Annotated in this window: 109 protein-coding genes and 1 pseudogene (2 of these 110 running past the window's edge); 49 read left to right on the top strand and 61 right to left on the bottom strand. The window is 61.2% G+C overall.

Annotated features, from left to right (window positions below; genetic code table 11):
• Positions 1 to 267 carry the 5' portion of a hypothetical protein gene (locus tag B9Z34_RS03415; RefSeq protein WP_146179615.1) on the bottom strand. 1,005 nt of this gene lie to the left of the window's left edge, so the window shows 267 of its 1,272 coding nt (coding positions 1-267); its start codon is at positions 265 to 267; its stop codon lies off the left edge, out of view.
• A 118-nt stretch (positions 268 to 385) separates the two neighbouring features.
• Here B9Z34_RS03415 and B9Z34_RS14550 point away from each other — a divergent pair, with 118 nt between their 5' ends.
• The 5 genes from B9Z34_RS14550 (at position 386) to B9Z34_RS03435 (ending at position 4,208) form a co-directional block, all read left to right on the top strand.
• The gene (locus B9Z34_RS14550; RefSeq protein ID WP_158268698.1) at positions 386 to 526 is read left to right on the top strand and encodes a hypothetical protein; all 141 of its coding nucleotides are present in this window, start codon (positions 386 to 388) and stop codon (positions 524 to 526) included.
• Between the two features lie 58 nt (positions 527 to 584).
• Entirely contained in the window at positions 585 to 1,217 is a 633-nt protein-coding gene (locus B9Z34_RS03420) for a flavin reductase family protein (protein WP_108426883.1), read from the top strand.
• Positions 1,218 to 1,370: 153 nt separating this feature from the next.
• On the top strand, positions 1,371 to 2,138 hold the full coding sequence (locus tag B9Z34_RS03425) for an SDR family oxidoreductase (RefSeq protein WP_108426667.1): 768 nt from the start codon (positions 1,371 to 1,373) through the stop codon (positions 2,136 to 2,138).
• Between the two features lie 10 nt (positions 2,139 to 2,148).
• A complete protein-coding gene (locus B9Z34_RS03430) occupies positions 2,149 to 3,039 on the top strand; it encodes a DMT family transporter (RefSeq protein WP_108426668.1) in 891 nt (296 codons plus the stop codon).
• 107 nt (positions 3,040 to 3,146) lie between these two features.
• Positions 3,147 to 4,208: a cyclase family protein gene (locus B9Z34_RS03435; protein ID WP_108426669.1), complete on the top strand. Its 1,062-nt coding sequence runs from the start codon at positions 3,147 to 3,149 to the stop codon at positions 4,206 to 4,208.
• A 32-nt stretch (positions 4,209 to 4,240) separates the two neighbouring features.
• Here the strand turns inward: B9Z34_RS03435 and B9Z34_RS03440 are convergent, their stop codons facing one another.
• Entirely contained in the window at positions 4,241 to 5,074 is an 834-nt protein-coding gene (locus tag B9Z34_RS03440) for a hypothetical protein (protein ID WP_108426670.1), read from the bottom strand.
• Between the two features lie 144 nt (positions 5,075 to 5,218).
• On the opposite strand from B9Z34_RS03440, the gene B9Z34_RS03445 reads away from it, so the two are divergent.
• Both B9Z34_RS03445 and B9Z34_RS03450 read left to right on the top strand, forming a co-directional pair.
• Positions 5,219 to 6,142 (top strand): ornithine cyclodeaminase family protein, encoded by a 924-nt coding sequence (locus B9Z34_RS03445; RefSeq protein ID WP_108426671.1) that lies wholly within the window; start codon positions 5,219 to 5,221, stop codon positions 6,140 to 6,142.
• On the top strand, positions 6,139 to 7,308 hold the full coding sequence (locus tag B9Z34_RS03450) for an FAD-binding oxidoreductase (RefSeq protein ID WP_108426672.1): 1,170 nt from the start codon (positions 6,139 to 6,141) through the stop codon (positions 7,306 to 7,308). The genes B9Z34_RS03445 and B9Z34_RS03450 overlap by 4 nt, the downstream gene beginning before the upstream one ends.
• A 2-nt stretch (positions 7,309 to 7,310) precedes the next feature.
• Here the strand turns inward: B9Z34_RS03450 and B9Z34_RS03455 are convergent, their stop codons facing one another.
• The 5 genes from B9Z34_RS03455 to B9Z34_RS03475 all read right to left on the bottom strand — a co-directional run bounded on the left by B9Z34_RS03455 (position 7,311) and on the right by B9Z34_RS03475 (position 12,065).
• The gene (locus tag B9Z34_RS03455) at positions 7,311 to 7,664 is read right to left on the bottom strand and encodes a hypothetical protein (RefSeq protein ID WP_108426673.1); all 354 of its coding nucleotides are present in this window, start codon (positions 7,662 to 7,664) and stop codon (positions 7,311 to 7,313) included.
• Positions 7,665 to 7,669: 5 nt separating this feature from the next.
• A complete protein-coding gene (locus B9Z34_RS03460) occupies positions 7,670 to 8,038 on the bottom strand; it encodes a glutaredoxin domain-containing protein (RefSeq protein ID WP_108426674.1) in 369 nt (122 codons plus the stop codon).
• A 38-nt stretch (positions 8,039 to 8,076) separates the two neighbouring features.
• Positions 8,077 to 8,664: a restriction endonuclease gene (locus tag B9Z34_RS03465; protein WP_108426675.1), complete on the bottom strand. Its 588-nt coding sequence runs from the start codon at positions 8,662 to 8,664 to the stop codon at positions 8,077 to 8,079.
• 135 nt (positions 8,665 to 8,799) lie between these two features.
• A complete protein-coding gene (locus tag B9Z34_RS03470; RefSeq protein WP_233249387.1) occupies positions 8,800 to 11,001 on the bottom strand; it encodes a TRAP transporter permease in 2,202 nt (733 codons plus the stop codon).
• A 110-nt stretch (positions 11,002 to 11,111) separates the two neighbouring features.
• Entirely contained in the window at positions 11,112 to 12,065 is a 954-nt protein-coding gene (locus B9Z34_RS03475; protein ID WP_108426676.1) for a TAXI family TRAP transporter solute-binding subunit, read from the bottom strand.
• A gap of 170 nt (positions 12,066 to 12,235) precedes the next feature.
• On the opposite strand from B9Z34_RS03475, the gene B9Z34_RS03480 reads away from it, so the two are divergent.
• Complete coding sequence (locus B9Z34_RS03480; RefSeq protein WP_108426677.1) at positions 12,236 to 13,447, top strand: D-amino acid dehydrogenase; 1,212 nt, start codon at positions 12,236 to 12,238, stop codon at positions 13,445 to 13,447.
• A gap of 20 nt (positions 13,448 to 13,467) precedes the next feature.
• Here the strand turns inward: B9Z34_RS03480 and B9Z34_RS03485 are convergent.
• From B9Z34_RS03485 to B9Z34_RS03495, 3 genes and pseudogenes are all read right to left on the bottom strand, one after another.
• Positions 13,468 to 14,293: pseudogene (locus tag B9Z34_RS03485) on the bottom strand (Bug family tripartite tricarboxylate transporter substrate binding protein).
• Positions 14,294 to 14,351: 58 nt separating this feature from the next.
• Positions 14,352 to 15,179, bottom strand: coding sequence for a 3-keto-5-aminohexanoate cleavage protein (locus tag B9Z34_RS03490; protein ID WP_108426678.1), 828 nt, complete (start codon positions 15,177 to 15,179; stop codon positions 14,352 to 14,354).
• A gap of 17 nt (positions 15,180 to 15,196) precedes the next feature.
• A complete protein-coding gene (locus B9Z34_RS03495; RefSeq protein WP_108426679.1) occupies positions 15,197 to 16,150 on the bottom strand; it encodes a 3-hydroxyacyl-CoA dehydrogenase family protein in 954 nt (317 codons plus the stop codon).
• Positions 16,151 to 16,343: 193 nt separating this feature from the next.
• Here B9Z34_RS03495 and B9Z34_RS14445 point away from each other — a divergent pair, with 193 nt between their 5' ends.
• Positions 16,344 to 16,706 carry a hypothetical protein gene (locus B9Z34_RS14445; RefSeq protein WP_146179616.1) on the top strand — a complete coding sequence of 121 codons (363 nt, stop codon included), beginning with the start codon at positions 16,344 to 16,346 and terminating at the stop codon, positions 16,704 to 16,706.
• Positions 16,693 to 17,061 (top strand): TIGR03643 family protein, encoded by a 369-nt coding sequence (locus B9Z34_RS03500; protein WP_233249388.1) that lies wholly within the window; start codon positions 16,693 to 16,695, stop codon positions 17,059 to 17,061. The genes B9Z34_RS14445 and B9Z34_RS03500 overlap by 14 nt, the downstream gene beginning before the upstream one ends.
• A 6-nt stretch (positions 17,062 to 17,067) precedes the next feature.
• On the opposite strand, the gene B9Z34_RS03505 is transcribed toward B9Z34_RS03500, so the two are convergent.
• Entirely contained in the window at positions 17,068 to 18,186 is a 1,119-nt protein-coding gene (locus B9Z34_RS03505; RefSeq protein ID WP_108426681.1) for a stealth family protein, read from the bottom strand.
• Between the two features lie 237 nt (positions 18,187 to 18,423).
• Here B9Z34_RS03505 and B9Z34_RS03510 point away from each other — a divergent pair, with 237 nt between their 5' ends.
• Positions 18,424 to 18,951 carry a heme-binding protein gene (locus B9Z34_RS03510; protein ID WP_158268699.1) on the top strand — a complete coding sequence of 176 codons (528 nt, stop codon included), beginning with the start codon at positions 18,424 to 18,426 and terminating at the stop codon, positions 18,949 to 18,951.
• Positions 18,952 to 19,003: 52 nt separating this feature from the next.
• Here the strand turns inward: B9Z34_RS03510 and cho are convergent, their stop codons facing one another.
• From cho to B9Z34_RS03525, 3 genes are all read right to left on the bottom strand, one after another.
• Positions 19,004 to 19,873, bottom strand: coding sequence for an excinuclease Cho (gene cho / locus B9Z34_RS03515; RefSeq protein WP_108426683.1), 870 nt, complete (start codon positions 19,871 to 19,873; stop codon positions 19,004 to 19,006).
• A 161-nt stretch (positions 19,874 to 20,034) separates the two neighbouring features.
• The gene (locus B9Z34_RS03520; protein ID WP_108426684.1) at positions 20,035 to 20,850 is read right to left on the bottom strand and encodes a 2-keto-4-pentenoate hydratase; all 816 of its coding nucleotides are present in this window, start codon (positions 20,848 to 20,850) and stop codon (positions 20,035 to 20,037) included.
• A 31-nt stretch (positions 20,851 to 20,881) separates the two neighbouring features.
• Positions 20,882 to 21,775 (bottom strand): MBL fold metallo-hydrolase, encoded by an 894-nt coding sequence (locus B9Z34_RS03525; RefSeq protein ID WP_108426685.1) that lies wholly within the window; start codon positions 21,773 to 21,775, stop codon positions 20,882 to 20,884.
• 94 nt (positions 21,776 to 21,869) lie between these two features.
• On the opposite strand from B9Z34_RS03525, the gene B9Z34_RS03530 reads away from it, so the two are divergent.
• The gene (locus B9Z34_RS03530; RefSeq protein WP_108426686.1) at positions 21,870 to 22,547 is read left to right on the top strand and encodes a transglutaminase family protein; all 678 of its coding nucleotides are present in this window, start codon (positions 21,870 to 21,872) and stop codon (positions 22,545 to 22,547) included.
• A gap of 6 nt (positions 22,548 to 22,553) precedes the next feature.
• On the opposite strand, the gene B9Z34_RS03535 is transcribed toward B9Z34_RS03530, so the two are convergent.
• Positions 22,554 to 23,792 (bottom strand): MFS transporter, encoded by a 1,239-nt coding sequence (locus B9Z34_RS03535; protein WP_108426687.1) that lies wholly within the window; start codon positions 23,790 to 23,792, stop codon positions 22,554 to 22,556.
• Between B9Z34_RS03535 and B9Z34_RS03540 the strand changes: the two genes are divergently transcribed.
• The gene (locus tag B9Z34_RS03540) at positions 23,783 to 24,160 is read left to right on the top strand and encodes a hypothetical protein (RefSeq protein ID WP_369907552.1); all 378 of its coding nucleotides are present in this window, start codon (positions 23,783 to 23,785) and stop codon (positions 24,158 to 24,160) included. The genes B9Z34_RS03535 and B9Z34_RS03540 overlap by 10 nt on opposite strands.
• Positions 24,160 to 24,738 (top strand): thermonuclease family protein, encoded by a 579-nt coding sequence (locus tag B9Z34_RS03545; RefSeq protein ID WP_108426688.1) that lies wholly within the window; start codon positions 24,160 to 24,162, stop codon positions 24,736 to 24,738. Before B9Z34_RS03540 ends, B9Z34_RS03545 begins: the two co-directional genes overlap by 1 nt.
• Before the next feature lie 24 nt (positions 24,739 to 24,762).
• Here the strand turns inward: B9Z34_RS03545 and B9Z34_RS03550 are convergent, their stop codons facing one another.
• On the bottom strand, positions 24,763 to 26,034 hold the full coding sequence (locus B9Z34_RS03550) for a branched-chain amino acid ABC transporter substrate-binding protein (protein ID WP_108426689.1): 1,272 nt from the start codon (positions 26,032 to 26,034) through the stop codon (positions 24,763 to 24,765).
• Positions 26,035 to 26,240: 206 nt separating this feature from the next.
• A complete protein-coding gene (gene tsaD, locus B9Z34_RS03555; protein WP_108426690.1) occupies positions 26,241 to 27,284 on the bottom strand; it encodes a tRNA (adenosine(37)-N6)-threonylcarbamoyltransferase complex transferase subunit TsaD in 1,044 nt (347 codons plus the stop codon).
• A gap of 173 nt (positions 27,285 to 27,457) precedes the next feature.
• On the opposite strand from tsaD, the gene B9Z34_RS03560 reads away from it, so the two are divergent.
• From B9Z34_RS03560 to B9Z34_RS03575, 4 genes are all read left to right on the top strand, one after another.
• A complete protein-coding gene (locus B9Z34_RS03560) occupies positions 27,458 to 28,147 on the top strand; it encodes a substrate-binding domain-containing protein (RefSeq protein WP_108426691.1) in 690 nt (229 codons plus the stop codon).
• 51 nt (positions 28,148 to 28,198) lie between these two features.
• Positions 28,199 to 29,107, top strand: a complete 909-nt coding sequence (ybiB, locus tag B9Z34_RS03565) for a DNA-binding protein YbiB (protein WP_108426692.1) — start codon at positions 28,199 to 28,201, stop codon at positions 29,105 to 29,107.
• Positions 29,104 to 29,949, top strand: coding sequence for a uroporphyrinogen-III C-methyltransferase (gene cobA / locus B9Z34_RS03570; RefSeq protein ID WP_233249389.1), 846 nt, complete (start codon positions 29,104 to 29,106; stop codon positions 29,947 to 29,949). The genes ybiB and cobA overlap by 4 nt, the downstream gene beginning before the upstream one ends.
• A 142-nt stretch (positions 29,950 to 30,091) precedes the next feature.
• Positions 30,092 to 31,318 (top strand): NAD(P)/FAD-dependent oxidoreductase, encoded by a 1,227-nt coding sequence (locus B9Z34_RS03575; RefSeq protein ID WP_108426693.1) that lies wholly within the window; start codon positions 30,092 to 30,094, stop codon positions 31,316 to 31,318.
• Here the strand turns inward: B9Z34_RS03575 and B9Z34_RS03580 are convergent.
• A complete protein-coding gene (locus tag B9Z34_RS03580) occupies positions 31,308 to 33,584 on the bottom strand; it encodes a patatin-like phospholipase family protein (RefSeq protein WP_108426694.1) in 2,277 nt (758 codons plus the stop codon). The two genes, B9Z34_RS03575 and B9Z34_RS03580, sit on opposite strands and share 11 nt — an antisense overlap.
• A gap of 264 nt (positions 33,585 to 33,848) precedes the next feature.
• On the opposite strand from B9Z34_RS03580, the gene rpsU reads away from it, so the two are divergent.
• Positions 33,849 to 34,061, top strand: a complete 213-nt coding sequence (rpsU, locus tag B9Z34_RS03585; protein WP_108287360.1) for a 30S ribosomal protein S21 — start codon at positions 33,849 to 33,851, stop codon at positions 34,059 to 34,061.
• A gap of 110 nt (positions 34,062 to 34,171) precedes the next feature.
• Entirely contained in the window at positions 34,172 to 34,618 is a 447-nt protein-coding gene (locus B9Z34_RS03590) for a GatB/YqeY domain-containing protein (protein WP_108426887.1), read from the top strand.
• A gap of 37 nt (positions 34,619 to 34,655) precedes the next feature.
• Here B9Z34_RS03590 and B9Z34_RS03595 read toward each other — a convergent pair whose 3' ends face one another.
• Both B9Z34_RS03595 and pmbA read right to left on the bottom strand, forming a co-directional pair.
• Positions 34,656 to 35,546 (bottom strand): DMT family transporter, encoded by an 891-nt coding sequence (locus B9Z34_RS03595; RefSeq protein ID WP_108426695.1) that lies wholly within the window; start codon positions 35,544 to 35,546, stop codon positions 34,656 to 34,658.
• A 13-nt stretch (positions 35,547 to 35,559) separates the two neighbouring features.
• Positions 35,560 to 37,086: a metalloprotease PmbA gene (gene pmbA, locus B9Z34_RS03600; RefSeq protein ID WP_108426696.1), complete on the bottom strand. Its 1,527-nt coding sequence runs from the start codon at positions 37,084 to 37,086 to the stop codon at positions 35,560 to 35,562.
• Here pmbA and yjgA point away from each other — a divergent pair.
• The 4 genes from yjgA to B9Z34_RS03620 all read left to right on the top strand — a co-directional run bounded on the left by yjgA (position 37,085) and on the right by B9Z34_RS03620 (position 41,984).
• A complete protein-coding gene (yjgA, locus tag B9Z34_RS03605; protein ID WP_108426697.1) occupies positions 37,085 to 37,741 on the top strand; it encodes a ribosome biogenesis factor YjgA in 657 nt (218 codons plus the stop codon). The two genes, pmbA and yjgA, sit on opposite strands and share 2 nt — an antisense overlap.
• Positions 37,734 to 38,342, top strand: coding sequence for a molybdopterin adenylyltransferase (gene mog / locus B9Z34_RS03610; protein WP_108426698.1), 609 nt, complete (start codon positions 37,734 to 37,736; stop codon positions 38,340 to 38,342). Before yjgA ends, mog begins: the two co-directional genes overlap by 8 nt.
• Positions 38,343 to 38,637: 295 nt before the next feature.
• The gene (gene rpoD, locus B9Z34_RS03615; RefSeq protein WP_108426699.1) at positions 38,638 to 41,163 is read left to right on the top strand and encodes an RNA polymerase sigma factor RpoD; all 2,526 of its coding nucleotides are present in this window, start codon (positions 38,638 to 38,640) and stop codon (positions 41,161 to 41,163) included.
• 173 nt (positions 41,164 to 41,336) lie between these two features.
• Positions 41,337 to 41,984 (top strand): Crp/Fnr family transcriptional regulator, encoded by a 648-nt coding sequence (locus tag B9Z34_RS03620; RefSeq protein WP_233249390.1) that lies wholly within the window; start codon positions 41,337 to 41,339, stop codon positions 41,982 to 41,984.
• 50 nt (positions 41,985 to 42,034) lie between these two features.
• Here the strand turns inward: B9Z34_RS03620 and B9Z34_RS03625 are convergent, their stop codons facing one another.
• Together B9Z34_RS03625 and paaZ are read right to left on the bottom strand one after the other, a co-directional pair.
• Entirely contained in the window at positions 42,035 to 42,439 is a 405-nt protein-coding gene (locus B9Z34_RS03625) for a YkgJ family cysteine cluster protein (protein ID WP_108426700.1), read from the bottom strand.
• A gap of 25 nt (positions 42,440 to 42,464) precedes the next feature.
• The gene (paaZ, locus tag B9Z34_RS03630) at positions 42,465 to 44,510 is read right to left on the bottom strand and encodes a phenylacetic acid degradation bifunctional protein PaaZ (RefSeq protein ID WP_108426701.1); all 2,046 of its coding nucleotides are present in this window, start codon (positions 44,508 to 44,510) and stop codon (positions 42,465 to 42,467) included.
• A gap of 269 nt (positions 44,511 to 44,779) precedes the next feature.
• On the opposite strand from paaZ, the gene B9Z34_RS03635 reads away from it, so the two are divergent.
• The 6 genes from B9Z34_RS03635 to maiA all read left to right on the top strand — a co-directional run bounded on the left by B9Z34_RS03635 (position 44,780) and on the right by maiA (position 51,135).
• Positions 44,780 to 45,988: a 3-hydroxybenzoate 6-monooxygenase gene (locus B9Z34_RS03635; RefSeq protein ID WP_108426702.1), complete on the top strand. Its 1,209-nt coding sequence runs from the start codon at positions 44,780 to 44,782 to the stop codon at positions 45,986 to 45,988.
• Positions 45,989 to 46,006: 18 nt separating this feature from the next.
• On the top strand, positions 46,007 to 47,044 hold the full coding sequence (locus B9Z34_RS03640) for a cupin domain-containing protein (RefSeq protein ID WP_108426703.1): 1,038 nt from the start codon (positions 46,007 to 46,009) through the stop codon (positions 47,042 to 47,044).
• A 123-nt stretch (positions 47,045 to 47,167) separates the two neighbouring features.
• On the top strand, positions 47,168 to 47,869 hold the full coding sequence (locus tag B9Z34_RS03645; RefSeq protein ID WP_108426704.1) for a fumarylacetoacetate hydrolase family protein: 702 nt from the start codon (positions 47,168 to 47,170) through the stop codon (positions 47,867 to 47,869).
• Positions 47,870 to 47,995: 126 nt separating this feature from the next.
• On the top strand, positions 47,996 to 49,312 hold the full coding sequence (locus tag B9Z34_RS03650) for an MFS transporter (RefSeq protein ID WP_108426705.1): 1,317 nt from the start codon (positions 47,996 to 47,998) through the stop codon (positions 49,310 to 49,312).
• A gap of 61 nt (positions 49,313 to 49,373) precedes the next feature.
• Positions 49,374 to 50,360 (top strand): tripartite tricarboxylate transporter substrate binding protein, encoded by a 987-nt coding sequence (locus B9Z34_RS03655; RefSeq protein WP_108426706.1) that lies wholly within the window; start codon positions 49,374 to 49,376, stop codon positions 50,358 to 50,360.
• Positions 50,361 to 50,499: 139 nt separating this feature from the next.
• The gene (maiA, locus tag B9Z34_RS03660; RefSeq protein ID WP_108426707.1) at positions 50,500 to 51,135 is read left to right on the top strand and encodes a maleylacetoacetate isomerase; all 636 of its coding nucleotides are present in this window, start codon (positions 50,500 to 50,502) and stop codon (positions 51,133 to 51,135) included.
• Positions 51,136 to 51,257: 122 nt separating this feature from the next.
• On the opposite strand, the gene B9Z34_RS03665 is transcribed toward maiA, so the two are convergent.
• The 3 genes from B9Z34_RS03665 to B9Z34_RS03675 form a co-directional block, all read right to left on the bottom strand.
• A complete protein-coding gene (locus tag B9Z34_RS03665; RefSeq protein ID WP_108426708.1) occupies positions 51,258 to 52,259 on the bottom strand; it encodes an aldo/keto reductase in 1,002 nt (333 codons plus the stop codon).
• A gap of 66 nt (positions 52,260 to 52,325) precedes the next feature.
• Complete coding sequence (locus B9Z34_RS03670) at positions 52,326 to 55,940, bottom strand: DUF748 domain-containing protein (protein WP_108426709.1); 3,615 nt, start codon at positions 55,938 to 55,940, stop codon at positions 52,326 to 52,328.
• A gap of 170 nt (positions 55,941 to 56,110) precedes the next feature.
• Positions 56,111 to 57,484 carry a helix-turn-helix domain-containing protein gene (locus tag B9Z34_RS03675; protein WP_108426710.1) on the bottom strand — a complete coding sequence of 458 codons (1,374 nt, stop codon included), beginning with the start codon at positions 57,482 to 57,484 and terminating at the stop codon, positions 56,111 to 56,113.
• A gap of 760 nt (positions 57,485 to 58,244) precedes the next feature.
• Between B9Z34_RS03675 and B9Z34_RS03685 the strand changes: the two genes are divergently transcribed.
• The 5 genes from B9Z34_RS03685 (at position 58,245) to B9Z34_RS03705 (ending at position 67,848) form a co-directional block, all read left to right on the top strand.
• Positions 58,245 to 61,943, top strand: a complete 3,699-nt coding sequence (locus B9Z34_RS03685; RefSeq protein ID WP_108426712.1) for a DUF11 domain-containing protein — start codon at positions 58,245 to 58,247, stop codon at positions 61,941 to 61,943.
• Positions 61,944 to 62,174: 231 nt separating this feature from the next.
• On the top strand, positions 62,175 to 63,467 hold the full coding sequence (locus B9Z34_RS03690) for a TolC family protein (RefSeq protein ID WP_158268700.1): 1,293 nt from the start codon (positions 62,175 to 62,177) through the stop codon (positions 63,465 to 63,467).
• Positions 63,468 to 63,471: 4 nt separating this feature from the next.
• Entirely contained in the window at positions 63,472 to 65,775 is a 2,304-nt protein-coding gene (locus B9Z34_RS03695; RefSeq protein ID WP_158268701.1) for a type I secretion system permease/ATPase, read from the top strand.
• 17 nt (positions 65,776 to 65,792) lie between these two features.
• Entirely contained in the window at positions 65,793 to 67,019 is a 1,227-nt protein-coding gene (locus B9Z34_RS03700; protein ID WP_108426715.1) for an HlyD family efflux transporter periplasmic adaptor subunit, read from the top strand.
• 19 nt (positions 67,020 to 67,038) lie between these two features.
• Positions 67,039 to 67,848, top strand: coding sequence for a hypothetical protein (locus tag B9Z34_RS03705; RefSeq protein WP_108426716.1), 810 nt, complete (start codon positions 67,039 to 67,041; stop codon positions 67,846 to 67,848).
• A 19-nt stretch (positions 67,849 to 67,867) separates the two neighbouring features.
• Here B9Z34_RS03705 and B9Z34_RS03710 read toward each other — a convergent pair whose 3' ends face one another.
• A complete protein-coding gene (locus B9Z34_RS03710; protein WP_158268702.1) occupies positions 67,868 to 68,917 on the bottom strand; it encodes a TadG family pilus assembly protein in 1,050 nt (349 codons plus the stop codon).
• 11 nt (positions 68,918 to 68,928) lie between these two features.
• Positions 68,929 to 69,312, bottom strand: coding sequence for a TadE/TadG family type IV pilus assembly protein (locus B9Z34_RS03715; RefSeq protein WP_233249391.1), 384 nt, complete (start codon positions 69,310 to 69,312; stop codon positions 68,929 to 68,931).
• Positions 69,313 to 69,741: 429 nt separating this feature from the next.
• On the opposite strand from B9Z34_RS03715, the gene B9Z34_RS03720 reads away from it, so the two are divergent.
• From B9Z34_RS03720 to B9Z34_RS03760, 9 genes are all read left to right on the top strand, one after another.
• Positions 69,742 to 69,924 carry a Flp family type IVb pilin gene (locus B9Z34_RS03720; RefSeq protein WP_108426718.1) on the top strand — a complete coding sequence of 61 codons (183 nt, stop codon included), beginning with the start codon at positions 69,742 to 69,744 and terminating at the stop codon, positions 69,922 to 69,924.
• A gap of 23 nt (positions 69,925 to 69,947) precedes the next feature.
• Positions 69,948 to 70,490 carry a prepilin peptidase gene (locus B9Z34_RS03725; RefSeq protein WP_108426719.1) on the top strand — a complete coding sequence of 181 codons (543 nt, stop codon included), beginning with the start codon at positions 69,948 to 69,950 and terminating at the stop codon, positions 70,488 to 70,490.
• Positions 70,491 to 70,519: 29 nt separating this feature from the next.
• The gene (gene cpaB / locus B9Z34_RS03730) at positions 70,520 to 71,332 is read left to right on the top strand and encodes a Flp pilus assembly protein CpaB (protein WP_108426720.1); all 813 of its coding nucleotides are present in this window, start codon (positions 70,520 to 70,522) and stop codon (positions 71,330 to 71,332) included.
• Positions 71,333 to 71,581: 249 nt separating this feature from the next.
• Positions 71,582 to 72,964, top strand: a complete 1,383-nt coding sequence (locus B9Z34_RS03735) for a type II and III secretion system protein family protein (protein WP_233249392.1) — start codon at positions 71,582 to 71,584, stop codon at positions 72,962 to 72,964.
• Positions 72,965 to 72,978: 14 nt separating this feature from the next.
• A complete protein-coding gene (locus B9Z34_RS03740; RefSeq protein ID WP_108426722.1) occupies positions 72,979 to 73,386 on the top strand; it encodes a hypothetical protein in 408 nt (135 codons plus the stop codon).
• 11 nt (positions 73,387 to 73,397) lie between these two features.
• Positions 73,398 to 74,582: an AAA family ATPase gene (locus B9Z34_RS03745; RefSeq protein WP_108426723.1), complete on the top strand. Its 1,185-nt coding sequence runs from the start codon at positions 73,398 to 73,400 to the stop codon at positions 74,580 to 74,582.
• A 99-nt stretch (positions 74,583 to 74,681) separates the two neighbouring features.
• Positions 74,682 to 76,007 carry a CpaF family protein gene (locus tag B9Z34_RS03750; RefSeq protein ID WP_108426724.1) on the top strand — a complete coding sequence of 442 codons (1,326 nt, stop codon included), beginning with the start codon at positions 74,682 to 74,684 and terminating at the stop codon, positions 76,005 to 76,007.
• A 3-nt stretch (positions 76,008 to 76,010) separates the two neighbouring features.
• Positions 76,011 to 76,985 carry a type II secretion system F family protein gene (locus tag B9Z34_RS03755; RefSeq protein ID WP_108426725.1) on the top strand — a complete coding sequence of 325 codons (975 nt, stop codon included), beginning with the start codon at positions 76,011 to 76,013 and terminating at the stop codon, positions 76,983 to 76,985.
• Positions 76,986 to 77,025: 40 nt separating this feature from the next.
• Positions 77,026 to 77,970, top strand: coding sequence for a type II secretion system F family protein (locus B9Z34_RS03760; RefSeq protein ID WP_108426726.1), 945 nt, complete (start codon positions 77,026 to 77,028; stop codon positions 77,968 to 77,970).
• 119 nt (positions 77,971 to 78,089) lie between these two features.
• Here B9Z34_RS03760 and B9Z34_RS03765 read toward each other — a convergent pair whose 3' ends face one another.
• From B9Z34_RS03765 to aroE, 12 genes are all read right to left on the bottom strand, one after another.
• Positions 78,090 to 78,824 (bottom strand): Crp/Fnr family transcriptional regulator, encoded by a 735-nt coding sequence (locus B9Z34_RS03765; RefSeq protein WP_146179617.1) that lies wholly within the window; start codon positions 78,822 to 78,824, stop codon positions 78,090 to 78,092.
• 439 nt (positions 78,825 to 79,263) lie between these two features.
• The gene (locus tag B9Z34_RS03770) at positions 79,264 to 80,148 is read right to left on the bottom strand and encodes a sugar phosphate isomerase/epimerase (protein ID WP_108426728.1); all 885 of its coding nucleotides are present in this window, start codon (positions 80,146 to 80,148) and stop codon (positions 79,264 to 79,266) included.
• Positions 80,149 to 80,161: 13 nt separating this feature from the next.
• Complete coding sequence (locus B9Z34_RS03775) at positions 80,162 to 81,037, bottom strand: 4-hydroxyphenylpyruvate dioxygenase (protein ID WP_108426729.1); 876 nt, start codon at positions 81,035 to 81,037, stop codon at positions 80,162 to 80,164.
• Between the two features lie 41 nt (positions 81,038 to 81,078).
• The gene (locus B9Z34_RS03780) at positions 81,079 to 81,912 is read right to left on the bottom strand and encodes a shikimate dehydrogenase (RefSeq protein WP_108426730.1); all 834 of its coding nucleotides are present in this window, start codon (positions 81,910 to 81,912) and stop codon (positions 81,079 to 81,081) included.
• A 27-nt stretch (positions 81,913 to 81,939) separates the two neighbouring features.
• Positions 81,940 to 82,380: a type II 3-dehydroquinate dehydratase gene (aroQ, locus tag B9Z34_RS03785; protein ID WP_108426731.1), complete on the bottom strand. Its 441-nt coding sequence runs from the start codon at positions 82,378 to 82,380 to the stop codon at positions 81,940 to 81,942.
• Between the two features lie 62 nt (positions 82,381 to 82,442).
• Entirely contained in the window at positions 82,443 to 83,474 is a 1,032-nt protein-coding gene (locus B9Z34_RS03790; protein ID WP_108426732.1) for a TRAP transporter substrate-binding protein, read from the bottom strand.
• An 89-nt stretch (positions 83,475 to 83,563) separates the two neighbouring features.
• Positions 83,564 to 84,841 (bottom strand): TRAP transporter large permease subunit, encoded by a 1,278-nt coding sequence (locus B9Z34_RS03795; RefSeq protein WP_108426733.1) that lies wholly within the window; start codon positions 84,839 to 84,841, stop codon positions 83,564 to 83,566.
• A gap of 14 nt (positions 84,842 to 84,855) precedes the next feature.
• Positions 84,856 to 85,389, bottom strand: coding sequence for a TRAP transporter small permease (locus B9Z34_RS03800; RefSeq protein WP_108426890.1), 534 nt, complete (start codon positions 85,387 to 85,389; stop codon positions 84,856 to 84,858).
• Between the two features lie 99 nt (positions 85,390 to 85,488).
• A complete protein-coding gene (locus B9Z34_RS03805; protein ID WP_108426734.1) occupies positions 85,489 to 86,181 on the bottom strand; it encodes a TetR/AcrR family transcriptional regulator in 693 nt (230 codons plus the stop codon).
• Between the two features lie 24 nt (positions 86,182 to 86,205).
• On the bottom strand, positions 86,206 to 86,451 hold the full coding sequence (locus tag B9Z34_RS03810) for an ATP-binding protein (protein ID WP_108426735.1): 246 nt from the start codon (positions 86,449 to 86,451) through the stop codon (positions 86,206 to 86,208).
• A 4-nt stretch (positions 86,452 to 86,455) separates the two neighbouring features.
• Positions 86,456 to 86,893 (bottom strand): thioesterase family protein, encoded by a 438-nt coding sequence (locus B9Z34_RS03815; RefSeq protein ID WP_108426736.1) that lies wholly within the window; start codon positions 86,891 to 86,893, stop codon positions 86,456 to 86,458.
• Between the two features lie 6 nt (positions 86,894 to 86,899).
• Positions 86,900 to 87,730: a shikimate dehydrogenase gene (gene aroE / locus B9Z34_RS03820; protein ID WP_108426737.1), complete on the bottom strand. Its 831-nt coding sequence runs from the start codon at positions 87,728 to 87,730 to the stop codon at positions 86,900 to 86,902.
• On the opposite strand from aroE, the gene B9Z34_RS03825 reads away from it, so the two are divergent.
• Positions 87,729 to 88,301 carry a hypothetical protein gene (locus B9Z34_RS03825; protein ID WP_146179618.1) on the top strand — a complete coding sequence of 191 codons (573 nt, stop codon included), beginning with the start codon at positions 87,729 to 87,731 and terminating at the stop codon, positions 88,299 to 88,301. The two genes, aroE and B9Z34_RS03825, sit on opposite strands and share 2 nt — an antisense overlap.
• Positions 88,302 to 88,336: 35 nt before the next feature.
• Here B9Z34_RS03825 and B9Z34_RS03830 read toward each other — a convergent pair whose 3' ends face one another.
• The 7 genes from B9Z34_RS03830 to B9Z34_RS03860 all read right to left on the bottom strand — a co-directional run bounded on the left by B9Z34_RS03830 (position 88,337) and on the right by B9Z34_RS03860 (position 94,904).
• The gene (locus B9Z34_RS03830) at positions 88,337 to 89,515 is read right to left on the bottom strand and encodes an MFS transporter (RefSeq protein WP_108426739.1); all 1,179 of its coding nucleotides are present in this window, start codon (positions 89,513 to 89,515) and stop codon (positions 88,337 to 88,339) included.
• A gap of 12 nt (positions 89,516 to 89,527) precedes the next feature.
• Positions 89,528 to 90,484 (bottom strand): Gfo/Idh/MocA family oxidoreductase, encoded by a 957-nt coding sequence (locus B9Z34_RS03835; RefSeq protein ID WP_108426740.1) that lies wholly within the window; start codon positions 90,482 to 90,484, stop codon positions 89,528 to 89,530.
• Between the two features lie 96 nt (positions 90,485 to 90,580).
• Positions 90,581 to 91,459, bottom strand: coding sequence for a class III extradiol dioxygenase subunit beta (locus tag B9Z34_RS03840; protein WP_108426741.1), 879 nt, complete (start codon positions 91,457 to 91,459; stop codon positions 90,581 to 90,583).
• A 37-nt stretch (positions 91,460 to 91,496) separates the two neighbouring features.
• Complete coding sequence (ligA, locus tag B9Z34_RS03845) at positions 91,497 to 91,955, bottom strand: protocatechuate 4,5-dioxygenase subunit alpha (RefSeq protein ID WP_108426742.1); 459 nt, start codon at positions 91,953 to 91,955, stop codon at positions 91,497 to 91,499.
• Positions 91,956 to 92,035: 80 nt separating this feature from the next.
• A complete protein-coding gene (locus B9Z34_RS03850) occupies positions 92,036 to 92,971 on the bottom strand; it encodes an amidohydrolase family protein (RefSeq protein WP_304481809.1) in 936 nt (311 codons plus the stop codon).
• Positions 92,972 to 93,055: 84 nt separating this feature from the next.
• Entirely contained in the window at positions 93,056 to 93,739 is a 684-nt protein-coding gene (gene ligK / locus B9Z34_RS03855; protein ID WP_108426744.1) for a 4-carboxy-4-hydroxy-2-oxoadipate aldolase/oxaloacetate decarboxylase, read from the bottom strand.
• 136 nt (positions 93,740 to 93,875) lie between these two features.
• Complete coding sequence (locus B9Z34_RS03860) at positions 93,876 to 94,904, bottom strand: amidohydrolase family protein (protein ID WP_108426891.1); 1,029 nt, start codon at positions 94,902 to 94,904, stop codon at positions 93,876 to 93,878.
• A gap of 257 nt (positions 94,905 to 95,161) precedes the next feature.
• Here B9Z34_RS03860 and B9Z34_RS03865 point away from each other — a divergent pair, with 257 nt between their 5' ends.
• Entirely contained in the window at positions 95,162 to 96,073 is a 912-nt protein-coding gene (locus B9Z34_RS03865) for a LysR substrate-binding domain-containing protein (RefSeq protein WP_108426745.1), read from the top strand.
• Positions 96,074 to 96,147: 74 nt separating this feature from the next.
• Here the strand turns inward: B9Z34_RS03865 and B9Z34_RS03870 are convergent, their stop codons facing one another.
• The 8 genes from B9Z34_RS03870 to B9Z34_RS03905 all read right to left on the bottom strand — a co-directional run bounded on the left by B9Z34_RS03870 (position 96,148) and on the right by B9Z34_RS03905 (position 103,086).
• Positions 96,148 to 96,456: a 2Fe-2S iron-sulfur cluster binding domain-containing protein gene (locus B9Z34_RS03870; RefSeq protein ID WP_108426746.1), complete on the bottom strand. Its 309-nt coding sequence runs from the start codon at positions 96,454 to 96,456 to the stop codon at positions 96,148 to 96,150.
• A complete protein-coding gene (locus B9Z34_RS03875; RefSeq protein WP_108426747.1) occupies positions 96,453 to 97,505 on the bottom strand; it encodes an aromatic ring-hydroxylating dioxygenase subunit alpha in 1,053 nt (350 codons plus the stop codon). The genes B9Z34_RS03870 and B9Z34_RS03875 overlap by 4 nt, the downstream gene beginning before the upstream one ends.
• A gap of 19 nt (positions 97,506 to 97,524) precedes the next feature.
• Positions 97,525 to 98,256, bottom strand: a complete 732-nt coding sequence (locus B9Z34_RS03880) for an ABC transporter ATP-binding protein (RefSeq protein ID WP_108426748.1) — start codon at positions 98,254 to 98,256, stop codon at positions 97,525 to 97,527.
• Positions 98,249 to 99,016: an ABC transporter ATP-binding protein gene (locus B9Z34_RS03885; protein ID WP_108426749.1), complete on the bottom strand. Its 768-nt coding sequence runs from the start codon at positions 99,014 to 99,016 to the stop codon at positions 98,249 to 98,251. Before B9Z34_RS03885 ends, B9Z34_RS03880 begins: the two co-directional genes overlap by 8 nt.
• Complete coding sequence (locus tag B9Z34_RS03890; protein ID WP_233249394.1) at positions 99,013 to 100,005, bottom strand: branched-chain amino acid ABC transporter permease; 993 nt, start codon at positions 100,003 to 100,005, stop codon at positions 99,013 to 99,015. The genes B9Z34_RS03885 and B9Z34_RS03890 overlap by 4 nt, the downstream gene beginning before the upstream one ends.
• A 13-nt stretch (positions 100,006 to 100,018) precedes the next feature.
• Positions 100,019 to 100,885, bottom strand: coding sequence for a branched-chain amino acid ABC transporter permease (locus B9Z34_RS03895; RefSeq protein ID WP_108426750.1), 867 nt, complete (start codon positions 100,883 to 100,885; stop codon positions 100,019 to 100,021).
• Positions 100,886 to 101,089: 204 nt separating this feature from the next.
• Positions 101,090 to 102,256, bottom strand: coding sequence for an ABC transporter substrate-binding protein (locus B9Z34_RS03900; protein WP_108426893.1), 1,167 nt, complete (start codon positions 102,254 to 102,256; stop codon positions 101,090 to 101,092).
• Between the two features lie 38 nt (positions 102,257 to 102,294).
• The gene (locus B9Z34_RS03905; RefSeq protein WP_108426751.1) at positions 102,295 to 103,086 is read right to left on the bottom strand and encodes a GntR family transcriptional regulator; all 792 of its coding nucleotides are present in this window, start codon (positions 103,084 to 103,086) and stop codon (positions 102,295 to 102,297) included.
• A 184-nt stretch (positions 103,087 to 103,270) separates the two neighbouring features.
• Here B9Z34_RS03905 and B9Z34_RS03910 point away from each other — a divergent pair, with 184 nt between their 5' ends.
• The 3 genes from B9Z34_RS03910 to hemE all read left to right on the top strand — a co-directional run bounded on the left by B9Z34_RS03910 (position 103,271) and on the right by hemE (position 106,235).
• Entirely contained in the window at positions 103,271 to 103,648 is a 378-nt protein-coding gene (locus tag B9Z34_RS03910) for a hypothetical protein (protein ID WP_108426894.1), read from the top strand.
• Positions 103,649 to 103,676: 28 nt separating this feature from the next.
• Positions 103,677 to 105,008: a chromate efflux transporter gene (chrA, locus tag B9Z34_RS03915; protein WP_108426895.1), complete on the top strand. Its 1,332-nt coding sequence runs from the start codon at positions 103,677 to 103,679 to the stop codon at positions 105,006 to 105,008.
• Positions 105,009 to 105,098: 90 nt separating this feature from the next.
• Positions 105,099 to 106,235: a uroporphyrinogen decarboxylase gene (gene hemE, locus B9Z34_RS03920; protein ID WP_108426896.1), complete on the top strand. Its 1,137-nt coding sequence runs from the start codon at positions 105,099 to 105,101 to the stop codon at positions 106,233 to 106,235.
• Between the two features lie 112 nt (positions 106,236 to 106,347).
• Here the strand turns inward: hemE and ccmI are convergent, their stop codons facing one another.
• The 7 genes in view from ccmI to ccmC are tightly spaced (at most 24 nt apart) and all read right to left on the bottom strand, a layout consistent with a single transcriptional unit that may run on beyond the window.
• On the bottom strand, positions 106,348 to 107,616 hold the full coding sequence (gene ccmI / locus B9Z34_RS03925; protein WP_108426752.1) for a c-type cytochrome biogenesis protein CcmI: 1,269 nt from the start codon (positions 107,614 to 107,616) through the stop codon (positions 106,348 to 106,350).
• Positions 107,616 to 108,152, bottom strand: coding sequence for a cytochrome c-type biogenesis protein (locus tag B9Z34_RS03930; protein WP_233249395.1), 537 nt, complete (start codon positions 108,150 to 108,152; stop codon positions 107,616 to 107,618). The genes ccmI and B9Z34_RS03930 overlap by 1 nt, the downstream gene beginning before the upstream one ends.
• On the bottom strand, positions 108,149 to 108,763 hold the full coding sequence (locus B9Z34_RS03935; protein WP_233249396.1) for a redoxin family protein: 615 nt from the start codon (positions 108,761 to 108,763) through the stop codon (positions 108,149 to 108,151). Before B9Z34_RS03935 ends, B9Z34_RS03930 begins: the two co-directional genes overlap by 4 nt.
• Complete coding sequence (locus B9Z34_RS03940; RefSeq protein ID WP_233249397.1) at positions 108,760 to 110,829, bottom strand: heme lyase CcmF/NrfE family subunit; 2,070 nt, start codon at positions 110,827 to 110,829, stop codon at positions 108,760 to 108,762. Before B9Z34_RS03940 ends, B9Z34_RS03935 begins: the two co-directional genes overlap by 4 nt.
• 24 nt (positions 110,830 to 110,853) lie before the next feature.
• Positions 110,854 to 111,300 carry a cytochrome c maturation protein CcmE gene (gene ccmE / locus B9Z34_RS03945; RefSeq protein ID WP_108426753.1) on the bottom strand — a complete coding sequence of 149 codons (447 nt, stop codon included), beginning with the start codon at positions 111,298 to 111,300 and terminating at the stop codon, positions 110,854 to 110,856.
• On the bottom strand, positions 111,297 to 111,479 hold the full coding sequence (ccmD, locus tag B9Z34_RS03950) for a heme exporter protein CcmD (protein ID WP_108426754.1): 183 nt from the start codon (positions 111,477 to 111,479) through the stop codon (positions 111,297 to 111,299). Before ccmD ends, ccmE begins: the two co-directional genes overlap by 4 nt.
• Positions 111,476 to 112,032 carry the 3' portion of a heme ABC transporter permease CcmC gene (ccmC, locus tag B9Z34_RS03955; RefSeq protein ID WP_108426755.1) on the bottom strand. Its footprint extends 211 nt past the window's final position, so 557 of the gene's 768 nt are visible here — the last part of the coding sequence; its start codon lies off the right edge, out of view — the gene reads right to left on this strand; it ends in the stop codon at positions 111,476 to 111,478. The genes ccmD and ccmC overlap by 4 nt, the downstream gene beginning before the upstream one ends.

Genomic DNA, 112,032 nt, shown 5'->3' on the forward strand with positions numbered 1-112,032 from the left:
CAGCGTGAAAACCGCTCTGGCATAGGCCAGTGCGGTGGGCAAGTTTTGAGGCTGGGCCCGCCAGGCTTGGTCCAAAGCCCGCAAAGAATCTGGACGACCCTTGGCGGCATGCACCGACGCGGACAAAACCACCGCAGATGCAGCGGGCTTGAAACGCTCTTGTGCGGCAACAGGTGACACGGCCAAGAAGCACCCCAAAAGCGCGGTCACAACTGCGCCTGAAATCGGTGGGAAAGCATCACAGCGGTGGCGATGGGTTTTGTCCATGGTTTTCATGTGCCTTTGATGCTTGATAGTATGGGTCTGTGCATTGGCTCACACCGATTCACCATTCTTGTCCTTTTTATCAACCTCTCTCCTCCAAGGTGTTTTTATGAAATTCGTGATGACCGCTCTCGTTTCCGCTTTCATGTTGGTGTCCATGCCCGCCTTCGCAGGTGCGCACGGCGGCGGCAAAATGGACGACAAAAAAGTCGACTGCTCCAAGAAAGAAAACGAAAAGAACCCTGCTTGCGTCAAGAAGTAAACTTTCTTGCTTTCAGGCCTGAACCCCTTTCGAGGGGTTTTTTTACGAGTTGATCACCATGCATTTCTACGAACCCCGCCTGGGCCACGGCCTCAAGCACGACCCGTTCAACGCCATCGTGGGCCCCCGCCCCATTGGCTGGGTGTCCAGCCGCAGCGCGAGCGGCGTGCTGAACCTGGCCCCGTACAGCTTTTTCAGCGCTTTCAACTACGTGCCGCCCGTCATCGGTTTTTCGAGCATTGGGCGCAAGGATTCGCTCAACAACATCGAGGCCACGGGTGAGTTTGTCTGGAACCTGGTCACCCGCGATCTGGCCGAGGTGATGAACCAGACCTGTGAGGCGGTGCCACCCGAGGTGAGCGAGTTTGATCTGGCGGGCCTGACGCCCGAGGCATCACGGGTGGTGGGTGTGCCACGTGTGGCGCAAAGCCCGGTGAGCTTTGAGTGCCGCTGCACACAAATCCTGCAACTGCAAGACCTGCAGGGCCAGAAGATCGACACCTGGATGGTGTTTGGCCAGGTGGTGGGCATCCACATCGACGAGCGCTTGCTCAAGGGCGGGGTGTATGACACGGCCCATGCCGGGCACATTTTGCGCGGCGGCGGCGCAGCGGATTACTTCACCATCGGGCCGGAACAGCTGTTCAAGATGTACCGCCCCGAAAGCGGTGCCCGCGACCTGCCCAAGTGAGGCCTTACGGCCCTGCCCCAGCGAAGGGGCAGCGCCTGCGGGTGTCACCTGAGGGGCAGGCCGAGCGCCAGTGGCTGCGTTAATCTGGGCAAAGGGCTTCCGTTTTGCCAGCAGGCGGCTGTGGGCCTTTCACCCCAAGTTCAGGACAAAGACATGACCGCACCACTCACAGGACAAGTTGCATGGATCACAGGCGGGGGCAGCGGCATCGGGCTGGCAGGCGCGATAGAGCTGGTCAAGGCCGGGGCCCATGTGGTGATTTCGGGCCGCAACGCCGCCACCAATGCCAGCGCTTTGGCGGCTCTGAAGGCTGTGGGCAGCGCCGAGGCCCTGCTGCTGGACGTGGCCGACAAGCACGCCGTCAAGGCGGCCGTGCAACAGATTCTGGACCAACATGGGCGCATCGACATTCTGGTGACCAGCGCGGGCACCAATGCCACACAACGCAACTTCGACGTGGTCACGCCCGAGGCTTGGGACGATGTGGTGGCCATCAACCTGTCGGGCCTGTTTTATTGCGTGCACGCGGTTCTGCCCGCCATGCGCCAGCAGCAAAGCGGTTTGATCATCAACGTGTCCTCATGGGCGGGGCTGTACGCATCCAAGCTGACTGGCCCGGCCTACAACGCCACCAAACGCGCCGTGCTGGCCTTGACCGAGTCCATCAACATGGAAGAGTGCACAAACGGCATCCGCGCTACCTCGCTCTTGCCCGGCGAGGTGGCCACACCCATCCTGAACAAGCGGCCTGTGCCGCCGTCTGCCGAGCAACGCGAGCGCATGGTACAGGGCGAGGACATGGGACAGGCCATCCTGTTTGTGGCGCAGATGCCCGCCCGCACCTGCATCAACGAGTTGATCATCTCCCCCACCTTCAACCGCTTTTACACAGGCGGGCTGGAGACACCACCCAAGCGCTGAGCCTCGCCCGATGAGTCAGCTTTTCAGCGACAGCGCCCGGCACCGCCGCATCGGCATTGCGCTGGTGACGGTCACCACCTTGATGTTTGCGGTGCTTGACGCATCGGCCAAGTGGCTGGTGCTCACCCTGCCCGTGATGCAGGTGGTGTGGATGCGCTTTTTGACACACGCACTGTTTTCCATCGCGGTGTTCGCGCCATCGCTCAAAGGCGATCTGCTGCGCTGGCGGCACCCGCGTTTGCAGTTGCTGCGCGGCTTGATGCTGGCGGCCATGACCGGCCTGAACTTCTGGGCCTTGCAGTATTTGCAGCTGGCCGAGACTGGGGCGATGCAGTTTTCCGTGCCGATTTTGATTGCGCTGCTGTCGGCCTGGTGGTTGGGCGAGCGGCTGGACGCCAAGCGTTGGCTGGCCATTGCGGTGGGCTTTGCGGGGGTGCTGGTCATCATCCGCCCCGGCAGCCAAGGCTTTCACCCAGCCATCTTGCTGTCGGCGCTCAATGCCATTTTGTATGCGCTCTTCAACATGATGACGCGGCATCTGGCCAACAGCGAAAACCCGGCCACCACACAAATGACCTCGGCGGTGGTGGCCACTTTGGCCCTGACGCCCGTGGCGCTGTGGCAATGGCACCAACCGGCCACGCTGCTGGAATGGTGCGTGATGGCACTGGCCGGTTTGTGCGGCGGCATTGGCCACCACTTTGTGGCTGTGGCGCACCGCTACGCCTCAGCGGCGGTGTTGGGACCATTTTTGTACCAGCAGATCGTTTACATGACGGTGCTGGGTTGGCTGGTGTTTGGCCAGGTGCCCGACCTGCCTGTGGTGCTGGGCGCTTTGGTGGTGGTGGCCAGCGGCCTGTATTTGCTGTGGCGCGAGTTTCAGGGCACCCACCACGACTGATGCACTGAACGCTTGTTTGAGTCAGATCGGTGACACCCAGACCGCCGACCCGCACACAAGATGTGAGCATGCCTGATGCATTTGGGTTGCCTTCAAAGGAGTCCTGCATGTCTTCTTCTCCTCGCTGGAAAAACCGCCCACCGGGCTCGAACTGGGGCGACTTCGGGCCTGACGACCAGTACGGTCGCATGAACCTGTTGACGACTGAAAAAGTCCTGCAAGGCATGCAAGAAGTGCGCACGGGACGGACCTTCAACCTGAGCTTGCCGCTGGATTTTCCGGGTGGCAACGTGCTCAACCCGCGGCGTCAGCCACCCGTGCTGCGCCCCACCTTGCGCGGCGACAAGCCCAATATGAACTACCAGCTCTGGTGTGACGATCCGGCCTGCACCGATGTGGTGTGCGACGACCTGGTCATCATGCACTTGCAGTACAGCACCCAGTGGGACAGCCTGGCGCATGTGGGCTCGATGTTCGATGCCAACGGCGACGGTGTGCCCGAGCCGGTTTATTACAACGGCTTTCGCGCGGGCAGCGATGTCGTGGGGCCCAGCAGTGGATCGGGGGCGGGTATTTTTGGTTTTCCCGAGATCGCCCGTGAATCGACATCAACGGCCAAGGCCTTGGGCATCGAGAAAATGTCCGAGCGCTGTGTGCAGGGCCGTGCGGTCATGATCGACCTGCATGCCCATCTGGGCCGCGAGCGGGTGCGGGTGGGCTACGACATGCTGCTGGACATCCTGCACCAGGACCGGGTGGTGGTGGAGCCCGGCGACATGGTGTGTCTGCACACGGGCTTTGCGCAGATGCTGCTGGAGATGAACAAACAGCCCGATCCGCATGCGGTGGAAAACTCTTGCGCGGTGCTGGAAGGACGCGACGAGCGGCTGCTGCAGTGGATCACCGATTCGGGCCTGGTGGCGCTGATCGCCGACAACTACGCGGTCGAAGGCTTGCCCGCCACACCCCGGCCCGGCAGCTGCGCGGCTTTGCCCTTGCACGAGCATTGCCTGTTCAAGCTGGGCGTGCATCTGGGCGAGATCTGGCACCTCACCCCCCTGGCCCACTGGCTGCGGGCGGCTGGCCGTTCGCGCTTTTTGCTCACGGCCCCACCGCTGCGCCTGCCGGGGGCCATTGGCTCACCCGTCACGCCCATCGCCACCGTGTGACACCCGCTGTGGATGGCCTGTAGCCCTTGGCCTCAATCGATTTGGGTTTGCGCCAGCGTGCCCGATTCCACCAAGCGACGGATGGCCCCAGCCACCTGCTCTTCGCGCCCCGCAAAGCCATGCTGGGTAAACGCCTGGCAGGCCTCGCCACGGAAACCCGATCCGCCCGACACCGACGCCAAGCCCACGCCCCATTTTTCAGCGATGGCCACGGCATCCCGGTGGTACGTCATTGGGCAAGGGTCCTGACGGTGGTGAAAGATGAATTGCGGGGTTTTGAACGGCCCAAACTCTAGCCCCTGATCTCTGGCCTTGCTGTAGGTGCCCGCGGTGTGGACGATACCGGCATAGAGGTTTTGCCCATGCTTGAGCAAGCCAGCGGTGGTGATCACCCCTCTGCTGGTGGACACGGCCCAGATGTGCACCAAGCTGGGGATTTTTCTTTGCACCTCTTGAACCAAGAGCGCAATGTCTTGCGCCCGCTCGGCTGTGGCCTGGTAGTTGTCGGGGCACTGGGTTTCAAAATCGGACCGACAGTCGAGCAACAAGGTGACGACCTGGGGAGACAGCAGGTGCTGACGGGCACGCACCAAAAAATTGCCGTTTTGCCGGGTGGTGATCTGCCCCGCCTCGTTCAGACGTGGCCGGGTGACCCCGGGGTGCCCCGACACCACCACCAGCAGTTTTTGAGGGGCCACAGCCGAATCCAGCTTGGACAACACGCCTTGCTGGGTGAACCCCTGCGGGGTCTTGACGGTGACGATCTCTTCGATGATGCGGGCGGGCGCACTCGGTGCATCAGTGGCTCTGGCGATGCCCATAACCCCATAAAACGCCAAGGCCAACACCCAAAGTTTGCCCACCATGACCAACCCCTTCCAATGTGGATATTCAGGAAATGTGCTCCATTGTGACTGGGCTGGCGACACGACGAATCCTGAATGTGACTGCCCAAATGGACAGAGCATGATGGAATAGCCCCTGCCCTTCAGCCCATCTAGAGACAGACCATGGTCCATTATTTTGACGAAGCCCGCGTGCAGCAACTGCTGAACGTGCCCGACCTGCTGCAAGGCGTGCGCGAGGCCTTGGTGGCCTTGACGCTGGGCCAGGTGGTGCAGCCGCTGCGCATGGTCATGCCGATTGGCGAGGCCTCCAATGATGGCCTGCTGTTTTTAAAACCTGCGCAACTGGGCGATGCCTTGAGCACCAAGCTCATCACGCTGGTGCCGGGCAATGCGCAAAAGGGCTTGCCCACGCTGCTGAGCACCATTGTCTTGATGGACCCGGCCACGGGCCAGACGCTGGCCGTGATGGAGGGCAACACCATCACCGCCATGCGCACGGCAGCTGCCTCTGCCGTGGCGGCCGATGCGCTGGTGCCACACACACCGCAGGTGGTGGCCATGCTGGGCAGCGGCGTGCTGGCCCGCAGCCACGCGCAAATGCTGCGGGCCGTGCGCGAGGTGTCCGAGATTCGGGTTTGGAGCCCCAACGCAGGCAACGCGCAGCAGTGCGCACACGACATTGGCGGCATGGCTTGCGCCAGCGCTGAAGAGGCGGTGCGCGGGGCCGACATCGTGTGCACCGTGACCAATGCCAGCGAACCCGTGCTGCAGGGCACCTGGCTCAAGCCCGGTGCCTTTGTGGCGGCTGTGGGCGCGCCCCGCCCCACCTGGCGCGAGCTGGACGATGCGGCCATGAACAATTGGGTGGTGGCCGATCAGCGCGAAGCGGCTGAAAAAGAATCGGGCGATGTGCTGCTTTCAGGCGCGCGGGTCGCGGCCGAAATTGGCGAAGTGTTGTGCGGGCGTGTGGCGCCACCGCCTGCGGGCACCACCATCGTTTTCAAATCGCTGGGCCAGGCGGTGGAAGACACGGTGGCGGCCCGTTTGGTTTACCGCGCGGCATTGGCCGAAGGCAATCGCCCATGAGCCGCACCGATGTGGTGATTGTGGGCAGCGGCGTGATGGGTGCGGCCACGGCCTATTGGCTGATCCGCCTGCAGCCTGGCTTGAAAGTGACGCTGATCGAATCGGACACGCGCTACGAAAAAGCCTCCTCTTCACTGTCGGCCAGCTCGATCCGCCAGCAGTTCACCTGCCCGGTCAATATCCGGCTGAGCCAATTCGGCATCGCTTTTTTGCGCGAGGCCGAGCAGCACCTGGGCCTGCCCGACCACCCGGTCGCACTGGGTTTGCAGGAACCCGGCTATTTGTACCTGGCCCAGCCTGAGCAAACAGCAGCCCTGCGCACCGCACACCAGATCCAAAAACAGGCCGGGGCCGATGTCGCCCTGTTGGGCCCCGAGGCCCTGCGCCAGCGCTACCCCTGGCTGAACGTGGACGATGTGGCGCTGGGCAGTCTGGGCCTGAGCGGAGAAGGTTGGTTTGACGGCCCTGCCCTGCACCAAGCCTTTTTGAAAAAAGCCATGGCGCAAGGCGTGCAGCGACTGCACGACCGGGTGGTGGACCTGGACCACACAGCGACGCAAATCACGGGCGTGCGTTTGGCCAGTGGCAGCACCTTGCCCTGCGGGCAGCTGGTGAATGCAGCAGGGCCTTGGGGCGGCGAAGTGGCAGCCATGGCCGGGGTGCAACTGCCCATCGAGGCGGCGCGGCGCACGGTGTTTGTGCTGTCTTGCCCCGAGCCACTGCCGCAATGCCCCTTGCTGATCGACCCGAGCGGCTGGTGGCTGCGACCCGAGGGCCGTTTTTTGATCAGCGGCGCAGAGCCTTTGCACACCGCACCCGACCTGCCGCTGGAGCCTGACTGGGCAGAATGGAACGACGAACAATGGGCCTCGCTCGCGCACCGCATCCCGGCGCTGGCGGCTTTGCGGGTGGAGCGGGCCTGGGCAGGCTATTACGAGATGAACACCTTCGATCACAACGCCGTGATCGGCCCGCACCCCGATCTGCGCAACCTGTATTTCATCAACGGTTTTTCAGGCCACGGCATGCAACATGCGGCAGGCGCTGGTTTGGCGCTGGCCGAGTGGATGCTGCAGGGCCAGGCCCAAACCATCGACTTACAAGAGTTAGGTTTTGAGCGCCTGGTGCAAAACCGACCGCTGCGCGAGTTGGCGGTGATCGGCTAAGGCTAAAGGTCTTCGCGCGCTTCGATCTGCAAGCGCTGCACCACCGAGCCCCGAGTGCCCGCCACAGCGCGCACGCGAAGGGATGGACCGGCTTCGAGCACCAAGCGGCAGTGGTAATCGAGCCCATCGGTCTGGCCCGGGCAATTGCTGGCAATGCGGCGGTGCCATTGCTGCTTGCCGTCGATCTCCAGCGTCAACGCGTGCCATGCCTCGGCAGGGTCTTCGGGCACACGCACCAGCAAGCTGACATCAATGTCAAATGTGCGTGGCCGCTTCAATGCGCCGGGAATGTTCAGCACGGCCACCGCATCGGCCGTCTCGGTGCGCCACAACTCGGGTTTTGCCTGTGCGGCCATGTCGCTCAGGCTTTGAGCAAGGTGCTGAGTTCGCCACTGTCGATCAGGCGGCGCAGGTCATCGGCACCACCGACCAGCGTGCCGCGCACAAAGACCATCGGGAACGTGGGCCAGCCGGTCCACATCTTCAGCGCATTGCGTAAACGCCATTGCGAAAAATAGCTGCCGAACTCGATGTACTCGTGCGCCACGCCCGCTGCGGCCAGCGCCTTGCGGGCTTTGCCCACAAACGGGTTGCCCGACAAGCCTACCACCACCACAGCGTGCTGGGCGATGGCGGTTTGCACCTGCTGGATCACGGGCAAGTGGTGTTCGGCAATGCGTTGGCGGATGGCCGGGTGGATGGCTGATTCATCCAGAAGCGGTCTGGTCATGGAAATCCTTGGAAGCCTAAAAATGAGACGCCGAGTGGTCAGACCTTGAGGGCGTTGGCCCCGTCGTGCATGAGTTGTGCGATGTTGGCCGAGCCGAGCAATTGCATCGGGCTGCTGCTGGCCAGATCGATCGCAGCCTGGCTGAAGACGCCCAAGCTCATGCAGGTGCACGAAAAGGCATCACGGCTTTCACGGACAGCCAGCAACTCCCGCAAATGCTCTGCGCCCACGGTGGCCGCTTTCCAGCGCTTGGCACTGACCAAGGTAATGCGGCCATTTTTTTCGATCTGAAAATCGGCCGGGCCATCGTTCAGGCGACTGACCACAAAACCCTGCTGCCTGAGCGCTTCTTCGATCAACACCGAAAAATCACGCCAACCCATGCCCCGTGCCTGCTCCACCAGTTCCTGAATGCGGCTGGCCGAGATGGCATTTCTTTGTCGCCAGGCGGCCATGACGCCAATGACAAAAAACGGGAACGCCCCCAACATGCCCGCTGTTTTGTAGGCCTCAGGCAGCAAAGCCCCAGCCACTAGGGCCACGCCAAACATCACCAAAAAGCTCACCCACCACGGGGCGCGTAGCAAAGTCGCAAAGAGCGACTTTTCGGACATTTTGAATTTCATGGGCAATCAAAGAAGGTCAACGGGCTAAAGGTCAGACCGCAACAAAAAATGGCGGGCCTGAAACCAAGGCCCGCCAGTGTAGTGGCTCCAACGTCCAAATCCCACAAAGCGCTGAAAAGCCCCTTGCGTTTCACGTCATGCAGGGTTTAGGCCCTTAAGAGACCGGCTCGTCGTCCATTGGTGAATCAGCACTGGCAGCATCAACAAAAGACCCAACAAACTGATTTTCAGGCCAGGGGCAATCAGGCACAGCGCACCCACCGTGCACAGCACACGCTCCCAGCGCTTCATCTCGGCCATCAGGTAACCGCTGAGCGCCGCAGCCAGCGCCACAATACCGAACACACAACCGATGAAGGTGACTGCAAAATCAGCCCAAGTGAAGCCCTTGGCAACCAGCAGCAGCGATGGCGAAAACACGAACACAAAAGGCACCAGCGCCTTGGCCAACCCCAGACGGAAAGCCATATTGCCGGTCTTGAATGGATCACTGCCCGCCATGCCCGCCGCCGCATAAGCGGCCAGCGCCACCGGCGGCGTGATGTCGGCCAGCACCCCGTAATAAAACACGAAGAAATGCGCCACCAAAGGCTCCACCCCCAGTTGCACCAAGGTGGGTGCGGCCACCGTGACCATGATGATGTAGTTGGCCGTGGTCGGGATACCGCAGCCCATCAAGATGCAGACAATCCCTGTCATGAACAGCGCGGCCAGCAGCGTCAGGGACTTGCTGTCGGCCATGAAGGCAGGCAACCAATTCATCATAAAGGCGGCGATGATTTGCGCCCATCCGGTGATGATGAAACTGATCTTGAAACCCACGCCCGTGAGCGTGACCACGCCAATCACAATGCCCACGGTGGCCGCCGCAGCGCCCACGGCCAGCGCATATTTGGCACCCGTCTCGAACGCTTCAAGCAGCACTGCGTTGTCGATGCGGCCGATCACGCCCATCCACTTTTGTCCCGCCCAGATCAGGGCCACGCCCAACGCCAGAAGACCCAGCTTGATGGTCTCACCATCGCCGCCCCAGTCGAAAAAAGCGATCAAGGCTAACAGCACATGCAGCGCAATCAGCAGACCCCAATTGACGCCCCGGTTGCCCCGCACCGAAGTGCACAGGCCCACAATCATGCAAGAGGTGATGCCGGTGAAGGCGGCCAAATAGGGCGTGCGGCCGGACACCAAAATGGCGATCAACAAGACCAATGGGATCAAGGTAGGCCAACGCTGCTGAAAGGACTCGCGTAACTTAGGCATCTCTTCGTCGGTCAGGCCACGCAAGCCATAGCGTTTGGCCTCGAAATGCACCTGCATGAACACCCCAAAAAAATGCATGAAGGCCGGCACAACGGCCGCGGCGATGATGGTCTGATAAGACACGTTCAAAAACTCGACCATCAAAAACGCCGCAGCACCCAGCACGGGCGGTGTGATCTGCCCGCCTGTCGACGATGCGGCTTCAACCGCGCCCGCGAACTCACGGCGGTAGCCCACCCGGATCATGGCCGGGATGGTGAGCGAGCCCACCGTGACCGCATTGGCCACCGAGGAACCACTGAGTGTGCCGAACATAGCCGAACCAAACACACTGACCTTGGCTGGACCGCCCGCATAGCGTCCCGCAACCGTCGAAGCAATATCCAGAAACAATTGCCCCAAACCAATCCGCGTGGCCAACACGCCAAACAACACGAAGTGAAAAACATAAGTGGCCACCACACCCACCGCCACGCCATAAATACCCTGGCTGGTCAGGTACTGGTGGTTGATCATCTGGCTCCAGCTGGCACCTGCGTGCTTGAGCAACCCCGGAAAATAAGGCCCAGCCAACGCATAGACCGTGAAGCCGATCGCAATCAAGGGCAAAGGCCAGCCCATGGAGCGGCGGGTGGCTTCGAGCAAGGTGATGAACAGGATGGAGCCCATCACCACATCCATCGTGTCCGGGTTGCCCACACGAAAGGCCAGGTCATCGAAGACGTAGGGGATGTACATGACGCTGGCCGCACAGGCCAGGCCCAACAGCCAATCCACCAGCGGTACACCACCGATGCTGAAACGACTTTTGGACACGGTGGTGTCTGCGTCCGACCGGGTCGCTGCAAACACCAGAAAAATCAGGCCCAGCACAAAGGCCAAGTGCACACCCCGGTGGGTGGTCTCACGCAACAGGCCAAAGCCCGCTGTGTAGTAATGAAAGCCCGACAGGATGATGAGCAGCCATTTCACGATCACCGACGCTGGGGGCAACGTGGGCCGAAAACGCATTTCGGGGTCGAACTTTTCTTCGAGTTCCTGCAGATCGCGCATGTCGCGCTCGCGGGCTTCGGTCATACCTGTCCTTCAAAACACAGGGCGCACATGCGCCCTGTTTCACATTTCAGGGTGCATTGCACCCTTGCCCCCAACAGCACGTCACACAGTAACGCGCCGTTTTGACCAAATCACTTCAGGACACCGGCTTCCTTGTAGAACTTCTCGGCACCGGGGTGGAAAGGAATACCCACACCCTTGACGGCGTTTTCCTTAGTGATGAATTTGCCTTTGGCATGTCCGGCCGCCAACGCGTCCTGGGCGGCTTTGCTGTAAAGCGCCTTGGTGATCTGGTAGACGGTTTCGGTGTCGGCCTTGGCGCTGGTCACCCACTGGGCACCCATCGCCATCGTCTGCACAGCTGGCACATCCTTGTAGGTTCCTGCAGGAATGGTATCGACTGCCAGGTAAGGGTTGCTCTTGCGCAAGGCTTCGGCCTGGGGACCAGCCAAAGGCACCAGCTCGATGCCGGCACCGCTGGAGGCCAGCTCGGCAATCGCACCAGCAGGTGCCCCACCCACAAAGAAGAAGGCGTCGAGTGCGCCGTCTTTCAGTTTGTCACCGGCCTGGTTGGGCTTGATGTATTCAGGTTTGATGTCGCTTTCTTTCACGCCATAAGCCGCCAGCACCGTGCGAGCATTGACCAAGGTGCCCGAACCCGGCTCGTCCAGCGCCACACGCTTGCCCTTGAGGTCGGCCACCGACTTGATGCCAGAGCCTTTTTTGACCACCAGATGGATGCTCTCGGGGTACAAGTTGGCGATCATGCGCAAGTCGGCCACCTTGGGTTTGCCCTCGTAGACGCCAGTGCCGGTGTAGGCCCAGGTGGCCACGTCGGACTGCGAAAAACCGGACTCCATGGCACCACCGGCGACGGCATTGACGTTGGCCACCGAACCATTGCTGGCCTGAGCTGTGGCCACGATTTTGCCGGGCTGGCTCACCGCGTTGGCGATCATTCCGCCCACGGGGTAATAAGTGCCTGCGGTACCCCCGGTACCGATGCGGAAAAATTGCTGTGCTTGCACGGGTGCTGTCATGGCAGCAGCCAAACCCAAGACCCAAAACAGATTGCGACGCTTCATGTGATTCCTCGTGGAAGGGTTAAAAAAACCAGACCTACTGTGTAGCACAACTTGTGCCTGATTTGCCCCTGAATCGGGTCAGGCTCAGGGTAGACTCTGATATCGATGCCCCTAATGACACGGGTCTAGCGCCTGGATAAATGTGGCATTTCACTGTACAAAGGAAACCCATGCATGTGTGCGTATTGGGCGCCGGCATCATTGGCCTGACCACTGCTTATGAATTGACGCAACGGGGTCACCAGGTCACCGTGGTCGACCGTACGGCACCTGCCGCAGGCGCCAGCGGGGGCAACGGTGCACAGCTCAGTTATTCCTATGTGCAGCCTTTGGCCGACCCGGGCATCTGGGCGCAATTGCCCAAACTGCTGCTGTCGCCATCTTCTGCACTCAAGATCCGCCCCCAATTGGACACGCACCAATGGATGTGGGTTGTGCAGTTCTTGCAAGCTTGCAATGCACAACAGTCGCAAAAAACCACAGCGCAATTATTGACCTTGGCCGCGCAAAGCCGAGCGGTGTTTGATGCGCTGCGCGAACGCGAAAACATCGACTGTGACTTTGCGATGTCGGGCAAACTGGTGTTGTTTCGCACAGAGGCCTCATTTGCCGCTGCACGGCAGCAGATGGTGTTGCAAAAGCAATTGGGAGGCGCCACGCAGCGTGCGGTCTCAGCGTCTGAGGCCTGCACCATCGAACCTGCTTTGGCGCATCAACAAGAACCGTTTTCGGGCGCGATTTACACAGACAGCGAATGCGCGGCCGATTGCAAAAAAGTGTGCGAGGCCTTGACGCAGATACTGATCTCACGGGGTGTGGCCTTGCGCTTGGGTCAAGACATCCAAGGCTGGCTTCAATCGGGCGACAAAGTCGCTGCAGTCAGCCTGGCCAATAGCGATCAAATTTCGGCCGATGCTTTTGTGCTGTGCACAGGCCATAACGCACCAGTGCTGGCTGCAGCGGCAGGCGTGCGCATACCGGTATATCCGCTCAAGGGTTACAGCATCACGGTTGCCACCGATGGGCAAGGATTGGCACCCAAGGTCAGCATCACCGACAGCGCCCACAAGATTGTCTTTGCTCGTTTAGGGCAGCGGCTGCGGGCAGCGGGCATGGTGGAGTTGGTAGGACAGGATGCAAGCGTTCAGGCCCGTCAGATTCAAACTTTGCAGCAAGCCACGCAAGCACTATTTCCAGATTGCTCTCGCTACACCGACATCCAGCCCTGGGCCGGCATGCGCCCGGCCACACCCACAGGCTTGCCCATCACTGGCCGCCAAACCACAGGGCCGCGCAATCTTTTCATCAACGCCGGGCAAGGCGCCTTGGGCTTCACTTTGGCGTTTGGGTCTGCGGTTCAACTGGCGGACGCGCTCAGCTGAACCGCTACTTTGCGGGCGTGTCAATCCACCGTCATCCCCGCGTTCTTGACCACCTGGCCCAAGCGGATGGTTTCCTTACGGATCAACTCGCCAAACTGAGCAGCTGTGCCGCCCACCCGGGCGTGCCGATGGCTTCCCATTTTTTCTTGAACTCTGCGTCGTTGAAGATAGCGTTCAAGGTGGTACTGAGTTTTTGCACCACGGGCGCAGGCATGCCCGCACGCACCGCGATGCCATGCCAGCAGGTCAACTCGTAACCTGGCACACCCCCTCGATCACCTGTACCTGACCACCGATCAAGTCGTTAAGCGCAGGGCCTGCGCCTCGGTAAGGAATGTGCGAAATTTTGGTGTTCACCTGGGTGTTGAAAATTTCACCCCCCAAATGCTGGGGTGTGCCGTTACCGGCCGATGCAAAAGCGAGTTGGCTGCTGGGCTTTTGGGCCAGTGCAATCAACTCCTTGACGTTGTTAACCGGCACGCTGGGGTGCACTTCGAGCACTAGCGGGAAGGCCGAAATCTGAATCACAGGTGCCAAGTCGGTCTTTGGAACAAAAGGCATGCTGCGGTACAGCGTGGGTTTGACCGCCATGAGACCGTTGGCCGCCAGCAGCAGGGGGTAACCATCCGCAGGCGCTTGCTTGGCCACTTCAGCACTGCCCAAATTGCCACCTGCACCGCCTTTGTTGTCCACAATCACCGTGATACCCAGACAGGTGCTCAACTCACTTTGCAGCATGCGGGCCATCAGGTCGGTCGGGCCGCCCGGTGGGTAAGGCACGACAAACCGGATGGTTTTGCTGGGGTAGTTGTCCTGGGCCAGCGCAGGCACGGCGGTGGCGGCCAAAAGGGCGGCTGAGAGTGCTGCGTTTCATGGTGTTGTTTCGGGTAAAAAAATGAAAAGCTCAAACGGCAAAAAATGCTTCACGCGCCTGCTGCGCGGTGCAGAGGCTGCGGCCCAGCACGCGGGCCGAGTCGGCCACCTGGCGCACCAGCGCGGCGTTGTCGGGGGCGACCTGCCCGTTGTTCAGCAAAAGGTTGTTTTCAAAGCCCACACGCACATGGCCGCCCAGTGCGGCGGCGGTGGTGGTGCAGGCGTGTTCGCCCGCGCCAAAAGCGCACATGGACCATGGCTCGTTGCCGGTGTGGGCCATGACAAAGGGCAACAGGTCTCGCGGCTCGGAGGTTTGGCCCACCGAATAACGGCCCAGCACAAACAAGAGTGACCAGGGCGCATCCGGGACCACGCCTTGCGCACGCAGGGCTTGCCAGCGCTGCAGATCGGCCACGTCGTACACGATGACCTGGGTCATGACGCGCTCTTTGGCCAACCAGCCAAAAAACTGCGCCAGCCCTGCGTCGCCGATTTCGGGCTGGTCCACTTCACGCAGACCCACCGACACGGCTTCGGGTTGGAGCGCGGTGACCATGGCAATTTGCTCGGGCGCTTTGTACACGCGAGCGGCTTCGCTGGTGACCTGAATGATCAGTTCATCGCCCACCGCCGCCTTGACGGCTTGCTGAGCGTCGCGGTAGCCCTGTACATCCAGGCTGTGACGCCCCTGCGCATCGCGGATGTGCATGTGGATCATGGCCGCACCGGCATCGAGGCACAGCTTGGCGGTCTGGCCCAGCTCAGAACTTGTGATGGGCAAGGCCGGGTGATCGGGCCGCTGCTTGTAGGCGCCGTTGGGCGCGACGGTGATCAACAGGGGATTCGGAAAAACTGCCATGGGGCGCCTTTTGAAAATCAATCGAGAGGGTGAAGGGGCGGCAGCTCAGACGCCAGCAAATCCAGCCCTTGGCGCAGCAAGCGGTCGTAGCGTTCGCGCTCAGCCTTTTGGGTCTCGGGTGTCCAGCTGAAAAAGCCCTGCCCGGTCTTCATGCCCAAGTCACCCCGGGCCACGCGCTCTTGCAGCACGCGGGCGGGCTCGGCGTTCACGGCCAAGCTGGGGTACATGCTGGCCGCGGCGGCGGTGTGCACCTCCAGCCCCGCATGGTCGCGCTGCATGACCGGGCCTGCGGCCAGAAAGCGGAAACCAAAACCAAAGCGCACGGCCGCGTCCACGTCTTCGGGCGAGGCCACGCCTTCGTCGATCAAGGCAAAGGCCTCACGCGCCAGGGCGTGCTGCATGCGGTTGGCCAAAAACCCGGGCTTGTCCTTGCGCACCAGCACGGGCACGCTGCCGCAGCCGCGCATGAAATCGCACAGCTGCTCAGCCTCTTGCACAGCCGTCTTGGGTCCGAGCACAACCTCCACCAGCGGCACCAAATGCGCGGGCATGAAAAAGTGCAGACCCAGCATGCGCTCTGCCGAGGGCAGGCCCTCGGCGATGGCGCTGATCGGGAAGCTGGAGCTGTTGCTGCACAGCAGCGTTTCGGGGGCGGCCATCTGCGCCAGTTGCGCAAAGAGGGCCTGTTTGAGGGGCAGTTTTTCCGGGATGCACTCGATCAACAGGCTCACACCGGGCCAGGCCACATCGGCCAAGTCGGCCACGGCCTGCACGCGCTCGGTGCGGTGGGCCATGCCCAAAGGTTCGAGGTTGTGGCGCACATGGGCGGCCTGCGCTTGGCGCTTGACGGCATCGGGCTCGACCACGGTGACCTGGCTGCCGCCACGGGCCAACACGATGGCCACGTCCATGCCCATGGTGCCGCCGCCCACCACCACGGTGAGCGCTTGAGAGGGATGCGAAGAAATCATGAATCGGGGTCGCTGTGAGTCAAGGTGCGCTGAGTCTAGAAAGCGCCCAGGCTTTCGTCCAGCCGTTTCTTTCAGTGGGCCAGTGAAGCACAGGTCCATCAGGTCTTGCCCCCCCAAAAGCACCTCCCGTGCAGGTGCTTTCAGCAGCTCTGGCATGATCCAAAGCATCTGCCACTGCACAAGAAAGCACACCGTGAACTGGCTTCAAAGATTGCCGGGTTTTACCCGGTCTGCCCCTGGCCTGGAATGGGCGCTTTGGAAAAAGCTGCCCTGGATCGCACTGGCGGGCACCGCCTTGCCTTTGGCCTTGGTGAGCCTGGCTTATCTGGCGGCTCCAGACATCCCCACGCCCGCCTCCGAACGGGCGTTGACCCAGTGGTTTTACATCGCCATCGGCGTGGTGGTGCTGCACTGGACGCTGGTGCTGACAGCGGCCATCGGCTGCGTGATCGTGATGCTGATGAAAGGCCCGGCCTTTGTGGCCGATGGCTTTGAGGTGCAACACACCGACCAACCCGGCAGCCCGACACAGGACGAGATGCGTGAAAAAAACTGAACTGCACGCCAGCCCGGCCGCTTCTTTGTCAGAGGCGGACGTGTCGGGCATCATCGCGATAGCCTGGCAGGACGACACCCCGTTTGAAGCGATTGCCTCGCAGTTTGGCTTGACCGAGCCCGACGTCATTGCCTTGATGCGGGCGCAACTGAAAACCCGCTCGTTCAGGGTCTGGCGCATGCGGGTGCGGGGACGCGCAGCCAAGCACCTGGCCTTGCAGCAAGGCCGGCAGCCACGCCATGGCGGCACTGCTGCTGCGGCAGTCTCGGCCGCAGAAAACGAGCAGAAGCTTGGGCAAGCCCCTGAGGACTACCCTCTGCCGCCCTCATCCATCTCGCGCCAGTCCTTGCGCTGAAAGACGTCAGGCCCTTTTTTGGAGCTCAGTCGCATTGGGCGACTGCTGTGCATGGTCCCGCTTGGCATGCGCCTGAAAGGCCGGGGCCTCAGAACCTGAAGGCGAAGCTGAAAGCGACCCAACAAGTGGGTTTTCAAAACCCGAAGGCTCAGGCAGGATCGACTGCAGCACGCTCAACACATTTTGCAAACGCGGGTCGTGGGTCTGTGCATCGTCGGTCGTGTCGTTGATGCAAAAGAAATCCAGCGCACCGAATTCGGCCACCAGCGCCTGCAGCTGTGCGTTTTGGTCGGCCTCGCCCGTGGACACATAGCGGTGTCGGTAAGGCCGGATGCTCACCACCCCGTGCGCCAAGGCCCAGCGCAACACGAAATCGGACACGATGGTGGGCTTGTCCCAGCTGCGGAACACGGTGGACCTGACGGCGGCAAACAACTCCGGGGCGGTGTCCTCCAGCTCCAGCAGGATCGACTTGAGCATGGGCCGGGGCGAATGCGCAAACGTGCGGAAGGTGCTTTGGTAGAGCGGATCTTGCTCGCGCAGCGCAGGCGTGCCCGAACGGGCCTTGTCCGTGAGCCACTGAATGGACAGGCGGCAGGCGTTTTCGAGGGACGTGGCGTCCATGCGCATGGCTTCGTCCGTGACCATCGGGTCGTCAGACCAGGTCACATGGAAGCCTTTGGGATGGAACCAGTCCTGAACCCGCACCGGGGCACCGAAAAACACATCGTCATTGAGGTAGAAATAGCGCTCGGACAAGCCGGGGATGTGGTGAATCCACGACTCGATGTGCCCCGAGTCAAAAGTGGGCAGCGATGCCTCGGGCATCAAATCACGGTGGTCCACCAGCGTCAGGCGGTCGGATGGCCGCAGCCAATCGGGCGCTTGCGCATCGGTCACGATGTAGACATGGCCGTGGTCGGGGAAAAATTGTTCCAGCGCACGCAGGCTGTAGCGCAGCTCGTGGTTATCCCGAAAGCGCCCTTCCACATTGCTGTAGCGGGCCATGGCGGCACTGGAATCTGAGGGGAGTTGCTGCAGGGCCGCTTGGCGCTTGGCACGCCAGTTCGAATCGTTCCCGTCAACCCACAAATAAACGATGTCGATGGGCGAATCGTGGGACATGTCTGCGTTGGATTTTTTGAAGTGGCTGAGTCTAGCAGTGGGTCTGCCCGGGCGTTTTCAATACCCGCCCTGGTGTGAGGGCCACTGCTCAAGCGGCATGGCGGGCTTGCACCCACCGTGCGGCAAGAGACCGATGCAGCAGCGATGGATGGGATACGATGGCTTGGCTGCAACTCCCCCTTACCCACCACGATGCGCTGGCTAGTTCCCCTCTTGTTTCTTTTTTGCGAGGCTGCCATGGCCATTGAAGAACCGCGTTACACCGTGCTCGTCTCGGAGCCCCCTTTTGAAGTGCGTCGCTACGCCGCCTTCACGGTGGCGCAAACCCAAATCCAGGGAGACTTTGACGCCGCCAGCCGCAGCGGCTTTCGGCGCATCGCCTCGTATATCTTTGGCGACAACGTGCAAGCCAGTTTGGGTGCGCAACGCAAGATAGCGATGACCGCGCCTGTGACCGTGGTGCCTGAAGACCAGGGTTGGCGCGTGCATTTTGTGATGCCGTCGGCCGAAAACGTGCAGACCCTGCCCCAGCCGCTCAACCCGCACATCCAGCTGCGCCCCGTGCCCGAACACGAGACGGTAGCGGTGCGCTTCAGCGGCTTCACCACGCAAGCGAGCATCCAGGCGCAAACCGAGCGCCTGCGGGCCTGGGCGCAGGCACGTCAACTCAAGCTGAGCCCCACGGCCCAAATCGCCCGCTACGACGACCCCTTTACCTTGCCCTGGAACCGCCGCAACGAAATCCTGATTGACCTGGTGCCCTGAAAGCGGTCGGGATGACGAATCAGAAAACCGGCTCCGAGGCACGAGAAAAGCCCTACAAGGGCAACACTTCTACACTGCGCGTGAGCACGGGGCGGCACAAAATCTTGTACCCATCGGCGTCAAAATGGGCGGCCACCTGGCTGGCGGTTTGGCTCAATTGACGTGCCGCTTCGACACTGGGGGCACTGCCCAAATAGCACCAGTGCCGGACAACGTGGATTTGCGTCAGTGCCTCATCGCGCTCGACCAGACCCACCGCGCCCGGATAAGGCCAGCATTCCACGCGCAGCGCCAGCAGGCTGGTGAACAGCCGCTCGCGATGCGACTCGGGGCTCTCGTCCCCCCGGCACACCCCTGCACACTGGCGAATGGCCGCTCTGAAGCAGGCTTTGCCAGGCGGCAGTTTTTCAAGGCCCAGGGGGCCGTAGCAGAGTTGGTGCTGGTCGGCGATGGCGCGCAGCGCATCCAGTGCAGCATGGCGGCTGGCGTACAGGCCATACAGATCGGGCTGCGTGGCAAAGTCGATGTCCTTGGAATACACCACCTCGGGCACCCCGTCGGTCAAGCGCAGGCTGCACAGCTGCTTGTTGCGGCGCAATTTCTGGTTGAACAAGGGGTGCTGGGCCTTGATCATTTGCGCCTCCAAAAGCAAGGCCCCGATCTCGCCCGCCGTGCGGATGTGGCTGATGCGCCGGGTCTGGCGCAACATGCGGGCTTCGTCAGGCGTGCGCAGGTGCGAGAGCAGGCGGGCGCGGATGTTGATGCTTTTGCCGATGTACAGCGGCAAGTCGCCTTCCTCACCGTGGAAGGTGTAAACACCCGCCCCGGTGGGGGCGTCTTCGATGGCTTCCCGAAGGTGTTGCGGGTAGGCGTAGACGCGGCTGTCTTCAAAGTCTTCGCGGCGACGTCGGGGCAAAGTCATGGTGGCGTGAGTGGGTCGAGGGCTGCAAAGCAAAATACTGTTTATATTTACAGTATACTGGCACTGTCATGCTTCCTGCAGTTGCCTGACATTGTCCTTTTGAACGCCCCTGGCCACGCGGTTCGGGGCGTTTTTTTTGGGGCGGAGCCCTGCGCCCAGACTCAGCGCATGCGGACACTCAAGCTGCCCAAGGGCGCAGAAAACTCGGCCCGCCAGTTTTCGCCTGCCTGAACCGGCCAGGCGTCGGTCCAGGTGCCGGTGGTGACCACATCGCCCGCTTGCAGGTCGACCGCACCGGGGCATTGGCGCAGTTCTTTCAAAAAGTGGTGCAAGGCGTTCAGCGGGCTGTCGAGCACGTGGGTGCCACTGCCCTGCTCCACCACCTGGCCGTTTTTGAAGAGCGTGACGCGGGCCTGCGCCAGCAGGGTGTGCAGGGCCTGCGCATCGGCGGCCAACTGCTGAACGGGCAAGCGCTGGCCCACCAGCAGGCGGGCGTGCAAGCCGCTGTCGGCCATGGTGTCGGTGGCGGTGAATTTCCAGTCCAGGCAGTGCGACTGCACGACTTCAAAACCGGGGGCCAGCCAGTCGATGGCCTCAAACAGTTGCTGCAGGCTGGCGTTGGCTGGCGGCGTGGCCTTCATGCCGAAGACGATTTCGGGCTCCAGCCGAGGTTGGCAAGTCGCGGTCAGGTCGATGCTGCCTTCGGCAGACCCTGATGCGGCGGGCTCGGCAAAGCCCAGACCCGTGTCCCAGACCGTGCCCCACATGGGGCCAAACACCTCGTAGCGCTGCCACAGGGTGCGGTTGGTGAAGCCGATTTTGTAGCCCTTGGGCACTTCGCCGCGCTGCTGGCGCAAGCGGCGCACGGCCAGGGCTTGTTGATAAGCCGCTGCGGTGTCGGGGCCGCCCACCACGCCGGGCGGCTGGCCCCACAAACGGGCTTGGTCGTGGTGCTGCAAAAGTTGTTCGGGGGTCATGCAGGGGCTCCTGTTGATAAGGGTGAAGACATCAAACCGCGACAAAACGACCGTCTTCCAGGGTCTGGATTTGCCCCAGCGACAGCAGTTCATCGAGGTGCATGGCGATGGTGTTGCGCTCGGCGCACGGCACAAAAGGCACGTCGTAGCCTGCGGGGTAGAGCAAGCGGCGGTCGACCAGTTCATCCAGGCTTTGCGGGGCCTGCAAATAGCCCAGCAGTTGCGTGCTGCGCTCGTCGATCTTGCTGGCAAAACGGGCCAGGTCGGCCAGAAATTGCGCGCGATCGGTGATCACCGCCTTGTGGTGCGAGGTGGCCCAGATGCGGGCGTCCAGCTCGGCGACTTTTTTCAGGGTCTGCCGAAAGTCGCTCAGGCTGGAGGTGGCGTCGCCGTAATAAGGGCCAAAACTGCTCAGGTCGATGTCGCCAATGAAGGCCAGGCCTTCGCTTTCGACCACCAGGGCGCAGTGGCCTGCGGTGTGTCCCGGCAGGTGGTGCGCACGCACCCGCACGCCCCCGCCCAGGTCCCACACCGCGCCGTCACTGTAGCCAGTGGCGTCGGGCCGGGGGTGGTAATGAAAATCCTTTTCCACGATGGCCCGCATCGCGTCCAGCACGTCTGGCGGGTAGCCGTAGTGGCGACACATGCCGTCCCACGATTGGGCGGCGGCCAGGTCGGCCTCGTGGACCTGCACACGGGCGTGCGGCAGGCGGTGCAGCCCGGCCATGTGGTCTTCGTGCACATGGCCCAGAATGACCAGGTCCACCGTGTCCAGCTCGGGGCCAATGCGGTTGGCCACCTCGGGCGTGTCGAAAGCCACCCGCGTGTCGGCTCCCTGCACGATGAGCTGGTTGCCATCGGGGTATTTGCCCGACTTGTCACCCAGGTGCACCCGGACCACTCCGAATTCCAACACCGACGCCATGGCTGCCTTTCCTGAACTGCCCTGGTCTGGGCATGAGAGGGCACTATAGCCAGCGCGACAGCCTTGCGCTGCCGCGCACGCTACAGTCCAACGCATGACCGACCTGCCCTCGCCCGCCACGCTGGCCCCCACCGCCCTGATCGACAGCGACCACCCCGATGTGATCGCCTTTGCGCAGCAGCATGCGCAGGGCGCCACCGACCGCGAACGCGCCGTGGCGCTGTACCTGGCCGTGCGTGACCAATTCCGCTACGACCCTTACCGCATCGATTTGTCCCCGCAGGGCATGCGGGCCAGCTCGGTCATTGCCCAAGGCTCGGGCTGGTGTGTGCCCAAGGCGGCGCTCATGGCCGCAGCCTGCCGGGCGGCGGGCTTGCACGCCCGCCTGGGTTATGCCGATGTGCGCAACCACCTGAGCACCGAGCGCCTGCGCCAGACCATGCAGACCGATGTGTTCATCTGGCACGGCTATGCCGACATCTGGCTGGAAGGCCAATGGGTCAAGGCCACGCCCACTTTCAACATCGAGCTGTGCGACAAATTCGGCCTGCTGCCGCTGGAGTTCGATGGGCGAAACGATTCCATCTACCACCCGTTCGACAAGGCGGGCAACCGGCACATGGAGTACGTGAACCAGCGCGGCACCTTCGATGACATGCCCTTGGCGCAGATCGTGGCCGACTTCCAGACCGTTTACCGGGGCTGGATGGCCGACAAGGACCCGCTGCACAACGCCAGTTTTGAGCAGGACGTGACGCGTGAGACGCGTTAAGGCACTTCAGGCGCTGACCGTCGCCGCCCGCTTCACCCGCCATAGAAGCCACAAGGCGATGCTCAGGTTGAGTGCGTTCCACATCACGCCGTTGATGAAAGCGGCATGGTAGGAACCTGTGATGTCAAACACCTTGCCCGACATCCAGCCGCCCAAGGCCATGCCCAAGAGCGTGGCCATGATGACCGCACCCACGCGTGAGCCCGCTTCTTTGGCCGGGAAGTACTCGCGCACGATGATGGCGTAGGCGGGCACGATACCGCCCTGAAACAGGCCAAACAGCGCCGAGATGATGTAGAGCGACACCAGGCCATCGAAAGGCAAAAACAAGAGCAGCGCCACGCCCTGCAAGACCGAGCCCAGCACCAGCGTGCGCAAGCCGCCAATGCGGTCGCAAATGGCACCGGAAATCAAGCGGCTGGCGATGCCGCTGGCCAGCATGAGCGAGAGCATTTCCGCGCCGCGTGCCGCGCCAAAGCCCAGGTCGGTGCAATACGCCACGATGTGCACCTGCGGCATGGCCATGGCCACGCAGCAAGCCACACCCGCCACGCACAACAAGAACTGCGCCTTGTTCAGACTCAAACCAAAGGGGCGCTGCGACTGCTGGGCCTGGGCGCTGCCCGCCACCGGAGTTTGCAAAAGGGGGGGCCTTTGGCGCATGAGCAGGCTGAGCAGCACCATGCCGATGCCGCAAATCAGGCCCAGCGCCACATAGGTGCTGCGCCAACCCACGGTCTCGACACCGTACTGCGCCAAAGGTGGCCAAAGGGCCCCGGCCACGTAATTGCCACTGGCGCACACCGCCACGGCAATGCCCCGGCGCTTGCGCCACCACAGCGAGGTGTCGGCCACCAAAGGCGCAAAGGTGGTGGAGCTGCCAATCAGCCCCAAAAACAAGCCATGCGCCAATGCAAACCACCAGATGTTGCCGGACAAACTGGCCGCGATGAACCCCAGGCCCGTGCCCACACCCCCCAAAAACAAAGGCACATGCACGCCTGCACGATCGGCCCAGCGGCCCATGAACAGGCCCCCAATGCCAAAGCCAATCATCATGAGGGTGTAAGGGATGGACGCATCGGCCCGGCTGACACCGAACTCGGTCTGCACGGCGGGCAGCACCACGGCCACCACATACATGCTGGCGCCACCCAACGTCATCAGGGCCAGGGTGACCAGCAAACGCCGGGCGGCGTAGGCAGAGTCGATCAGGTGTTCGGCGGCGGCAGTGGATGGGCTCATGCCTTCAGATTAGCAGGCTGGGCCAAGCGGCGTTGGCAAATGCGGGACAAGCAGGCAAGCAATTCAACAATACAAATAATGGCTATGATTTTGGCAAATCAACCACCAAAAACACCATGCTTAAATTATTTGCATTTTTGGCTTCGGCCTTTTTGATCAGCAGCGTTCACGCCCAAGGCAGCAGCTGCGCGGCCGCGGCGGCAGAAAAGAAACTGGCAGGCGCGGCCAAAAACTCGTTCCTGAAGAAATGTGAAAAAGACGCGACCGCCCAATGCGAAGCCTCCGCCGCTGAACGCAAACTGGCCGGTGCTGCCAAAAACAGCCACATCAAAAAATGCGTCAAAGACGCTGTGGGTGAAGCGCACTGATGGGGGTTTCCCCCGGTTTCCCTCCGTTGTGCAGAGCGCTGGGCATCGCCTGCCTGGCGCTTGCAAGCCTGGGTCTGGCCTGGGCTGACGAACTGCAAGGCCGGGTGGTCAAAGTGGCCGATGGCGACACCATCACGGTCCTCGATGCGCAGCGTCAGCAGCATGTGATCCGACTGGCAGGCATTGACGCCCCCGAAAAAAGCCAGCCTTACGGCCAAAAATCCAAAGCCCATTTGTCGCAAGCCGTCTTCGGACAAACCGTGACCGTGACGTTTGACAAGCGGGACCGCTATGGCCGCATCGTCGGCCAAGTGCGGGTTCTGGGCGAAGACGCCAATTTGCGACAACTTCAAGCGGGTTGGGCTTGGCATTACAAGCAGTACCAAAACGAGCAAACGCCCGATCAACGCAGTGTCTACGACGCCGCCGAACGCGCTGCGAGAGAAAAACGTCTGGGCCTGTGGCAAGGACAAGGCCCTGCCAGCCCGGAGCCGCCCTGGGATTACCGCGCCCGACTCAAATCCGAACGCCAGTCAGCGCAAAACCACACCCCTTTGTCGGGAAGCCGTCTGCAATAGCTTAGAACTGCAGGGCGATCCGCATCAACCGGGGCGCACCATCTTGCAGCTGCTGGGCAGACGGGCCTGCTCGGCCTTGATCTGGCGCACCACCTTGAAGCCGTAGCCTGAACCTTCCACATCAAAAGGCACGCCCGCAGCGCCTTGGCGTTGCATCACGCCCACCACCAGCGGCTGCTGGAACTGGTGGTCTTCGGCACGCATGAAGCCGGTCTGCCCGGCCATGCTGACGCGGGCTTTCTCCAGCGCCAGCGCCACCGCCACAGGCTCGGTGCTGCCCGCTTTTTCGACCGCCTGGGCCAGGGCCTCGACCATCAGCTGCATGCGCACATGCACATAGTCTTCAGAGGGCTTGCTGAAACGCTGGCGAAACGACTGGTAAAACGCTTCGCTGGCCTTGCCCGGCACATTGGGCAGCCAGTCGGCCACCGCGATCACCCGGTCCACACCCGCATCGCCCAAGGCCGCAGGCGCGCCCAGCGCATTGCCATAAAAGGTGTAGAACTTGCCTTCGTAACCGGCCTCGCGAGCGGCCTTGACCAAAAGCGTCAGGTCATTGCCCCAGTTGCCGGTGATGACCGCTTGGGCACCGCTGGCCTTGATCTTGGCGGCATAAGGCAAAAAGTCTTTGACACGGCCCATGGGGTGCAGCTCGTCGCCCACCACCTTCACATCGGGGCGCTTGTCGGCCAATTGGCGCTTGGCTTCGCGCAAGACGGCCTGGCCGAAACTGTAGTCTTGCCCGATCAGGTACACCGACTGGAGCTTTTTGTCTTCCCGCAGCACCTGCATCAGCGCGGTCATGCGCATGTCGGCGTGGGCGTCAAAACGGAAATGCCAGAAGCTGCATTTCTCATTCGTCAGGATCGGGTCCACCGCCGAGTAGTTCAAAAACAGCACACGCTTGGCTGGCTCGCGCTCGTTGTGTTTGTTGATCGCGTCGATCAGGGCCGCCGCATTGGCCGATGAATTGCCCTGCAAGATCACCTGCGCCCCGTCGTCGATGGCGGACTTGAGGGCCGACAAGGCTTCTTCGCTTTGGCCTTTGCTGTCGTAGCGCTCCAGCACCATGGGCAGCAGGCCTTGCGGCGTTTTGACGCCCCCTCGCGCATTCACGCGCTCGACCGCCCAGGCGATGTTGCGCACCACCGCCTCACCCGTGTTGCCAAAGGGGCCGCTCAGGCCCTCGATCAGTGCCAGCTTGATGGGGGCAGGCGATTGTGCCCACGAAGGCGACAACAACAAGGTTGCAGCCAGCGACACGGCGACACGACGGAAAATGAAGGACAAACGCATATCAAAAATAGAACCCGCCAGAAGGCGGGTTGAAGCTGAGAAGGGGCGCAGTGTAACTGCCCTGTTGGACACCCACGATGACCGCTGATTCGAGTGGATTTTGTGGGCGGCTGCCCCTGCGGCCGAATGTCTGCTGGGACAACAACCCATGTTTGAACCACCATTCGCGAGCAGGGGCTCGCTCCCACGGGGGGGGAAGCCCAGCGTCAAGCGAGCTCGTGCAAGGGCCAGCGCGGTTTGACGTCGAAGCTGTAACGCGCCTCGGCGGCTTGCGCGCCAGCTTGCAAGCGCATGGCTGCTGCCATGGCAATCATGGCGCCGTTGTCGGTGCACAGGTGCAGCTCGGGGTAGTGCACGCGCACTTTGGCTTTGGCGCAAGCGGCGTTGAGCTGCGCGCGCAACTCGCGGTTGGCCCCCACGCCCCCGGCCACCACCAAGCGCTTCATGCCGCTGGTCTTGAGCGCGTTCATGGATTTTTTGACCAGCACTTCCACAATCGCCGCTTGGGTCGATGCGGCCAAATCGGCGCGCTCGGGTGCGCCTTCGGTGTGGGCGGCAGGGCCGATTTTTTGGCTCTGCGTGAGCACCGCCGTTTTGAGACCTGCGAAGGAAAAATCCAGATCGCCGCTGTGCAGCAAGGGGCGCGGCAGCTTGTAGGCCGCCGGATTGCCCTGCTCGGCCAGTCGCGACAGACCCGGGCCACCGGGATACGGCAGGCCCATCAGCTTGGCCGACTTGTCAAAGGCCTCGCCCGCGGCGTCGTCGATCGTCTCGCCCAGCAATTCGTAGCGGCCCACGCCGTCCACCCGCATCAGTTGGGTGTGCCCGCCCGACACCAGCAAGGCGATGAACGGGAACTCGGGTGGGTCCGCGCTCAAGAAGGGCGAGAGCAAATGGCCTTCGAGGTGGTGCACGCCCAGCACCGGCTTGCCCAAAGACGCCGCCAGCGCGCAGGCCACGCCCGAGCCCACCAACAGCGCCCCAGCCAGGCCCGGCCCCCGGGTGTAAGCCACCACGTCGATATCGGCCAAAGCGATCCCCGCCTCGGCCATGACCTGGCGGGTCAGCGGCAGCACACGGCGAATGTGGTCGCGGCTGGCCAGCTCGGGCACCACGCCGCCATAGGCCTGATGCATCTCGATCTGGCTGTAGAGCGCGTGCGACAACAGGCGCGGCATGGCGGTTCCGGTGGTTTCCACCAGGGCCACACCCGTCTCGTCGCAGGAAGATTCAATGCCCAAAATTCGCATAGCAGGTAGTTTAAGCGGGGCATGGAGGCTGTCCGGGCCCTTGGCCATAATGAACTGAACCATTTTTTGGCAGCCCAGGCCATTGAACCTGTGGGAGGCCGCCCCTGCGGCCGAATAACGTTCGCGCGCAGGGGCGCGCTCCCACAATGCCAGCTACCCTACAGGACCCATCCATGACCACACTCCGACTGATTTCTTCCATGGCCACCAAGCCGCTGCTGGCCGATCTGGTGGCGCTGTACCAGGCACAGACCCCGGGCGTTCAAATCCAGGTCGAATCGGTCGGCGGCGTCGATGCAGCCAAGCGCGTGCAAGCGGGTGAAGCCTTTGACGGCGTGGTGCTGGCCAGCGACGCCATCGACAAACTGGTCGCCAGCGGCCATGTGCTGGCAGGCAGCCGCGCCAACCTGGTGCGCTCGGGCGTCGCAGTGGCCGTGCCTGCGGGGCAGCCCATGCCCGACATCTCGACCGAAGCCGCACTCAAAGCCGCCGTCCTGGCCGCGCCCACGCTGGGTTATTCCACCGGCCCGAGCGGCGTGCAACTGGCCAAACAGTTCGAGGCCTGGGGCATCGCCGAGACCCTCTTGCCGCGCATCGTGCAGGCCAAGCCCGGCGTGCCCGTGGGCTCGCTGGTGGCCCAGGGCCAGGTGGCGCTGGGATTTCAGCAACTGAGCGAAATGCTGGGTGTGGCGGGCATCACCATCGTGGGCGGCCTGCCACCCGAGGTGGAGATCATCACCACGTTTTCAGGCTCGGTGGCCGCCACCTGCGCCCAGCCGGATGCCATGCGTGCGCTGCTGGCCTTTTGGCAATCGCCTGCGTGCGACGCGCTCAAGCGACAGCACGGCATGGCCCCGGCCTGAAGCCATACCCATATAACCAGCAGTTGGATTGATTCCTCCACAATATGTGGCATGGGCATCGGTCACTACATCAAGGACATCGGACGCGGCAAGGACGGCGCCCGGGCACTCGGCCGCGCGCAAGCCGCCGACCTGATGGGTCAGGTGCTCGACGAGCAGATCAGCGACCTCGAATTGGGCGCGTTTTGCATCGCCATGCGCATCAAGGGCGAGACGCCCGAAGAGATGGCTGGTTTTCTGGACGCCACGCATGCGCGCCTGAACAAGGTCCCCACAGGCCAGGTGCCCACGGTGGTGCTGCCCAGCTACAACGGTGCCCGCAAACTGCCCGTGCTCACGCCCCTCTTGGCCCTGCTGTTGGCCCGCGAGGGCGTGGCGGTGGTGGTGCATGGCAGTGCCACCGAAGACAAGCGCGTGTGCAGCCAGGCGGTGTTTTCGCAGCTGGGCATTGAAGCGCTGGCCCAAGTCGCACCCGCTGCGGCAGGCCAGGTGCAGTTCATCCCCACGGGCGTGTTGCATGCCGGGCTGGACAGGTTGCTGGCCGTGCGCCGCGTGGTGGGCCTGCGCAACCCGGGCCACAGCCTGGTCAAACTCATGAACCCCTGTGATTCAGAAAGTGGCCCCGCGCTGGTGGTGAGCAGCTACACCCACCCCGAATACCTGCACTCGATGTCGGCCACCTTCGCGCTGACCGGGCAACACGCCTTGCTGCTGCGCGGCACCGAGGGCGAGCCCGTGGCCGATGCGCGGCGCACCCCGGCCATGGATGTTTTCAAAGACGGCCAGACCCGGCGGGTGCAAGACCAGCAAGAGGGTTCTTTGGTGCAAGTGCCTGAATTGCCCGCGATCGACGCAGCGGCCACAGCGGTCTACCTCGAGCATGTGTTGCAGGGTCTGCTGCCTGTCCCTCAAGCCATTGCGCTGCAAGTACAACACATCCTGCAAGAGGTGAAGCCATGAACACCACGCCCAGCCTCCCCCGTGGGAGCGAGCCCCTGCTCGCGAACGACCGAAGCGCCACAGCCCGTCACCCAGGCCGCTGCACGCTGGTGGGCGCGGGCCCGGGCGATCCGGAGCTGCTCACACTCAAAGCCGTCAAGGCGATTGCCAGCGCCACCGTGCTGTTGGTGGACGATCTGGTGAACGACGCTGTGCTCGAACACGCCTCACCCAGCGCACGCATCGTGCATGTGGGCAAGCGCGGCGGCTGCAAGAGCACGCCGCAGGCCTTCATCGACAAGCTGATGATTCAGGTCGTGCAAGAAGGCGAGCATGTGGTGCGCCTCAAAGGGGGCGACCCGTTCATCTTTGGCCGAGGCGGTGAAGAAGTCGAGCACCTGCGCGCAGCGGGCATTGACGTGGAGGTGGTCAACGGCATCACCTCGGGCCTGGCGGGCATGAGCAGCCTGGGGGCACCTTTGACGCACCGCGAACACGCACACGGGGTGGTGTTTGTGACGGGCCACGCCAAGCCCGGCGACAGCGGCACCGATTGGGTGCAGCTGGCCACCACAGCACACCAGGCCAAGCTGACGCTGGTGATCTACATGGGCGTGAGCAGCCTGAATCACATCAGCCAGGGCTTGCTGCAGGGCTTGCCTGCACACACGCCCGTGGCCATCGTGCAGCACGCCAGCCTGCCCACGCAGCGCGAGGCCTTGACCACGCTGGGCGAACTGGTGGGCACCGTGCAACGCGAGCAGCTGCAAAGCCCCAGCATCATCGTGGTGGGCGATGTGGTGCAAGGGGCGAGGGCCTGGCAGCAGGCCGAGCCAAATGCCACCGCACAACGGGCGGCTTGACTTGATGCCATCATGTGGGAGCGAGCCCCTGCTCGCGAATGGTGGTTAAAGCATTTGTTGTGGGTTCATCGGGCATTCGGCCGCAGGGGCGACCTCCCACACGACCACAACTGCTCACCCCCTCCCCTTACACTCCTGAGCCATGAAGACATGGGACGTGGTGATCGTGGGTGCCGGGGCTGCCGGTTTGTTTTGCGCGGGCGTGGCGGGTCAGCGCGGGCTGAAGGTTCTGGTGATCGACCACAGCGACAAGATCGCCGAAAAAATCCGCATCTCGGGTGGCGGGCGCTGCAATTTCACCAACCGCTTGCTCGACGCATCGGCCCCGCAAAAGCACTTCATCAGCCAGAACCCGCACTTTTGCCGCTCGGCCCTGTCGCGCTACACGCCGCAAGACTTCATCGACCTGGTGCAAAAGCACGGCATCGCTTTCCAAGAAAAGCACAAGGGCCAGCTGTTTTGCGACCATTCGGCCGAGGACATCATCCGCATGCTGCTGGCCGAATGCGCGGCAGGCGGCGTGGAGTTTCGCACGGGCTGCAGTGTGAAGTCGGTGCAAGCACCCAGCGAACAGAACACCCACTACACCCTGGAAACCAACCAAGGCACTGTGTACACCACCTCACTGGTCGTGGCCACGGGGGGTTTGTCGATCCCCAAAATCGGGGCGAGTGACTGGGGCTACCGCATCGCCAGCCAGTTTGGCTTGCGTCTGGTCGAGAGCCGCCCCGGCCTGGTGCCCTTGACCTTTGACGGCGAGGCCTGGGCGCCTTATGCCAAGCTGGCCGGGCTGGCGCTCCCCGTGGGCATCGAGACGGGCGAGAAAAAGAACCGCATGCACTTTGACGAAGACCTGCTGTTCACGCACCGGGGTTTGTCCGGGCCCGGCGTGTTGCAAATCTCCAGCTATTGGCAAGACGGCACACCGATTCGCCTGAACCTGGCCCCGGAGGTGAACCTGCCCGAGCGCCTGCAAGAAGCCAAGCTGCGCTCCAAAAAACTGCTGGGCAACGAGCTGGCCACCCTGGTGCCCAGCCGCCTGGCCGAAGCCTGGGTCAGCCAGGACCCGGCGCTGCAACGCACGGCCGCCGAAGTGCCCGACAAGGCGCTGAACAAACTGGCGCAAGCGCTGTCCAACTGGACGCTCACCCCCACGGGCAGCGAGGGCTACAAAAAAGCAGAGGTCACCTTGGGCGGGGTGGACACACGCGATGTGTCCTCGCAAACCATGGAGTCCAAACAGCCCGGTTTGTATTTCATTGGCGAGGTCATCGATGTGACGGGCTGGCTGGGCGGCTACAACTTCCAGTGGGCCTGGGCCAGTGCGCATGCCTGTGCGCAAGCCTTGCCCGTCGCGCTCAAAAGCTGAAGCGCCTGCCCAATTGCACAAACAGGTTGTAGGCATCGCCGGACCCTCTGGCTGCGCCCAGGTAAATGTCACCGATCTTGCTGTCCACCGAAACAAAGACTGTACCGCTGTAGCGCCAACGCATGGCGTCGCCCTTGTACCAGGCGTCCCCGGCCTCGAGGACCGTGCCCACATAGGTTTTCTGGTTGAACAGGCCGCCATGGGTCAGGCGGTACATGTAGGTGGTCTGCAGGTGCGCCAATTGGTCACCGGCCAACTGGCCCATGCGGTAAGCCCCCATGTTCTGAAAACCACCCAGGATCAATTGACTGGGCGAGCGGCAGTTGCCGCAATCGAGCGTGACGCGGTCTTGCGCCAGGTTCAGACCCACATTGACAATGTGCGGCCCCACAGAATGGGCCCACTTGGCGCTCAAGCGTCCGCCGCTATAGATGGCCCCCGAAACCCCTTGCTCCAGACTGGCTCCCAGAAAGTACCCGCGTGTCGGAAAGCTCAAGGAGTCCAGTTGGTCAATCTGAAACTGCGCCTTGACGCCGTTGTACTTGACCAAATCGGTGTTCGACAGTTCGGCCAAGTCCGTCGTGGTGTCAAAGCTTCTGCGGATCGCGCTCGAGGTGATACCCATCTTGATGTTGGCCTTGCGCTCGAAGTCGTACACCAGCTGCGCATCCAGGCTCTGCACGGTCTGATTGAAATAGGCCAGCTTCTGATTGCCCGCTTCATCTCTGAAAATCGCGCTTCGGTACAAGGGCAAATAGTTGCGATCCCACGAAGCACCAGCCTCCAGGCTCCAGCCTTGGGACAGCGGTTGGTAAAAACGGGCCGCCACCTCAGACTGGGTGCCCAAACGGGCATCCAGTGAAAATTCCAGGCCCGATGACGTCAACCAAGGGCGGCGGTAACCGACGCCCACAGCAAACTGGGTGATGCCATCGAGCTCCGTGGAAAACCCCAAGGTGGTCTTGAAAAAATGCGGACTGTAGGGTTTCTCACGCACCGTGACGATCAGCTTGTAGCGCTCGCCCTGCAGCTGCGCCAGGCTGTAACTGACCAGGTCGAAATAGCCACTGGTGTAGAGCTCGTCCATGTAGCGTTCCGCCTGCTGGGCCGAGAACTCCTGGTCCAACATGGGCGACAACATGGTCTGGATGTAACGCTCCGACACGTCCCTGTGGCCTTGCGCTTCGATGGCCACGATGCGTTTTTCACGCTGGTCAAACGACAAGCGCGTGGTCGATGGGGGCGCGGGCTGCACAGCCCATGCTTTGCGCAAAGCGGCCAGTTGGGTAGCTACGGGGGCCAAAGCCTGCTGGCCCCGCGCCACGATCTCGGGGGCGCGGTTGAAATCGGCAAAGCCGATGTCTTGCACCGACGGCTGCACCAGCACATCCTGAGGCCGCAGCAAGGCCAGATTGCGTTTTTCGTTTTGGCGAATGAGGATGTCCAGCATCCGGTTGGCCACCACCAAGGCGTGGCTGGGTTGCGCGGTCTTGTCCTCGTCCACGCCTCCGCCTAGGAACGAGGCCACGATCACATCGGCCCCTTCGCGCAATGCCACTTCGATGGGCAAATTGGCCACCAGACCCCCATCGACATAGGTCTCTCCCTCGACTTCCACCGGGGCAAACACCGCAGGAGCCGCCATGCTGGCCCGGATGGCCAGGTGCAGCGCACCCTGGTCAAAAACCTTCAACTCGCCATCGCGGTAACGGGTCGCCACCGCGCGAAACGGGATTTTGAGATCGTTGAAATGGACACTCGGCGGGACGTGGGCCGTCAAGGCCTGCAACAAAGCCAGGAAACGCTGGCCATCGCTGACACCCCGGGCAAAGCTCACGCCACCGTCCTTGATGCCAAATTCCAGCTCCACCGGGTATTTCTGCTGGTAAGCACGGGTGCGCGAGGGCAACTCCAGGCGGTTGAGCTGATCCAAAGCCACCTTGGACGGGTCCAGGCCACCAACCGTGCGCTCGATCTCGTCTGTGGACATGCCGCTGGCATACAAGCCCCCAATGACGGCCCCCATGCTGGTGCCCACAATGCGGGCAATCGGAATGCGGTCGCGCTCCAGCTGACGCAACACCGCCAGGTGGGCAAAACCCTTGGCACCACCACCGGCCAACACCACCACCACAGACGGAGCGGCGGGGGGCGGACTGGCCAGCGTTTGCGCCTGGCTCCAGCCGCCCGTCAGGCCCAGGGCCAAGACCACCAGGGCCTGGAACAAGGACGCACAAGCGGCGCAGATGTTTTTGAATGTATTCATTGGTATTGCATTTTATGGACCCGCTTTCAGCCGGGGATGCGGCTGGCAGCAAGCGTTCCGGGCCTGGCCCATTTTGCGCAAAGATGTGTCTTTGAGCACACACGGCCAGGCCAGCCCCGTTTCTCAGGCGCTATAATCTCAGGCTTTGCTGGCAAACCCCCGTCTGCCAAATACTAGTTCGTGACGGGGAACCGCCGAAACTGGGCTTCAAGGGCCCGATCTCCCTTGTGGCTACAGCCGGCACATTTTTGGAAAATTGATTCAATGACCACCATCCGCGTGAAAGAAAACGAGCCGTTTGACGTTGCCCTGCGTCGCTTCAAGCGCACCATCGAAAAACTCGGCCTGCTGACAGACTTGCGCGCCCGCGAGTTCTATGAGAAGCCCACCACCGAGCGCAAGCGCAAAAAAGCAGCTGCCGTGAAGCGTCACTACAAGCGCGTTCGCAGCATGCAGTTGCCCAAGAAGATGTATTGATCTTCATTTGTATGGCCTGAAAAGGTCTGCAAACAAGCCCGCTGGAGGACGCTCAGGCGGGCTTTGTTGTTTTTACTCCCCCCACATTGGCCACACACCAGGAGCCTCCCATGAGCCTGAAAGAACAGATCACCGAAGACATGAAAACTGCGATGCGGGCCAAAGACGCCGAGCGTCTGGGCACCATCCGCCTGCTGCTGTCGGCCATGAAGCAAAAGGAAGTGGACGAGCGCATCGAGCTCGACGATGTGGCCGTGGTCGCCATCGTGGACAAACTCATCAAGCAGCGCAAAGACTCGATCACCGCTTTTGAACAAGCCGCCCGCCAGGACCTGGCCGACAAGGAAAAAGCCGAAATGGCCGTGCTGCTGGCTTACCTCCCCGAGCGCATGTCGGCCGAAGAAGTCACAGCTGCCGTTCAGGCCATCGTGGCCGAGCTGGGAGCCAAAGGCCCGGGCGACATGGGCAAAGTCATGGGCGCGGTCAAGACGCGTCTGGCTGGCAAGGCCGACATGGGCCAGGTGTCGGCAGCGGTGAAGGCGGCGCTGGCAGGCTGATGCCCTGCAGATGATGATGGACAGGCGGTGAAGGCGCTCAAGCCTGCAAGATCAGCGCCGCCCCGGCCACCGCCATCACCGCCCCGCCCCACGCCCCCCACGCCGGGCGGCGGCGGTACACCACCCAAAGCAGCGGCAGCAGCAAGATGGGGGTGAGCGACGAGAAAATGCCCACCAGGTTGGCCTGCCCGGTGTGCAAGGCCTGCAGGATCAAGGTCATGCCCAGCGCCATGGCCACGGCCGCACTGGCCCAGGTGTTGAACAGGGTTTTGGCCGTCAATGGGTTTTGCACCCGCGCCACCTGTGCCCCAGCCCACAGCAGCGCCAGATGTGCCAAAAAGCTGGCCGATGTGCGCACAGCAGACGCCGCCACCGCGTCCACGCCCGAAGCCATCAAGGGCTTGATCATCAAAGTGGCCACAGACTGGCAAACGGCGGCCAGCAAGCCGAGCAAAACCCCGGTCATCAAAGTGCCGCGCGTGTTTTCCCAGGCGTGGGTTTCGCTCTCGCGGCGGCCCCACACAATCGCCACCATCACGCCCGAGACCAGCAAAGCACCGCCCAGCAAGGTCCAGCCCCACAGGGTTTCGCCCAAGAACAACCAAGCGAGCAGAGTGGAAAAAATGGCGTGCGTGGCAAACAACACGCCGCTGCGACGTGGCCCCAGCCGGTTCATGCAGGCAAACAGCGCGGTGTCGCCAATGAAGATGCCAATGAAGCCCGACAGGGCCAGCAGGGCCACATTCGAACTGTCCAGACTGCGCCACTGCCCGGTGAACAGCGCCAGCGCCCACAGCAGGGTCAGCGCGAAAAACAAACGCCAGCGGGTGAAGGCAAAGGCCCCCATCTGGCTGGAAGCGGCTGCAGAAAACAAACTGCCCACCGCCCACGACAAGGCGGCCAGCGCTGCAAGGAGTTCAGCCTGCACAGCGCAGCAGGCCTCAGCTGCCTGCCAGCTTCATGCGGTTGACCAAAATGGAGCCGGTGGTTTTGGCGCCCATGTTGTAGGTGTCCGCCCCCACAGCCTCGATGCCCATGAACATGTCTTTCAGGTTGCCCGCGATGGTGATCTCGTGCACCGGATAGGCGATCTGGCCGTTTTCCACCCAAAAGCCGCTGGCGCCGCGTGAATAGTCGCCCGTGACATAGTTCACGCCCTGCCCCATCAGCTCGATCACGAACAGGCCCGTGCCCAGCTTTTGCAGCATGGCGTCCAGATCGTCCGTGGACTGCGTCAGGCGCGAGGTCAGCGTCAGGTTGTGCGAGCCGCCCGCGTTGCCCGTGGTCTTCATGCCCAGCTTGCGCGCCGAATAGCTGGACAGGAAATAGCCCTCGACCCGGCCGCCCTTGACCACATGGCGGCGCACCGAGCGCACGCCCTCGTCGTCAAAAGGCGAGCTGCCCTTGCCGCGCAAGAGGTGCGGGTCTTCTTCGATGTCGATGTGTTTCGGGAACACCTTTTTGCCCAAAGAGTCGAGCAAGAAGCTGCTCTTGCGGTAGAGCGCTCCGCCGCTCACGGCCTGCACAAAACCACCCAGCAAACCCGCCGCCACAGGCGACTCGAACAGCACCGGGCACTCGGTCGTGGCGATCTTGCGGGCACCCAGGCGCGACAAGGCGCGTTCGGCGGCATAACGACCCACCGCCTCGGGCGAGGCCATCTCGTCCGCGCAGCGCATCGAGGTGTACCAGGCATCGCGCTGCATCTCGGCGTTGCGGCCGGGCAGCTTGGCGATCGGGGCCACCGAAATGCTGTGGCGCGAGCTGGCATACCCCCCACGAAAACCGTGTGTGTGGGCGCTGAAAAAATGGCTTTGCTGGGCCGACACGGCCGCGCCGTCGCTGTTGGTGATGCGGCGGCTGGTTTTCATGGCCGCGGCTTCGCACTGCAAGGCGATCTTGGCGGCTTCTTCGCTGTTGATCGCCCAGGGGTGGAACAAATCCAGGTCGCGGTGCTGGGTTTCGATGTCGGCTTCGTCGGGCAGCCCGGCTGTCGGGTCTTCGGCGGTGAAGCGGGCGATGTCGTAAGCCGCCTGCACCGTGCGCTCGATCGCGGCTTTGGAAAAGTCCGACGTGCTGGCGTTGCCCCGGCGGTGGTCCACGTACACCGTCACGCCCAGCGACTTGTCACGGTTACGCTCGACGTTTTCCAGCTCGCCCTTGCGCACGCTGACCGACAGGCCGCAACCTTCAGACGCTTCGGCCCCCGCGTTGGTGGCGCCCAACTTTTTGGCGTGCTTCAGGGCGATGTCGACCAGCTCTTCAAAATGGTCACGCGAGTAGCTGAAACCGTCGTGGGCCTGCGCGCTGGCGGCGGCGGCAGGGGTGTTTTGTTGCACGGAACTTTTCACAGAAATTTTCACGAAGAAGGTCTCGAAAAAAATGGCGGGCGCTGGGCCCGCAGTGGCCGCTATGATACTTGCCACCCAGCCCCTGCGCTGCCCCAGAGAACGAGTTCCCCCAGTCATGTCCCGTAAACCCAAAAAAGGCTATTTCGTCCGTGGTCAGTTTGTTGCTGAAGGCAGCGAGCTGGACCTGGAGTACAAGCGCGAGCTCAAAGGCGGCCTCGACGGCCCCAGCCGCACCGAACTCAAGCGCGAAAGCACCGAGCTGCAAGAACTCGGCACAGCCTTGCTCACCCTGCGCCGTGACCTGATGGAGGGCCTGGCCCTGCCCGACAAGCTGGTCGAAGGCCTGGCCGAAGCCAAGCGCATCACCAACTTCGAAGGCAAACGCCGTCAGATGCAGTTCATCGGCAAGCAAATGCGCCTGCTCAGCCCCGAAACGCTGCAAGCCGTGCGCGAGGCGCTGGACATCCAGCGCCTGGGCAGCGCCAAAGACACCCAGGCCCTGCACCTGGCCGAAGCCTGGCGCGACCGCCTGATCGCCGACGATGCCGCTGTGGGCGAATGGATTGCGCATTACCCACAGACCGACATCCAGCAGCTGCGCGCCCTGGTGCGCCAGGCCCGCAAGGACGCGGTGCCCGTGACCAACGCCGCCGTCTCGCAAGGCCTGGCCCCGCGCCAGGGCCGCGCTTACCGCGAGCTGTTCAAACTGGTGCGCAGCGTGCTGACAGGCGGCGAGAGCGACAACACCCCCGACGAGACCGAAGATGAGTGAACCCAACGCCACAACCCCTTTTGACCCGGTCAAGATTGGCATCGTGTCCATCAGCGACCGCGCCAGCACAGGTGTCTACGAAGACAAAGGTCTGCCTGCCTTGCAGGACTGGTTGACGAGGGCGTTGCACAACCCGATCACTTTCGAGCCGCGCCTGATCCCCGACGAAAAAGACCGCATCAGCGCCACCCTGATCGAGCTGGTCGACGCCGGCTGCAGCCTGGTGCTGACCACGGGTGGCACAGGCCCCGCCCTGCGCGACGTGACGCCCGAGGCCACGCTGGCTGTCGCTGACAAGGAAATGCCCGGTTTTGGCGAACAGATGCGCCAGATCAGCCTGAAGTTTGTGCCCACCGCCATCCTGTCACGCCAAGTGGCCGTCATCCGGGGCCAGAGCCTGATCATCAACCTGCCGGGCCAGCCCAAGTCGATTGCCGAGACGCTCGAAGGCCTGAAGGACGCGGACGGCAAAGCCGTGGTGCATGGCATTTTTGCGGCCGTGCCCTATTGCGTGGATTTGATTGGCGGGCCTTACCTGGAAACCCGTGACGAGGTCTGCAAGGCCTTTCGCCCCAAAACCGCGATCCGTCCCGCACGCTGAGCCCCCCCGACAGCCCGGCCCCCGGGCAGTGGCCTGCCGTTGGGTATAATCCGTTTTCTCGGCAAGAGCGACAGCAGCACCTCCGGCTAGACCACCGCCATCAGCGCGACGCCCCCATGTGGGCCGGTCACCGTTCCGCAAGGACTGCATTCCAAATGTTCGCCCCACATCTTGCCATTGCAGATTGGACGCCCATATAAGGCGTTGATCTGTGTCTCAACCCACGCCCGCGCCGGGATGTATTTGGCGCTGACTGTGTCCGTTTCCTTGTCTGTTTTGATGTCCCGAGGTGTTCATGCCTGCTCAAAAGTCGAAGAAGCCTGCCCAGGCCGCTGCCAAAGCCAAACCCGTTGCCAAGACCGCAGTTGCGAAAAAAGCCGCCGCGCCCGCCGCCAAGCCCAAAGCAACCAGCAAAGTGACTGCCAAAGCACCGGCGAAGAAGCCCGCCCCCGTGGCGAATAAAGCCAAGGTGCCTGCGAAAGCTGCTGCCAAACCGGCAGCAAAACCCGCAGCCAAAACAGCCCCCAGCAAGGTCAAAGCAACGGCAACCCCGGCAACTTCTGCCAAGCCTGCCAAGAAAGCCGCCTCCGTGCCCGCCAAGAAATCTGAAGTGACCGAGAAAAAATCCACCGCCAAGGCCAAAGACGCCGCCGCCGAAGTGGAAGTGAAAAAACCCGCCAAAGCAGCCAAAGCCGCTGCCCCGGCTGCCGACAAAAAGCCCGCTGCCAAAAAAGCCGTGACCGGAGCCAAACGCGGCCCGAAGAAAAAAGGCAGCATTGCCGAGCCCAGCTTGGACGATGATCTGGACATCGAAGCCGACCTCGAAGGCGAACCGGTTGTTGAAAGCGGCTCCGAGACCGCCGAAAAAGTCAAACCCCTGCGCATGAAGATCAGCAAGGCGAAAGAACGCGCCTTGATGAAGGAATTTGGCCTGGACGAAACCGTCCTGACCGAAGCCGAGATGAAGCAGCGCCGCGACCGTCTGAAAGCCCTGATCAAGCTGGGCAAGACACGCGGCTACCTCACCAACGGTGAAATCAGCGACCACCTGCCCGACAAGCTGGTCGATGCCGAAACCCTGGAAGTGGTGATCGCCACCCTGAACGACCTGGGTGTGGCGGTGTACGAGCAAACGCCCGACGCCGAGAGCCTGATCATCACCGACAACGCGCCCACCGGCTCGACCGAAGAAGAAGCCGAAGAAGCCGCTGAAGCCGCCCTGTCCACCGTGGACAGCGAATTCGGCCGCACCACCGACCCTGTGCGCATGTACATGCGCGAAATGGGTACCGTCGAGTTGCTGACCCGCGAAGGCGAAATCGAAATCGCCAAGCGCATCGAAGGCGGCCTGATGGACATGATGGCCGCGATCAGTGCGTCGCCTGCCACCATCGCCGAAATCCTGCGCATGGCCAATGAAATCCGTGAAGGCAAGGTTGTCATTTCCACCGTGGTGGACGGTTTCGCCAACCTGAACGAAGCCGACGACTATGTGGCCGAAGAAGACTTCGACGAATTCGACGAAGCCGATGACGACGACGGCAAAGGCGGCTCCAAGGCCCTGACCAAGAAGCTCGAAGAGCTGAAAAATCAGGCTTTGGAACGCTTTGACCGCATCACCGAGTACTTCGAAAAAGTGCACAAGGTGTACGACAAGGAAGGCTGGGGCACGCCTGCTTACAACAAGGTCCAGGCCGCCCTGTCGGAAGAGCTGATGACCATCCGCTTCACCGCCAAAACCATTGAAAAGCTCTGCGACATGGTGCGCGCCCAGGTGGACGACGTGCGCAAGAAAGAGCGCGAACTGCGCCGCATCATCGTGGACAAGTGCGGCTACCCGCAAGAGCAGTTCATTGCCGAATTCAGCGGCCGTGACAAAAACGGCAAGCGCGTCGAATCGCAGCTGCTCAACCTGAAGTGGATCGAAAAGCAGGCCGCCGCAGGCAAGAGCTGGAGCGCCGTCATGGGCCGCAACATCCCGCCCGTACAGGACCTGCAGCAAAAGCTGATCGACCTGCAAGCCCAGGTGGTGGTGCCGCTCGACGAGCTCAAAGACATCAACAAGCGCATGAACGCGGGCGAGCGTGCCAGCCGCGATGCCAAGAAAGAGATGATCGAGGCCAACCTGCGCCTCGTAATCTCGATCGCCAAGAAGTACACCAACCGCGGTCTGCAGTTCCTGGACCTGATCCAGGAAGGCAACATCGGCCTGATGAAAGCGGTAGACAAGTTCGAATACCGCCGTGGCTACAAGTTCTCGACCTACGCGACCTGGTGGATCCGCCAGGCCATCACCCGCTCCATTGCGGACCAGGCCCGCACGATCCGCATCCCGGTGCACATGATCGAGACCATCAACAAGATGAACCGCATCTCGCGCCAGCACTTGCAGGAATTCGGCTTTGAGCCCGATGCCTCCATCCTGGCCGAGAAGATGGAGATCCCGGAAGACAAGATCCGCAAGATCATGAAGATCGCCAAAGAGCCGATCTCCATGGAAACGCCGATCGGTGACGACGACGACAGCCACCTGGGCGATTTCATCGAAGACAGCACGCACACCGCGCCCATCGACGCGGCTCTGCAAGCGGGTCTGCGCGATGTGGTCAAAGACATTCTGGACAGCCTCACGCCCCGCGAAGCCAAAGTGCTGCGCATGCGTTTCGGCATCGAGATGTCGACCGACCACACGCTGGAAGAAGTGGGCAAGCAGTTCGACGTAACGCGCGAACGCATCCGTCAGATCGAAGCCAAGGCGCTGCGTAAGCTCAAGCACCCCAGCCGCAGTGACAAGCTGCGCAGCTTCATCGACACGATGTAAGCCCGAATTCTGCTCATGAACGCAAAAGCCTTTCGACTGCCAAATCGAGAGGCTTTTTTGATGAGATCCGATACGACCATCAAGACGGTCCCAAAGCCACTTGTACTTTTCCTGGTCAACGTCAACAAGGACAAGACATGCTGAGTCCGGCCAGTAACCTCATGATTTCCCAATTGAAAACGGAAAAATATGAAAGGTTACTCGACAGTTTTCAATTGGTGGGTCTGGAGTCAGGCCAGATGATTTTCAGGCCCTATGAGGTCATTCAGTTCGTCTATTTTCCGGTGACCGCCATCATTGCCCTGGAGATCGACATCTCGGATGGCACCTCGGCAGAGATTGTGCTGATCGGCAAAGAGGGCATGGTCGGCAGTGGCGTGATGGGTGGCAATCAGAACTTCAGCCGAGCGCGCGTGAAATTTGCAGGATTGGCCTACAAATTGCCCCTCGCCGTCTTTCAATCAGAGCTGGGCCAGGACCCCTCTTTTCTGAAAATCTGGATGGCCGTCACACGTCAGATGATCTTACAGATCGCGATGCCCACTGTCTGCAGCAGCCGACACAGCAACGAACAGCAGGTCATACGTTGGCTGCTCAATACGCTGGACAAAACGCAAGGCGAAGTTTTGTCAGTGACCCACCAGGAAATTGCCGACGCCCTGGGCATTCGCCGCGAATCGGTCACTTTGACGGCTGGCAGATTGAGCCAGGATGGGCTATTGGAAATCAGCCGTGGACAAATCAGGCTGCTCAATCGGGCTCAACTGGAAGCCCGCGCTTGCGAATGCTACCGGGTGATGAACCCGACCTTGAAACATTGACCCATCCCTTCAACACAGGTTTTTGACACTGCCATTCACTCCCGCGAGCTCTAACGCGACTGACCCTTGTTACCGTAAGGACAGTAGTTGGGACGAGGCCCCACCTGCGGGTGCAAGCGGCAGGTGTTGGGCCGTTTGTCGTACACCGTGCAACGGCGGGTCTTGGCGTCCAGAAACTGGCAATCGCCACTGGCTCGGCGTGCCAGGCTGAAGATGCTGTTCTTGAAGTTGAAGTGCTCGATCAGCCCGGCTTTGGAGAGCCGTTTGGCGATCTGTTTGGGATCTTCGTGCTCTGCCTCAAACGGATCCACCAACTCCAGCCGCACCAGGTCGGCCAGCTTGACCTCCACCGGCATGGTGCAGCAGTTGGCCGCACAAGTGTCGCAAAGCCCGGCCTTGTAACGGGTCCAGGTTTCGCAACGGTCAACATCCACAACAGCAATAGGCGATCTCATGCCGGGGATTATCCCCGGATGTGCATCAGCCCTTCTTGGCCACCAGCGTCAGGATGTCGTAGCTGGCCACCAGCTCGCCCAGCTGGTTGGTCACTTCCACATCCCAAGCGACCACGCCCTGCCCCACGCCATTGGCGTCTTTCTTTTGGCGGTCGATCTTGCGCTTGGCCGTCAGGCGGGCCTGGATGGTGTCGCCAATGCCCACGGGCTTGACGAAGCGCAGGGTGTCCAGACCGTAGTTGGCCAGCACCGGACCGGGCGCGGGCGAGACAAACAAGCCCGCTGCGGCCGACAACACAAAGTAGCCGTGTGCAATGCGCTTGCCAAATGGCGAGTCTTTGGCAGCGATTTCGTCAAAGTGCATGTAGAAATAGTCGCCCGACAGGCCACCAAAGGCCACGATGTCGGCCTCGCCCACAGTGCGGCGGTGGGTGAGCAAGCTCTCGCCAATCTGCAGCTCTTCAAAGAAACGGCGGAAGGGGTGAACCTCGGATTCGATCAGCTTGGCACCCCGCATGTACTCGCCCGTGACGGCGGCGATCATGGTGGGTGAGCCTTGCAACGCTGTGCGCTGCATCAGGTGCTTGACGGCGCGGATGCCGCCGAGTTCTTCGCCACCACCGGCACGGCCAGGGCCGCCATGTTTGAGCGGAGGCAGCGGTGAGCCGTGGCCGGTCGACTCCACCGCCGATTCGCTGTCGAGGATGTGCAGGCGGCCGTGCAAGGCGGCAGCAACGGGAATGATGCGGGCGGCGATTTGCGGGTCTTTGGTGACCAGCGTGCCGACCAAGCTGCCCTGACCCCGTGCGGCCAGTTGCAGGGCTTCGTCCATGCCGTCGTAAGGCATGAGCGTGCTGACTGGGCCAAAGGCTTCCACGTCGTGCACGCTGTCGGTTTGTAGCGGCTTTTGGCACAGCAGCAGCGTGGGTTGGAAGAAGGCGCCGCCCTCCACGCCCTGCCCCACGGGCTTGAAATCGGCACCGCCGCCAAACACCAGCTCGGCGCTTTGGCGCAGCAAGGCCACACGCTCGGCCACGTCGGCTTGCTGCGAATGCGAGGCCAGCGCCCCCATCTTCACGCCTTCAACAGACGGGTCGCCGACCACCACTTTGGCCAGACGCGCCTTGAGCTTTTCGGCCACAGCATCCAGGTGCTGGCGCGGCACGATGGCGCGGCGGATCGCGGTGCATTTCTGGCCCGCCTTGACGGTCATTTCGCGCGCCACTTCCTTGACGAACAAATCAAACTCTTCGTCGTCGGGTGACACATCGGGCGCGAGGATGGCGCAGTTGAGCGAGTCGGCTTCGGCGTTGAAAGGGATGCTGTGTTTGACCACATTGGGGTGCACACGCAGCATGGCGGCGGTGTCGGCCGAGCCGGTGAAGGTGACCACGTCTTGGCCGTTCAGGCGATCGAGCAGATCACCGGTGGAGCCGATCACCAGCTGGAGCGAACCGGCAGGCAAGATGCCCGATTGCTCCACCAGGCGCACCATGGCTTCGGTCAGGTAGCTGGTGGACGATGCCGGTTTGCCGATGCAGGGCATGCCCGCCAAAAAGCTGGGTGCGAACTTTTCGAGCAGGCCCCAGATCGGGAAGTTGAACGCATTGATATGCACCGCGATGCCGCCGCGCGGCACCAGGATATGCGTGCCCGCAAAGCCGCCTTTTTTGCCCAGCGGGAAAGCCGGGCCTTCGTGGATCAGGTTACCGCTGGGCAGCTCGTTGCTGCCGATGCTGGAATAGGCAAACAAAGTGCCCGCGCCGCCTTCGATGTCCACCCAACTGTCGGCACGCGTGGCGCCCGTGTGGGCCGAGATGACGTAGAGCTGCTCTTTGTGCTCACCGAGGTATTTGGCCAAGGCTTTGAGACACTGGGCGCGCTCCTGAAAGTCCAGTTTCAGCAGATTGGGCAGACCCACGGTGCGGGCATAGTGCACGGCGTCGCCAAAGTCGATGGCCTCGGCGTGGGTTTGGAACACGGTCTGGCCGTTGAGGGCGCTGCGCAGTTGCTGCGCGCCTTGCTGGCCGATCCACTGGCCACCGATGAAACTTTGCAGGACTTGGGACATGGGAAGATGCTTTCAGAAAAGAACAAAGCCCGGTCCACAAGAATTAACCAACCGAGCGGTCGGGGAATTCTAGTCGGTTTGCCTCTTGAGCCCAACAAGAATTCGAAGGGCTGACTTTTGGAGGCTGCCCAGTCCTTCAAAGACACCAGATCACACCCAATCAACCAAGGGTTTACCCTAATTAAAAGACTGGTCACTAGGGTTTCAGAAAATTAATATGCATGCTTATAATCTCGCCACTTTCTTCATGTTCACCTGTTGGAGTTTCCATGAGCACTGCATCGACTCAACTCCCCGTCATCGTCGCTGGCGGTGGCATTGGCGGCCTGGCCGCTGCCCTCGCCTTGGTGCGCCAAGGCTTTCAGGTCACGGTACTCGAACAAGCCCCCGAAATCGGCGAAATCGGCGCAGGCATCCAGCTTGGCCCCAACGCCTTTCACGCCTTTGACGCTTTGGGCATTGGCGACAAAGCCCGAGGCCGTGCGGTGTACACCGACTACATGGTGATGCACGACGCCATCGACGAATACCAGGTCGGCAAGATCGAAACCGGCGAAGCCTTCCGCAAGCGCTTTGGCAACCCCTATGCCGTGATCCACCGCGTGGACGTGCACCTGTCGCTGCTCGAAGGCGCGCAGGAAACCGGCAAGGTCGAGTTCCACACCAACACCCGGATCGTCTCGGTCGTGCAGGACGAAGCCAACAAGACCGTGACCGCCATCGACCAGAACGGCAAGCGCTGGACAGGCCAGGCCCTGATCGGTGCCGACGGCGGCAAGTCGGTGGTGCGCCAGCAGTATGTGAACGATCCACCCCGCGTCACCGGCCATGTGGTGTACCGCGCCGTGGTCGACAAGAAGGACTTCCCCAAGGACCTGCAGTGGAACGCCGCCAGCCTGTGGGCCGGCCCCAAGTGCCACCTGGTGCACTACCCGTTGCGTGGCGGCGAGCAGTACAACGTGGTCGTGACCTTCCACAGCCGCCAACAAGAAACCTGGGGCGTGACCGACGGCTCCAAGGAAGAAGTCGAAAGCTACTTCCAGGGCATCAGCCCCAAGGCACGCCAGTTGATCGAGTTGCCCAAGACCTGGAAGCGCTGGGCCACCGCCGACCGCGAGCCGATTGGCACCTGGGTGTTTGGCCGCGCCACCATTTTGGGCGACGCCGCCCACCCCACCACGCAGTACATGGCACAAGGCGCGTGCATGGCGATGGAAGACGCTGTCACGCTGGGCGAAGCCCTGCGCGTGAACGACAACGACTGGACGAAAGCGCTGGCTTTGTACGAGCGTTCACGCGTGGCGCGCACCGCCCGCATCGTGCTGTCGGGCCGCGAAATGGGCCGCCTGTACCACGCCGCTGGCGTAGAGCGTCTGATCCGCAACTCGCTGTGGAAAGGCCGCACCCAAAAGCGCTTCTATGATGCGATCGAATGGTTGTATGGCTGGAACGTCAACAACTGCCTGGCCCAGGACTGAACCCCAAGGAGACCTTTCATGCAAGAACTCGGAAAACTCGAAGACCTGCCGCAGGACTACCGCGACGATCTGAAAAACCTGAACCTGGTGCCCCTGTGGCCCAGCCTGCGTGGCGTGTTGCCCCCCAAGGTGCCCACCCGCCAGACCCAGCCCACCTGCTGGGCCTACAAGGACATCAAGCCGCTATTGCTCAAAGCGGGCGAGCTGACCCCGATTGAAAAAGCCGAGCGTCGCGTGCTGGTGCTGGCCAACCCCGGCCACGGCCTCGACAAGATGCAGGCCAGCGCCGCCATGTATTTGGGCATGCAGCTGCTCATGCCCGGCGAGTGGGCCCCCAGCCACCGCCATACACCCAACGCGGTGCGCATGATCGTCGAAGGCGAAAGCGCTTACACCACGGTGGACGGCGAGAAGTGCCCGATGAGCCGAGGCGACTTGATCCTCACGCCCACAGGCCTGTGGCACGAACACGGCCACGACGGCACCGACCCCGTCATCTGGCTGGATGTGCTGGACCTGCCGCTGGTCTATTACATGGAGGCCAGCTACCACATCAACGGCGACCGCCAGACCGTGGTGCCCGGCCAAGGCGACAAGCAATACGCCCGTGGCGGCGTGGTGCCCAGCCATGTGTTCGAGCGCAGCAAGAAGGCTTACCCCATGCTGCGTTACGCCTGGAAAGACGCGAAGGCCGCACTGGAAGCCATGGCTTCGGACGACGCCGCGCTGGAGCAAGTCCAGGTCACGTATGTGAACCCCGAAACCGGCGGCGATGCCGAAAACATCCTGGGCTTTTACGCCCTGATGCTGCGCCCCGGCCAGACGCTGCGCTTGCCTGCCCGCTCACCAGCACAGGTGTTCCACGTGATCGAAGGCGCTGTGCAAGCGCAGATCGTGAACAGCACCTTCACCATGGCCGAAGCCGACACCTGCTGCGCCCCGGGCTACGAAGCCGTGACGCTGACCAACCTGAACGCGAACCAAGCCGCTTTCATCTTCATCGCCGACGAATCGCCCCTGCACCGCAAGCTCGGTGTTTACGAGAACCGCGGCTGATCGGTCATCCTCGGGCTTGACCCGAGGATCCATGGATGCCCGATCAAGTCGGGCATGACATGCCTTCTGTTTTGAGCCTAAAAACTTTCTTTTCCGCGTGACAGTCTTTTCATCGAAAACCCCATGACCTCTTACCTCTTCACTCCCCCCGCCGTCCAGTCCCTGCCCATTCGTGGCAAAACCGAGCGCTTCCCGATCAACCGCATTTTCTGTGTGGGCCGCAACTACCATGCGCACGCCGTCGAGATGGGCCGCCCCGTCGACAAGAGCGTCGAGCAAGCCTTCTACTTCACCAAGTCGCCCCAGACCCTGGTGGAGAGCGGCGCCACCATCGCCTACCCACCCCGCACCAACAACTACCACTTCGAGATGGAACTGGTGCTGGCCATTGGCAAAGCAGGCTTTCGCGTGAGCGAAGCCAATGCGCATGAACTGGTTTACGGCTACGCGGCAGGTCTGGACATGACGCGCCGCGACCTGCAACTGGTGGCGCGTGACAAAGGCCGCCCCTGGGACACCGGCAAGGACATCGAAGAAGGCTCGGTCTGCTCCGAGATCGTGCCCATGCCCGGCGTGGTGATCGAGAACGGCACCATTGCGCTGGAGGTCAACGGTGCTACCAAGCAGTCGTCCAACGTGGACAAGCTGATCTGGAACATCCGCGAAATCATCGCCGACCTGTCGACCTACTACCACCTGCAACCCGGCGACTTGATCTACACCGGCACGCCCGAAGGCGTGGGTGCCGTGGTGAGCGGCGACAAGATCACCGGCCGCGTCGAAGGTGTGGCTGAAATCGCCTTGACCATCGGCGCTGCCGAGTAAGCACCACTCAGGCTCCGCCCCACTCTCTTGTTGATCCCTTTTCGGCCATCCCCAGGATGGCCGAAGGGGGTTTTTCGCGTCCGAATGCCACAAACGCGCTTTTTTCACACACAAGCAATGACACCGATGAACGACTCCGGGCAGGAAGCCCGACGCTTAAGCACCGTGCGCTGGATACTGGTTCTGGCCACCGTGGGCCTGATCTTTGACGGCTATGACCTGGTCGTTTATGGCGCCGTGGTCTCCACCTTTTTGCGCGATGCCAGCCAGATTGGTACCGTGACGCCTGGCATCGCCGGGGCCTTGGGCAGCTACGCCTTGTTTGGTGTGGCTGTCGGCGCGTTTTTGGCCGGCTCGGTGGGCGACATCATCGGGCGGCGCAAAGTCATGCTGGCCTCTTACGCCTGGTTCTCGGTCGGCATGGGCCTGACGGCCCTGTCCACCAGCACCCAGACCTTTGGCTGGATGCGCTTTGTCACGGGCATCGGCATCGGCTCCTTGGTGGCCACTACGGCAGCGCTGGTGTCCGAATACGCACCCAAGGACCGCAAGAACCTCTACATCGCCATTTGCAACGGAGGCATTCCGCTGGGTAGCCTGCTGTCGGCGGTGCTTGCCATCGTGCTGCTGGAACACATCGGCTGGCGAGGCATGTTCTGGATCGGCGCTGTTCCGATGGTCACCCTGCTGCCGCTGGCGTATTTCAAGATGCCCGAATCGGTCGCCTGGCTGGCCGCCCGTGGACGCCTAGAGGAAGCGCGTGTACTGTCCGAGCGCACCGGCGTGGCAATCCCTGTGGCCAGCAACCAAGCCACCACTGCGCGCAGCACCGGCAAGAGCGGCTTCGCGGGTCTGTTCAGCCGCGACTACCTGTTCCCCACCCTGGTCTTGGGTTGCATGAGCGCCACCGGCTTGCTGCTGGTGTACTCGCTCAACACCTGGCTGCCCGAGCTGATGCTGCGTGCGGGCTACAACGCCAAAGGCTCGCTGTCCTTTTTGGCAGTGCTCAATGGCGGCTCGCTCTTTGGCGCGCTGGCGGCCTCACGCGCGGCCGACCACTTTGGTCCCAAGCCGGTCGTGGCGGCCAGCTTTGCCACGGGTGCCGCCGCGCTGGTAGTGCTGACCTTCAACTTCGAGTTGGCCGCCCTGCTGGCGGTGGTGGCCGTGGTCGGTCTGGGCACCAGCGGCACGCAAACCCTGATCTACGGCTTTGTCGCCAATTACTACCGCACGAATGTGCGTGCAGCCGGCGTGGCCTGGTGCGCAGGCTTTGGGCGCGTCGGCGGCATTGGCGGTCCTTTGCTGGGCAGCTTCCTGATCAGCGCGGGCCTCTCGCTGGACCTGATCTTCTACGTTCTGGCCGGCTTGGCTTTGCTGGGCGTCGGTCTGACCTTGCTGGTACCCCTGTCGCGCAGTGCTGTGCAAGGCCTCGCTTGGACATGAGCGCGGGTTGTCTACTGCGCCGCCCCCCATTTTTCATCCAACTTTTTCAACCATTCTCACCATGAAAAAATTCCGTCGCCATTTGCTGATCAGCGCCTTCTGCGCCCTGTCGTCTGCAGCCATCCTGCCTGTGCAGGCCCAAGCCACTTACCCCACCAAGGCCGTCACCATCACCACCGCCTTTGCTGCGGGCAGTGGCCCGGACGCCGTGTTGCGCCAGGTCTCGGACAAACTGTCCAAACTCTGGAACCAGCCCGTCTTGGTGAACAACAAACCCGGTGGCGGTGGCTTCATCGCCATGGATTCGGTGCAACGCCTGCCCGCCGATGGCTACAACCTGCTACAACTCGACAGCGAACACCTGGCCGCCGTGCCTTATTTGTACAAGTCCAAAAACTTTGTCACCCTGAACACCTTCGACCCGGTGGCCCCCCTGTTCAGAACCCCCTTCTTCATCGCCGTCTCCACTGAATCCAAGTGGCAGAGCCTGAAAGACCTGGTGGCCGATGCCAAGTCATCGCCAGGCAAGGTCAGCTTTGGCTCCTGGGGCATTGGCAGCCCGGGCCATCTGGGCGGCGAAGAAATCGAATTGCTGAGCAGCGTGGACATGACACACGTGGCTTTCCGCGAAGTCTCCCAGCTCTACACCGGCGTGGCCACGGGCGACATCCAGTGGGCATTTGCCTCCATCCCGTCGAGCGCAGGGGTGTTCAAGTCCGGCAAGATCCGCTACCTCGCCATTGCGGCGCCCAAGCGTGCCCCTCAGATGCCCAACGTGCCCACCGCGGCCGAAGCCGGTGGCCCCAAGGGGCTGGACGTGAACTCCTTCGTCGTGCTGGTCGCCCCCAAAGGCCTGCCTGCTGACGTGACGGCACGCATCAATGCCGATGTCCAAAAGGTGATGGCCGATCCCGACATCAAAGCGCGTTACAACACTTTTGCGTTTGAAGCGCTGAACTGGTCACCTGACGAAATTCGCAAGCAAGCAGAGATCAAAAGCAAAACATACGGCAAGCTGGTCGCCCGCAAGAACATCAGCCTCGAATAATTGCTCTAGCCCCAGACCCGGGGATTTTCTGATCGCCCCGCCAGAACTCGACTATATTTTCGACACCCTGGTCAAGCTGAACCGGGCTAAGCACCCTGCTCAGCCATTTCAACTTGCCCCTTGTACGACGGAACACACCATGAAGCTCTACAACTTTTTCCGCAGCGGCACCTCGCACCGCCTGCGCATCGCACTCAACCTCAAAGGCATCGCCACCGACTACGTGGCGGTGGACCTGCGCGTGGAGGAACACCTGAAAGACGCCTTCAAAGCGGTCAACCCGCAGCAGCTGGTGCCCGCGCTCGACACGGGTGAGCAGGTGCTGATCCAGTCGCCCGCCATCATCGAATGGCTGGAAGAAAAATACCCTACGCCCGCGCTGCTGCCCACCGATGTCAACCAACGCGCCCATGTGCGTGCCCTGGCCGCCATCGTCGGCTGCGACATCCACCCCATCAACAACCGTCGCATTCTGGAAACCCTGCGCAAGCAGTTCGGAGCCAACGAAGAAGCGGTGAACGCCTGGTGCGCCACCTGGATCAGCGCAGGCTTTGACGCCTACGAAGCCCTGATCGCGGCCGACCCACAGCGTGGCCGCTTCAGTTTTGGCGACACGCCCACTCTGGCCGATGTGTACCTGATCCCCCAGGTCGAAAGCGCCCGCCGCTTCAAGGTGGACCTGACCCGCTGGTCGCTGATCATGGGCGTGGAAAAAGCCTGCAACGAACTGGATGCGTTCAAGAACGCCGCGCCCATGGCGCAACCTGACGCCTGAGCGCGCAGACCGCCTGCAAAACATGTCGGGGCTGAAGCCACCGACCTGGAATAAATTGTGCAGGTCGGCGGCTTCAGCCCCGACGTTTTATGCACCGCACCTTCTGGCGCTGGGTGCAAATTTCAGCCAAACACCTCGGTATCCACCTCGCTGTTGGCTTGTGCGTTGTACCGATCCCCCACCACGGTGCGCTGGTTGATCAGGGCATCAAGCCGCGCCATCACACCGGCGTCGAACTGTACATCCACTGCCGCCAGATCGTCGAGCAGGTGGTCCACCGAGGTGGTGCCGGGAATCGGGATGATGTCCTCGCCTTGGTGCAGCAGCCAGGCCAGGGCCAGTTGCGAGGGGCTGCAACCGGCCTCTTGTGCCAGCGCGTTGTAGGCGGGCAGCAGCTTCAGGTTGGCGGCGTAGTTGTCGGGTGCAAAGCGGGGCATGGTGCGGCGGATGTCTTTGGCGTCCAAACCCGCGATGTCGAGCGGGCCACACAAAAAGCCTCGCGCCACTGGGCTGAAGGCCACAAAGGCCACACCCAGTTCGCGACACGCTTGCAGCACCGCGATTTCGGGGTTGCGGGTCCACAGCGAATACTCGGTTTGCAGCGCCGCAATCGGGTGCACGGCATGCGCTTTGCGCAAGGTGGTGGCCGACACCTCGGACAGACCAATGCTCTGGATTTTGCCCTGGCGCACCAGGTCGCTCAGAGCACCCACACTCTCTTCGATCGGCACTTTTTTGTCCCAGCGGTGCAGGTAATACAGATCGATCACATCGGTCTGCAGGCGACGCAGCGCGTCTTCGCAGGTCTTTTTGATCGTCTCGGGTCGGCCATCAATCACGCGCACTTTGCTGCCGTCGCTTTGCTCAACGCCTTGCATGCCGCATTTGCTGGCCAAGGTGAATTTCTGACGGTGCGGTTTAAGCACATTACCGACCAGCGTCTCGTTGGCTCCAAAACCATACAAGGCGGCGGTGTCAAAGAAAGTCACACCCTGGTCCAGGGCGGTGAGCAGCACACGCTCGCCCTGTTGGGCCGAGACAGGTGCCCCGTAAGCATGGCTGAGGTTCATGCAGCCCAAGCCGATGGCGCTGACGGAAAAGGAGGCGATTTGGCGGTTTTTCATGCCGGTATCTTAGACGCTCGCTTCGGCCCGCTGCCCAGGCCACCGAAGGCTCGCAGGGCAGCGGCCTCAATCGGTAGACACCGCCAAAAGCACTTTGGGCACAAACGCCGATGCAGAGCTGGCCTTGGCCACCATGGGCGCACCCAGAAACAACTGGGCTGCCGGCACATTCAGACCCAGCAGAGCCTCGCGCACCGCTTGGGCGCGGGCTTGGGCCAGTTCGCGCATGTCCGTTTCATCCACGGCAATCGCCGCCAGCAGCAAAGCTTCCATGTCGGCGGGTGGCATGTCCTTGACCAAGCCGAGCACATTGCGGGGCTTGGGGATCGGCGAGCGGCGGTACACCGACTGGAGCAAAGCGGGGTATTCCTCTGGGCTCACTTGCCGCACGGGGACCGCGGCCTGCGCGTCACGGGGCTGGCGTCGGCGTTTTTCAGCCATGACCGCTTCGCGCAGCTGGGCTCTGCGCCAGGCGTCGCGCTCGTTCTCCATGTCCGCTTCGCCGGTCAAAGTCAGGCGCAAAGCCGGCTTGTCGATCACCATCCGGGCCACGGTCTCCAGCTTCTGCCGGGACGCCGCATCGAAATGGGCAGTACCCGGCGCGAACTCGATTTGCTGCAGCTGCTCTTCCCCCGAGAAAGCCCCCGAAATCAGACTGAAAGGCGAAAGGATGGCTTTGCCAATCAGGTTGAGGACCATTTTCCAGACGATGGGCCCCACGCGAAAGTCCGGGTCATTGATGGAACCACTGACCGGCAGATTGATATCGATCACCCCATTGCGATCGGCCAGTAAAGCGACCGCAAGCTTGACCGGCAGGTTGGGGGCATCCACACTGTCCGAGCGCTCGCCAAAGCGCAACTGGTTCAGAACAATCTGATGCGTCGCCTGAAGCTGGCCATCTGCACCGATCCGGTAATTGACCTCAGCCGAAAGCTTGCCCCGCTCAATGCCATAACCCGCATATTTGTTGCTGTACGGTGAGAGTTGTGGCAACTCCAGATCGCGCACCTGCCCCCGCACGTCCAGGGCCACAGGCCGCGTGAGGGGATTGATGCGGCCCGAGATCTCCAGGCTGCCAGAACCCGCTACGCGGCCACGTAAGCTCAGGTCAGCCAAGGCCGTATCGGCCCCACTCGCCTGGCTGGACAAGGCCCCCAAACTGCCCGCCAGCTCGGTGATGTCTGCCGAGTAGTTGGGTCGAATGAACTGGTCGGAAAACAAAACACGACCCTTGACCACCCCAATGGGTCCCAATTCGATCAAGGCCGGTGCAACGGGTGGTTGCGAGGCGGCAGAGGGGGCTGACGGGGCTGACGGCTCGGCCTTGATCAGGTTTTGCAAATTGAGCTGGCCCTGAGGATCGATGGCCACGCGCGCAAAGAAATCGCTCAAGGCTGTCTCTGCAATTTTCAAACGCGTCATTGCACCCGCGTCCACCTTCAGCTCAAGCCCGCGCAAACTCAGGGTCTGGGTGTCCAGCAAAGGCTCTCCGTCCGATCGGTTCAGCGCCCGGAGGTTGTCAACCGAGAGATGACCTCGCGCATTCAGGCCCAGCCCCGCATCGGGCATGGTCAGATTAAGGCCGCCTGAGTAACTCAACTCCGCCCTTCGCAAATCGAAGTTGACCCGGTCTGCCCAATAGCCGCGCAGTCTGTGCAAGGGAAAACGGCTCATTTGCAAACGACCTTGGACTTCCAAGGGTGTTGCTTTCGCTTGTCCGGCTGCCACAGAGGGCAAGCGGAACGCCCCTTCAAAACCCAGTTTGCCCGGCTCGCGGCGCTGCGCCCCGGTGATGAAATCGCCTTTGACCGTGGTCATTTGCGGCGATGCCGACAAAGGCTGCCAAGCGCCAATGCTGAGGTTAAAGTCCCGCGCATCCACCTTGGCACCCCCGAGCACAAATCGGTCGTCCAGGTTCAATACACCACCGGTGATCTGCATTGGCCCCATCGCCAATTGCCAGGGCTTGGCGGGCACCTCTGCGGGCTCAGCAACAGGGGGGGCAATTCGCCAGTCCTCGACCATCCAGCGCCCCTGGGGGTTGCGGCTGACATTCAGCAGGGGTCGGCGCCAGGCTACCCGCCCCACACTGGCCTGCTGCCTGAAAATATCCACGTCAAGCTGCTCAATGGCCAGCTCGGCCCATCCGGCCTCGGGCTGCTCAGGCGTTCCCAGCAAGACATCGGTCATGCGGATCTGTGGCGCCTTGAGCACCAAGGAAGATGGCGTGGTGCCTGCAGCAGCTCGCCAGTCCAGACTGAGCTCGGCAGAAGATTGGCCGTTCAGGCCCGGGCGAAACCGCGGGGCCCAATAGGGCGCTATGGTTTTGAGCGGAACATCGCGCCACGTCATGCGCGTCTGAGCACTGCGCAGGTCGGTCGTCCCTTCCCATGACACCTTCGCCCCCTGCAAAAGGGCTTGCCCACGAAAGGATGCCGCTTGCCGGCTAGGCCAACTGAAGTCCTGCCCTTCGACCGCCAGCGCCGTCAATGCCAGACTGGCGGGCATGGCCACTGCAGCGTCCTGCCAATGCAGTTGCCCTGCGCTGATTTGAAGACGCTTGAGAGCGAAGTCAGCGCCCTTGGCCGGCGCTGTATCTGTCGCTTGGCTTACCGGCGCCTGGGCCTGGGGTGCCTGCGGCAGGAAAGCGCGCTGCAAACGGAGCCAGTTCAATGCCCCACCCGCGTCACGCCGCAAGTGCACCACCGGCTTGTCCAGACTCAAGGTGTCGAGTTTGAACACGCCATCCAAAGGGCGCCAGGCATCGATCTTCAAGTCCAGGCCACCCAGCTGCAACAAAGGCACATCGGTGCGGTTCAGCTTCTCATGGAGTATCAGACCCTGCAAACCCAGATGACCCGAGACCGACAATTCGGGCGAGGTGTGTTGACGGAAATCAAGGCGAATGTCCATATCAAGCTGCCCGTCTGCCAATCGAACAGGCCAGGCTGCAGGCCAATAAGGCAGGTAGGGTTTGACATCGAGCCCTTTGATCTGAAAGCGGGCTTGCGTGCGTCGCTCCGGAGCAAACGGGGTCGTTTCTGCATCGGAGTCAAAGCTGGAGCCATTGAACTGGAAGGCCAGCCTCGGATGGGTGGCGACCTCGCGTCGACCGCCAATGTTGCTCAAAAAAGGGATGTCCAGATGCACATCGCTCAGCGTGTGGATGACCGATTTGGGTTCATCCCGAAACTGAACGCCACCGCCAAGGATTTGAATGTTGAACAGGGACAAACGGGGAACACCCGAGCCCTTGGAATCGCCAGACGCGAAACGTGCCAGAACATCGTCGATGTCAAAACGGCCTTGCCCGAAGTGCGTCAGCTGCAGCTGCGGATTGCGCACCAGCACGGCATCGGCCACGGGCGCCCATAAAAACAGGGACTGCAATGAGGCGTTGACTTCGACCTCGTCGACACCCAACTGGGCTTGTGAAACCGGGTCTTTAGCCTCGGCGGATGCCACACGCACACCACGCAGAATCAAGCGCATGGACCAAGGCCGAAAAACCACTTGGTCGACTGTGACCACACGCCCCAGCGCCGCAGTGCCCTGCTTTTCGATTTGCCACTGAACCAGTGCCGGCAGTGCCGCCCAACTGACCGCCCAGAGCACCGCCACCCCGAGCACGACAAACAAAACCCGGCGTTGCCAGCGCTTGAGAAGGCCCACATTCATGATCGACTCTTGGTAAAGAACAACAAGCCTGATTTTCGGCGATCCGGGGGCGCAAATGTAAGCCCACGGATACAAATTGGCCGAAACAGCCTTGGTTCTTTTTCACGGTACATCCACCAGACACCCCATCGCCCGGGTGTTCAGGCCTGCGGCCCACGCCGCAAGCTCACTCAGGTGGACTTGGTCGCCTCCGCCATCAAACCAGACACGGAAGGATGGAAGAAGGTCATCGGCATGCTCTGGACATCAATTTTTTCCAGTGCCGCGTCCTGCGCAAAGTGCTGCCAGTCTTCCAGCAAACTCGCATTGGCGGAGACCAAGCGTCCCTGCGGGTCCTTGAACCACAGCATGAAAGGTTGTCTGGCCAAGCGCTCTTGCTGCTGACGCTCCAAGGCCAGTTCATGGGCTGCGATTTTTTTCTCTTCGGTCACATCGATCATCACCAGCCTGCACTCGTCGCCCATTTCATCAAGCGTGGCATCGATTCGCACCACCATCTCGGCGCGGTGTGAGGTGGCACAAAGGGTCACTTCGCAATAGCGACGGCACTTGCCGCTCAGAACTTCTTGGTGGAAGTTCAGAAACGAAGCTCGATCGGCCGGTGCGATGAAGTCCACCAGAGGGCTGAGGGTGCGCTGTGAACGCTGGATGTCCAGCATGATCGCGCCGGCCAGATTGGTTTGAACCACCCGACCCTGCGGATCCAGACTGACAAAACCGACCGGCGCGAAATCGTAAGCATCCTGGTATTTGTGCAAAAGCGCATGATCCTGCTCCCCGGCCTGCATGTCCTGCAGGTGTGCATTCTCTGCAAAGTCAGGTGAACGCTCCAGACGCTCATACAAACGCCGGGTTTCGGTACAGACCAAGGAAAAGCACTCGCAAACCGATTCGGCCAAACCATCGCGGTCCCGGATATGGATTTTCCCGCGCCCACTGGACACCAGTCCTGCCGACTGCAATTTACCCAAAGCCTGCGTGATCGACTCACGACGAACACCCAACATATTGGCAATCGTTTCGTGGGTCACGTTCAATTGGTCACTGCATACGGCATCCTGATTGAACAAGAGCCAATAACAAAGGCGTTCGATGACCGAATGGTGGGCCACGCACACAATGCTCTGGGACATTTGCGTGATGAGCGACTGGACATAACAAAGGGCCAATTGCTGCAACTCCCGGCAACGGGTCAGTTCTGCCTGAAAAACATCGGCCGGCATTCTGTAGGCCTGACCGGCACACTGGACCACCGCACGGTGGTTCATGGAGCCACTGCCCAATACCAGTGACACACCCACCATGCCATCACGACCGGTCATGGCCAATTCTGAGCTGTCGCCATCGGCGGTGTGTGAAACCAATGAAGTGGTGCACGTGGTCGGAAAATAAACAAACTCCAACGATGCGCCCGATTCGCAAATCACCTGCCCCGCAGTCAAATGGACCGGTTTGAGGTGTTCCGACAAGCGTGCATAGTGGCTCAAGGGAATACCGGCCAAAATCCTATTTTGTCGGGCACTTTCAGTCAGAGGGTAAGACATGGAAATCCTTTCTCGCGCCTAGGCGCATCCATTCAAAATAGTGAACCCAGAGAAATTTCTGAAGGAGGCTGGCAGGGCTCAGCAGCGCTCGACAATGAAGGGGCCTCAAGATCGGTCTCTCCATCCTGATTTGTATTCGGCAAAGATGCATTCAAAGGAAATATGCCGTGCAACAAGGCAGCGATTTCCTCAGAACTGACAACCGCTTTGGGCCATACCCTCGCTGAGGTCTCCGGTTTTGAAAACATGGTTCATCCAGTCATTAACTTGGTCAATATCGGCAAGGGATGCATGCATCACCAAGCGCTGGACTCCATGTTGATTCAATTGAAAATCGATCACCACTGATCAAATGATTTGATCGTGTATGCATGCCGGCATATACCTATCGATCAAATGCCTTGCAGGCATATTGAATACCCGAAAAAGATAATCAGAAAACGGTAATGGCTGGATTTAAAAAACAGCCGCCTCATCATTTTTCGGTCCATAAAAATGGGTGTCTTTTCTGCATGGACGAAAACCCAAAATCAAGATCACGGATGGTGTCTTTCGCAGGGCATACAACGCTATGGCGATCGGTAGATCACCACAGGATGACAACCATGGTTCAGTCAGAACATGCCCAATGCTGAATGGGCAGATGCCCACCCAGTGAAGAACATCTTGGTGCTGCCAGCCGGAAACTGGCAGTTCCCTGATCGGGACAAAGATCAAGATTTGTCGCTCCCAACTGGCGCGACATCACCAGGAGTTCAACATGGCCAAACCTGTCACCTACGGGAAAAAACCCTTCTCGCTGAAAGCCGAACATGACGACGCCGACATCAGCGATCCGTCGCTTTACGGGCAACTCGCTGCCCTCCAAAGCACAACATCGGCAACCTCTCTGTCAGCGTCTGCCCTGCCAAGCGCGACGCGCACCTTGAGTCCAACGACCGAAGTCAGCACCTCAACATCAGCCACTGTGTCTTTGTCTGCAATGGCGACCCCCGTGGCAAGCGCCATCACCTACCCCAGCACCAGCATCAGCAAGGTCTACCAGCACTGGGCCGACGGCGATGCAGCCCGAGCCACCGCACCCGAGTGGAACAACAACATTTTGTCGGATGGAAAATCGGATTACTTTGAAGGAGAAGTGGTCCCCCACGTCTACTTCTACAAGGCCAGCAACAACACCCCGCTGGTCAATGGCCAGAGCTATTCCTTCAACGTCACCTACAACCATTACCAGGCCAACACCAACGCGGGCGGGTTCGTTTACATGACATCGCCCAACGCCAGCCGCAACACCAGCAGCTTTGCCGGTGGCGATGCCCAGGCGGACAGCAGCTTCACCAATGGCGGCGGCATGCAAGGCAGCTTCTACACCGTCAATGCCAACATCACCGCCGTCAGCGGCGTGAGTTACCTCGGCAGCGCAGGCAGCTCGCTCGACGGCAAAGTCACCGTAACCTTCACCTACACCGGCCCCACCACCACCTCGGGCGGTGCCGAGATCCAGTACGGCCTGCTGATCGCCGCACCGGGCGATGTGGCCGACCAGGGCAAGGGCATGACCGATGGTGCCAATGCCTGGACCGGTGGCTCGTTGCAAACCACCGTGGACATTGGTGGCAGTGGTGCCACCTCTATCCAGCTGGCCCCCTCGGCGATCATCGTGGGCGAGATCAGCGGCATGAAATTCAGCGATGTGGACGGGAACGGCGTGCGCGATGCCGACGGCGCGGACAACACGCTGGGCACGGCAGACGACGAAGTGGGCCTGGCCAACTGGAAAATATTTCTGGACAAGGACAACGATGGCCTGTGGGACGAAGGTGAAGACTTCGCCATGACCGACGCCAACGGCCAATACGTCTTGTCGGTGATCCCTGACGCCGACCGGTCCGACATCGACAACGATCCCTACATCGTTCGCGAGGTTCAGCAAACCGGCTGGCAACAAACCACAGCCAACCCTACACCGATCTTGATCACACGCCTCGACCCGAAAGAGATGAATGTAGATTTCGGCAATATGCAGCTCCAGCCGAGCCTGAACATCGTCAAAGAGGCGAGCGTGGATGGTGCTTACGCCGACTACGCCGGTGAAGTCATCCACTACACCATCGCGGTTGAAAACACCGGCAACCAGACCCTAACCGGCGTGACCGTGACAGACCCTTTCATCAGCGACCTTCAACTGGTGGCCGATGCGGCCTCTTCCGACGGTGAACTCGATGTGGGCGAAACCTGGCACTACACCGCCAGCCACACCGTGACCCAGGCCGAGATCGATGCAGGCGTCAACATTGTCAACACGGCCACCGCCGACTCGGACCAGACCGGCCCGGACACCGATGACGCCTCGGTGCCGGTCTTGCAGGCCCCTGCGCTCGCTATCGACAAGGCCATCACGGGTGTGACTGGCGGCAATGGCAACGGCAGCGTTGATGCGGTGAACGATGTCATCGGCTACGCGGTCACAGTCACCAACACCGGCAACCAGACGCTCAACCAAGTCACCGTGAACGACCCGATGACGGGTCTGACCATCTCGGGCGTGACTCTGGCTCCGGGTGCCAGCCAAACCTACCAAACCAGCTACACCCTGACGCAGAACGACCTGGACACCTACGGTGGCGGCGACGGATACATCGAAAACACCGCCACCGCCGACAGCCTGGAGACTGCATCGGTGAGCGACACCGAAGCCATCGAGCTTTTTGTGCGCTCAGCCTTGTCCATCGACAAGCGGCTGGTCGACATCACAGGCGGCAACAACAACACGGTGGCCGATGCCGTGGGTGATACCCTCAACTACACCGTCACGGTGAGCAACCTGGGCGTGCTGACCCTGACCAACGTGAGCGTGGTCGATCCGAACAGCGGTCTGAACATCACGGGCGTGACCTTGGCCCCTGGCGAAAGTCAGGTCTACACCACCAGTTATGTGTTGACCCAAGCCGATCTGGACAACAACGGCCAAGGCGATGGCTACATCGACAACATCGCCACAGCAGATTCGGACCAAACCGTGCCGGTGAGCGACAACGAATCCACCGCCTTGTTGCGCACCGTGGGTCTGGGCATTGAAAAGAACGTCACCAGTGTCGCCGGTGGCAACAACAACCTGTTTGCCGATGCCGCAGGCGAGGTCATCCAGTACACCATCCGCGTCTACAACGCCGGCAGCGTCACTTTGACAGGTGTCACAGTCACCGACGAACTGACGGGTCTGAGTGAAAACGTGCCCGATCTGGCACCTGGCGCCAGCGCCACCTACAACACCAGCTACACCTTGCTGCAGGCCGATCTGGACAACAACGGTGGCGGCGACGGCCGTCTGGACAACACCTCGGTGGCCGACTCGGACCAGACCTCGGCGGTCAGCGACAGCGAATCGGTGCAACTGCTGGCCGTGCCGATCCTGTATGTCAACAAGTCGTTCCTGAATGTGACCGGTGGCAACGGCAATGACCTCGCCGATGCCGTGGGCGACCAACTGAACTACCAGATCGTGCTGGCCAACCCCGGCAACGTCACGCTGACCGATGTCTCCGTGACCGAAAGCCTGACGGGGCTGAATGACACCGGCATGACCCTGGCCCCCAACGCGGTGCAGGTCTACAACGTCAGCTACACGCTGACCCAGACCGATCTGGACAACAACGGTGGCGGAGATGGGACCATCGACAACAGCGTCATCGCCGACAGCGCGCAGACCCTGGCCAGCAGTGACACCGAATCCGTCCCTGTCCTCAGCAGCATCGGCATCGCCTTTGACAAGGACTTTGTGGGCGTGTCCGGGGGCAATGAAAATGCGTTGGCCGACTTTGCAGGCGATGTGCTGAACTACAGCTTCACCGTTACCAACATCGGCAGCGTGACCCTCACCAATGTCAGCGTGGTGGACGACCTGACCGGTTTGAGCGAAACCTTGGCCTCGCTGGCACCGGGTGTCACGCAGACCTACACCTCCAGCTACACCCTGCTGCAGTCCGACCTGGACACCGACGGCGACGGCAACCGCCAGGTGGAGAACTACGCCACCGCCGACAGCGACCAGACCGGCCCGCTGTTGGACTTTGAAGGCGTGACCGTCATCTACGACGCACAGATCGACCTGACTAAGTATGTCTCGGTCGATGGTGGCAGCACCTGGGACGATGCCAACACCTTGACCGGCCCCACTCTGTCCGCCTCTGCAGGCCTCAACCCGTTGTTCAAGTACACCGCCTTGAACAACGGAACAGTGACCTTGCAAGACGTCACCCTGACCGATCCCGCGTACGACCTCAACGGCAGCGATGCAGGCACCCACTGGTCATGGGGCGACCTGGCGCCGGGGGTCACCGCTGAGTTGATCTTTGAGGCACCCTTCATGCTGGGTCAAAACTCCGGCGATGCCACCGTGGTCGCCACCGCACTGTCACCCGTGCTGGACATCGACAACGCCTACTACCTGGGTGTTTGAAGTGTCTGCCTGAAGCACGATGCCCCTTGAGACCTTGTTGAGGGTCTGAAACGAAACGGGTAAGCCTTGCGGCTTACCCGTTTTTTCATGCGCTACCGATTTGTCAGTAAGCCCCTTATTCGTTTCAAAGGATGCCCACCCACGCGCCATCGGCCTAAGCTGACTGCATGGTTTGAATCGCCATGCCCCACGCATGCGCTTCATTCCTTTTTCTCAAAACACAGGAGGTTTATGTCACTGCTGACCCCCCGCACATGGTGCCTTGCAGCCGCTCTTTTGCCGAGCTGGTGTTGTGCACAAAGCCTGCAAGAGGCGGTGTTGACGGCCCTGGCCCACTACCCCAGCATCGCCTCGGCCCAATCCAAAACAGCAGCCGCCCGATCTGACATCACCCGCGCCAAGGGTGCTCACTGGCCTCAACTGTCGTGGTCAGGCACCTACAACGATTACCGCGACGACGCCTTGGGCAACCGCTGGACGCAAACCCCGACCTTGAGCTTGAACCTGTGGTCAGGCGGACGCATCCAGTCCGATGTCGAACGCTCCGAGGCGCTGGCCAAGGCCAGTCAAAAACAGGAACAGATCACCCGCGACGACGTGGCCCTGCTCAGCAGCGAAGCCTATCTGCAATGGGCGCATGCCAGGCAGATGGTGAGCCTGGCCCAGGAAAATTTGAACACCCACGACAAAATCCTGCAGGACTTCCAGACCATCACCCAAGTCGATCCGGGCCGCCGCATCGACTTGAACCAGGCGCAGGTGCGCCATGACAACGCCCGACTGGTCTTGCTCAAAAATGAGACCGAGCGGGCGGTGGCTGCAGAGCGTTTGGCCCGCATGCTGATGGCACCGGCACCGGCCGAGCCCAGCGGCCTGGACTTTTCGCCCCCCGTGCCTTACACCTCGCTGGAGCAGGCCCAGGCGCAGCTGGGCGATCAACACCCGGTGATCGCCAGACTTCTGGCGCAACGCGAAGCCGCAGCCGCCAGCATCCGGTACGCCCAAGCCCAACACGCGCCCTCGATCAACCTCACACACGCCAAATCCACCACACCGGGCATCACCGACGGTCAGTTTGTCACCCAGCTGCAGTTGAACCTGCCCTTGTTTGACGGTGGTACCACCCGTAGTGCCGTGGGTGTGGCCACCGCCAATTTGCAGGCCCTGGAATCCGACCTTCAGGAAACGCGGCTGATTCTGGGCGAAGAACTGGCCAGCGCCTGGGCCAGCTGGTTGTCTTCTTCGAGCCGGGCCACCATGGGGATGCAGCAAGCCCTCACAGCCCAAGATCTGGCGCGGGGCTATGTCCAGCAATTCCGGGTGGGCAGACGCTCCTTGCTCGATTTGCTCAACATCCAAGGCGACCTGTACACCTACCAAAGCAATGCGGCCACCGCCCTGCACGAATCTCGCCTGTCACAGGTCCGCATCCTCGCCAGTCTGGGCCAACTGGCCAACGCCTACGCACAAAGCGCCACCGCACAGGCGACGCCAACACCCAACCCACCCCACCACCCAGAGTGAACCCATGGATCAACTTGCTTTTTCCGCTTCGGATACCCACAGTGCCAACACAGCATCCGTGACAAGCCCATCACCGGGTTCATCCATTGCCCCCGAACGCGACCCTTTGCTGGTTTGCCTGGCCATGACCGCCAAACGGATCGACCGGGAAGTCCACCTTTCGGCCTTGCGTGCGGGCTTTGCCGTGGACGAAGAGGGCCGCATTCCGATGAATGCCTACCCCGACCTGGCTCGGCTGCACGGCATGATCGCGGTCTGGTCACGCACCGAACTGCGGCAAATTCCCAGTTACGTGCTGCCTGTCATCGTGCCCCTGGTCGATGGCCGTGCCGTGGTGCTCGTGTCGGTGACGGGTCAAACCGCCCAGGTGCTGACGGCCGAAACCGGCATGAGCGAGAGCGCCATGTCCATGGACGAACTGCAACGCCTGAACTATGGCGAAATCCTGGTGGTCAAGGCTGCGACACAAAAATCGACCTATCAACTGGTGCCCTTCAAGGGTGCGGCCTTATCCTGGTTCTGGAACACGGTGTGGCGCTACCAGGGCTTTTACATCGAGTCCATGATGGCCGCCGTGGTGGCCAATGTGCTCACGCTGGCGGCAGTGTTCTTCGCCATGAACGTGTACGACCGCGTGGTGCCAACCCAGGCCTACACCTCGCTGTGGACGCTGGCCATTGGCACCACGGTGGCCATCCTGCTGGAGTTTGGCGTGCGCTGGCTCAAGGCCAGACTGGTCGATCTGGCCGGTCGCAAGGCCGATCTGAGTCTGAACGCCATGCTGCTGCGCGAGATCATGGCCATCCGACTGGAACATCGCCCGCAATCCATTGGCATCTTTGCCAGCTCGATGCGGGACTTTGAATCGCTGCGTGACTTCATGTCATCGGCCTCGATGGTGATGGTGGTCGACATGCCTTTCATCTTGCTGTTACTGGTGCTGATCGGCATCATCGGCGGTCCCATTGCCTGGATACCGGCCGCTGCGGTGCCGATTTTGGTGATCGTCGGCCTGTGGGCACAGCGCCCCCTGATGCGGGCCATGCGAGAGAACATGAAGGAAAGCGGCGACAAGCAAAGCGTGCTGGTCGAATCGCTGTTGAATCTGGAAATGCTCAAGGCCCACAACGCCGAAAGCTACCTGCAACGGCGCTGGGAAAACGCTAACTTGGCCGCGACCGATTCGTACAAACAGATCCGGTCCCTGACCAATCTGATGCTGGGACTGACCGCCACCCTTCAGCAGCTGGTGACGGTGGGCATGGTCGTCTATGGCGTGTACCTGATTGGCGACAACACCCTCACCCTTGGCGGTCTGATCGCTTCGGTCATCCTGGCCGGGCGTGCCATCTCTCCGCTGGGCAGCATCATGGCCTTGGCCGCACGCTACCAGCAGGCTCGCAGCTCGCTCGACACGCTGGACGCCCTGATGAAGCGCCCCCGCGACCGCGATGGCGAACGCCGCTATGTGGTGCCTGAACGTATCGCAGGCAGCCTGAGCGCCGACGCGCTCGAATTTGCCTACCCGGGGGAACACCAGATTCCCGTCATCCGCAAATTGACCCTGAACCTGCCTGCCGGCCAACACCTAGCCTTGTTGGGGCGCATTGGCAGCGGCAAAAGCACCTTGCTGCGCTTGCTGGCAGGCTTGTACACACCACTGGGTGGCCGGATCTCGATCGACGGGGTGGACCTGCAGCAGCTCGAACCAGCCGAAATTCGCAGCCGCCTGGGCTATGTGGGCCAGGAAGCTCAGCTTTTCCAGGGCAGTCTGCGCGACAACCTGGTGTTGTCGGACAGCTGGATCAGCGACGCACGGGTCATCGAGGTGCTGCAAAAGCTCGACATGTACACCATGGTGGCCAGCCACCCGCGTGGACTGGACATGCCGCTGACCGAGGCGGGGGGCGGCTTGTCGGGTGGCCAGCGCCAGATGCTGGCGATTGCCCGCATGATGCTGCGCGACCCGGCCCTGGTGTTTCTGGACGAGCCGACCTCGATGATGGACCAGACCACCGAAGCCAAAGTGATCGAGGTGCTGGGTCAATGGTTGCAGGGCCGCACCCTGGTCCTGTCTACCCACCGCCTGCAACTGCTGGTGTGGGTGGAACGCATCGCCCTGATGGAAAACGGCCAGATCTTGCTGGAAGGGCCCCGTGAAGAAGTCCTGCGAAAACTCGCCGTCGGTGTGGCACCCAAATCAGCGGCAGGCACGCGCACTCGTGCTCCCAATAAATCCAATACCACGGCCGCAGCCCCCGTTTCACCTGCCACACCCATTGCACCCACCGCACCTGCAGCAGCCTGAGGGCGAGAGGAATCCCCATGTCTATTTTCAAAAAAAATCCCCAGAAACTTCAGATCCCGAGTGGCCCCAGCATCGAAGATGACGAACGCCAAACCAGCCGTTATTTGGTCTGGACGCTGGCCATGGTGCTGGTGGCGGCCTTGCTGTGGGCGGCCAGCTTCGATCTGGACGAAATCACACGCGGCACTGGCAAAGTCATTCCTTCCAGCCGCGAGCAGGTCATTCAAAGCCTGGATTCGGGGGTGTTGGCTGAATTGCTGGTGCGCGAAGGGGATGCCGTGGTGAAGGACCAGGTCTTGTTGCGCATCGACGATGCGCGTGCCGGACCGGTTTTTCGGGAAGCGCGCGAAAAATGGATCGCCCTGTCGGCACAAGCGGCGCGTTTACAAGCCGAAGCCTACGGCACAGCCTTGCAGTTTCCTGCGCATGTCCAGAATGACCCCATGGTCGTGCGGCGCGAGACACAGGCTTACAACGCACGCAAACGGGCACTGAACGAACAAATGGCAGCCATGCACCAATCGCTGGAGCAGCTGTCCAAAGAGCTGAGCCTGACCTCCCCCTTGGTCGAACAAGGGGTGATGTCCGAGGTGGAGCTGTTGCGCCTTCGGCGTCAATACGCCGACATGCAATCGCACATGGCCGAGCGTCGCAACCGCTACCTGACCGATGCGAGCAACGAATGGGTGCGCATCGAATCGGAACTGGCACAAACCCGTGAGAACACCCTGGCCCGGGAAGATGCGTTCAAGAAAACCGTCATCCGCTCGCCCATGGAGGGGATTGTGAAAAACGTGCAGCAAACCACGCTGGGCGCGGTCATTCAAAGTGGCCAAAGCATCCTTGAAATTGTCCCGGTCAAAGACGACATGCTGGTAGAGGCCTATGTCAAACCCTCAGAAGTGGCTTTCCTCAAAGTCAACCAAGCAGCCGTTGTGAAGTTGACCGCCTACGACTTCAACAAATACGGTGGCCTGGAGGCCGTTCTGGACCACATCAGCCCTGACACCTTGCGCGATGAAAACAAACCCCGCAAGCCTGGCAGTGCGCCGGTCGACCTGGAAGAGGGCTACTACCGCATCCTGGTTCGCATCGTTGACCAGCGCCTGGACCGCCATGGCATGCGCCTGATCGCCACCCCGGGCATGACCGCCACCGTGGAAATCAAGACAGGCGAAAAGACCGTTCTGGAATATTTGCTCAGACCCTTGCAGTCGATGACGCAAGCCCTGCGAGAACGCTGATCTCCAGCAGGAGTAAGCCATGAGCGGCATCATCGGCATCGTATCCGAGCACAACACCGTACCCGACTTGCTGCACAGCCTGCAGCAAATGGCGCAAGCCAGCCACAACAGCTGCGGCCTGGTGGTCCACGGTCGCCAAGGTCAGACCCTGAGTCCCTCGCGCCTGCATCGGCACCGCCGGGCGCAGCGCGTTTCGGCCTGGATCGAACACATGGCCCAAACTAGTCCCCATGGTCTGAATGGCCTGCAAGCCTTGGTCGGCATGGGCCACACGGGCGAAACCGCTGTGCACGGACCGCAAACCCTGCAACACGCCTTGCCTCACATGAGCCATGGCCCGGATGCCACTTTGAACAGCCCTGCCCGGATCGCGGTGGTGTCGGTGGGACAGGTGCAGGTCAGCCCGGCGCTGTGCGATGCCATGCTGGAGCGTGGCTACCACGTGACCCGTCAATGCGCCACTAAGATGCTGGCACACCTGATCGACGCCACCTACCAAAATGACCCGGTGCAAGCCGTGCGCAGGGCACTGGCCTTGATCTCAGGGGCGGTGGCCGTAGGGGTCATGTTCCATGATCAGCCCCAGCGCCTGATTGCGGCGCACCTTGGCGCACCCTTGTGGTTGAGTCGGCATGGGCACAGCACCTTCGTGAGCAGCGATCACGCCTGCCTGCGACACCACACAGAGCAGATCATCCCCCTCAACGAGGGCAATGTGGTGGACATCGACGGCCGTCAATGCCGCATGACCGACAGCCGGGGTGAGCCCGTGGCCTGCCCGACGCTGCTGGCAGAAGAAGCAGGCATCAGCGCCGTCGCAGCGCGCTGAACTGCGATGCGTCTCTCATTCACTTGAACAGACTGGGGGGCGACACCACGCCATAGTTTGGCCCAGCACCGCCCGAAAATGGTGATTGGCATTGGGTGCTCATTTCCACCAACACGTATTTTTCGTTCCCACCCACGGCATTGAGCACATGCAGGCATGCAAACCCCACAATGGTTGCGGAGGTGCCTGAAACCACCTGGCTCAAGGTGGGCACCACCACATATTCGCATTGCTTGTTGCCTGCAGCACTGCAATTTTTGACATCGGCATACAAGCTGGACTTCACACCCGATTGCATCCAGGCCTCATCCCCCACAGACATGGCGACAGGATTGCCCGTCTGGATCATAGAATCGATCGTGTTGGCACCCGGCGCTCTGACGTTCAGCGATGACCACTCGCCAGAGTTGCAGTTTTCGTAGTGATACAACGAGCCGATTTTGAAGACATACGGTTTTCCTGTGGTCGCATCGATGCGTGGCCCCGCGGACTGCACATTCCAGAACTTCTGGTACATGCACTCCGAAATGGCCAGCGGAAACAAGCCCCCTGGTTTGACAATGCCCGGACTGGTCACACCCGCCACCGCGGTGACGCGAACAGGCACCGAAGCGATGCCCCAAATGTTGGCTAAAAATGTCCGCACAGGCCCCTGGTTCTGTCCATCGCTTTTAGCCAGGCTCACTTGCACTGCTGGGGCATCGGTGGCGGCAGGTGTCATGGGCAAGCCTTGCAACCCTGCTGTGGTCTGGTGTGTATCCCAGTAACCCGTTTGGACTTGGCCGTTGGACAGAGCGTGACTGGCTGCACGGTTCAAAGCGATGGCACTTCGGGCCGTGTCTGCCGCTGCAGTCCAATCCAGCGCAGACAGATTTTTTTTGTACAGTGCACGCGCCCCAGCCAGTGCGGCGGCATCAGCATCGTTTTGCAATTCATTGCGCACCACATGCAGGTAAGCCAGATCCGCCGCCAAAGCGGCTGCCCCCACCAACACGGGTAAGGTCAATGCCACCAGCACGGTAACCGCACCCTTTTGTTTCGCCAAAGGCACAGCGCTCTTCTTTTTCATGTGCAGATCCTTCATTCGTAAACCATGACCGTGCTCGCGCTCAGCACCCAGGGTTGCCCCAGGCTGCTGAACAAATCTCCCAATCCAATGCCTTGAAAGGTGTAGTTGACAGAGACCTTCAACGTCAGGTCTGCGCCCAGACTGCCTTGTTCAACGCTCACACTCGGTTGCGGTTTATGGGGTCCGAAGTTCACCAGGGCGCTTTGGGTGTAGGCCTGCACCACCTGCCGGATTTCGGCCTCGCTGATCGGTGGGTTGCGCGCCACGATGCCGGCTCTGGCCCCTTCGCGGCTGGCGTTGGTGATGACCGCCTTGTCGTACAAGGCCAGACTCATGTCGATGCCCCCGATCAGCAGAACCAGCAGCAATGGCAGCACCAAGGCAAATTCGACCACGGCAGCGCCGCGTTGTGATCGCTGGTGTTTTGGACCACCGGTACTGTGCGCACGGTGTCTTTGGAAAATCGCCCTGGCACGCCCATGCGCGTGACCTGCAGACAATTTCTCTTGGGTCGAAAAGCACCTCATCAGCAAGCTCCTCTCACGGCCATGCAAGACCTGTTGCAAAGCCAAGACCTTAAAGAATGTGGGGCGCACGAACGGTGCGCTGGAGCACATCCCAAAAACATCAGAACCTTCACCGTGCTTGTGTGCAGCAGATCACTGTGCGTGGGTCTGTATTTTTCTAAATTACCCCCTCGGTCTTGAGAAATCAGGCCCGCTGCAAAGCCCCAAACACTGCGGAGTGCGTGCACCCAAGATGCGCTCAGTCAGTGACAGCAAGGCTTGAAGTTCATATCTTTTTTCAACTATGGAGTTTCAAACATGAAAAACTTTTCCAAATCGTTTCAAGCATTCTTGGCTGACGAGCATGGCGCCACCGCTATCGAATACGGTCTGTTGGCATCGCTGATCGCTGTGGCCATCATCATCCCAGTCACGGCTGTAGGCGGTCAGCTAGAGGCTGTTTTTAAAGCCGTCACCGCTGCCCTGACCCTGCCCGCCTGATCACTCAAGCGTTGAAGCCCGCCATGCCCTTCAGCCTTTTTGACTGGACGCACCTGGCTGCACTGGCCGCCATGTTGTTGGTGGCCATGTGGCAGGACGCGGCGATGCGACGAATTCCCAACACCTTGGTGCTGTGGGGCAGCCTGACCGCCTTGGGCTTGTCGGTGTCGCCCCATGGCATCGGCCTGGGGTCAGCCATCGCAGGGGGCATGGTGGGTTTCTTTGGGTTTCTGCTCTTGTACCTGCTGCGCGGAGTGGGCGCAGGCGATGTGAAGCTGGCCGGTGCCACGGGCCTTTTTCTGGGTTATCCCAACATGCTGTGGGTGAACCTGTTGATTTTGCTGTCCGGTGGCGTTTTGTCCATCGGCTGGGCACTGATCACCTCGCAACTGGGTTCTGTGCTACAGAACCTGAAAACCGGCTCAGCCCAAATATGGCTGAACCGTCAACACGGTCACCTGGCCACGTCCACGGCACTGCTCGTGGGACGCACACGCATGCCATATGCGATCGCGATCGGCACGGGGACCGCCGTCCATTTGCTCAACACCTGGCCGACGCGCTGAGATTTGATGACTTTGCAAGGAATACATCCATGAAAAATATCCGTCCCTTGGGGGTGCTGTTACTGGCCCTCACATTGGGCCTTTCGGCTGCTGTTTATGCAGCCAGCTGGCTCAAACAGCAAGGGGCCACGGCCACCTTGCAAGTGATTGTGGCCAAGCGCGACTTGCAAATGGGCACAAAGCTCATGCCCGATATGCTGGAAACCATCCAATGGCCGAAGGCGGCGGCGATCAAAGATCCGCTCACCCAACTGGACGATGCGCTGGACCGTGTCATCCACATGCCGGTGCTGCGCGGAGAACCATTGTTGCGCAGCAAACTCGCACCCGCTGGCGAAAAGGGCGGTCTGTCAGCGGTGCTCAGTGATGGCCAACGCGCGGTCACCGTCAAAGTCAATGAAATCGTGGGTGTGGCTGGTTTTGCCCTGCCTGGCAACTACGTGGATGTGATGGTCAACACCCCCGACAGCCAGAACCAGCCGGTTTCCAAAATCGTGATTGAACGCATCCAGGTCTTGGCTGTGGCGCAAGATGTTTCCAGCAGCGAGAACAAACCCCGCGTGGTGAATGCCGTGACCTTGCAGGTCACCCCCCAACAAGCCGAGCAGATTGACCTGGCCCGCAGCGTGGGCACCTTGTCTCTGGTGCTGCGCAGCCAAAGCGACAACACACCGGTTGTGACAGCAGGTGCGCGCAAGCTGGATTTGTTGCAAACCAGCACCAGTCCAACCCTGACACGGCCTGCGGTACACACCCCTCCGCCCAAACCAGCGGCACGCCTCCTGGCCCCCGAGCCCCCCCGACTGGAAGTCATCCGGGGCATGTCCTTGTCGCAGGAGTGATCAGGCTGCTTGCCCGCACTGTCACCGCCCATGCACTTGCACACACCGCCCATTTCATCCCCGCGCTTGTCCCTTCGTCACCACAAAGAGAGCCTCATGCCATCCACACTGATTGCACCCGTCCCCTCCTCTTCACTGCACCCCACCCACCTCTGCAGCGCCCCCAGACCCCAGATATCCGTTGCGCCCACCACACAAGCTCACGCATGCACATTCGCCTTGACCGCCATGCTGTCCATGGCGGGGCTGATGCCCAACTTATCCGCAGCCGCTGAACCTGGCGTTACTTCACCCGCCAAGACACCTGCCCGCACCAGCGCCAAAGCGTCCAGCAAACCGGAGGTGATGACGCAAGGCCCCGTCAAGATGGAAGCCCCCTTGCGTTTGACAGCGGGTAAATCGATGCTGCTGCAACTGCCCGAAAACGCCGCTCGGCTGTCGGTGGGAAACCCCGAGGTGGCCGATGTGGTGTTGATCAACCCGCGCGAAATTTACCTGCTGGGCAAAAAAACGGGGCAGACCAACTTGCTGGTCTGGACCGCACAAGGCAGCACCAGCTTGCGCGACATTTCGGTCGGGACAGACACCGACGCCCTGCATGCGAAGCTGCGCGAATACGTGCCCAGCACAGAAAACCTGCGGGTCGACACGGTGAACGACAGCCTGGTGCTGAGCGGTCGTGTGAGCGACGGCATGAAAGTACAGCGTCTGATGGCGCTCACCGAGGCGTTCAATGGTGGCAAGAAGGTCATCAACATGCTGCGTGTGCATGGTGCACAACAGGTCATGCTGGAAGTCAAGGTGGCCGAGGTTTCCAAGAGCTTGCTCGATGAGCTGGGCGTTGACATGAACCTGACGCGCGCCATTGGCAACACCTCGGTCAACTTGCTGTCGCAATTTTTGAGCGAGGGCGCCACCGCCATCACCGCCACCCGTGCCAATGGCCGCAGCATCATCACGCTGACGGCAGAAATGAAAAAAGGTCTGGTCAAGGTGCTGGCCGAGCCGACCATCACTGCCGTCAGCGGTCAGGAAGGCTCGTTCCTCGCGGGCGGCAAAATTTTCATCCCCGTCCCCCAAACCAGCTCCACGGGCAGCACCACCATCACATTGGAGGAAAAAGAGTTTGGCGTGGGTCTGCGCTTTTTGCCCACGGTGCTGGAGGACGGTCTGATCAACCTGCGCGTGACACCCGAAGTCTCGGAACTGTCGCAAGTGGGCACCACGGTCAAGGGATTGGGCGACCAAAGCAGCCTGTTGCCCTCGATCACCACCCGCCGCGCCTCGACCACGGTACAACTTCGCGATGGCGAAAGTTTTGCCATCGGGGGCTTGGTCAAGAGCAATGTCACCGAAGCCATCAAAGCTTTCCCGGTGCTGGGTGAACTGCCTGTGCTGGGCGCCCTGTTCCGCAGCAGCGCCTTCCAGACCGAAAAGTCCGAACTGTTGTTTGTGGTGACGCCACGGCTGGCCAAGGTTTTGCCGTCCGACTACGCCTTGCCCACAGACGCCTACATCCAGCCCACGCGCACCGAGTTTTTCCTCCAAGGGCAGCTCGAAGGCCAATCGCCATCGCCTGCCAAGCCTCCAGCAGCGCAGCCACCCGCTGCAGCCCACCACCCCGCCAACTGAGCCAGGAGACCACCATGCGCCTCGACACCTTCCACACCCCACTGCGCTGGCTGGCCGGCAGCCTGATTGGCCTGACCTTGGCCGCCTGCAACACGGCGCCCACAGCGCTTGACCAGCGCTTTGGCGACGCCGTCAAAAAAGCACAGACACAGCAAACCCTGAACAGCACGCCGACACCCTGCATGCACAGCATGGGCGAAGCCGCTTGCCCCATGGGCAAGATGGGTTCCATGTCCGACATGAAGGGCCCCATGTCGGACAGCAAGCATGAGCGCATGCGCCAACACCACCAAAGCCCACTGCCCGATACCGATGGCGTGGCGGCTCAAGCGGCCGTGACACGTTATCAGGACAGTTTCAAAAGTCCACCACCGCCTGCACCTGTCTTCAACATCGGCCTAGGCTCGGCCAGCGCTCGATAGAAAGGCCACACATGTCCACCTTTGTGATTGCATTCCACGAGAGTTTGCTGAACACCTTGCGCAGCAGCGTCTTGCAAAGCAAGCTGCCGTTGCAAAGTGCAGCCTTGCGACAGCCAGGTCAGGCCTTGCTGCCTTTGCTCAATGGCATCGACAGCGGTATCTTGCTGATGGACAGCACCCCCGGCCAACTGAGCGAAGATTTGATCGCACTGGAGACTTGGCTGCGCAGCCGACCGCAGCTGAATGTGTTGTTGTTCAGCGAGGACAGCAGCAAGTCCTTGTTGATGCGCGCGATGCGGGCGGGTGTGCGAGAGCTGCTGCCGCTGCCTCCACCGCCACAAGATCTGGCCCTTAGCCTGGGGCGCTGGTCGGACAGCCTGACGGTCGTGCCCCACAGCACGGCCTCAAGCAAGCCCGCACCATTGATCGCCTTCATGGGCTGCAAAGGTGGCACTGGCAGCAGTTTTGTGGCCGCCAACATGGCCTACATCATGGCGAACGAACATGAGCGCCGATGCGCTTTTGTGGATTTGGACCTTCAATGCGGCGACGCCTCTTTTTATTTGGGCAGTGGGGCCAACAAAAACACCTTGAGTGACCTGACCCGTCAGATCGCGCGTTTGGATGCCCAGCTGCTGAGCAGTTGCCTGCATCCGGTCACACCTCGGCTGAATCTCTTGGCAGCGCCACAGGACCTCGAAAGCGCCATGGCCATCACGGCACAGGACATTGAACAGGTGTTGTCCTTGTTGCGCAGCCTGCACCACCAGGTGGTGGTGGACCTGCCACGCAACCTGAACGCTTTATCGCTCAAGGTCATCGACATGGCCGATGTGGTGCACATCGTGATGCAAAACAACACCCCCGATGTGCGCGATGCCCAGCGGCTGGTCGGCATGCTGCGCGCACTCGGTTGCGAAGAAGGCAAGCTGCGCCTGCTGGTCAACCGCTATGCCCCCGACGGTTGGGTGAGCCTGGGTGATCTGGAAAAAGCCGTGGGCCTGAAAGTCAGCCAGACCATCCCCAACAACCCCCAATGGGTGAACGAGGCCTTGCACACCGGTCAACCCTTGTCGGCGGTGCACGACCACAACGCCGTGATGCATGCCCTGCGTGAATGCACGGGCGCTCTGCTCGACACCCGAGCGTCCCCACAACGCCACTGGATGCGACGCTGGCTCAGCAAGGCGGGTTGACCTCATCTGCAACCACATGCCTTCTCTCACCTCGCCCCATCACCACAGGAGTGTTCAGTGAACCTCAATTTGCGATCCCAATTTGAGAAATCCACCCCGATGGTGGCCTTGCTCAGTCCCAGTCAGACACCTTTGAACGGACGCAGCTCTGCTGTGCGGGTGGATGAGATCAAAACGCAAATCCATCAGGAAATTCTGGCCCTGATGGATTGGCAACGCATGGAAAGCATGTCGCCAGAGCGCCTGCGCGCTGAACTGAAAACCCTGACCGAGAACCTGATCGGCACACACAACCTGGCGGTGAATGAAACCGAGAAAAGACTGATCATCCAGGCCATTCAGGACGAGATGCTGGGCCTGGGCCCAATCGAGCCCTTGCTGTCGGACCCGACGGTGTCGGACATTTTGGTCAATGGTCCTTTTCAGGTGTTTGCAGAGCGGCGCGGCAAGATCATGCCCACCGACATCCAGTTTGACAACGATGCGCATTTGCTGCGCGTGATTGACCGCATTGTGTCGCGCATCGGGCGGCGTGTGGATGAGATGAGCCCCATGGTGGATGCCCGTCTGCCCGATGGTTCACGTGTCAATGCCGTCATCCCGCCGCTGTCCATTGACGGGCCCTTGCTGTCTATTCGCCGATTTGCAGTCGTGCCTTTCACGGTGCAGGACCTGATCAAGGCAGGGGCTTTCACAGTGGGCATGGCCGAATTGATCCAGGGCTTGGTCAAGGCGCGCGTGAACCTGCTGGTGTCAGGCGGCACGGGCAGTGGCAAGACCACCTTGCTGAACGTGATGTCGTCGAGCATCCCGGCCGACGAGCGCATCATCACCATCGAGGATGCGGCCGAATTGCAGCTGCAGCAGCCGCATGTGGTGCGCCTGGAGTCACGGCCCGCCAACATCGAGGGCAAAGGCGAAATCTCGCAGCGCGACTTGCTGCGCAACAGCCTGCGCATGCGGCCCGATCGCATCATCATGGGCGAGGTACGGGGCAGCGAAGTGCTGGACATGCTGCAGGCCATGAACTCCGGTCACGATGGCTCCATGACCACCATCCACGCCAACTCACCGCGCGACGCGCTCACGCGACTCGAGCACATGCTGGGCATGGCGGGCCTGAAGGCCGAGTCGCGCGCCATGCGTCAGCAAATCAGCGCGGCCCTGTCGGTGGTGATCCAGGTATCGCGCTTGTCCGACGGTCAACGCAAAGTCACCAGCCTGCAAGAAATCACTGGACTGGAAGGCGATGTGATCAGCATGCAGGAGATTTTTGCTTTTCAGCAAACCGGGCTGGACCCCAACGGCGCGGTGCAAGGGCAGTTTGTGGCCAGTGGCATCCGGCCCAAGTTTGCCCAACGCCTGAGCACCCGGGGGATTGCGCTGAGCGACAATTTTTTTGAACCCACACACCGCTGGAGCTGAAGCATGGACGCGCGTTACTGGACTTTTGTGGGCCTGGCGGCCCTGAGCACAGCCTGGCTGGTATGGGGGCTTTACGGCCTGTGGCGGCAATATTTGGACCCGAGACGGCGAGCCTTGGCACAGCGGCTCAAGCCTGCCGATCTGAGCCTGCCGACGGATTCGTCCTTGCAGCTGCGACAGACCCGCCTGCTCAGCACGATGCCGACGCTGGATCGATGGCTTCGCGGTATGCCGGGGGCGGCGTCTCTGGATCAATTCCTGTTGCAAACCGGTCTGACTTGGCGCGTGGCGCAAGTGCTGAGCCTGGCCTTGGGCTTGGTGCTGCTGGCTTGGGTTGTCGGCACACAACTGGCATGGCCCACCGTGCTGACCGTGGCACTGGCCACCTTGGCGGTGTTAGTGTTGGCCGCTTGGCTGCAACATCGACGCGGTCAACGCATGGCGCTGATCGGGCAAGCGCTGCCTGACACCTTGGACCTGATCGCCCGCTCGATGCAGGCAGGTCATGCCTTCACGAGTGCCTTGCAGTTGGCCGCCAAGGACAGCCTACCTCCACTGTCCCATGAATTGCGAACCGTGTTCGAAGAAATCAATTTCGGCATCGGCACTGCACAGGCACTTCAGGCTATGTCAACACGGGTGGCCAGTGACGATGTTCGGTATTTTGTAGTGGCCGTGGTGATCCAGAGTGAAACCGGCGGCAATCTGGCCGACATTCTGAAAAACACCGCCAACCTGATCCGTGAACGTCAGAAGATTGCGGGCGTGGTGCGCGTCTTGTCGGCCGAAGGGCGCATTTCGGCCCTTGTGCTGTCGGTCCTGCCCTTTGGGCTGGCTGCCCTCATGAGCCTGCTCAATACTGGCTTCATCTCCAAACTGTGGTCAGACCCTATGGGTTTGCAGCTGGTGTATTTTTCCCTGACCCTGATGGCCATCGGCATCTTGTGGATGTGGAAGCTGATCCAGATCCGCGTGTGACCTCACGCCGTCCTCACTCTCTACCCATGCAGAACACCCCATGACACTCTCCCCACTTGTTTTTGCAGCACTCATCTTCGCCCTGGTGGTCAGCATCAGCTACGCCGTGCTGGTCCGTTGGCTGCCCGATCCGGGCAAGGAGCGCCTGGCGCAATTGACGCCTGGTCGTGGCTCGGACCATTCAACGCTTTGGAGCCGTCTGCAAAAACGGCTGCTGGCCTGGCTGCTGTGGCTCAGTCCCTGGACGGCGGCCATGTCGGGTGGCGACGAAGAAACGCCCTCGGCGTTACGGGTCCGCTTTGGGCACGCAGCTTGGCGCTCACCTGTCGCGCTGCAAATCTACTTCACCTGCAAGACGCTGTTGACCCTGGTGCTGCCCTTGATCGCCTGGGCGCTGGTGGAGATCAGCCCCTGGCATCCGCAAGGCCTGCAACGCTTTTTGCCCTTGCTGGTGGGCGCAGCCGTGGGGTATTACTTGCCCGACTGGATCTTGAGCATCCTAGTGAGTCGCCGCCAAAGGGCATTGCTGCACGCCTTTCCGGATGCGCTGGATTTGCTGCGGGTCTGTGTACAGGCCGGGCTGGGGCTGGACGCTGCGATAGAGCGCGTGGGACGGGAAATTCGTCAGGCCCGACCTGAATTGTCCGATGAATTTGCGCTGACCGGCATGGCCTTGCGGGCAGGCTCCTCGCGTGCGCAAGCGCTGCGCCAGTTGTCGGTGCGCATCGGCCTAAAAGACATCAACGCACTGGTGTCCATGTTGATCCAGGCCGACCGCTTTGGCACCAGCGTGTCCGAATCCTTGCAGGTGCATTCGGATGCCTTGCGCACCCAGCGCCGCCTGCGTGCCGAAGAAGCTGCAGCCAAATTGCCCGTCAAATTGCTGATCCCTTTGATCTTTTGCGTCTTCCCCTCGTTGTTGACGGTGCTGCTGGGACCGGTGGTGGTGACATTGGCCAGACAACTGATCAAACCCGTTGGTTGAGGCCTCGACCATTGAGCGTATTCGGCTAGCAGGCGTCATTGGTACGTCCGACCTGGAGGTCAGGTCTAGGCTGGAAGCAGCCGTTCGGCATTGTTCATCGAAAGACAAGCAAGCGTATTTCACACGCTCTCAAGAACCTTGAGTTGCGCATGGTTTCGATCTGAAGCTGCTCTTAATGAGGGATGCGCAATGCCGAGCGCATTCCAGTAGCAATCACAGCTGATCATTTCTAATGCGGCTCGATTAGGTACTCGAATAGAGCCGCGATTCATTTCAATCAGGCCTTGCCTAGCCAAACTGCCCAGTGCCATTGTCACTGCCTCCCGGCGGGTGCCAATCAATGAAGCCAACTCGCTGTGGGTGACCTGAATGACATCGTCAAAGAGACGATCGAGCATCAAGATCATCCAGCGAACCAGTTGCTGCTCTACTTTGTGATAGCTAATGCAGGTCGCTCGCTGTGCAATGTGACTCATTAACAAGCCCGTTCGTTTCTGCGCCTCAATGAAATACGTCGGGCACCGTTCCCTCAGACTCAACAATTCAGACATTGGTAAGCGGTAAGCCAGTCCCGAAACCCTTACGGTGGCACGATAAAAACTGGGGACATCAAGAGCGGCGACCCCCACCAAACATGTCCGGCCTAACATGTGCAACTCGATGGTCTGACCATCGGGCAATTCATTGATCATCGATACGATCGCGCCCACTGGAAAGTAGACCTGCGTTGGACTTTCACCCATGTCGATCAGTGTCTGGCCTCGGGTCAATGAAACCAGTGTGAGTTTGGACTGCAAGCCTTGATATTCGCTTGAAGGTAAGGTGGCAAGCACGGCATTGTTATTTGGATGCATCAGAGTCTCCAAAATCGTCTGTAACCACTAGATACCAATTACCTTGAAAATTCTCTGTGCGATTGCGCACACAAAGCCTTCACAGCCATCCTAAAAGCTTGTTGGTGATTGATCATTATTGGAAATAGATCAATCTGGCTATCGCTGACAGCTTTGCCCGTGACCCATGTCGGCTGTATACCCCTGAACTGACCTTCAGCATGCCTGCGTCCGTTTTGCCGGAAAGACTTTTTCGCTTATGGATCTCCACTGCATCTGGCAAGCGACCGACGGCTACCGCTGCAGAGCAGGCGGTTAAACACAAGGCACGAACGACAGCAAGGGATCCGTGCAGCAGTGCAGGAAACCTTTCACTCACGACAATTTTCGGCCAAGAGGCAGAAAATTCCCTTGGCCATGCATGGCCGCACTGTCGCCATCTCTTGGACCTGCAGGAGTGTCAGCCCTCTTGGCGCCGAGTCCATGCCGGCAGCGGTGCGGCTTTGTGCAGCACGTCCTGGTGCAACCAAATGGCGCTGCGCCGTGCGCGTTCGGCCACGGTCTCCAGCGGCAGCTGCTGGTAGTCGTCGTTGAAGACCTCGAAGCTGTAATCGCCCCGGTAGCCGATGCGGTCCAGACGCAGCACCAGATCATCCAACTGCTCGCTGTGCACACCCTCGCCCGGGAAAACACGGAAAGTGCGGGCCGTGGTCATGCGCTCTTCAAAGGTGGGCGTTTCCTGCCACATGAAGTCCGACAGTTGCACCAGAAAGATTTTGGACGGGTCGAGCTCTTCGATGGCGTCCAAAGGGGTCTTGGCGGCAAAGATGTGGAAGGAATCGATGCCGATGCCCAGATTGGGGCAATCGGCGCGGCACACCACATCCCAGCTGGTCGTGAACTCGTTGACCGTGCGTCCCCAGGACAAGGCTTCGTAGGCCACCTTGATGCCCAAAGGCACGGCCAGCATGGCGAGTTTTTTCAGGTCGGCGGCAATGGCATCGAGGTCTTGCGTGGCGTGGCGCGAGGTCGACGAGCAGGCGAGCAAAACTTTGCTGCCCGTGGCCGCGCACATCTCGAGCATGGCTTTGGCGATGTCGAGTTTGTAGCTGTGCAGGTGACCCGACAAGCCTTCAAAATCACGCAGCACCTGAAAGCCAGTGGGTCGCATGCCGCTGGCCTGAACCGCCGCCACGGCGGCCTGTACGCCACCAGGGTGCGTGACCAAATCGCGAGCCATCAGCATCACCTGCGAAAAACCTGCCCCTTTCATGGCGGCCAGCTTGGCCTCCAGAGTGCCAGCCATGGTGATGGTGTCCATGCCGTAGCCGTCGAGCAGATTCATGGCAGCTCCCGGCTCATTGGTGAACAAGTTCAAAGGCCACAGAGCCCAGTGCCGCGCGGGTCAAGGCGCCCCGGTCTTCGGGATGCAATTGGGTTGACTCGACAAACTCCACACCACGGGCTTTCAGCGCCATCACGGCCTGCCCCACATCGGGCACGCCAAAGCCGATGCGCTGCAGGCACTCGGGGCTATCGTCACCGTCCATCCAGGGCTCGGGCTCGATCAGTTGCCACAGGAATGTGCCACAGGGGCTTTTCATCAGCTTCCCCTTGGGCAGGATACCAAAGCGTTCCTCGTCAGGTATGGCGCTGAAGTCGAACATGTGTTCATAATAGGTTTGCCAGTCGGCACTGCGGGACGCGCCGATGTACTGCACCACACCGAAATAACTCATGCCTGCCAGCGCAGGTGGATTCGGGTCCACCGTGGGGATGGGTTTGAAGTCGATGTCGTAGATGGAAAATTCTTGCCAGCGGTCCACAAAGTAAAAGCGACTGCCACCGGGGCCATGGATGGCGGGAATGTGCAGCTCCATGGCCTGCGCGTGGCTGCCCACGCTCCAAGCCCCCAAGTCCAGGCAACGAGTGTGCGCTTTCAGGGCATCCTGCACCCGAAATGCCACGGCCGACATCACAGGCTGACCATCCACCGTGGCGCTCACGCGGGCGTCATCAGGGTTGGCGTTGACCACCAGGTTCATCGTGCCCTGGCGGTACAAAGTGACCTCGCGCGAGCGGTGGCGGGCCACTGGCCGAAAGCCCATTTTCTCGAGCACTTGGCCCAGCGCCTGCGGGCGGCTGGTGGCGTACTCGATGAATTCGATGCCCGCAATGCCCAGGCGGTTGGGCATGTCGGGGACGGCTTCGCGGTCAACTTTTTTCAGGGTCATCTCAGGGCTCCAGTCAGACGCTCGGTTCGAGGGATCAGGGCTCAATAACTCAACCGCGCCACACGACGCAACACATCGGCCGTGGTCGTCGGCAAGCCGAAATATTCCAGATACGCCGGAATTTGCTCGTACAGCATGTCGGTGCCCACCTGCGTGCGGCAGCCACGGGCCTGCGCCGCCGCCAAAAATGCGGTGGTTTCGGCTTTCATCACGACTTCGCCCACAAAGGTGTCAGGCGACAGGCGCGACACATCCATCGGCAACGGATCGCCTTCGTTCATGCCCATGGGGGTGGCGTTGACGACCAGGTCGTGACCGGCCGGATCGCTCGATCCCGTGCGCACGTCAATTCGGGGGTAGTTGTCTTTCAGGCGTTGGGCCAATGCTTCGCAGCCCGCCGTGTTCACATCGAACAAGCTGATGGCGGCAATGCCTGCACCAGCCAGAGAAGCCGCAATGGCGCAGCCCACGCCACCGGTGCCCACCACCAGCACGCGCTTGCCGGTCACATCAAAACCCTTGCGCTGCAGACCGCGCACAAAGCCAGCACCGTCAAACATGTCCCCCACCAGGCGTCCGTCGGGCAAGCGCTTGACGGCGTTGCAGGCCCCAGCTACGCGCACAGTGGCCGTCACCTCATCCAGCAAGCCCACCGTGCTGACCTTGTGCGGCATGGTGATCAGCGCGCCACGGATGTTTTCCAGCGTGAACACCGACTTCAGGAACGCTGGGTAGTGCGCACTTTGGCAGCCCATGGGCACGACCACCGCGTTGATGCCCGCCTCTTCAAAGTACGGGTTGTAGATCATCGGCGACTTGAAGGTGTGCGTGGGGTAGCCGATGTGGGCGATGAGTTCGGTGTGGCCGTTGATCATGGAATGAGCGATGGGGGATCCGAGCAATCAAGCGGCTTTGGCCGCAGAAACGCCTGCGCGCAGCGCCAGCAAATAACTGTCGGCACCGAAGCCGCAGATCTGGCCTTTGACAATCTCGGCAAACACCGACTTGTGGCGGAATTCTTCACGGGCATGGATGTTGGACATGTGCAACTCCACGACTGGGCAGGTCAGCACCGCCAGCGCATCGCGAATGGCGTAGCTGTAATGGGTCCAGGCTCCAGCGTTGATCAGCACGGCATCGACGTTGTCAAAGTAGGCCTGGTGAATGCGCTCGCACATGTCACCTTCATGGTTGGTCTGGTAGCACTCGACCTCGGCACCCAGCTCTTGGCCCAGCTTGTGCAGGCTGGCATTGATTTCATCGAGGGTGATGGTGCCGTATTGCTGGGGGTCGCGTTTGCCGAACATGTTGTGGTTCACGCCGTGCAGCATCAAGACTTTCATGACAAATCCTTTCAAAGACAAAGAAGGCTTCGCCGCACATGCGGCGAAGCCTTGGCGGGCGATTACTTGCCCGACTTCTTGGCAGGCGCAGCAGCCGCTGTACGCACCTTCTCGATTTCGGCTTGCAGCTCCTTGACCAGATCCTGGCCCACGGTCACGCCGTATTTGGCAGTCACAGGGCGCATCTTGTCGCGCAGCTTGGCCATTTCAGCTTCTGGCAACTGGGTCACCTGCATGCCGTTTTTCTTCAGGTTGTCGAGGATGCTGGCTTCCAGAGCGCGGGCTTTTTCACGCTGGAATTTGGCCGACTCGGTCACGGCATCGGCCACGATTTTTTTCTCGGCAGCCGACAACTTTTCCCAGAACCTCTTGCTGATGATGACCGACTGGGGGTTGTACTGGTGGCCGGTCAAGGCCAGGTGCTTTTGCACTTCGTACAACTTGGCACCGTTGATGGTGGCCACCGGGTTTTCCTGGCCGTCCACAGCTTTTTGTTCCAACGCGGCATACAGCTCGGGGAATGGCAGTGGTGTGGGGTTGGCGCCCAGTGCCTTGACCCAGTCCACGTTGATCGGATTGGGGATCACGCGCAGTTTCAGGCCTTCCAGGTCCTCGACCTTGTTGATGGCACGCTTGCTGTTGGTGATGTTGCGGAAACCCAGCTCGTAAAAGCCCAGGCCAATGATGCCCTTGTCTTCCAGCTTGGCGTGCAGCTTCTTGCCAAACGCACCGTCGACGGCCGCGTCAGCTTCCTTGCCGGAGCCGAACATGAAGGGGAAGTCGAAAATTGCGAATTCCTTGACTTGCGAAGCGAAGATGCCCGAGTTCATCGACGCCATCTCCAGTGTGCCGCCCTGGATGGCGGACACGTTGGCCTGGTCACTGCCCAAAGTGCCGCCGGGGAACACGTTGACCTTGATTTTGCCGCCGGAGTTTTTCTCCACGATTTCCTTGAACTTTTCCATGCCCAACACGATGGGGTGACCGGCTGCGTTCTGGTTGGCGAACTTGATGGTTTTGTCTTGAGCCGATGCCACGCCCATGGCGGCCAAGGCCACGGTGGCGATCAAGGATTGGATGAATACACGTTTCATGAGATGTCTCCAGAAAAAAGTGAAGGACGTACGCTGTGCATCAAGGGGTTGGTCGTCAGGCGTACCCGATCAGACAACCAAACCAGGAATCAATAGAACCAACGGGCTGGCACCATGACCAAGGCCGGGAACGCCACCATGGCGAACATGATGATGAATTGGGCGATCATGAACGGCATCACGCCGCGCGTGACTTCGTCCATGCTGATTTTGCCGACACCCGCCACCGCATTGAGCACCGTGCCCACGGGGGGTGTGATCAGACCAATCGCATTGTTGATGATGAACAACACGCCGAAATAAACCGGGTCAATGCCAGCGGCCTTGACCACGGGCATGAGCACTGGCGTCAAGAGCAGGATGGTCGGCGTCATGTCGAGCGCGGTGCCCACCACCATGGTGATGACCATGATGGTCAGCATCAGCAAGCGTGGGCTGTCCAGCAAAGGCTGCAACAGCTCGATCAACTGCGCAGGCAAATTGGCCACCGTGATCAGCCAGGCCGAGACCATGGCCGCAGCCACCAGAAACATGACGATCGCGCTGGTTTTGGCTGAAGACACGAACAAGGGGTAAAGGTCTTTCAGGCCCAGTTCGCGGTAGATGAAGGTGGAGATGAACAGCGCGTACACCGCCGCCACCACCGCGGCTTCTGTGGGCGTGAAGACGCCGAACTTGAGACCGAACACCACGATCAAGGGCAACACCAAGGCCCAGGTAGCCTCGCGCATGGCCACCAGGATCTCGCCCATGGATTTGCGGGGCGGCACTTGCACCACCTCGCGTCGCGCCAGCCACCACCAGGTGATCCACAGCGATGCACCCAGCAGGATGCCGGGCACGATACCGGCCATGAACAGCTTGGAGATGGACACATTGCCCGCCACGCCAAAGATCACAAAACCGATGCTGGGCGGGATCACCGGGGCGATGATGCCGGCCGAAGCGATCAAACCAGCTGAACGGGCCCGGTCATGGCCGGCAGCCACCATCATGGGCAACAGCAAAGCCGACAGCGCCGCCGCATCGGCCACGGCAGAGCCCGACAAGGCTGCCATGATCACAGCCGCCATGATGGTCACATAACCCAGACCGCCTTTGATGTGCCCCACGCAAGCCATGGCAAAGTTGACGATACGGCGCGACAGACCGCCCGCATTCATGATTTCACCAGCCAGCATGAAGAACGGCACCGCCAGCAAAGGGAAGCTGTTGGAGCCTTCGAGCAGGTTCTGCGCCAGGATCTGGGCATCGAACATGTCCAGATGCCACATCAGGGCGACACCGCAGATCAGCAAAGAAAAAGCGATCGGGATGCCAATGGCCATGGCACCGATCAATGAAAAAACAAAAATGGCAATCGTCATGTCCGTCCCCGCGCTCAGGCTTTGTCTGCGCCATGCGGCGACTCTTCGGATTCCTGGATCATGACCAGGTCTTCGTCTCGCATTTGGCCGGTGAGCAAGCGAAACAGCTCGGTCAACAAGATCAAGCCGCCCAGCACTGCAAACACCACACCGGGTGCATAAATCCAGGCCATGGACACTTCCATCACCGCGCTGGTGCTGTCCAGGTTGATCACGGTTTGCTGGTAAGCACCGCTGAACAGCAGCCAGCAAATGAACAACATGGCCAGGTAGGACAGGGCCAAGCAGAACTTTTTACCCGTCGGACCGAGTTTGCCCACCAGCATGTCGGTGCCGAGGTGGCCATGCTCTCTGAGGGCAATGACCGCACCCATGAACGTCATCCAGACAAACAACCAGCGCGACAACTCTTCGGACAAGGTGATGCCCGAGTTGAAACCGTAGCGCATGACCACGTTGCCAAACACCAGCACCACCATCACGGCCAGACAAGCCGCAATGACCACGCTCAGCACTTGGCAAAACCCGTCAATGAATTTTTGAACCACCACACATCTCCAAGATAGGACTGCCGACAATGTACGAACTGGTTAGTATTTTATGACCAGTAATTACCCTCATATATAAATGCTTTCGATCGCTACCAGTTATGCCGAAATGGAATGGCTGACAAAACGCTGGATCAGCTCGACCACATGCACGCGCTTGAGGGTGGTGGCTTTGTCCTGGCTGGCGCGGTCCTGAAAAATCAGGCCAAAGGTGTGACGGTTGGACACATTGAAGAATGTGAAGGCCGAAATCGCCGAGTGGATGTCCACCGGGTCCAGCCCTGACCTGAACACGCCCTGCGCCACACCCCGGTCATACACCGCCTTGACAGAGGCGATGGCGTTGAAGTTGAGCTGCTGGATACTCTGGCTTTTACGCAGATAGTCCCCGCGCTGGATGTTCTCATTCATCACCAGCCGGATGAAATCCTCGTTGTCGCGGTGGTGGTCGTAAGTGAACTCCACCAGTTTTTTCAAGGCATCCATCGGCGGCAAGTCGTCCAGGTGCAGATCGGACTCGATGGTACGCATGCGCCGGTAGGCTTCTTCGAGCACCGCCAGGTACAACCCGTCCTTGCTGCCGAAGTAGTAATAGATCATGCGCTTGCTGGTGCGCGTGGCCGCCGCGATAGCGTCGATGCGCGCGCCCGTGAGACCCTTGTCGGCGAACTCGTGTGTAGCCACGGCCAGGATCTCGGCCATGGTGCGGGCCGGGTCGTTGGTGCGACCGGTTTCTTTGGCCGAATCTGTGTCGGCCGTCAGATTTTTATAGGAATGTACCAGTTGGTTCATTTGACGAGTATAGATCGCCTCAAGTCACGGCCCAAGCCCTGGGTCCTCAGACCCATCCCTTGTGGGCGCGGAGGAGGTTTTGACCATGTTGATCACACCGAAGGGGCAACGCCGCTCGCACAGGCTGCAACCGGTGCAGGCCTCTGGCGCGTGCAAGACCGACCGCTTTCGCCAGGCCTGCACCTGCAGGCTCAGCACACGTGGTGGACACGCCGCCACACACCAGCCGCAGCCGGTGCAACGGTTGGTGTCGATGTGCGGCAGCCGCATGGGCTCAGAGGGCCTTCAGTTCGGCCACCTTGTGCCAAAACGCTTCAGGGACCAGCGCCACGGTGCGCGTCTGCCGGTCCACAAACACGATGCCAATTTTGCCGCGCGCCACCTCGCGGCCAGTGTCCAGACACTCCATGCGGTAGACCAGGTCAAAACCGTATTTGTTGGGGTCTTGCGGCACCATGCTCACCCGCATGGTCTCGCCATGAAAGCCTTCAGACTTGTACTGCGCCACCATGTCGCCCACCACAATGGGATGACCCGCCACATTGCCCTCGGTGTAACCCAGTGATTTGAAAAACCGCACACGGGCTTCGGACACGAGTGTCAGCAGCTGCGCGTTGTCCAGGTGCCCACCCTGGTTGACGTGGCTGATGTAAATCTGGATGTCCGTGGCAAAAACAAAGCGCTCAGGAAGGGAGAACTGGATACGGGGCATAAAGGATCAAATGAGGGGCACGGTGAGCTGTTCAATAACATTGCGGGTGTCTGGGCGCACACCACGCCACCATGCAAAGGCCTCAGCTGCCTGCTCTGCCAACATGCCCACGCCATCGGCCAAGCGCTTCACACCGGCTTGACCGGCCAGTTTGAGAAAAGGCGTGAGGCCCTTGCCGTAGGTCAGGTCATACGCCAGACAAGCAGGCGCAAAAACAGCGAGGGACAAAGGCGGCAGCTCGGCCGTCAGACTGGCCGACGTGGCGTTCAACACCACATCAAATGCGCCTGTCACATCGGTATAACCCATACCGGACACGGGTACAGCGCCACTTCGGTGTTGCCGGGCCAGATCGGCCAGCTCCTGCGCCTTCACCGCGGTGCGATTGACAATCACCACCTCGGCTGGCCCTTGCGCCAGAATGGGCAACAAGGCCCCACGCGTGGCACCGCCTGCACCCAGAATCAACACCCGTCGCCCTTGCAGCGAACATCCGAGGTTGTGCACCAGATCGCGCACCAGCCCTACACCGTCAAAGTTTTCGGCATACACCTTGTCGCCATCGAACTTCATCGCGTTCACAGCACCGGCCAATTGGGCGCTGGGGGCCAGGTCGGTCGCATAGGCAAAAGCATCCAACTTGAAGGGTGCGGTCACGTTCATGCCCCGACCACCCGCCAATCTGAACGCGTCTACAGCTTGCGCAAACCCGCCCAATGGACCGAGCACTTTGGTGTATTCGATGTCCTGCCCGGTCACTTGAGCGAACGCGGTATGGATGAGCGGCGACTTGCTCTGCTCGATGGGGTTGCCGATCACGGCGTAACGGTCTGTCATGAGAAATTCCAGCAAACGATCCACCGATCTTATCGCCGTGGAAAGAGACCACAGAGGGCATCGCCATCACCGTGCCCGCCAAGCATCTCAAAAATCAGATTGCAAACCCATTTTTTTGTATGATGAAGCATCGAATGAGCTGGAGACTCCAATGCTTTTGCAACCTCAAACCATTGCCCTGCTCTTCACTGTGATTCTGTTGGCAGTCACTGCTTACTTCTTGCTCGGCTCTGTGCCTTTATTGACGCTCAAGCATGACAACCCGATGGATTCTCGCTTCATTAGATCTTTTTATTTAACCTATTTCAGAATCGCATTTTGCGCTGCTGTCGTCACAGCATTGAGCTACGGATTTGCCGGTAAGCCGTTATTTGCCCTAGGCGCGACTGCCATTGGACTACTCACTTTGCTTTTGCGTCACCGGTTGATCTCAAAAATGGATCAGCTAAACGAAAAGATTCGGGCCAACGACACAGCCGCCATGGCCGCATTTCACAAAACGCACAAGTCGGCCATAGTGATCAACCTGGTTCAGTTGTTGGCCATCCTGTACAGCCTTGGCTCGTTCTGATAACCCTGTCGTATTTTTTACTGTTGGACAAAAAATCAATGCCGTCCCACCAGGCGGTACACAAAAAATCCCAGTACCGCCACACCCATGGCCGCCAAGCTGAGGGTGCCAGGCAACCAGTCCCGATCCACACTCTGCGCCATGAGCACGACGCCACTCGACTGACCAAAAAACAGCAGGCACGCAAACAAGGTCACCGCCGTACCGCGTGAAGCGGGGGCCATTTGAGTGGCCTGAACCTGCAACGTGTTGTGCAGCATGTAGAAACCAAAGCCCGTGGCAAAGCAGCCCAACATGCCCCAAGCTGGCTCACGCGCCCAAGCAAGAATGAGTAGACCCAACACAATGCAAGTGACGCCTGTCTTGACCAAGCCTCGTTCCCCGCCCAGCCAGGTAAGCCATCGCCTGGCAAATTGGCTGTAGAGCAAACCGCCTACGCCATACAACATCATGACCGAACCAGCCAAGACCACGCTCATGTCAAATTGCTGGTGCAAATGGGTGGGAATGAAGGCCATGGCACCAAAGACCAATGCGCCTTCAATGGCAGTGACGATGAGCACCTGGCGCACACGCGCCACGCGCAGCATCTCCAACGTGTTGGCAAAGTAAGCAGCAAAACTGCTGGCACTCGCAGCCGACGATGCTGACGGCATGCTGCGCAACTTGCGCCAGAGCATGAAGGCGACGCTGGCAAAAAGTACGGACACCACCGCAAATGCGGCACGCCAGCCCAGATGTTCTGCCGCAAAGCCCCCAAACCACAGGCCGGCCATCATGCCGGTGACGGTGTAGCCCATCAGCTTGGCCAGGGTTTCCTGTCTGCGGTCATAGGCCACCTGATCCCCGATCCAGGCCATGGACAGCGGAATGATGCCTGCCGCTGCCGCACCCATGAAGCCGCGCATGACCACCAGCAAGGTCAGGTCTGAGGCCATGCTGGTGATGGCACTGAACACGGCGCAAGCGAGCACCGCCAAGGAGATGACGCGCAACTTGCCAAAACGGTCGCCCAGCGGGCCGTAAAACAATTGCAGCACGCCATAAGCCACGGCAAAGGCCGAGACCACGCGAGAAGCCTCACCCGTCGTGACATGAAACTCCTGCCCCAGCACCACCAGCATCGGGTCGCACAGGCGCATCGAGGCCATGCTGGCGAATCCCGCCAGACCCATCACGCGCAAACTGTTGCGCTCGGTTTGCGCTGTGCTCAATTCAACGGCCTGTCAGCCATGGAGTTGCTGTTCCAGATCGTGCAAGACCTGGTAGCAAGGCAGCACTTGCGCGACGCTCGAATTGGGCTCGCGGCCTTCACGGATGGCCGCAAAGAACTCGCGGTCCTGCAGCTCGATGCCGTTCATGGACACAGCCACTTGCGACACGTCGATCTTTTCTTCCTTGCCGGTGTACAGGTCGTCGTAACGGGCCAGATAGGTGCCGGTGTCGCCGATGTAGCGGAAGTAAGTGCCCAGCGGGCCATCGTTGTTGAAGCTGAGCGACAAAGTGCAGATCGCGCCGTTGGCCGCCTTGAGCTGGATGCTCATGTCCATGGCGATGCCCAACGTGGGGTGGATCGGGCCTTGCACCGCGTTGGCTTTGACGATGGGGCTGCCGCACTGGTAGGCGAACAGGTCCACCGTGTGGGCCGCGTGGTGCCACAGCAGGTGGTCGGTCCAGCTGCGGGCCTGGCCCAGCGCGTTCATGTTGGTGCGGCGGAAGAAGTAGGTCTGCACATCCATTTGCTGGATGTTGAACTCCCTTGCCTTGATCTTGTGGTTCACCCACTGGTGGCTCGGGTTGAAGCGCCGGGTGTGGCCCACCATGGCAACAAGACCTGTTTCCTTCTGTACCCGCAGCACTTCCTGGCCTTCCTTGTACACGTCGCACAGGGGAATTTCGACCTGCACATGCTTGCCGGCCTTCAGGCAAGCCAGGGTCTGGCTGGCGTGCATCTGGGTGGGCGTGCAAAGAATGACAGCATCGACCTCTTTCAAAGCGAGCGACTCGTTCAGATCGGTGGTGACGTGACCAATCCCGTATTTGTCCGCCACCTCTTTGGTTTTAGCGAACTCGCGGCCGATCAGCGAAACGACTTCCACGCCGTCGATGTTCTGGATGCCGTCCAGGTGTTTGATGCCGAAGGCACCTGCGCCCGCCAGGGCGACTTTGATGGTTTTGCTCATGTTGTTCTCCAGTGATGTGGTGGACGTGTCACCCCGGACGCGATCCGGGGTCCATGCATTCATGGATTCCCGCCTGCGCGGGAATGACGATTCAGTTCAGCTGTTTTCCAGTATCACATGCCCCACCGCCGTGTTGCTGGCAGGCACATGATAAAAGCGGTGACGCAACTTGGGCGCAGGGCCTGTGGCTTGGCCGTCCTGGATGTCGCTCATCGCGCCCCGGGCGATCAGCCACATGACCAGCTCGATGCCTTCACTGCCCGCTTCACGCACGTAGTCGATGTGCGGTGTGGCAGCGGCAGCCGCTGGGTCGTTGATGAGTTGGTCCAACCAGGCGTTGTCCCACTCGCGGTTGATCAGGCCCGCACGCGCGCCTTGCAACTGATGGCTCATGCCGCCTGTGCCCCAGATGTGCACATTCAGGTCTTCGTCGTAGCTCTCGACCGCACGGCGAATCGCCTGACCCAGGTTGAAGCAACGCTGGCCGCTGGGCACGGGGTACTGCACCACGTTGACCGCAAACGGGATCACCGGGCAAGGCCAAGCGTCTTTCACCGGATCGAGCTCGCCACACATCAGCGACAGGGGCACCGTCAGGCCGTGGTCCACGTCCATCTTGTTGACGATGGTCAGGTCAAAATCTTGCTGAATGACCGACTGCGCGATGTGCGAAGCCAACTCGGGATGGCCCTTGACTTTGGGCACCGGGCGTGGGCCCCAGCCTTCATCGGCAGGTGCGTACTCGGCGGCCGTGCCAATCGCAAAGGTCGGAATCATGTCCAGGCTGAAGGCCGTGGCGTGGTCGTTGAACACCAGAAAGATCACGTCGGGCTTGTTGTCCTTCATCCATTGTTTGGAGAAGTCGTAACCCGCGAACAACGGTTTCCAGTAGTCTTCTTTCGTCTTGCCCAGGTCCATGGCAGCGCCAATGGCGGGAACATGCGAGGTGTAGACGGATGCGGTGATTTTGGCCATGTCTTGTTCTCTCAAAATAATCGGGATCTGACCCCAATTAGGTTTTTTTGCCTGCTCCGCTGGACTGTTGCCCGGCTGCGCCTTGGGGCTGGTTGTGCGCCTGGGCGCTGCCGTTTTCGCCAATGTAACGGTTGCCCTCGATGCTGCGCCCGCCTGCGATCATCATGTTTCGGTATTCCTCTTCGGTCATGCCGGTCATGGAACCCGCCATCTGCTGGAAGCTCTTGCCATCGGTCGCGCCGATCTTGGCCAAGAAGTAGATGTTGCCGCCAGTGCGCATGCACCAGTTCAGATCGCGGGCCAGCACGGCCTGCTTCTGCTCTTCGGTCATGGCCCACTCGTCCAAGTAAGCCCGCTCATTGGCCTTGAAGCGTTCGCGGTTCTCGGCTTTCATGAGCGACATGCAGAACTGGTTGAGCCAGTAGCCTTTGCGCGATTGCTCGGCGTCAAAAATGATCGTGCCGGGCACGTCTTTGTAGGGTTTGTCTAAAGCCATCGAATACCTTTCAGGGGGTTGTCATGCCCGCGAAAGCGGGCATCCATGGATCCCGGGGCAAGCCCGGGATGACATCAAAATCACTTCACTTCTTCTGGCCAATACAGGCGCATCGGGTTGTTCACCAGCAGCTTCTTCTGCAGCTCGGCCGTGGGCGCGATGTGCGGAATGAAGTCGACCAGCAGACCATCGTCGGGCATGTGGTCTTTCAGGTTGGGGTGCGGCCAGTCGGTCCCCCACAGCACACGATCGGGGAACTCTTCCACGATGCGCTTGGCAAACGGAATCACGTCCTGGTAAGCGTTCTGCTCACCATCCAGCGCCTTGGGGCCAGTGACCGACAAACGCTCTGGACAAGACACTTTGCTCCACACGTTTTTATGCTCGCGCATGAACTTCTGGAACAGCGCAAACTGCGGTCCATCCACGGGCAGCGACACGTCGGGTCGGCCCATGTGGTCCACCACCACGGTGGTGGGCAGTGCGGTGAAGAAATCCCATAGCTCGGGCAGATCGACCGCCTCGAAGTAAATGACCACGTGCCAACCCCACTTGGCGATGCGGTTGGCGATGTCCATCAGCTCATCTTTGGGCGTGAAGTCCACCAGACGTTTGACGAAGTTGAAGCGCACACCACGCACACCCGCATCGTGCATGGCCTGGATTTCTTCGTCCGTCACGCTGCGCTTGACCGTGGCCACGCCACGCGCCTTGCCGCCCGAGTGGACCAAGGCATCCACCATGGCGCGGTTGTCTGCGCCGTGGCAGGTGGCTTGGACCACCACGTTGCGCGCAAATCCCAGGTGATCACGCAGCGCGTACAACTGGTGCTTGGACGCATCGCAAGGCGTGTACTTGCGCTCGGGCGCATAGGGGAACTCGGCGCCGGGGCCAAACACGTGGCAGTGCGCGTCGACCGCGCCTTCGGGCACCTTGAAAACGGGCTTGGAAGGACCGGTGTACCAGTCCATCCAGCCTGCGGTTTTGGTGAAATCACCTGTTGTAGGTTTGCTCACTTTGATTCTCCTGTGGATGCAAGGCGCTGTCGCTTCGTGCGATGCACGGCCGCAGCCGCGCATCGCACCACCACGAACGGTGGATCAATCGATGTACTTCAGACCCGCAGCAGCCAGCGGCTCGCGCATCTTGTACATGTCCAAACCCAGCACGCCAGAAGCCAGCTTGGCGCGTTTTTCACCTTCAAAGCTTTCACGTTTTTGCGCCGCCTCAAGTGTTTGCACCGCACGGGCTGCGGGGACACACACCACACCGTCGTCATCGGCCACGATCACATCGCCGGGGTTGACGATCATGCCCGCGCACACCACAGGGATGTTCACCGATCCGATGGTCGCCTTGATGCAGCCCTTGCTGCTGATGGCTTTGCTCCACACTGGGAAATTCATTTTTTGCAGCTCTTTCACATCGCGCACCCCAGCGTCGATGATCAAAGCGCGTGCACCACGCGCCTGGAACGATGTAGCCAGCAAGTCACCAAAGTAACCATCGGTGCATTCGGCCGTGATGGCCGCGACCACGATGTCGCCGGGCTGAATCTGCTCGGCCACCACATGCATCATCCAGTTGTCGCCGGGGTGCAGCAGCACCGTCACCGCTGTTCCGGACACTTGCGCGCCGGGATAAATGGGGCGCATATAAGGCTTCATGAGGCCCACACGGCCCATGGCTTCGTGCACCGTGGCGGAGCCCAATGCGGTCAAACCATCAGCGGCTGCGCGGTCTGCGCGGGTGATGTTGCGGTAAACAACGCCGAGTTCGTACATGGTCAGTTCTCCTGGTTCAATCTTCAATTGTCATCCCCGACTTGATCGGGGATTCAGAGGCATGGATGCCCGATGAGGTCGGGCATGACAAAAAATGCGCGCGCATGGCCAAAGTCGATGGAAGACAGGTCGCCGTTTACTTGCCCTTGGCCGTCAGCTGGTCGTCCAAGCGTTTGAACACACGGCGCGCATTGCCCTCAAACACCATGTAACGGTCTTGCTCGTTCAGGTTGGTCGTGGCTTGCACGTAGCGCTTGGTGTCGTCGTAGTAGTGGCCGGTTTCGGGGTCAATGCCGCGCACCGCACCGATCATCTCGGACGCGAACAAGATGTTTTTGACTGGGATCACCTTGGTCAGCAGGTCGATGCCCGGCTGGTGGTAGACACAGGTGTCAAAAAAGATGTTGTTGAGCAGATGGTCCTGCAGCAAAGGCTTCTTCAACTCTTGTGCCAGACCCCGGAAACGGCCCCAGTGGTAAGGCACTGCGCCGCCGCCGTGCGGGATCAAAAACTTGAGCGTCGGGAAGTCCTTGAACAGGTCGCTGGTCAGGCACTGCATGAAGGCGGTGGTGTCGGCGTTCAGGTAGTGCGCGCCGGTGGTGTGAAAGCAGCTGTTGCAGCTGGTACTCACATGGATCATCGCGGGGATGTCGTACTCGACCATTTTTTCGTAAATCGGGTACCAGGCCTTGTCGGACAAGGGCGGCGATGTCCAGTGGCCGCCCGATGGATCGGGGTTCAGGTTGATGCCGACGTTGCCGTATTGTTCGACGCACTTGACCAGCTCGGGGATGCAAGTGGCCGGATCCACGCCGGGCGACTGGGGGAGCATGGACGCAGGCACGAAGTGGTCAGGGAACAGTTGGCTCACGCGGTAGCACAGCTCGTTGCAAATGGCCGCCCAGGTGGACGAGACATTGAAGTCGCCGATGTGGTGGGCCATGAAGCTGGCGCGGGGGCTGAAGATGGTGATGTCCGAGCCGCGCTCTTTCATCTTGGCCAGCTGGTTGGTCTCGATGGTTTCGCGCAGTTCGTCATCGCTGATTTTCAGGTCCGACACTTTGGGCATGGAAGCGGGGTCCTGGATGCCCGCAATTTGCTTGTTGCGCCACTCTTCCAGCGCCTTGGGGGCGGTGGTGTAGTGGCCGTGCACGTCAATGATCAAGGGGTTCGTTTGGCTCATCTCAGGTTCCTGCGTTGAAGGTGTCGTGTAGGTCGGCGGCTTCAGCCCCGACAAAGTGCACCTGTGATGCAGGCCGGAGCTGTTGCCACCGACCTACACAAGGCAATATGCCGAATTTCTTCTGTGATTGTGAAGCTTCACGCCCCCATCGCACAGACCCGAGGCCATCTACCAGCTAGAACAAATCTGCATAACCAAGTTATCGCTATGACAAAATAAAGCCAACAGAAAGGCCAGTCATGGACCTCAAACAGCTGGAATACTTTGTACGTGTGGCCGAACTGGGCAGTTTCACCCGGGCGGCTCAGGCCTTGAACATCGCCCAACCGGCGCTGAGCCGCCAGGTGCGCATGCTCGAAGTCGAGCTGCGACAAAACCTGTTGGTGCGCAACGGGCGTGGTGCGACACCCACACAGGCCGGGCTGCTGCTGCTGGAGCACGGCCGGGGCATCCTCCACCAGGTGGAGCGTGCGCGCGAGGAGTTGGGCCGGGTGCGCACGGGCCTGACAGGCCGCGTGGCGCTGGGCCTGCCTCCGAGCGTGGCGCGGGTGCTCACCGTGCCTTTGACCCGGGCTTTTCGCCAAAAGATGCCCCACGCCCAACTGTCCATCAGCGAAGGCCTGTCCACCGCCATGCAAGAGAACCTGCAAAACGGTCGCCTCGACATTGCCGTGCTCTACAACCCGAGCCAATTGCAAGGGATCGAGCACACACCGCTGGTGCAGGAAGAATTGCTGCTGGTCCAGCCCCGCCCGCCCGGCTTGCAGGAAGATCCGCCCCCGCCCCCCATCACGCTGAAGGAAGTGGCTTCACTGCCCCTGGTCATCCCGACCCGGCCCAATGCGATCCGGATGCATGTCGAATCGGAAATGGCCTCAATTGGTTGCCACCCGCAGATCGCGCTGGAAATCGACGGTGTGAGCGCCATTCTCGATTTGGTGGCGGACGGTGCGGGCTGTGCCATCCTGTCGCGCAACGCCGTCATGCGCTCGGTGCGGCCCTCGGCCTTTACGGTGCGGCCCGTGTCAGCGCCTGCGTTGACCATTCAGCTCACAACAGCCGTCAGTTCCTTGCGCCCCACCACCCTGACCCAACAGGCCACGCTCGCCTTGATCACGGAAGTCTCTCAGGCGTGGCTGACCACTGGATAAAGTGGTCACAGCGGGTGATGCCGCAGCAATCAGCCGTTGAGGCCAAAACGGCGAAGAATGATCATGGCCAAGTGTCAAAGGTCCAGCACCAAACGCGCCGTCTGGCTGCGTGAGCAACACACCATGATGCAGTCACCCTTTTCCTGTTCCTCGGGCGTGAGGTACATGTCCCAATGGTCAGGTTTGCCCGCCAGCACGCGCGTCTGGCAGGTGCCGCAAATGCCTTCCGAGCAGGAGAACGCCACATCGTGTCCGGCGTCCTGCAACACTTTCAAGATCGACTGCTCTTTGCCCACCTGAAAAATCTGGCCGCTCTTTTGCAACTGAACCTCAAAGCTGCCATCGGCAGCGATCGGCGTTTGGGTCAAATCTGTGGTGTTCATGCAGTCACTCCGGGGGTGTTTTCCAAGGCCAACAAACGGTCAATGATGCGGCGCGACTGCACGCCGCCCGAATCGATGTTGAGCATGAGCAGTTTGCGGTCTGGCCACTTGCTGATGTTGGCTTGTTGCAACTGCAGCATTTCCATGTCTTCGTTGAAGATGCCACCTTGGCCAACTCGGATCTTGTCGGTCAGCGCTGCGTCTTCCGGCTTGAACTGGCGCGCCATGCCCCAGTGGTACCAATGCGAGGTTTCGGTCTCGGGCGTGATGAAGTCCACCACCACGCTGTAAGCCTTGTGCTCGGGTGCCGCATCAAAACCGCCCTTGCCCGCCAAGGCCACGCCCACGTCGATCATAATGTGGCTGGGCGGCGTGAAGCGGCAAATCTGCCAGCGGTCCACCTTTGCGTTGGGGTCCAGGCCGTTGGCACTCATGGCCATTTGCCAAAACGGTGGCGCCTGAATGCCTTGCATGTGGCGCTGCAAGATGACCTGGTCGCCTTCCACCGAGGTGGTGCAAGGTGTCTCGTCGATCTCGGGCTGGCCAATGCTGTTGGCGTGCACATAAGTCTCGTGCGTCAAGTCCATCAGGTTGTCGATCATCAGGCGGTAGTCGGCTTTGACGTGGTACAGCCCACCGCCATAAGCCCAAGCCGGGTTGTCGAAGAATTCGAACACCGGCATCTGCGCCTCATCGACCTTGGCCTGGTCGCCGGGCCAGACCCAGACAAAACCATAGCGCTCGACCACGGCGTAACTTTTGACGGCTGGAAAGCCGCGCACGCGCTGGCCGGGCATGTGCACGGTTTTACCGTCGCAGCCCATTTCCAGGCCGTGGTAGCCGCACACCAGCTTGCCCTTGCACACCTTGCCCAAGGACAAGGGCGCACCGCGGTGCGGACAAAAATCTTCGACAGCAGCAACCTTGCCGTCCGGGCCTTTGAAGAAAACCATCTGCTCGTTGCAAATAGTACGGCCCAGCGGCTTGTCGCTCAGCGCCTCCAGGTCGGCCAGGGAACAGGCCACATACCAAGTGTTTTTGATGAACATCTTGTCCTCTCTTTCCAATTCAAAGTTGGCGGGCCACGCCCAGCAGGCGATCAAGCAATTCGGGGGCTTGTTGCAAGCTGGCGGCATCGCTGGCGTGCACCACACAGCCGTGGTCCAGCACCACCGCACGGTGGCTGATCTTGAGAATCGCTTGCGGGTGTTGCTCCACGATGATGGCCGACAGGCCCTCTTCCCGGGTGATGCGGGCAATGGCAAGCAGCAGCTCTTGCACAATGATCGGCGCCAGGCCTTCGAGCGGCTCGTCCAGCAAGAGCAAGCGCGGGTTGAGCACTAGCGCCCGGCCCACGGCCAGCATTTGCTGCTCGCCGCCCGAGAGTTGCGTGCCCAGATTGGTTTTGCGCTCGGCCAGACGCGGGAACATCTCGTACACACGCTCAGGCGTCCAGGCCCGACTGGTGTGCCCCTTGCGCCCGGGCCGCGCCACGGCAGTCAGGTTTTCGTGCACCGTGAGTGATTTGAAAATATTGCGCTCCTGCGGCACCCAGCCAATGCCCGCCGCTGCCCGTTCGTGCGAGGACAAGCTGTGCAGTGGCTGACCACCCAGAAAGATTTGGCCACCATGCTGGCGCGTGGCGCCAGCCAAGGTGTCCATGAGCGTGGTCTTGCCGGTGCCGTTGCGGCCCAACAGGGCCAAGGTTTCGCCCTCGCCCAGCGAAAAGCTGATGTCGTTCAGCACCACGGCTTCGCCGTAACCGGCGCTCAGGTTTTCAAGCTTCAACAACTCAGCCATGGGCCACCTCCTCGCCATGCCCCAGATACACCGCCTTGACTTGCGGGTCGGCCGCGATCACTTGGGGTGTGCCTTCGGTCAGCACCACGCCATTGACCAGCACCGTGATGCAGTCGGCAAATTCAAACACCAGGTCCATGTCGTGCTCGATCAGCAAGACCGACACTTCGGCGGGCAACGCCGCCACGGTTTGCAACAGTTCTTCGCGCTCACCCGCAGGCACCCCGGCCACCGGTTCGTCCAGCAGCAACACCTTGGGCTCGCAAGCCAGCGCAATGGCCATCTCCAACAAGCGACGCTTGCCATAGGCCAAATGCTCGGTGCGCTGGTGCATCACTTCGGTGAGGCGAAAGAGTTCCAGCAATTGCTCGCAACGCTCGACCACGGCAGCGTCTTGCCCCAACTTGGGCCACCAGCGCCCGCCCAAGCCACGCTGCTGCGAGACCACCATGGCCAGCGTCTGCAAAGGCGTCATGCTGGCAAACAACTGGTTGATCTGGAAGGTTCGCACCAGGCCCCGGCGCACCCGCTGGTGCGGGGCGAGCTGACTGATGTCAACGCCGAGCAGTTCAATGCGGCCCGACGTGGGCGTGAGGACGCCGGTGAACAAATTGATGAGCGTAGTCTTGCCCGCGCCGTTGGGGCCGATCAACGCATGGCGCGCGCCCAAGCACAATTCAAGGTTGACGTTGTCGGTGGCGGTGATGCCACCGAATTGTTTGACGAGGCCCTGGGCCTTAAGCACAACAGGCTGGCTCATTGCGCACCGCCTTTCTCATCTGCAGCGCGGCCAAACCACAGCCAAGGGCGAATCAAACGCTCGCGCCCGACCATGACCAGCACCACCAGAAACAGGCCTATCCAGAAGGTCCAGTATTGCGGCGTGATGCCCGCGATCACGTCGTGCATCAGCTTGAACACCACCGCACCGACCACCCCGCCATAGAGCCAGCCCACGCCGCCGATGACCAGCATCAGCATCACGTCGGCCGAACGCTCCAGCGCGAACACATCCAGCGAAGCAAAGCCAGTGGTCTGCGCCATCAAGGCGCCTGCAGCGCCAGCCAAGGCTGCGGCTACGGTGTAGACCACCGCCAGGCGCTTGTGCACCGGTATGCCAATGGCCATGGCGCGCAGCGGGTTGTCACGCACCGCCATGAGCGTGGCGCCCCAGGGCGAATGCACCCAACGCCCCGCCAAAGCAAACAGGATCAGCAACACGGTGAGCGAATACCAAGCGGCGGTCTGGCCATACAGGTCGAATTCAAAACGGCCCAGCACCGGGCCCATCATCACGCCCTGCAAACCGTCCGAGCCGCCCGTAAGCCAGTCGAGTTTGTTGGCCAGCTCCATCAGAATCAGGGCCATGCCCAGCGTGACCATCAGACGCGTCAGGTCGGTGCCACGCAGGATGGTGAGCGAACACAGCGCGCCCAGCAGCGTGGCGCAGGCCATGCCAAACAGCAGGCCCACTAGCGGGTCGGGCATCACATGCTTGGCGAATAAGGCCGAGGCGTAAGCACCCAGTCCCAAAAACGCTGCATGGCCCAGCGACACGATGCCGGTGTAGCCCAGCACCAAATCGAGCGAGACCGCAAACAAGGCGACGATGGCCACCTCGTTGACGATGAGGGCATGGCCTGGCGCCAGCAGGGGCAAGGCAAACGCCAACAGCCAGACCAACGGCTCCCAGCCGCGCATGCGGGCAGAAGATAAAAGTTGTTGTTGTGCGTTCATTGGCGCGTTCATTTGCGTCTTCATCTCAACGGCCCCCCTTGCGCACAAACAGCCCTTGCGGACGCCAGATCAAGATCGCGATCATCAGCGAATACACGACGAAAGAACCGAGCTTGGGCATGTAGTACTTGCCTGCCACATCGGCAATGCCCAAGAGCAGCGCCGCCCACAGCGGCCCGGTGATGGACGAGGTGCCGCCCACGGCTACAACGATCAAAAAATACACCATGAACTTGAGCGGAAAGGTCGGATCCAGCCCCAGCACCTCAGCGCCCAAGGCCCCGCCCAAACCGGCCAGGCCCGAGCCCACGGCAAAGGTGGCGGCAAAGATCAAATTCACACGGATGCCCAGGCCTGCAGCCACGCGGGCATCGTCCACGCTGGCGCGCAAGCGGCTGCCAAATCGGGTTTTGGCCAGCACGTATTGCAAGCCCACGGTGAGCGCCGCGCACACCGCGATGATGAACAGGCGGTAGTGGCCCATCCCCAGCGCCCCGTCCCACAGCTCGGTGCGTCCCCGCAACCAGTCAGGCAGCTGCATGATCTGCTGCTGCGAGCCCATCAAATAGTCCACGCTGGCCACCGACATGAAAGCCAAACCTATCGAGAAAAGCACCTGATCGAGGTGGGGCTTCTTGTACATGTGGCGGTATAGCGTGCGCTCGAGCACCGCGCCCAGCAAGGCCGTGCTTACAAAAGCGATGGGCAGGCACAGCAAAAAGGGCAAGTCCCAGCGCTGCATCAGCACCACCGTCAAATAGCCCCCGGCCATGGCAAAGGCCCCGTGCGCCAGGTTGATGAAGTTCATCAGACCCATGGTCACGGACAGGCCCACGGCCAAGATGAAAAGCAGCATGCCGTAGGCAACGCCGTCGAAAAGGATGGTCAACATGTCGTGCGTGTCGGGTTCTCAAAGGCCACTCAGACACGCTCCTTTGTGGGAGTTTGCCTGGAAGCGATGGCTATTTTGTAGGGGCCGACCTGCTGCCAATGGCGCTGCATCGGGTCTGCAAGGCATCGCTTGCAGGCAAGCTCCTACGACAAGAGTCACTGCTGACTTGGGCTTGCAGGCAAGCGCCTGCAAAAGTCAGTTGCGTTACTTGGCTTTGCCCGGGTCCTTCACGTCCTTGATGGTTGCAAATTCCTGGTTGTAGAGTTGGCCGTTCACCTTCTCCACTTTGCGGATGTAGATGTTGTGCACCACGTCGCGGGTTTGCGCGTCGATGAACATCGGGCCACGAGGGCTTTCAAAGACCTGGCCTTTCATCGCGTCCAGCAAGGCCTGACCGCCCGCGCCCTTGGTGGCCTTGCCCGCTTCGTAGATCACGCGCATGCCGTCATACCCGCCCACCGCCATGAAGTTGGGGCGCAGGCCGTTGTTGGCCTTCTCAAAAGCCGCCACAAATTTTTTGTTAAGCGGCGAGTTGTGCGAAGCCGAGTAGTGGTGCGCCGTGACCACGCCATTGGCCACATCGCCCATGCTGTTGAGGATGTCGTCGTCGGTGATGTCACCGGTACCGATCAGCTTGATGCCCGCCTTGTCCAGGCCGCGCTCGGCAAACTGCTTCATCAAGGCCGCGCCTGCGCCGGACGGCACGAACACGTAAACCGCGTCGGGTTTCAGGTCACGCACTTTTTGCAGGAAAGGCGCAAAGTCCGGGTTGCGCATGGGCACTCGCAGGGTGTCAAGCACCTGACCGCCGTTGAAGATCAGGCTGTCTTTGAAGAATTTTTCAGCATCGATGCCCGGACCGTAGTCGGCCACCAGAGTCACGACTTTCTTGATGCCGTTGTTTGGTGCCCAGTCGGCCATGGTCACCGCCGCTTGCGGCAAGGTGAAGCTGGTGCGCACGATGAAGGGCGAGGCCTGCGTGATGCTGGAAGTAGCAGCCGCCATCACCACCAAGGGGGTTTTGGATTGGGTCGCAATCGGGGCTGTGGCAAAAGCCAGCGGCGTCAAGCCAAAACCGGCCAGCACACTGACCTTGTCGTTGACCACCATTTCCTGCGCGATGCGCTTGGTCACGTCCGGGGCGCTGGTGTCGTCTTTCACGATCAACTCGACTTTTTTGCCCGCCACCATGTCGCCGTTTTGTGCCATATACAGGCGCGCTGCCGCTTCAATCTGTTTGCCGGTGGAGGCAAAGGGGCCGGTCATGGGCAGAATCAGGCCGATCTTGAATTTGTCTTGCGCCATGGCGGTGGTGGCGCTGGCAGCCACCGCTGCGCAGGCGATGGCGCGAAGGAAAAATCGTTTCTGCATGCTTGTCTCCTGGTGTTGAAAAGTGAAATGGAAAAAACTCACCGTGAAAAAATCTTGTCGCCTTTGGGCGTGCGGATGAGCTGCACGCCGGGCGTGGTCGAGGGCTGTGGATTGCGCAGCGCCAGCCCCAGGTTGTGCCGCGCCAGGCGAGAGTGCTCTCGCATGATCGATTCGGCACGACCGGCCTCGCGCTGCGCAATCGCGTCCAGCACCTGCCGATGCTGGTGCTGCGCCACCACCAGCATGTCGCGGGCATCGGGGCTGTGGGCTTGCACCCCCACAAAACCGGAAGCCGACGCAAAAGGCAAGCGCGATGCCCGGTCGATCTCGCGGGCCAGCACGGCGCTGTCGGCCATCTCGGCCAGCAATTTGTGAAAGCGGCCATTCAGACGCACGTAACTGGAGAAACTCTCGTCGTCCAACGCCGCTTGCCGCAAGAGCTGGTCAATCTGGTCGAGGCATTCACCCGCTTGACGCAACACCACGGGGCGCACGCCCCGCTCTGCCGCCAGCCGAGCGGCCAGGCCTTCGAGCGTGCCGCGCAACTCGATGGCATCGGCCACCTCGCGCTCCGAGAACGTGCGCACCGCATAACCACCGCCACTCAAGGCTTCGAGCAACCCCTCTTGCCCCAGACGCATCAAAGCCGCCCGGATCGGGGTGCGTGACATGCCCAAGCGCTCGACCAGGGCCAACTCGGCAATCCGACTGCCGGCAGGCAGGTCACCCGCCAGGATCAGCTCACGCAGGCGCTGCTGCGCCTTGACGGCTTGCGAGCCGCCCTCCTCGGCGCTATCGTGGTCATGATCGTGAACGGCGGTTGCAGGCATGGGGTATTTGGCAAAAATGGCATTAAACCACCAACGACCGCCTTTCTGTATACAGACAAGCCCTTATTTCTGGATTTTTTGCACAAAATTTAAGCAAAACATTGATTAATGTATCCAGCACAAGTGCGCTGTCAGCGCCTGTGGGCTTGCGGCGACAATGGGTGCGATTTCGGACAAGGGCGCCATGAATTTGCAATTGCTGGACTTTGACTGCAGCGAAGACGCCGAGGGCGTGGTGTGCTGGGATGCCTTGGCGCAGCCCGCCCCCCACTACAACAGTGCCCTGCTGGCTGAAGTGGCCCAAGTTCTGGCTTGGTGCCACCGGTTTGACGCGCGAGGCCCTGGCCCTTTGGAAGACGGCGCGAACTGGGACTTTGACCTGCAAGTGACGGTGCAAGGCGACGCTCACCCGGGCTTGCCCCTTCCCGCCAAATTCGACCCGACCACGGGCACCTTGCATCTCCCTTTCGGGGCCGAACAGCAAGCCATGGCCTTGAGTTTGAGCATCAGTGGCTCACCGGCTTTCGCCCAGGCGTTTCGCGAACAATTTGGCCTGCCATGAGCAGCGCACACCAAGACACCAAGACACCATGCCGACAAGCCCCGCACACACCGCCCCGGTCAGCTTCAGGGAGGCTTTGCGCTTCTGGTTCTGGCTGGGCTGCGTCAGCTTTGGCGGCCCTGCAGGCCAGATCGCCCTGATGCACGAAGAACTGGTGGTGCGACGCCGCTGGATTTCTGAAAAACGCTACCTGCACGCGCTGCATTACTGCATGCTGCTGCCCGGCCCCGAAGCGCAGCAGCTGGCCACCTACACCGGCTGGCTGATGCACGGCACACGCGGCGGTATCGCGGCGGGTGCGCTGTTTGTGCTGCCCTCTTTGCTGCTGCTGATCGTGCTGAGCGGGGCTTACACCGTTTGGGGCCAGCACCCCTGGGGACAAGCCTTGCTGTGGGGACTCAAGCCTGCGGTGACCGCGCTGGTGCTGCAGGCCGCTCACCGCATGGCCAAGCGCACACTGAAAAGTCGCTGGCTCTGGGTGCTGGCGGCTTTGTCTTTTCTGGGCACTTTGTGGGGGCTGCCTTTTCCCGTGATCATCGTGGCCGCAGCGGCGGCGGGCTTTTACATGGCGCGCCACCGGCCCGACGCGCCTGGCCCCAGCACGCAGCCAAGCTCAGATGCACCATCCAGCGACACCTCGGCCTGGCTCGGCGACCACTCTGCACAGCCTGCACACACCCACCACAGCCCGCAGCGACTGTGGCGCGCTCTGGCCATCGGCGTGGGCTTGTGGGCGTTGAGCCTGGGCCTGATCGCTGCGGCCTTTGGGGTGGGCCACACACTCACGCAAATGGGCGGCTTTTTCACCCAAGCGGCCTTGCTGACCTTTGGCGGGGCCTATGCGGTGCTGCCTTTTGTGACGCAAGCGGCGGTGGTGCAGTACGGCTGGCTCACGGCCGCGCAAATGATGGATGGTCTGGCCTTGGGTGAGACCACACCCGGGCCGCTGATCATGGTGGTGGCCTTTGTCGGTTTCCTGGGCGGACACGGCCAGGCCTTGTTCGGCCATCCGCTGCTGGGCGGGGTCGTGGCCGCCTGCGTGGTGACCTGGTTCACCTTTCTGCCCTCCTTCGTGTTCATCATGGCGGGCGGCCCGTTGGTCGAATCGACCCGGCACATGCCCTCATTGGCCGGGCCTTTGCAAGGCATCACGGCCGCCGTGATCGGCGTGATCCTGCACCTGGCGGGTGTGTTCGCACGCCAGACCTGGCTGCCGGGCGGCTGGCACATGCTGCCGGATCTGAGCGCAATCGCTCTGACCTTTTTGGCCATCTGGGCCTTGGTCTGGAAAGGCTACAGCGTGGTGCGCGTGCTGGCCGCTTGTGTGGTGCTGGGTCTGCTCAGGCATGCCCTGTTGTGATGCGGCACCACAAGCCATCCATGGCGCTGGATTTGCTGGACCCTGGCTCGATGGCCTGAGACAATGGACGCCTTGACTTCAGGTTCTTTCATGGCATCCCACACCTCCAGCGCGTCCTCGGCATTCGCTCCCCTTCAAAACGACACCTTCCTGCGCGCTTGCCTGCGCCAGGCCACCGACCACACCCCCGTCTGGCTCATGCGCCAAGCCGGGCGCTACCTGCCCGAGTACTGCGCCACCCGCGCCAAGGCCGGCAGCTTCATGGGCCTGGCCACCAACGTCGACTACGCCACCCAAGTCACCCTGCAGCCGCTCGAGCGTTACCCGCTCGACGCCTCCATCTTGTTCAGTGACATCCTCACCGTGCCCGACGCCATGGGCCTGGGTCTGTCGTTCGCACAAGGCGAAGGCCCGCGCTTTGCCAAGAATGTGCGGGGCGAAGCCGCTGTGGCCGAATTGGCCGTGCCCGACATGAACAAGCTGCGTTATGTGTTCGATGCCGTGACATCGATTCGCAAGGCGCTGAACGGCCGCGTGCCGCTGATCGGCTTTTCCGGCAGCCCCTGGACGCTGGCGTGCTACATGGTCGAGGGCGCAGGCTCGGACGACTACCGCCACGTCAAAACCCTGATGTACAGCCGCCCCGACCTGATGCACCGCATCCTGGCCATCAACGCCGACGCCGTGGCCCTGTACCTGAACACCCAGATCGAAGCGGGCGCCCAAGCGGTGATGGTGTTTGACAGCTGGGGCGGCGTCTTGGCCGATGGGGCTTTCCAGCAGTTCAGCCTGGCCTACACCGCCCGCGTGCTGAGCCAATTGAAAACCGAGCACAACGGCCAGCGCATCCCCAGCATCGTGTTCACCAAAGGCGGGGGCCTCTGGCTGCCCGAGATGGCGGATTTGAACTGCGACGTGCTGGGCCTGGACTGGACCATGAACCTGGGCCGCGCCCGCGCCTTGGTCGGTGGCGAAGTCGGCGGCCCCGGCAAAGCGCTGCAAGGCAACATCGACCCGAACATCCTGTTTGCACCGCCCGCGCAGATTGCCACCGAGGTGCACCGGGTGCTCGACAGCTTTGGCAAGCCGCACACCGACACCACCCAAACCGGACCCACCCACATCTTCAACTTGGGCCACGGCATCAGCCAGTACACCCCCCCCGAGCATGTGACGGCGCTGGTCGAGGCGGTGCACAGCCATTCGCGGAAACTGCGTCAGGGTTGAGTCATGGCATGGGCTGGTCGGCGGCTTCTGCCCCGACGTGCTCGCGCACCACAGCAGGCCGATGTCGGACCTGAAGGTCCGACCTACGAGGGGCTCGCTCGCACGAAGAACGTCAGCGACCGGTGATCTGAAGCACCACGCCTTGCACGCCTGTCTTCACACCGGGCAACTCCACCTGAAAATCACCCTCTTGCTTCTGCGCCGAGCCGGTTTTGGAGATGCGGGCCACCAAGCGCACTTGCGCCAGAGATGACAAGACCGGGGGTGCACCCATGCCCATGCTGTCGCTCAATGCAAAGGGCACCGGCCAGGATGTGGGCGTGCCGCGCCAGATGGCCACGGGACGACGCGAGCCCTCTTCAGCCACGGCATAAACAAACAAGGTGGCGCCTGCAGCGATCTGGCCCTGCACCTCGGGCGAGACACGCACCTCACCCCGAATGACCGGCTGGGCATCGCCCACGAAAGAGGCAGACGGTGCCGATGCACTTGGGGCTGCCTGCGCCATCTCCGCCACTTGCATCACTTGCGCCAAGGCTTGCTGCAGGCCTTGCGCTGCCTCGCTCTCGGGCGGCACCAGACTCAAGGCACGTTGCCAATAGCCTTGCGCCGCCGCATGCCGTTTTTCAGACCAGGCCGCACTGCCGGCCAGCACCAAGGCGTTCAAGTGCATCGGCTGCACGCGCAACACCTCATGAATCCACTGCCAGGGCGCCCCGGCGTACACACCCCCTGCGTTCAAGGCTTTCATCTGCGCGCGCTCGATCCACAGATCGGGCTCGGGCGACAAAGTCAACACACGCGCGAGGGCTTGCTCGGCCTGCGCGTGCGCGTGTTGCGCGGCATGCAAACGCGCCAGGGTCAGCCAGGCCTCGGCATCCTCCGGGCGTTGTTGTGTGGTTTGTTGCCAAACGCGGGTTTGTTCGGCCAGTTGTGCGGGTGTGGTGGCGGTGATCTGCACACGCTGACTCAATGGCATGGGCCACCAGGTCTGCGGTGCACCCAGCTGCAGGTAGCTCAGGCCGCTGAGCAAAACCAGGGCCGCAACGATCCAGAGCCAGCGCCCAGGCGTTGTGACCACGGGACTCGCGCCCTGCGCCAGCGCCGCGTCGGCCAACACATGGCGCAGCACCTCGTCGCGTGCGGCGGCGTGCTGGGCCGTGTTCAAGCGGCCTTCGGCCAAGGCATGGTCCAGATCGATCAGGTGCTGCTGCTGGATGCGACGGTGGGCCGCGGCCTGGACATCGCTGCCCATGAACGCCTCGGCATCGGCTGTAGTGCCCGCCTGTTTGTTCAGGCCACGGTGCAAGACCCAGGCGGCCAAGGCACCGAGCAACAACAAGGCGAACAACAGACCCCAGCCAGGTGGCACCAATGTCATCAGGACTCCAGCAGTTGACGAACGCGCTCGCGTTCGGTATCGGTCAGGGGCTCAGGCGCAGCCGGGGTGCGGCGCATCCAGCGCCAAGCCACGGCCAGAGCGCCCAACAGCAGGGCAAAGGGACCAAACCACAGCAGCCAGGTGACGGGCTTGACCTCAGGTTTGTAGAGCACAAAGTCACCGTAACGGCTGACCAGAAAACTGCGGATGTCGGCATCGCTTTGGCCTTGCTCGATCAGGCTGCGCACCTCACGCCGCAGGTCCACCGCCAACTCGGCGTTGGACGAGGCGAGCGATTCGTTCTGGCACACCAGGCAACGCAACTCGGCTGCGATGTGGTCCCAACGCGCCTTGACGGCATCCGACATGGGCGCGTCGGGGTGCGCCGCCACCGCTGCGCCCGCATTCGGCAAAGCCGCCTGCACCTGCGCCATGGCGACCCCACCATGGGCCACAGCAGCCGGAACTTGCGCCCCCACGCAACTGCCCCACAGCCCAAAGCTGACCATGACCCAAGAAAGCAGCACGCGCGTCATGGCAAGCTCCTGAGCAGCGGCAACAATTGGTGCTGCACCACCTCGGGCGTCAAGGCCCCGGCATGCTTGAAACGCACCACGCCCGCACGGTCGACCAGGTAGGTTTCGGGCAAACCGTACACGCCAAAATCCATGCCCACACGGCCATCCATGTCGAGCAGATTCACGCCAAAGGGCTGGCCATTTTTTTGCAGCCAGGCCTGGCTGCGGGCCGTGGCTTTTTGCAAGGCTTCGGCGCTTTGCGGGTCCTGGCCCGACAGTTCCGAAGCCTGCAACTCCTTGTAATTGATGCCCAGCATCTGCAGCCCCGGCTGACGCGACAAGGCCATCAAGATCGGGTGCTCATCCTTGCAACCCGCGCACCAGGTGGCCCACAGGTTGACCAGTGTGACTTGCCCTTTGAATTGCGCCGCGTTGAACACGCCCGGCCCGCCCACCACCGGCAACTGGAATGCCGGCGCAGGTCGGCCGATGAGCGGCGAAGGAATCTCTTGCGGGTTGCGCGTCAGGCCCACGGCCAAAAACGCCACCATGCCCAAAAACAGCGCCAGCGGGGTAAACACCCAGCGCGGCATGCGCTGGCCGGGGGCATTGGCAGAAGGCGCGCTCATGTCACGGCACCTTTGGTCACAGCTGCCGACCCCAAAGCGGGAGGCGCAGCGCCTGGAAGCGCTGACACGCGCGCGCCCTTGTCGGCATGCGCGCTGGGTGCACGGGCTGATGAGGATGCTTGCCGGTAGCGCCGATCCAACGCTGCCAAACCACCCCCCAGCACCATGAACACCGCGCCCAGCCAGATCCACGACACAAACGGCTTGTGGTAGACCCTAAAACTCCACTGCGGCGGCTCCCCCGCCAGAGGCTCGCCCAAAGACACATAACGATCACGCCAGAGGTTGCGGTCGATCGCGGCCTCGGTCATGGGCATGGCGCTGGACACATAGCGGCGCTTTTCGGGCCGCAAAGTGCCGACTTCACGCTCGTTACCCGGCTCGCCTTCGAACACCTTTATCTGCGCACGCAAGGCCAAATAGTTGGGCCCCAGGTGGTTGTCCACGCCGATGAGCTGGTAGCGTACCCCGGCCACCGTGACCGAGTCGCCCAGGCCCAGGCGCACATCGCGCTCCACCTGAAAGGACTTGACGCCCGTGATGCCCAGCACCAGCACCGCCACGCCCAGGTGCGCGACCTGCATGCCCCACCACGCCAAGCCCGGTGATCCGGGCAGGCGCCAGCGCTGCACGATTTGCCAAGCGCCCGACAGCACGATCCAGCCGCCCAGCGTGCCGCCCATCACCGTGAGCCAGCCGCCTGCGTTGGTCGTGCTGCCCTCTGTGATCGGTGCGCCACCCCAAGTGGCCCAGGCACTGGCCAACAAAAGCGCCAAAGCCCCCGGCACCAGCACCGAGCGCACCGCCGCCCAGCGCGCCACATGCCAGGGCACCACCGTGCCCGGCACCATGGCCAAGAGCAGCGGCACCATCAGCGGCACGAACACGCGGTCGAAATACGGCGGACCGACCGAGAGCTTGCCCAGGTTCAGCGCGTCGATGATCAGCGGGTACAAAGTGCCCAGCAACACCGCCGCCATGGCCACCACCAGCAGCACGCTGTTGAGCAGCAAAAACGATTCACGCGAACCGGCCACGGGTTGAGAAGCATGGGCCCACTGCGGCGCGCGCCAGGCAAACAGCGCCAGCGACACGCCCACCACCACGACCAAAAACAGCAAGATGAACACGCCCCGCCCCGGGTCGGTGGCGAAAGCGTGCACCGAGGTCAACACGCCCGAGCGCACCAGGAAGGTACCCAGCAAACTCAGCGAAAACGCGCCAATCGCCAAGAGCACCGTCCAGGCTTTGAACTGCCCGCGCTTGTCGGTGACCATGAGCGAATGGATGAGCGCCGTGGCCACCAGCCACGGCATGAGCGAGGCGTTTTCCACCGGGTCCCAAAACCACCAGCCGCCCCAGCCCAGTTCGTAATAAGCCCACCACGAACCCAAAGCGATGCCCAGCGTCAAAAAGCCCCAGGCCGCCACGGTCCAAGGCCGCGCCCAGCGCGCCCAGGCGGCGTCGAGCCGACCCGACAGCAGCGCCGCCATGGCAAACGCAAAAGCCACCGACAAACCCACATAGCCCATGTAGAGCATGGGCGGGTGGATCACCAGACCCGGGTCTTGCAACAAAGGCGTCAAATCGCGTCCCTCGGACGGCGCCGGAAACTGCCGCGCAAACGGGTTAGACAGCGCCAAGATAAAGGCCAGAAAACCCACCGACACCGCGCCCATCACGCCCAGCACCTGCGCCACCAAAGCCTGCGGCAAGCGCCTGGAAAACGTGGCCACGGCCACCGACCACAGCGCCAGCATCAACACCCACAAGAGCAGCGAGCCTTCGTGCCCGGCCCAGATGGCCGAGAGGCGGTACGGCGTGGGCAGCAAGGTGTTGGAGTGGTGGGCCACGTACTTGACACTGAAGTCATGCACAAAGAACGCGTGCCACAAGGCCCCGAAGGCCAACACGATCAGTGCCAGTTGCAAGACCGCCAAAGGCCGCGCCAGCGCTTGCCAGCCCGCACGCCGTGCCGACAAGCTGCCCCACAGCGGCAGCACCGCTTGCAGCACGGCAACCCAGGCCGCCATGATCAAGGCCATGTGGCCCACTTCAGGCCACATGCTTGGCTCCTTTACAGGCGGCGGTCATCGCTGCACCGCCGCGCCCATGCGGGCCTTGGCCGCCTCGTCCAGCGCGTGCTGGGCTTCGGGCGGCATGTAGTTTTCATCGTGCTTGGCCAGCACCTCGCTGGCCACAAACAAGCGGCCCGCATCCAGACGGCCTTGCGCCACCACGCCCTTGCCCTCCTTGAACAAATCGGGCAACAGGCCCACATAGCGCACCGACACCTCGCGCTGCGTGTCGGTCACCACAAAAGCCACCGCCATGCCGTCGCGCTGGATGCTGCCCGCCTTGACCAGACCCCCGACGCGAAAGTGCCCTTCCTTGGGCGCTTCGCCCGCCACCACCTGGGTGGGCGTGAAGAAGAACACCAAATTGCTCTGAAAAGCGTTGAGCACGAAATACGCCGCACCGCACAGCAGCAGCAAGCCCAATCCGATGCCCAGACCTCGTTTGTGGCGGCTTTTCATGAAGCTTCTCCGGCCGATGCATCCATGGCTTCACACACTTCGTCCAGCGCCTGCTGACGGCCCATGCGCGCCAGCCACACTTCGAGTGCCAGCAAGGCCGCACTCACGCCCATGCTGCCCCACACATACACGCCATAGCCGCCCATGGCCCAAAATTCGGCGGCGCTTGTCCACATCATGCGGTACCTCCCAATGCGCGTTGCGCGCGGTGCACCAACACCTCGGGCAATTGCTGCACCCAGGCCGAATGACTCTCGCGCGCCAACATCAAACTGCGCACGCGCCACAAAGCGATGGCCGCCGCGTACAACCACACCGCCAGACTCATCAGCAGCATGCCGCTCAGCATGATGCTGGCCATGCGTGGCGATTGTGTGAAGGACACCGATGCACCCTGGTGCAGGGTGTTCCACCATTTGACCGAAAAGTAAATGATGGGCACATTGACTGCACCCACCACCGCCACCAAGGCGCCCGCCCGGTCCGATCGGCGCGGATCTTCGATCGCCGAGGTCAGGGCGATGTAGCCCAAATACAAAAACAGCAAGATCAGCATCGAGGTCAAGCGCGCATCCCACACCCAATAGGTGCCCCACATCGGCTTGCCCCACAAAGCCCCGGTCCACAGCGACAAAAAGGCCAGCAAGGCGCCGGTGGGCGCGAGTGCCCGCGTCATCAGGCCGGACAAACGCGTGTTGAACACCAGGCCCAAGACACTCCAGAACGCCATGG

Source organism: Limnohabitans sp. Hippo3, from assembly GCF_003063665.1.
Taxonomy (GTDB): domain Bacteria; phylum Pseudomonadota; class Gammaproteobacteria; order Burkholderiales; family Burkholderiaceae_C; genus Limnohabitans_A.

What these genes read in the sequence shown, in the direction of transcription:
- B9Z34_RS03455 (WP_108426673.1), bottom strand. Translation starts at nt 7,664, where the DNA reads ATGGCCGCACAGGCAAAACCCGAGTTGTGGCGCACCGAGACGGCCGAT.
- B9Z34_RS03465 (WP_108426675.1), bottom strand. Translation starts at nt 8,664, where the DNA reads ATGAAATTCAAAATGTCCGAAAAGTCGCTCTTTGCGACTTTGCTACGC.
- ccmD (WP_108426754.1), bottom strand. Translation starts at nt 111,479, where the DNA reads ATGATGTGGACAAGCGCCGCCGAATTTTGGGCCATGGGCGGCTATGGC.
- B9Z34_RS03550 (WP_108426689.1), bottom strand. Translation starts at nt 26,034, where the DNA reads ATGCGTTTGTCCTTCATTTTCCGTCGTGTCGCCGTGTCGCTGGCTGCA.
- B9Z34_RS03490 (WP_108426678.1), bottom strand. Translation starts at nt 15,179, where the DNA reads ATGGCAGTTTTTCCGAATCCCCTGTTGATCACCGTCGCGCCCAACGGC.
- aroQ (WP_108426731.1), bottom strand. Translation starts at nt 82,380, where the DNA reads ATGAAAGTCTTGATGCTGCACGGCGTGAACCACAACATGTTCGGCAAA.
- hemE (WP_108426896.1), top strand. Translation starts at nt 105,099, where the DNA reads ATGGCATCCCACACCTCCAGCGCGTCCTCGGCATTCGCTCCCCTTCAA.
- B9Z34_RS03900 (WP_108426893.1), bottom strand. Translation starts at nt 102,256, where the DNA reads ATGCAGAAACGATTTTTCCTTCGCGCCATCGCCTGCGCAGCGGTGGCT.
- B9Z34_RS03875 (WP_108426747.1), bottom strand. Translation starts at nt 97,505, where the DNA reads ATGTTCATCAAAAACACTTGGTATGTGGCCTGTTCCCTGGCCGACCTG.
- B9Z34_RS03780 (WP_108426730.1), bottom strand. Translation starts at nt 81,912, where the DNA reads ATGATCAACGGCCACACCGAACTCATCGCCCACATCGGCTACCCCACG.
- B9Z34_RS03590 (WP_108426887.1), top strand. Translation starts at nt 34,172, where the DNA reads ATGAGCCTGAAAGAACAGATCACCGAAGACATGAAAACTGCGATGCGG.
- B9Z34_RS03530 (WP_108426686.1), top strand. Translation starts at nt 21,870, where the DNA reads ATGACCGACCTGCCCTCGCCCGCCACGCTGGCCCCCACCGCCCTGATC.
- B9Z34_RS03670 (WP_108426709.1), bottom strand. Translation starts at nt 55,940, where the DNA reads ATGAATGTGGGCCTTCTCAAGCGCTGGCAACGCCGGGTTTTGTTTGTC.
- B9Z34_RS03880 (WP_108426748.1), bottom strand. Translation starts at nt 98,256, where the DNA reads ATGGCTGAGTTGTTGAAGCTTGAAAACCTGAGCGCCGGTTACGGCGAA.
- B9Z34_RS03805 (WP_108426734.1), bottom strand. Translation starts at nt 86,181, where the DNA reads ATGAACCAACTGGTACATTCCTATAAAAATCTGACGGCCGACACAGAT.
- B9Z34_RS03495 (WP_108426679.1), bottom strand. Translation starts at nt 16,150, where the DNA reads ATGATTTCTTCGCATCCCTCTCAAGCGCTCACCGTGGTGGTGGGCGGC.
- B9Z34_RS03505 (WP_108426681.1), bottom strand. Translation starts at nt 18,186, where the DNA reads ATGTCCCACGATTCGCCCATCGACATCGTTTATTTGTGGGTTGACGGG.
- B9Z34_RS03840 (WP_108426741.1), bottom strand. Translation starts at nt 91,459, where the DNA reads ATGGCCAAAATCACCGCATCCGTCTACACCTCGCATGTTCCCGCCATT.
- B9Z34_RS03890 (WP_233249394.1), bottom strand. Translation starts at nt 100,005, where the DNA reads ATGAACGCGCCAATGAACGCACAACAACAACTTTTATCTTCTGCCCGC.
- B9Z34_RS03735 (WP_233249392.1), top strand. Translation starts at nt 71,582, where the DNA reads ATGCCCAACTTATCCGCAGCCGCTGAACCTGGCGTTACTTCACCCGCC.
- B9Z34_RS03755 (WP_108426725.1), top strand. Translation starts at nt 76,011, where the DNA reads ATGGACGCGCGTTACTGGACTTTTGTGGGCCTGGCGGCCCTGAGCACA.
- B9Z34_RS03745 (WP_108426723.1), top strand. Translation starts at nt 73,398, where the DNA reads ATGTCCACCTTTGTGATTGCATTCCACGAGAGTTTGCTGAACACCTTG.
- B9Z34_RS03425 (WP_108426667.1), top strand. Translation starts at nt 1,371, where the DNA reads ATGACCGCACCACTCACAGGACAAGTTGCATGGATCACAGGCGGGGGC.
- tsaD (WP_108426690.1), bottom strand. Translation starts at nt 27,284, where the DNA reads ATGCGAATTTTGGGCATTGAATCTTCCTGCGACGAGACGGGTGTGGCC.
- B9Z34_RS03470 (WP_233249387.1), bottom strand. Translation starts at nt 11,001, where the DNA reads ATGACCGAAGCCCGCGAGCGCGACATGCGCGATCTGCAGGAACTCGAA.
- B9Z34_RS03420 (WP_108426883.1), top strand. Translation starts at nt 585, where the DNA reads ATGCATTTCTACGAACCCCGCCTGGGCCACGGCCTCAAGCACGACCCG.
- B9Z34_RS03700 (WP_108426715.1), top strand. Translation starts at nt 65,793, where the DNA reads ATGTCTATTTTCAAAAAAAATCCCCAGAAACTTCAGATCCCGAGTGGC.
- B9Z34_RS03675 (WP_108426710.1), bottom strand. Translation starts at nt 57,484, where the DNA reads ATGTCTTACCCTCTGACTGAAAGTGCCCGACAAAATAGGATTTTGGCC.
- B9Z34_RS03435 (WP_108426669.1), top strand. Translation starts at nt 3,147, where the DNA reads ATGTCTTCTTCTCCTCGCTGGAAAAACCGCCCACCGGGCTCGAACTGG.
- B9Z34_RS03725 (WP_108426719.1), top strand. Translation starts at nt 69,948, where the DNA reads ATGCCCTTCAGCCTTTTTGACTGGACGCACCTGGCTGCACTGGCCGCC.
- yjgA (WP_108426697.1), top strand. Translation starts at nt 37,085, where the DNA reads ATGTCCCGTAAACCCAAAAAAGGCTATTTCGTCCGTGGTCAGTTTGTT.
- paaZ (WP_108426701.1), bottom strand. Translation starts at nt 44,510, where the DNA reads ATGTCCCAAGTCCTGCAAAGTTTCATCGGTGGCCAGTGGATCGGCCAG.
- B9Z34_RS03765 (WP_146179617.1), bottom strand. Translation starts at nt 78,824, where the DNA reads ATGCATCCAAATAACAATGCCGTGCTTGCCACCTTACCTTCAAGCGAA.
- B9Z34_RS03705 (WP_108426716.1), top strand. Translation starts at nt 67,039, where the DNA reads ATGAGCGGCATCATCGGCATCGTATCCGAGCACAACACCGTACCCGAC.
- B9Z34_RS03905 (WP_108426751.1), bottom strand. Translation starts at nt 103,086, where the DNA reads ATGCCTGCAACCGCCGTTCACGATCATGACCACGATAGCGCCGAGGAG.
- B9Z34_RS03545 (WP_108426688.1), top strand. Translation starts at nt 24,160, where the DNA reads ATGGGGGTTTCCCCCGGTTTCCCTCCGTTGTGCAGAGCGCTGGGCATC.
- B9Z34_RS03645 (WP_108426704.1), top strand. Translation starts at nt 47,168, where the DNA reads ATGACCTCTTACCTCTTCACTCCCCCCGCCGTCCAGTCCCTGCCCATT.
- B9Z34_RS03690 (WP_158268700.1), top strand. Translation starts at nt 62,175, where the DNA reads ATGTCACTGCTGACCCCCCGCACATGGTGCCTTGCAGCCGCTCTTTTG.
- B9Z34_RS03940 (WP_233249397.1), bottom strand. Translation starts at nt 110,829, where the DNA reads ATGTGGCCTGAAGTGGGCCACATGGCCTTGATCATGGCGGCCTGGGTT.
- B9Z34_RS03510 (WP_158268699.1), top strand. Translation starts at nt 18,424, where the DNA reads ATGGCCATTGAAGAACCGCGTTACACCGTGCTCGTCTCGGAGCCCCCT.
- B9Z34_RS03695 (WP_158268701.1), top strand. Translation starts at nt 63,472, where the DNA reads ATGGATCAACTTGCTTTTTCCGCTTCGGATACCCACAGTGCCAACACA.
- B9Z34_RS03430 (WP_108426668.1), top strand. Translation starts at nt 2,149, where the DNA reads ATGAGTCAGCTTTTCAGCGACAGCGCCCGGCACCGCCGCATCGGCATT.
- B9Z34_RS03740 (WP_108426722.1), top strand. Translation starts at nt 72,979, where the DNA reads ATGCGCCTCGACACCTTCCACACCCCACTGCGCTGGCTGGCCGGCAGC.
- B9Z34_RS03815 (WP_108426736.1), bottom strand. Translation starts at nt 86,893, where the DNA reads ATGCCCCGTATCCAGTTCTCCCTTCCTGAGCGCTTTGTTTTTGCCACG.
- B9Z34_RS03685 (WP_108426712.1), top strand. Translation starts at nt 58,245, where the DNA reads ATGGCCAAACCTGTCACCTACGGGAAAAAACCCTTCTCGCTGAAAGCC.
- mog (WP_108426698.1), top strand. Translation starts at nt 37,734, where the DNA reads ATGAGTGAACCCAACGCCACAACCCCTTTTGACCCGGTCAAGATTGGC.
- B9Z34_RS03650 (WP_108426705.1), top strand. Translation starts at nt 47,996, where the DNA reads ATGAACGACTCCGGGCAGGAAGCCCGACGCTTAAGCACCGTGCGCTGG.
- B9Z34_RS03445 (WP_108426671.1), top strand. Translation starts at nt 5,219, where the DNA reads ATGGTCCATTATTTTGACGAAGCCCGCGTGCAGCAACTGCTGAACGTG.
- ccmE (WP_108426753.1), bottom strand. Translation starts at nt 111,300, where the DNA reads ATGAAAAGCCGCCACAAACGAGGTCTGGGCATCGGATTGGGCTTGCTG.
- B9Z34_RS03560 (WP_108426691.1), top strand. Translation starts at nt 27,458, where the DNA reads ATGACCACACTCCGACTGATTTCTTCCATGGCCACCAAGCCGCTGCTG.
- B9Z34_RS03535 (WP_108426687.1), bottom strand. Translation starts at nt 23,792, where the DNA reads ATGAGCCCATCCACTGCCGCCGCCGAACACCTGATCGACTCTGCCTAC.
- B9Z34_RS03775 (WP_108426729.1), bottom strand. Translation starts at nt 81,037, where the DNA reads ATGACCCTGAAAAAAGTTGACCGCGAAGCCGTCCCCGACATGCCCAAC.
- B9Z34_RS03790 (WP_108426732.1), bottom strand. Translation starts at nt 83,474, where the DNA reads ATGAAACGTGTATTCATCCAATCCTTGATCGCCACCGTGGCCTTGGCC.
- B9Z34_RS03635 (WP_108426702.1), top strand. Translation starts at nt 44,780, where the DNA reads ATGAGCACTGCATCGACTCAACTCCCCGTCATCGTCGCTGGCGGTGGC.
- B9Z34_RS03640 (WP_108426703.1), top strand. Translation starts at nt 46,007, where the DNA reads ATGCAAGAACTCGGAAAACTCGAAGACCTGCCGCAGGACTACCGCGAC.
- B9Z34_RS03810 (WP_108426735.1), bottom strand. Translation starts at nt 86,451, where the DNA reads ATGCGGCTGCCGCACATCGACACCAACCGTTGCACCGGCTGCGGCTGG.
- cpaB (WP_108426720.1), top strand. Translation starts at nt 70,520, where the DNA reads ATGAAAAATATCCGTCCCTTGGGGGTGCTGTTACTGGCCCTCACATTG.
- B9Z34_RS03910 (WP_108426894.1), top strand. Translation starts at nt 103,271, where the DNA reads ATGAATTTGCAATTGCTGGACTTTGACTGCAGCGAAGACGCCGAGGGC.
- aroE (WP_108426737.1), bottom strand. Translation starts at nt 87,730, where the DNA reads ATGACAGACCGTTACGCCGTGATCGGCAACCCCATCGAGCAGAGCAAG.
- B9Z34_RS03475 (WP_108426676.1), bottom strand. Translation starts at nt 12,065, where the DNA reads ATGAAGCGTCGCAATCTGTTTTGGGTCTTGGGTTTGGCTGCTGCCATG.
- B9Z34_RS03525 (WP_108426685.1), bottom strand. Translation starts at nt 21,775, where the DNA reads ATGGCGTCGGTGTTGGAATTCGGAGTGGTCCGGGTGCACCTGGGTGAC.
- B9Z34_RS03885 (WP_108426749.1), bottom strand. Translation starts at nt 99,016, where the DNA reads ATGAGCCAGCCTGTTGTGCTTAAGGCCCAGGGCCTCGTCAAACAATTC.
- B9Z34_RS03835 (WP_108426740.1), bottom strand. Translation starts at nt 90,484, where the DNA reads ATGAGCAAAACCATCAAAGTCGCCCTGGCGGGCGCAGGTGCCTTCGGC.
- ligA (WP_108426742.1), bottom strand. Translation starts at nt 91,955, where the DNA reads ATGGCTTTAGACAAACCCTACAAAGACGTGCCCGGCACGATCATTTTT.
- B9Z34_RS03760 (WP_108426726.1), top strand. Translation starts at nt 77,026, where the DNA reads ATGACACTCTCCCCACTTGTTTTTGCAGCACTCATCTTCGCCCTGGTG.
- B9Z34_RS03710 (WP_158268702.1), bottom strand. Translation starts at nt 68,917, where the DNA reads ATGAAAAAGAAGAGCGCTGTGCCTTTGGCGAAACAAAAGGGTGCGGTT.
- B9Z34_RS03825 (WP_146179618.1), top strand. Translation starts at nt 87,729, where the DNA reads ATGAGAAATTCCAGCAAACGATCCACCGATCTTATCGCCGTGGAAAGA.
- B9Z34_RS03460 (WP_108426674.1), bottom strand. Translation starts at nt 8,038, where the DNA reads ATGACCAGACCGCTTCTGGATGAATCAGCCATCCACCCGGCCATCCGC.
- rpoD (WP_108426699.1), top strand. Translation starts at nt 38,638, where the DNA reads ATGCCTGCTCAAAAGTCGAAGAAGCCTGCCCAGGCCGCTGCCAAAGCC.
- B9Z34_RS03770 (WP_108426728.1), bottom strand. Translation starts at nt 80,148, where the DNA reads ATGAATCTGCTCGACGGCTACGGCATGGACACCATCACCATGGCTGGC.
- B9Z34_RS03720 (WP_108426718.1), top strand. Translation starts at nt 69,742, where the DNA reads ATGAAAAACTTTTCCAAATCGTTTCAAGCATTCTTGGCTGACGAGCAT.
- chrA (WP_108426895.1), top strand. Translation starts at nt 103,677, where the DNA reads ATGCCGACAAGCCCCGCACACACCGCCCCGGTCAGCTTCAGGGAGGCT.
- maiA (WP_108426707.1), top strand. Translation starts at nt 50,500, where the DNA reads ATGAAGCTCTACAACTTTTTCCGCAGCGGCACCTCGCACCGCCTGCGC.
- ligK (WP_108426744.1), bottom strand. Translation starts at nt 93,739, where the DNA reads ATGTACGAACTCGGCGTTGTTTACCGCAACATCACCCGCGCAGACCGC.
- B9Z34_RS03625 (WP_108426700.1), bottom strand. Translation starts at nt 42,439, where the DNA reads ATGAGATCGCCTATTGCTGTTGTGGATGTTGACCGTTGCGAAACCTGG.
- pmbA (WP_108426696.1), bottom strand. Translation starts at nt 37,086, where the DNA reads ATGACTGGGGGAACTCGTTCTCTGGGGCAGCGCAGGGGCTGGGTGGCA.
- B9Z34_RS03870 (WP_108426746.1), bottom strand. Translation starts at nt 96,456, where the DNA reads ATGAACACCACAGATTTGACCCAAACGCCGATCGCTGCCGATGGCAGC.
- rpsU (WP_108287360.1), top strand. Translation starts at nt 33,849, where the DNA reads ATGACCACCATCCGCGTGAAAGAAAACGAGCCGTTTGACGTTGCCCTG.
- B9Z34_RS03665 (WP_108426708.1), bottom strand. Translation starts at nt 52,259, where the DNA reads ATGAAAAACCGCCAAATCGCCTCCTTTTCCGTCAGCGCCATCGGCTTG.
- ybiB (WP_108426692.1), top strand. Translation starts at nt 28,199, where the DNA reads ATGGGCATCGGTCACTACATCAAGGACATCGGACGCGGCAAGGACGGC.
- B9Z34_RS03935 (WP_233249396.1), bottom strand. Translation starts at nt 108,763, where the DNA reads ATGAGCGCGCCTTCTGCCAATGCCCCCGGCCAGCGCATGCCGCGCTGG.
- B9Z34_RS03540 (WP_369907552.1), top strand. Translation starts at nt 23,783, where the DNA reads ATGGGCTCATGCCTTCAGATTAGCAGGCTGGGCCAAGCGGCGTTGGCA.
- B9Z34_RS03865 (WP_108426745.1), top strand. Translation starts at nt 95,162, where the DNA reads ATGGACCTCAAACAGCTGGAATACTTTGTACGTGTGGCCGAACTGGGC.
- B9Z34_RS03795 (WP_108426733.1), bottom strand. Translation starts at nt 84,841, where the DNA reads ATGACGATTGCCATTTTTGTTTTTTCATTGATCGGTGCCATGGCCATT.
- B9Z34_RS03930 (WP_233249395.1), bottom strand. Translation starts at nt 108,152, where the DNA reads ATGACGCGCGTGCTGCTTTCTTGGGTCATGGTCAGCTTTGGGCTGTGG.
- B9Z34_RS03895 (WP_108426750.1), bottom strand. Translation starts at nt 100,885, where the DNA reads ATGTTGACCATCCTTTTCGACGGCGTTGCCTACGGCATGCTGCTTTTC.
- cobA (WP_233249389.1), top strand. Translation starts at nt 29,104, where the DNA reads ATGAACACCACGCCCAGCCTCCCCCGTGGGAGCGAGCCCCTGCTCGCG.
- B9Z34_RS03450 (WP_108426672.1), top strand. Translation starts at nt 6,139, where the DNA reads ATGAGCCGCACCGATGTGGTGATTGTGGGCAGCGGCGTGATGGGTGCG.
- cho (WP_108426683.1), bottom strand. Translation starts at nt 19,873, where the DNA reads ATGACTTTGCCCCGACGTCGCCGCGAAGACTTTGAAGACAGCCGCGTC.
- ccmI (WP_108426752.1), bottom strand. Translation starts at nt 107,616, where the DNA reads ATGACATTGGTGCCACCTGGCTGGGGTCTGTTGTTCGCCTTGTTGTTG.
- B9Z34_RS03575 (WP_108426693.1), top strand. Translation starts at nt 30,092, where the DNA reads ATGAAGACATGGGACGTGGTGATCGTGGGTGCCGGGGCTGCCGGTTTG.
- B9Z34_RS03580 (WP_108426694.1), bottom strand. Translation starts at nt 33,584, where the DNA reads ATGAATACATTCAAAAACATCTGCGCCGCTTGTGCGTCCTTGTTCCAG.
- B9Z34_RS03750 (WP_108426724.1), top strand. Translation starts at nt 74,682, where the DNA reads ATGGTGGCCTTGCTCAGTCCCAGTCAGACACCTTTGAACGGACGCAGC.
- B9Z34_RS03520 (WP_108426684.1), bottom strand. Translation starts at nt 20,850, where the DNA reads ATGACCCCCGAACAACTTTTGCAGCACCACGACCAAGCCCGTTTGTGG.
- B9Z34_RS03440 (WP_108426670.1), bottom strand. Translation starts at nt 5,074, where the DNA reads ATGGTGGGCAAACTTTGGGTGTTGGCCTTGGCGTTTTATGGGGTTATG.
- B9Z34_RS03655 (WP_108426706.1), top strand. Translation starts at nt 49,374, where the DNA reads ATGAAAAAATTCCGTCGCCATTTGCTGATCAGCGCCTTCTGCGCCCTG.
- B9Z34_RS14550 (WP_158268698.1), top strand. Translation starts at nt 386, where the DNA reads ATGACCGCTCTCGTTTCCGCTTTCATGTTGGTGTCCATGCCCGCCTTC.
- B9Z34_RS03480 (WP_108426677.1), top strand. Translation starts at nt 12,236, where the DNA reads ATGCATGTGTGCGTATTGGGCGCCGGCATCATTGGCCTGACCACTGCT.